Raw genomic sequence first — 115,343 nt, 5'->3', positions numbered from 1 at the left:
GCGGCCGGGCTCGGCCTCGTCGAGGCCCTTTACTGCGACATCCGCTTGAGTACACCCGACGCCAAGTTCACGACGGCGTTCGCGCGCCGCGGCCTGATCGCCGAGTACGGCATCGCGTGGCTGCTGCCGCGCCTCATCGGCCAGAGCCGGGCCATGGACCTGCTGCTCTCCGGGCGGGTGGTGCGCGGTACGGAAGCCCACGAAATGGGTCTGGTCAACAAGGTCGTCGAGCCGGACCAACTCCTGGACGCCGCGGTCGAGTACGCCACCGAACTGGCCACGTGGTCCTCACCCACATCGATGAGCATCATGAAGCGGCAGGTACTCCAAGCACTCGACACCGACTTCGTCACGGCCGCCGACGCGGCGGACGCGCTCATGCCGGAGGCCTTCCGCCGGCCCGACGCCACCGAGGGTGTCACCAGCTATCTGGAGGGCCGCGCGCCCGCATTCCGCCCCCTCGACCCCAAGTGAGCACGGAAGGTCGCCCCGCATGACCAACGCTGCCGCACCAGTGTGGAACCACGCCTCGTCCACACCCGACCGCATCGCCCTTCGTGGGGAGGAGGGCGAGGAATGGACCTACGGCCGGCTGCGCGAGCGCGCAGCCGCCGTCGCGGGCCGTCTGCGGGAGCAGGGTGTGGGCCCCGGCGACAGAGTCCTGCTCGTCGCGCCCTCCGTGCCCGAGTTCGCCTTCGCCTACTACGGGATCCTCGCCGCCGGAGCCATCGCCGTCACCGCCAACACCATGTCTCCGCAACGGGAGTTGGCGTACATAGCGGGCGATGCCGAAGTGTCGCTCGTGCTGGGCTGGCACGCGATCACCCCGGCACCCAAGAAGGCAGCCGACGAACTGTCCCTGCCGTACGGGGAGTTGTGGCCCGGGCTCACGGACATGGGGCCGACCGAGGCCTCCGCGATCCTCGGCGCACACCCTTGTCAGGACGACGAGACAGCCGCTCTCCTCTACACCTCCGGCACCACAGGCAGGCCCAAGGGTGCCCAGCTCACCCACGGCAATCTCAACGCGTGCGCGGCGGTCTTCTGCGACGTGCACGCCATCACCGCCGACGACTGCGCCGTGACCGGCCTGCCCCTGTTCCACGTTTTCGGCCAGGCGTGCGTCATGGCCACCACGATGCGCGCCGGCGGCAGCCTCACCCTCCTCGAACGCTTCCACCCGTCGACCATGCTGGCCGTGATCCGCCGCGACCGGCCCACCTTCATCGCGGGCGTACCCACCATGTGGAACGCCCTCCTGCGCACCGCCGACGACACGGACGCCGACTTCACAGGCCTGCGCCTCGCGTCCTCCGGCGGCGCCTCACTGCCGGTGGAGGTGATGCGCGCGTTCGAGGAGCGGTTCGGCTGCGCCATCGTCGAGGGGTACGGCCTGACCGAGACCACCGGCGCCGCCACCTGCCACCTCGCGGGCCGCCCGGCGAAGCCAGGACACGTGGGACGGGCCCTGCCCGGCTGCGCCATCTCCGTACGGGACGACGACGGTCAGGAACTGCCACCCGGCCAGGTCGGCGAGGTACACATCAAGGGCCCCGTCGTGATGAAGGGCTACTGGAACCGCCCCGATGCCACCGCCGAGGCCCTGCGCGACGGATGGCTGCGCACCGGCGACCTCGGCGCCACGGACGACGACGGGGACCTGCGCATCGTCGACCGCAAGAAGGATCTCGTCATCCGCGGCGGCTACAACGTCTATCCGCGCGAGGTCGAAGAGGTCCTGTACGAACACCCCGACATCGTCGAAGCGGCCGTCATAGGAGTCCCCGACGAGTTCTACGGCGAAGAGGTCGCGGCCGTCATCGCGGTACGGCCCGGCGCCCGCCTCGGCATGACCGAACTGCGCGCCTGGGCCAAAGAACGCCTCTCCGCCTACAAGGTGCCCCATCTGGTCGCCGTCGTGGACGAGCTGCCGAAGGGAGCGACCGGGAAGATCCTCAAGCGCGCGATCGATCCGGCCCTGCTGAAGGCGGACGCGGGCACGGCGGACGCGGCCGAGCCGACACGGCGGGACTGAGCAACCGCGCCCCCTGGAACACCTCGAACCAGTGACGGGACACACGCATGACGACGACACACGCACCTGCCTACGCCCGCGAGACCTGGCAGACGCTCGAGCCGTACCACGGCGTTGTCTACCTTTTGATCTTGGTCAGTGCTCCGGCGTTTAAGCCGGGGGTGAAGGCCATCTCAGGACTGTTCTGACTCGCGGGTGAGTACGGGTTCACTGCAGCCTAGGGGGCGCTTTTGGTTCTCGATGTATTGGCGTGCGACGGTCAGGGGCCTACCGCCGCAGCTTCCGGTGAAGTAGGGGTCGGACCAGAAGTGGCGGCCCCGCAGGTAGCGGCGCATGTGCGCGTCGTACTCCTGGCGCAGACGCCTGGAGGAGGCGGAGTTGACCAGTTTGGAGAGCTGGACCTTGGGCGGGTAGTGCGCGAGCAGGTGCATGTGGTCCTCCTCGTCGTTGAACCGCTTCAGTTCGGCCTGGAAATCGTGCACATCTCCCGCATGATCTCTTAACCGTGCTTCGGCATCCTGTCCGTGAACGCCTTGCGCCGGTATTTGGTGACGGACACGAAGCGGACGTGCAGGTTGTAAACGATGTGCCGGCCGGTTCTGACATCGGGGTTCGGCTTCCATCACGGTGACATAGACACACTGTAGGATCTTGGTCACCGTGGGTGAACTCGGTTTGGAGAAGCGGCAGTTCGGGCACCGTGCCCGGCTGGCACTGTCCCCTGCCGAGAATCTCCTCGCCGACGAGCAGGCGCACGCCGCGCGCACGGTGTGGAACTGCCTGCACGCGTGGTGGCAGATGATGCCGAAGGACAAGCGGACTCTGGCGAACGCGGACGCCGCGATACGCCAGGCCCGCAAAGAGATCGATTTCCTCGCCGTCCTTCCTGCGCAGGCCGCGCAAGCGGTGCTCAAGACGTACTTCCAGGCCTGGAAGAACTGCTGGGACGGCCGCGTTGACGCTCCGAACTTCAAGGGCCGGTTCCGGTCCGTGATGAGCGTGGACATCCCGCAGGGCCGTGACCTCCAGATCAAGCGGGTACACCGCCGCTGGGGCATGGTCAACATCCCCAAGGTCGGCCGTGTCCGCTTTAGCTGGACCAAAGACCTCCCGGTGGGCAACAAGGCGAACGCCGACGACCGGATCACCGGGGCGCGGCTGGTCAAGGACCACCTGGGATGGCACATCGCCTTCCGTGTAAAGAGCTTCGAAGCCAAGCCCGCATCCCACCAGGGGGCGCAGGTCGGAATTGACGCCGGGGTGAACCTGCCACTCGCCCTGTCGGACGGCAACCACCAGGACCACGGGCGTGTGCCTCGCCTCCCGGATGGCAGCGCCGACCGTGACAAGTGGCTGAACACCGAGGAAAAGGGCAAGCTCCTGCGCCTTGAGCGCCGGGCCGCCCAGCGCAAGACACACCGCAAGCCTGGCGAGCGCACCAGCCGCCGCCTGCACCACACCTATGACCAGATCCGAGGGTTGCGCGCAAAAGCCACGCGACGACACCAGGACTGGCAGCACAAGACGACCACCACCCTCGCCCAGAAGTACGGCGTCATGGTGGTCGAAGCACTCACCATCACGAACATGGTCAAGTCCGCTCGGGGCACCATCGCCGAGCCGGGGACAGACGTCGCCCAGAAAGCCGGACTCAACCGCTCCATTCTCCAAGAGGCGTGGGGCAGGACGGTCACGATGCTGACGTACAAGGCCGGCCGGTACGGCGGCACCCTGCAGAAGGTGCCCGCCCCGAACACCTCCCGACGCTGTTCCGTCTGCGGCTTCATCACGCCCGGCAGCCGGGAGGACCAGGCCACGTTCGTATGCAAGAACCCGGACTGCGGATGGTCGGGCAACGCCGACCACAACGCGGCCCGGAACATCTTGCACCTGTACCGGATGGGCCACGCGCTCATCCCGGCTGCCGGGAGGGCAGTCGTCAGGCGTGACAAACGCGTCAAGCCCGCCACCGCAAGGTAAACGGGAATCTCCTTCCCGAGCTTGCACAGGGAGGAGAGCACTTCAATTCTCGCCCGAGGCACACGCCGCCTACGCGGCTCTGGGAGTGGAGAGCGGGCCCGGATACTTCGCCTCCCGTGCGGCGGCCCTCGGACCGGTCGCACCGGACGTCGTGATCGCCGCTTTCTACAACATCAGTCCGCAGGCCGTACGGGCAACGCTTCCTGCCGCCTGGCGCACCGCTCCGCCCGAGGAATTCCTCGCCGCACGGCTGGCCGGCATCGACGCGACTCTGCGCAGGATCCTCGGGGCCGGGGTTCTCGCGTCGGAAGAGCTGCGGCGGGCGGCGGAACTCGGCAGGCGAGCCGCGGAATCCACGCCCGCATACCTGTACGGCCGGCCCCTGTTCGCCGCGCACGCCGCACTGCCCTGGCCCGACGAGCCGCATCTGGTGTTGTGGCATGCCCAGACGCTGCTGCGTGAATTCTGGGGAGACGGCCATGTGGCGGCGCTCCTGGATGCTGGGGTGAGCGGCATCGAGGCGCTGGTCACCCATGCGGCGGCTGGGCCGGTGGGGGCCGAGGCCCTGCGGACGACGCGCGCCTGGTCCCCGGATGATTGGGCCGCGGCGGTCGAGGGGCTGCGTACGCGGGGGTGGCTCGCGAGCGGGCCCGAGCTGGCCTTCACGGCGGAGGGGAAGGAGTGGCGATCGGCCGTGGAGGCGGCCACGGACCGGCTTGCCGCGGCGCCCTACATCGCCCTGGGACGGGACGGCTGCGCGGAGCTGCGTGACCTGGTGCGGCCCTGGAGCCGGTCCCTGGTAACGGAGTTGATGCCATGGGCCGCAGCGCGGCTGAAGGACTGACGTGCACTCGGCGGGTCGGGCCCTCCGTGGTACAGGTCATTGAAGGTGACGCCGGATTCATCTACGGTGCAGGAGCCTGAGGAGAGCCGGTCGAGCAACTGAACGGGAGAGTTCGTGCAGATCAACGGGAAAGTCGCGATCGTCACGGGAGCGGCGGGCGGCATCGGCGCTGCGATCGCCCAGCGCCTCCTGGAACACGGCGCTCAAGGCGTCCTGCTGACGGACCTCGACGCCGGTCGCCTGGAGGCGACGGTCAAGCTGCTGGCCGGTTCGCACGGCGAGCGGGTCGGGGGAGTGGCGGGCAATGCCGCGTCGACGGCGGATCTGGAGCGGATCGTCGGTGCGGCCGAGGAGCGGTTCGGACCGGTCGACCTGTACTTCGCGAACGCCGGGGTCGGCGGTGGCGCGGGGCTCGACGCGAGCGAGGAGGAGTGGAGCCGGTCGCTCGACGTCAACGTGATGGCGCACGTGCGTGCCGCGAAGCTGCTGGTGCCACGCTGGGTGGAACGCGGCGCCGGTTACTTCTTCAGTACGGCCTCGGCCGCCGGCCTGCTCACGCAGATCGGCTCCGCGACGTACTCCGTCAGCAAGCACGGCGCGGTGGCGTTCGCCGAGTGGCTCTCGGTGACGTACGGGGACAGTGGGGTGCGGGTGAGCTGCCTGTGCCCGCAGGGGGTCGAGACCGAGCTGCTCATGTCCGGCACCCGGTCGGACGATCCGGTGGAACGCGCAGCGGCACGCGCCGTGTTGGAATCCGGCGAGCTGCTGCTGCCGCTCGACGTCGCCGATCACGTGATGGAGGCGGTCGGGGACGAACGGTTCCTCGTCCTGCCGCACCCGCAGGTACTCGACTTCTACCGTCACAAGGGCAGCGACTACGACCGGTGGCTGCGCGGCATGCGGCGCTATCAGGACGCGGTGAAGTGACCTGACGCACCGCGTCGCTGCTGTGCACCGCCCGTGTCTGATGAGGGCGGATCTCGCGTGGACCTCGCGCCGGGCGGCCGTCGGTGAAACTGTAAGAGACATGACCGTTGGAGGATTCGTGTTCGAGCTGTCTCACGGCCCGGTCGCCGTATGAAGTCCGTCGACGCACATGCCGGGGCGCCGGTGGGCACCGACCTCGGCGCGCTCGCCCGATGGCTGGGCGAGCGGGGCGAGCAGGTGACCGGTCCGCTCACCGCCCGGCGCATCGGCCTCGGCCAGAGCAACCTCACCTACCGCGTCGACGACGCCGACGGCCAGTGCTGGGTGGTCCGCCGTCCGCCGCTCGGCAACCTGCTTCCCACCGCCCACGACGTCGGGCGCGAACACCGCATCCTGGCGGCACTCGCCGGCACCCAGGTCCCCGTACCCGCCGTGGTCGGCCTGTGTGACGACGACGGCGTGCACCACCTGGTGATGGAGCACGTCGACGGGATTGTGCTCGACGGCCTGGACGTGGCCGAGGCCCTGCCCACGCCGGTACGTGCGGGCCTGGGGCCGTCGCTGACACGTACACTCGCCGCGATCCACGCGGTGGACCTGGAGAAGACCGGCCTGCACGACCTGGCGAGCCACCGGCCTTACGCCGAACGGCAGTTGAAGCGATGGTCACGGCAGTGGGACCAGAGCCGCACCCGCGATTTGCCCGCCCTCGACCGGCTCACCGAGCTGCTCCACCGACGCGTCCCCGAGCGGCAGAACCTCGTCCTGGTCCACGGAGACCTGCACGTGCGCAACGTGATCTGCTCGCCGGACACCGGCACCGTACGCGCCGCGCTCGACTGGGAGCTGTCGACGCTCGGCGACCCGATGGCCGACCTGGGCACCCTGCTCGCCTACTGGCCCGAGCCCGGCGAAGTCCCGGCGGAGCGCCCCGCCCCCGGCGTCACGGCACTGGACGGCTTCGCCCGACGCGACGAACTCATCCAGAGCTATGCCGCGTCGAGCGGCCGCGACATCGGGCCGGAGCTCGCCTTCTGGCACGTACTCGCCGTGTGGAAAGTGGCGGTCATCGGCGAAGGCGTCCTGCGACGCGCCCTCGACGAGCCACGCAACGCCGCGGAGGGCGGCCCGCCCAGCACCGCCTACATCGACCAGACGGTCGACCACGCCTGGGAACTGGCCACCCACCACGGCCTCTGACACCGCGCCACGCTCCGCCGACCCATCGCCCGATTCAAGGAGAGCCACCCCATGTCGTACGTCGTCATCGCCACCATGAACGCCAAGCCCGGCCAGGAGGAACTCGTCGAGAAGACTCTGCGAGAAGCCGCGGCCGATGTGCACGCGGAGCCGGGGTGCGCCCGCTGGGCCCTGCACCGCAAGACCGGCACCACCGGCCACTTCGTCATGGTCGAGAAATGGGAGTCCAAGGAAGCGCTCCACACCCACGGCAAGGGCGCCGCGCTCGCCGGGATCGGACGCGCACTGAAGGACGCGTTGGAGGGACCGGCGGATGTCGCCGTCTTCGACGCGCTTCCGGCGGGAGACGCCGAGAAGGGCGCGCTGTAGACACACGCGATCGCGTCCGGCACGCAGTGGTCCGTACGTGCTGATGGCTCCGGTGCCCGTGACAGGCGGCACGGGCACCGGAGCCGTTCAGGACCTCTCGGACCCCCTCGGACCCGTCAGAGCACCTCGAAGAGCCCGGCGGCCCCCATCCCGCCGCCGATGCACATGGTGATCACCACATGGCGGACACCGCGCCGCCGCCCCTCCACGAGCGCGTGGCCGACCAGGCGGGCCCCGGTCATGCCGTACGGATGGCCGACCGCGATCGCGCCGCCGTCGACATTGCACCGGTCGGGATTGATGCCGAGCGCGTCCCGGCAGTGCACCGCCTGGGAAGCGAACGCCTCGTTGAGTTCCCACAGGCCGATGTCGTCGACCGAAAGCCCGTGTTCCTTGAGGAGCTTGGGGATGGCGAACACGGGTCCGATGCCCATCTCGTCGGGCCCGCACCCGGCCACGGCCATGCCGCGGTACGCCCCGAGCGGCTCGAGCCCGCGCCGCTCGGCCTCCGCGGCTTCCATCAGGACCGACGCCGACGCCCCGTCCGAGAGCTGGGACGAATTGCCCGCCGTCACCGTCGAGACGGCTCCCGCGGCGCCGTCCGGCAGCACCGCCTTCAACGTGCCGAGACCGTCAAGGGTCGTACCGGGCCGATTTCCCTCGTCGGCGGTGAGCGTGACCTGCTCCCGGCGCACCTCGCCGGTCGCCTTGTCCTGTACGAGCTTGGTCGTGACCAGGGGCACGATCTCGGCATCGAACCGGCCCGCCTCCTGCGCGGCGGCCGTCCGCGTCTGGGACAGCAGCGCGAACGCGTCCTGCCGCTCACGGCTGACCCTGTACCGCTCCGCAACGATCTCGGCGGTCCGCAGCATCGGAAAGTACAGGTCCGGGCGGTGCTCGGTGAGCCAAGGGTCCTGCGCACGATAGGAGTTGGCGTGTTCGTTCTGCACGAGCGAGATGGACTCCGCGCCACCGCCCACGGCGATCTGCATGCCGTCGTGGACGATCTGCTTCGCCGCCGTGGCGATGGCCATGAGCCCCGACGAGCACTGCCGGTCGATCGTCATGCCGGGCACGGAGTCGGGTATCCCGGCGCGCAGAATCGCCTGCCGTGCCAGGTTGAAGCCGCCGGCGCCCTGCTGCGCGGCGACGCCGATGACGACGTCCTCGATCTCACCGCCCTCCAGGCCGGCACGCTCGACGGCGGCCGCGAGCGCATGGGCCGTGAGCTCCTGCGGCTGTGTGTCGTTGTAGGCGCCGCGGTAGGCCTTGGCGATGGGGGTGCGGGCGGTCGAAACGATGACGGCTTGCCTCAAGGGTGCTCCAGGTGTCTGTTGAGCCGTTCGGCATGCGGCTGGGCAACTGCAGTTCGGGGGGAGAGAGACGTTGAGGGTTGTCCCTACCGCTGAGCGGCACGGTCTCGTCAGTCTCTGTATGTGAGCATGTCGGTATTGACGTCGGATTCAAGTCTTACTGAGCGTGCCGCCTGCGGCAGATGGCGTCAAGCAGTGAAGTGATCCGGTCCAGATATTGAAGCCGGATTCATCTTCGAATACCGTCGTCGGCGTCCCCCGGATTCCAGGAGCTGCCATGACCGAGACCACGGCACAACTGCGCCCGACGACCGTCGAAGATCTGGTGAACCTGATCGGCACGGAGATCGGCCCGACCCAGTGGCACACCGTGACACAGGAACGGATCGACGCCTTCGCCGACCTCACCGGCGATCACCAGTGGATCCACGTCGATCCCGAGCGTGCGGCGCAGAGTCCGTTCGGGTCGACCATCGCGCACGGCCTGTACAGCCTGTCGCGCGGTCCGCGCTTCATGGAGGAGCTGATGGCGTTCGACGGCTTCGCGCACAGCCTCAACTATGGCTACAACAAGGTTCGCTTCATTCATCCGCTGCCGGTGAACTCGCGTATCCGGATGCGCGGGACGTTCCTGTCGGTCGACGTGGTGAAGCCCGGACAGGTCAACGTCGTGACGCAGATGACCATCGAGGCGGACGGCGTCGACAAGCCGATCGTCGTCGCCGAGTCGATCGGCCGCTTCACCGAGCACGCGCAGGGCGAGGGTGCGGCGCTGGGGGCGACCGTGTGAGTGCCCGACCAGGTGGGCGACTGCCGTGCCGTCCGGTCCGGTTGTGTCGAGACGGTATCCGGTGCGTGGCTACGCAGAAGAGGGATCAGCAGCCCGGACGCCGACGTCGGCGCGGCGGCCGGCCGGTCGACTGTGACTGCGTGCCGTACGAGTCGGACCCCCTAGGCCGTCCACTTCCGCAACAACTGCTCCCGCTGTGAGCTCCGAGGCGATCCGCCCTCCCGTGTGCGGCCCCATGCCCGGTCATCAGGGGCGGGGCGTCGTCGAGGCGGCCGGAGCTCACGGGCAGCGCCAGCTCCGTCACCGCGCTCAGGGCCAGATCCTTGACCACGCCGACCCGCCGCATCAGGGACTTCACGGGGATGTCCGTCACCGTCAGGGCGGTCACGTCCTCCCACAGATGGAGGCCGAACTGTCTGTCGCCGAGGCCCACCACACCCTCGGGGGTCAGGCGTACTCCAGGAGCCACACCGGACGGCTTCGCGCCCACGTACACGTCGCCCTCGGCGATCCAGAACAGCCCCACCATGGCCATGGTTACTCACTTCCCCCGACGACGGCGTGGCCGTCGTGTCACTTCTCAAACGATCAGGTCGTCCACCGTAACGCGTGCTGTGGAGGGGAAGTTCGCCGCGCTCGACCTACGCCACCAGGAACTGGTCCTGTGCCTGTGCCGCGAGCGCGCGGCCGCCGGGGACGCGGTGGTCGTCGTCCTCCACGACCTGACCCTCGCCGCGGCCTACGCCGATCGCACCGCCGTGCTCCACGACGGCCGCGTCGACGCCACCGGCACTCCGTCCGAGGCCTACGACGAAACGCTCCTCGGCGACGTGTACCGCCAGCCGGTCGAGGTCCTTGCCCATCCCCGCACAGGCACTCCCATCGTCATCCCCTGCCGGAACCGCTGACGGTGGGGAGGTGTCACGACGCCCTCCGCATCGGTACTGCGGGACGCATGCCGTACGAGATCACCACCCCTTATTCTTCCGCTCATCGCAGCACACAGGGCTGCAGAGCCAAGGCGGGGGACGACACATGACATATCGGCGCGCGGTGATACCGGCACTGGTCGGAGGTCTGCTGATCACGCTGTTGCTGTGGTGGGCGGGGGCGAGCACGCACGCACTGCAACTGCGCGGCACCACGAGCGTGTTCGACCCCCAGTCCGTGATCGAGCTCGAACGCTGGCTCACACCCTGGGCGTACGACTCCACGGCGGAGCTGATGTCCGGCGGGCCTGTCGGTGGAAGCACGCTGATGGGCGGAGAGACCCAGTACGCCGATCTGTACAGCACCGCGATGCAGATCAGATTCGTGGCGGTCTTCGTGCTCTTCCTGGCCGGTGCGCTGCTCCTGGTCCGCAGGATTCCGCCGACGCGGGGCCGTACGCCGGCCACGCTGCTCGCCCTGTGGGCGTGGGCCCCGGTGGCCGGAACGCTGGCAGTGACCCTCTCCGCACCGTGGCTGATCGCGTCGAGGGGGCACGGCAGCTACCGGGTCCTGCCGGCACTGGCGAGTGTGATCGCGTCGAGCGGCCCGGTCACGGTGTTCGCCGGGCTGTTGACCGCCGTGGTCACGGTGCTCGTGGCGCGTGTGACCGCCAAGGGTGAGGATCCGCTGCCCCGGCACAGCGTGCCGCCGCGCGCTGCACGCCTGTCCGCGAGCGTGGGGACTGTGGTGGTCGCGTTGTCGCTGGTGGTCCTCTCGTACCAGTCGGTGGCGGCCTGGATCCAGACCTCGTTCGGCGGTGGAGGAATGCTGTCCGAGCCCGGCGACCTGCTGCGCCAGTGGCTGCTGCTCGGTGGCTGGACGGGCCCGGCGAGCACTGGGCTGGGGGACTGGCTGCTGTACCGGGCCGTCGACGTGCTCATGCTGGCCGTGGTGTGGTGGGCGCTGCGACTGCTGCCCGGCCTGCTCACGCGCGCCACGGTGCCGGCGATGGCGGTGGGCGCGGTCTGCGCAACCGTACTGGGGCTGCTGGCGAGCCAAGTGCTGCACATGGCGATCGACGACACGGCCGGTGTGTACGGGCCTGTGCACCGGTTCTCGGCGCTCGGCAGCGGCGTCCCGGCCGCGCTTACCTTCGGCATCGCGGCGGGCCTGGCAGCCGTCGTGACGCTGCGGCTGGCCGGGGGCCCTGACACGGGTGAGGTTCCCGCCGGCCGGGACACGGCTGACGTTTCCGGTTAGCGACCCTGGTGGGGGTGTTGCCGGCACCACCCCCCGATGGGGCCCAGGCCACCTGACTCGCAGTCGTCCGCGCGGCAGGCTTTTCCCAGCACCGGCGAAGAAACGCCGGGCACCGGCCAAGGACGGGGAAAGAGCGATGAGCGGTCACACACGCCGAAGGGTCCTCCAGGGAGCGGCAATCGCGGCAGCCGGAAGCGTCGTCGGGGGCTACGGTCCCGGTTTCCGCACCACCGAGGCACAGGCTGCCATCCGCGGCACGGCGGCCGGGGCAGGGGACTCAACTCCGTTCCTGGAGGGCGCGTTCGCGCCGGTCACCGAGGAACTCACGGCGTTCGGCCTCGAGGTGACCGGCCGGGTGCCACGCGACCTGGACGGCCGCTACCTGCGTACCGGCCCCAACGCCCTGGGACTTGAGGACCCGCGGGCGCACCACTGGATGCTCGGCGACGGCATGGTGCACGGGGTGCGGCTGCGCGGCGGGCGCGCCGAGTGGTATCGCAACCGGTGGGTGCGTTCCTCGCAGGTGGCACGGAAACTGGGTGAGCCGTACCCGGGCCAGGCCCCGCCGGACGACTTCGCCTGCAACACACACGTCATCCCGTACAAGGGACGCATCCTGGCCCTCCAGGAGAGCGGACCACTGCCGTACGAACTGGACGGCGAACTGAACACGGTGCGGCCCTACGACTTCCGCTCCACGCTGGAGGGCGCGTTCACCGCGCACACCAAGTACGACGTGGCCGCGGACGAACTGCACGCCGTGGCGTACTACCCGACCTGGGACCACGTGCGGCACCTCGTGGTCGACGGGACCGGCCGCGTGGCACGGACCACCACGATCCCGGTCGCGGACGCGCCGATGATGCACGACTTCGCCCTGACCGGGAAGTACGTGGTGGTCGTCGACGTGCCGATCACCTTCGACATGGCAGCCGCCGAGGCGGGCGCACCCGTGCCCTATGTGTGGAACCCGAAGCACCCGATGCGGGTGGGGGTGACGCCCCGAAGTGGCGGCGCCACGCGCTGGTTCGAGATCGATCCGGTGTTCTACTCGCACACGCTCAACGCGTACGACCAGGGCGACACCGTCGTCATGGAACTGACCACCATGCCCGCCCCGTTCTACGCCGCGGGCCGGGGCAACGGCGGGCCCTCCACGACCGGCACACCCGTACTCGACCGGTGGACCATCGACCTGCGTGCGGGCCGAGTGACCAGTACCCGGCTCGACGACCTGCCGCAGGAGTTCCCCCGCGTCAACGAGTCCCTGGTGTCGCGACGGCACCGCTTCGCTTACACGGCCAGCGCCGCGGAGATGTGGCGCGCCTACGAAACGGTCGACGGGGTGCCGCCGGACGACAAGTTCACCAACTGCCTGGTCAAGCACGACATGCTGCGCGGCAGCCGGCAGGTGCACCGCTTCCCGAACGGCGCGGCGGCCGGAGAGCCGGTGTTCGTGCCACGCCGCGGGGCGCGGGACGAGGACGACGGCTACCTCCTGTCCTACGTGCACAACCCCGACCGCGGAGCCAGCGACCTGGTGATCCTCTCCGCCCAGGACTTCACCGCCCGTCCCCTGGCCCGTATCCACCTTCCGGGCCGGGTACCGCTCGGCTTCCACGGGAGCTGGGTCGCGGACGCGTGAGGCCCGGCACCCTCGAGGCCGATATGTCCTGCGCCTGACGCCCGCCGCCTCGCGTGGCGGTGTGTTCGGGTTTCGGAGACTGTGGGTGTGAGGGCGTCGGAAGGGTGAACGCAATGGACAGGGTGCCGAGGATCGTAGTGGGCGTCGACGGTTCGCCCTCGTCGCAGGCCGCGCTGCGCTGGGCGGTCAGGTACGCGGGCCTCGTGGGCGGGAAGGTGGAGGCGGTCTCGGTGTGGGAGGTACCCGGTATGGCGTCGTGGTCGGCCCCGGCGGTGGACACCGACTTCGACGAGGCCCAGGCCGAGCAGGGTCTGGTCGAGGAGGTCCGCGCCGTCCTCGGCGAGGACGGCGGATCCCTGGTGCAGGAACGGTTGGTGCGTGGTAACGCGGCGGAAGTGCTGGTGGATTCGGCCGAGGGCGCCGAGATGCTGGTCGTGGGCAGCCGTGGCCACGGAGGCTTTCACCGGGCCCTGCTCGGTTCGGTGAGTCAGCAGGTGGCGCAGCACGCTCCGTGCCCGGTGACGATCATCCGCCCGGACGCGCCTGCGGAGTGACCTCCCGCCCGTTGTGCCAGTCGGCTTCACCCAGGTGGCTCATGGCTTGGCGGAAGTCATCGAGAGCGGGCCCGAACTCGCGGGCCGCGGTGTGAAAGGTCGATCGGTCGATCAGAACCTTGGCCAGTGTGCGGGGACCGTCTGCCGGGTCCTGCCGCGACAACTGGCGGGCCAGGCTCACCCCTTCGTTGAACAGAGGGCGCACTCGCTCCGCGAACAGATGGGTGCACTGTTCCCAGTAGACAGCGGAGCGGACGGTGAGGACGCGGTGAAGCCGCACCAGTTCGGCCAAGTGCTGATCTGGATCTTCAGCGGCTCTCAGGGCCAGGCTGTCCACCTCTTCGCGCAGAGTGATACGGCTGTCGAAGTAGCGCTGCTTGACATCGGGAGTCCACACCATGGGCGTTGATCCCGAAGGGAAGCGCGGTTCACCGGACGCCTGCCGCTCTGTGTCGGCGCCGTAGAAGGGCAGCAGGACCGCCCAGTAGGTTGCTTGATAGCTGCTGGAGGACCTGCGCTCGCCCGTGGCGGCCAACTCCGTCAGCAAGGCGAGCGCGTCTTGCCGTACGGCAGTGGCCTGTTCGTCTCGGCCGTAGGTGTCGAGCATGTGTGCGTAGCCGAGCAGGGAGTAGAAGTGGCAGGCCATCGGGCCGCGATCGTTCGCGGCCTCGGCCGCTTCCATATCGACGAGTATTTCGAAGGCCGCGAGTGCTTCGCCGGGTCGGCCGGCGGCATCCAGAGCGGCGATCCATTCCAGGAGTGACCAGGCGAGACTCCCGCTGTTGGGCCCGTGGGGCAGAAGTGCCCCGACCCACTCGGTCAGCGCGTCGGCAGCCTCGGCGAAGCGGCCTTCCTCGGAAAGGCCGGCAGCCCAGTCACGCAGCCCCCGGACCCTGGGGTCTCGGGTCAGGTCGGCCTGCGCACGGCCGACGGCGAGCATCTCGGCGCGCATGGCGAGGCCTTCGGTGCGCCGGCCCTGGGCGTAGAGCTCTCTCTGGCAGCTGTCGAGCGCGTCGTACAGAAGGTCCGCACGGGCAGGTTCGGCCGGATCAATGGCCCGCGCCGCGGCCACCGCCTCCTCACGCAGCGCGAGACAGGCGTCGTGCGGTCGGCCGGAGCTGGTGTCGTAGCTCAGGCGCTGCAGGGCCTTGGCCAACCGGGGCAGGTAAGCGGCGGGGCTGACCTGGGCGAGTACTCGGTAGGCGTCGACTTCCTCGCGCGGAGTGCGGCGTCCGGAAGCGAGCAGCACATTCCGCGCTCGCACTATGTCGTCCTGATCGACGTTCCCCGAATGATTCATAGCGGAGATTTTGGGTGCATCCGAGAGGGCCGAACAAGCCTGGTGACCTGTGCCGTTCGTCCTACGAAAATGCCTTCTGACCTGTCATGATGAGTGTGTCATCGCCTCCTTGACGCTGTGGGACCGGTCAGAAGTGGTCCGGCGCCACGGCGCCGGCCGAGTGGTCGGTGATGTTGTCGGCGTAGTCGGAGTCGTAGTCGACGGTGCTGTTGGCGATCTGTCCGACCAGGCCGAGCAGCAGGAACAGCACGACGAGGACCTTGGCCGCGGTGTCGAGCAGCAGCGGCCGTGTGCCCGAGTGGACCTCCTCCGCGGATACCGGCTCGTCGCCGAAGAGCCGCTTGGGGTAGGCGGGCGTGAGCAGCAAGGTATACGCGTTCAGACGCAGGCTGTACCGGACGACGGCTGCCGTCGCGGCGTACAGCGGAGCGGGCAGGCGCCCCAGGATGAGGGCGATGAGCCAGAACACCCAGCTGAGCGTGACCCAGCCGCTGCGGACGAGGGTCGCGACGATGGCTGCGGGGATGAGCAGGATCAGGCGGAAGAACACCGCGAGACGGTTGAGCGGGGTGGCGCGGAGTTCGATCTGCACCGGGTATTGCGGGGCCGAGAAGGCGAAGGGCGGGTAGCGGTCGACCAACAGCGTGGCGCTCGCGTTGACCCGGGTCTCGTAAGCCACGACGGAGCCCAGGAACGAGAAGATCCCGTCCGGCAGACGCCCCATGAACAAAGCCGCGAACCAGCCGGCGATCACGACGAAGAACGCCGCGACAGCGAGGAGGAACAGCACCACGAACTGGGGAATCAGCAGCAACCACCGCAGCAGCACGGTCCAGCGTCTCTGACGTTCGGGCGCGGGGACGTCGAGGGCCGGCAGCCACTCGGCGCCGCTTCCCCCGGCGCCGGTCGCGGGTCGCTCGCCCCAGCCTGTCGCCATGAGCACTCCTGATCGTTCCGGTACGGCTGACACCGAAATGCTCTGCCCTCCCGGCCGGGCCCGCGCGGGCACAGAGCCAAACGGAGGCGGCTGGGAGGTGCGGGGGAGCCCATCGCCTGGGCCCGGTGCCACACCCGGCACCGGGCCCAAGCGCCACCTCATGCCGCCGAGGCCGCTCCGGTCACACGGCCGCCGGTGTACCCGCCTCCCGTGCCTTGTTCGCCGGGAGCCGGAATTCCTGGCCCGCCAGGGACTCGTACAGACGGACCGGGCTCATCTCGCCCGCCAGGTCGCCGTGCTGGGCCTTGGAGCGGCGGTAGATCTGCTCGACCAGCGCCGACAGTTCGGTGGGCACGCCGATGTCGCGGCCCAGGTCCACGGCGAGCCCGAGGTCCTTGCAGGCGAGTGCCATGGCGAACGAATCGTCGTAGTCCCCGTCGGTGAGGATCGACATGATGTCGTTCTCGAGGAAGTTCGAGGCGGCCGGGCTGGCCAGGAGCGCGTTGCGCAGGGTGTCCAGGCCGACGCCCGCCTTCACTCCCATGGCCAGGACCTCGGCGGACGCGGTGAGGTGGGTGAACCACAGCAGGTTGATCATGAGCTTGACCGTGTAGCCGGCGCCCAGCGGACCCACGTGGAGGATGCGGTCGGGGTCGCCCATCACCTCAAGGACGGGCAGCGCCGCCGCGAAGTCGGTGTCGGAGCCGCCGACGAAGATCTGCAGCTGCCCGGCTTTGGCGCCGTGCGCCATACCGCTCACCGGCGCGTCGAGCCGGCGCACACCGCGCCTGTCGAGCACCTCTGCGGCGACCCGGTCGGCGGCGGCCGGCGTGGACGTGGACATGTCGATCCACAGGGACCCGGCGGGCAGCGCCTCGGCGACCGCGCCGCGCAGCAGCACGTCCTCGACGATGCGCGGGTTGGGCAGCATCGTCACCAGCACCTCGGCGTCGCTCGCGCACAGCGCGGCGGTCTCCGCCCACGCGGCGCCGAGAGCCACGTGCTCGGCGGCGGCCTCGGGGCGGGTGTCGTGCACCGTCACCTGGTGCCCCGCCCGGATGAGATGACGGGCCATGTGGCCGCCCATGTTGCCCAGACCGATGAATCCGATCCTCATGATCATTCCTTACTGCAGCGGAGTGCGGGGGTGTAAGTGAAATGCCGTAAGCGTGTTGCGGGAGTGGGGAGTTGGGTGGATGGTCAGGCCTTGGGGGCCGAGTCCGCGAGCTGCTGCGCCGACGGTGTGTAGAACGGGTTGGTGACACCGGACTTCGCCGCGTCGATCACGTCCCCGGGCGTGGGCCGGCTCTCGACGGCGGCGCGCAGAGCCTGGTGTGCGGCGACCCGCTGGTTGCGGAAGGACTCGTCCAGGTCGTCGACACCCGGGTTGACCCAGATCGCGGCGATGATCAGCAGGTCGTCCACCTCGCCGGCGGGGACGGTGCCGTCGAGCAAGGCGTCGGTCACTCCCTGCGCGAGGCCCGCCTGGGCCGAACCCCAGGTCGCACGCTCGTGCAACTCCCCGTCAGCGGCTGCCTTGTTGACGAACAGCGTCAGCGGCTTCACCGGCACGGAGGGGCGCACGACCGTCATGAACGGCACGTGCCCCGCGCTGGGCGTGGCCAGGGCGGTGGCCCACGCTGTCTCGACCGGACCGCCCTTGCGGCCGAGGACGATGTTGGTGTGCGCGGCGTTGACGCCGTCGCCGACGAAGGCTTCACCGATGAGGGCGGTGGAGGCAAAGGACATGGCGGTGCTCCCGTACGAGGATCAGGGCGGGACAGGGGGTCGAGCCGGGGCGTAAGGCTTAACAGGCGGGCGCGCCGGACGAGTTGCGGGGTGTGTGTGCCGACCCGCGGCACGAGACGTGGCCGCAACGGCGGGGCGTACCCCGCCTTTGGTTGGCTGCTCGGCGAAACTAGGTCGCCGTGCGTCCGGCGTGCAAGCCCGCACCGGAAATCGAAACCGGGGTTGCGATGCGCGCAACCCCTCGGGCTCCCCCTGCCGCTCGGATGGCCGCGTGACCACACTCTGACCAGGCGCTTCGGCGGCAGGCCGACGCCTTTACGATGCGAGCGTGAACGAAGCGAACGTCCCCCGATCCGTCCGCAGCCAGGGCCATGGCCTGCGCCGCGACGTCGATCTTCTGGAAGCCCTGGGCTCGCCCGAGGCCCACCGCACCGGCGGCCTCGGCGTCGTACGGATAGCCCAGCTGGTGGGACGCGACAAGAGCCAGGTGTCCCGGGCGCTGAAGGCGCTCGCCGACGAGGGCATCGTCGAGCGGGATCCCGACAGCCTGGAGTACCGGCTCGGCTGGCGACTGTTCTCGCTGGTCGCGCGGACCTCGGAGAGCCGGGTCGTGCGGGTGGCGGGGCCGGTCATGCACCGGTTGGCCGCGGACCTGGAGGAGACCACACACCTGTGCGTGCTGCATGACAGGGAGGTGCGCACCCTGCTCTCGGTGTCGGGGCACTCCTACCGGCTGCGTGAATGGGAGGGCCGAGGTTGCCCCGCCTGGATCACCTCCGCGGGACCGGTGCTCCTGGAGGGTGCCAGCCCGGACGAGCTGTACGTGCGGTTCGGGGCCACGGAGGAGGTGTCGGTGCCCGACCTCTGGTCCCGCATCCGGCGGGCCGAGGCGGAGGGATTCGCCCGGGAGGTCGAGGAGTTCGAGCCCGGCCTGGTCGGAGTCTCCGCGGCGGTGCACGACTTCCGCGGCCGGGTCGTGGCCGCGCTCAACGTCACCGCGCCCACCGAGCGTTTCGCGTCCCGCCTCGACCACGCGGGACAGGCGGCCGCGGCCGCCGCGGCGAAGGTGTCGGCCCAGCTCGGCTGGGAGCCGCGGCAGTAGGCGGCGGTGAACGGCGGCCCGAGGAGGGGTTGCGCTGAGCGCAACTCGCGTCTCGATCGCAGCTGAGACCTTGTTCTCGGCGGTTAACGGCCCGTAAATTCCTCGCATCCCGGCCCCAGCGCGACGGACAGAGACCCCAGAGACGTCCCCGCCCCGCACCGGGCCTGCCCTTCGGCACGCCCTTTTCGCCGGTCTGCTCGGCAACACTTTCTTCCATCTGCCGGTTCGGCGCGCCCTGAGCGCCCGCGACCGGTGCAAGGAGCAGTCCATGGACATCGACATCGACAGCATCGTCAAGTCACCTTACGGAGAAGGAGACTTGTGGATCGGCGGACAGTGGCGTGCCGCGTCCGACGGGCGCACGTACCCCGTGTACGACCCGGCCACCGGCGAGGTCGTCCGCGAGGTCGGCGCCGCCTCGGCCGCCGACGCGGCCGCCGCCCTCGACGCGGCGTCGGGCGCGGCCGAGCAGTGGCGGCGCACACCGGCGCGCCGCCGCTCGGAGATCCTCACGGGCGCCTTCCGCCTGATGCACGAGCACAGCGACGCCCTCGCCCGGCTCATCACCCTGGAGAACGGCAAGGCGTACCGCGACGCCAAGGCCGAGGTCGGCTACGCCGCCGAGTTCTTCCGCTGGTTCGCCGAGGAGGCCGTACGCGTCGGTTCGGGCTTCGGCGAGGCACCGGCCGGCGGCTTCCGGCACGTGGTCAGCAAGCAGCCGGTCGGCGTCACCGCGTTCGTCACGCCGTGGAACTTCCCCGCCGCGATGGCCACCCGCAAGATCGCCCCGGCCCTCGCCGCCGGCTGCCCCGTAGCGCTCAAGCCGGCCCCCGAGACACCCCTGACCGCGCTGGCCGTCGCCGCGCTGCTCGCCGAGGCCGGACTGCCCGACGGGCTGCTCAACGTCCTGCCGACCGATCGCGCCCCCGAGACCGTCTCCGCATGGCTGGACGACGAGCGTGTGCGCAAGTTCTCCTTCACCGGCTCCACCGCCACCGGCCGCGTCCTGCTGCGCCAGTGCGCCGACCACGTCGTCAACGTGACGATGGAACTCGGGGGCAACGCCCCCTTCGTGGTACTGGCCGACGCCGACGTCGATGCCGCCGTACGCGGTGCGATGGACGCGAAGATGCGCGGCGGGGGAGAGGTGTGCATCGCCGCCAACCGGTTCTACGTGCACGCCGACGTGGCCGCCGAGTTCACCGAGAAGTTCGGCGCCGCGATGCGCGCGGTCAAGGCCGGGCCCGGTCTCGCCGAGGGGGTCACCCTCGGCCCGATGATCAACCCGACGGCCGTGGAGCGGATCAGCGGCCTGGTCACGGACGCCGTGCAGCGCGGGGCCCGGATCGCCGCGCAGGGCGAGGTGCCCGTCGACGGCGGCTGGTACCACCCGGCCACCGTCCTCACCGACGTCCCCGCCGACGCCGAGATCCTGCACACCGAGGTCTTCGGCCCGGTCGCCCCCATCGTCACTTTCACCGACGAGGAGGAGATGCTCACCGCCGCCAACGACACCGCGTACGGCCTCGCCTCGTACGTCTACACCCGCGATCTGGCCCGCGGCCTGCGGATCGCCGAACGCCTGGAGGCCGGCATGGTCGGCCTCAACCGTGGCCTGATCTCCGACACGGCCGCCCCCTTCGGCGGCGTCAAGCAGTCCGGCATCGGCCGGGAGGGAGGTCGCGAGGGAATCGAGGCGTTCCTCGAGACCAAGTACGTCGCCCTGGACTGGCCCACCGACTGAGACCCGGCCCGCCCCCTGCCCCCACAACCTACGGAGTCCCCATGGCAATGACGCCTGTCTCCCAACGCCCCCACGGCGCGCCCGCGGTAGGCAGCCCCCGCGACCGGGCCCGGCTGCACTTCCGCCTGAAGACCGCGACCCAGTTGGGCCAGGGTCTCGACGGCTACGTCATCGGCGGCATCGGCATGGCCATGACCGCGCTCACCGCGGACCTGCACCTGGGCACGGTCGCCCAGGGCCTGGTCGGAGCCTCGCCACTGATCGGCATCTTCTTCGGCGGACCGGTCTTCGGCTGGCTCGCCGACCGGTTCGGCCGCCGCCCCGTCTTCATGGTCGACATGCTGATCTTCCTGATCAGCTCGGTGGCCCAGTTCTTCGTGGCGGACGGTACCCAACTCTTTCTGATCCGCCTGGTGATGGGCCTGGCGATCGGCGGCGAGTACGCGGTGGGCGCACCCCTGCTGTCCGAGTACGCGCCCAGCAAGGGCCGTGGCCGACTGCTCGGCAGCCTGGAGATCAGCTGGTACGTGGGATACGCCCTGGCCACCGTGGTCGGCGCCCTGTTCGCCGAGACGGACGGCGGCTGGCGCTGGTCCCTGTCCAGCGGCGCGGTCATCGCCGTCGTCTGTCTGGCACTGCGCGGGGGCGTGCCGGAGTCGGCGCGCTGGCTCCTCAGCAGGGGCCGCACCGAGGAGGCCCGAACGCTCATCGAGCGGTACGGCATCGAGCTCGACGCGGAGGCCGAACTCGCCGACAGCGGTGAACGAGCGGGATTCCGGGCGCTGTTCAGCCGCAAGCACCTGCGGGCGACCGTCTTCGCCGGCACGTTCTGGGCGGCCCTCGTCCTGCCGTACTTCGCGATCGGCGCCTTCTGGAGCGAGGTGTTCGAGGCCCTGAACATGGGCGACAACGCGGTCGCCGCACTCCTCGTCTACGCGTTCACCGCGGTCGCGGGCGTCACACTCGGCTGCCTCGTGGTCGAGCGCATCGGCCGCCGCAAGCTCCTGATACCCCCGTTCTGGATCACCGCGGTCTGCCTCGCCCTCGTGGCGATGTGGCCGGACGTCACGCCCGTCGTGGTGGGCGGCTTCCTGTTCTTCATCTTCCTCAACGCTGCGTCCAGCGCGCTGACCGCGGTGTACCCGCTGGAGGTCTTCCCCACCGCACTGCGCACCACGGGTGTCGGATTCGCCGCGGCCATCAGCCGCGTCGGTGCGGCGATCGGTACGTTCCTGCTGCCGATGGGACTGGAACACGTGGGCCCGCGATTCGTCCTGCTGGTCGGCGCGGCGGTGCTCGCGCTAGGCGGTCTGGTCTCCCACTTCCTGGCCCCGGAGACCACGGACATGGACCTCGCCCACACGGCGCGCGCGGGACGCTGACCGCTCTGAGTGCTCATGCCCGACAGGTCGGGGCGTGCCCCGCCTGCCCCTGCTTCTGCGCTCGGACCCGGTCGGGGGCAGGAGCGAGGCCGGCTCGGTGACACGTGCGGATCCGAGGCTCCGAATGAGTGGACTTGGCGGGGTGCGCATCGACCGGGACGCCGCGACGGGGCCGGGGTGGTCGGTGTTGTTGCGGTCCGCTCCCTCGATCTGGAAAAGGCGCCCCGACAAGGTACGTATTCCTGCCCGACGTCTGTTCGCCGCTGGGGACTCGCCCGGACCGTCCGCCCCGATCGTCACCCGAAGAACGTCCTACGACGGCGAGGTCGCCCCGCGCCAGGAGCTGTCTCCGGGACCCGGCCGGGACCGAGCCCCGTGCGTCACTGCGGCGGTCGGTAGGCCCGCACGGAACACTGCCTGCCGGTCGCGGTGACAGTGTGGAGATACGTCAACTCGGAAGAAGAGCATGGCACTTGGGAGGCGGATACGCCGAGACTGGCAGTCGGCGTCGTCCGAGCGGCACGCCGACAGCCGAACCTCACCGGTCGATCAGGGAGTTCCGATGAGCCTGCGCAAGCGAGCGATTGCCGTCGTGTTCGTGGCCACCGCGGCCTTCACCGCTCTGGCTCCGCAGGCCATGGCAGCCCCGATGCCCTGGGAGACCAGCAAGTCCCCGGTGGCCGCCACCCACCACATCCCGGCTACGACGGCTGAGGAGAGGGGTGCGGTCACTGTGCTCTGTGGCTCGCCCTGTTACCAGTAAGTGGCGGCCTGGCGTGACAGCTCCATCGGCAGCGAAGATGTCAGTGTCCGAACACTCGCTCACTCAGCGGGAGTTGGGGATGGCCATCCTTTGGTGACGTGACGCGCCGACTGGTCCTCGGTGGGCTCTGTCTCCCACCGTAGCGACGTCGACGACGAGTCTCCTGCTGACGGGCGTACGCCGCACGAGGTGCGGTGTCCCGGGGAGGTTTCTGGCCGGGACACCGCACCTGGCTGCCCGTCGTGTTGGACGCGGCCCGGTGGGCTGAGGCAATCGGCATGCCCCGGGAGTTGGCCTCGGCCTGGAGCCTGCCCGACTACTGCGGTCAGAACCAGCGCTCGCCGTGATGCCGGCATGCCGCGACAGCCTGACAGTCGGTCCCGGCCCGATGGCCCCGGCGCCCGGACATCCGTCACCGGGGGATGCGTCGTTCGCCACATGCACCGACGCACACGAAGTCCCGGGCCGCTGGCGCGAACATGGAACGGCCCGGGACGGTATAGGGGTGTCAGTCGTTCAGGGCGTCGATGAGTGCCTTGACGACGTCTTCGGTGGTCGCGGTTCCGCCCACGTCGCGGGTCAGGATGCCGGCCGCGGTCGTGGCCTCGATGGCTCGGTGCAGTCGGGCGGCCTGTTCGGGCAGGCCGAAGTGCTCCAGCATGAGTGCCGCGCTGCCCACCGCGCCGATCGGGTTGGCCAGGCCCTGGCCGGCGATGTCGGGGGCCGAGCCGTGCACCGGCTCGAACATGCTCGGGAAGCGGCGCTCGGGGTTGAGGTTGGCGCTCGCCGCCAGGCCGAGGCTGCCCGCCAGCGCGCTCCCGAGGTCGGAGAGGATGTCGGCGTTGAGGTTGGAGGCGACGACGACCGACAGGTCCTCGGGGCGCAGGACGAACTTCGCCGACATGGCGTCGACGAGGACGCTCTCGGTCTCCACGTCGGGGTAGTCGGCGGCGACGCGCTTGAAGACGTCGTCCCAAAGGACCATGCCGTACTGCTGGGCGTTGCTCTTGGTGACGCTCGAGACCTTGCGTCGGTCGCGGGTGCGGGCGAGGTCGAAGGCGAAGCGCATGATGCGTTCGCATCCGACCTCGGTGAACAGGGCGGACTGGACGGCGACTTCACCACCGGGGCCGCGGCCCGCGAGGTTGCGTCCCCCGAGGCCGGCGTACTCGCCTTCGCTGTTCTCGCGCACGACGACCCAGTCGAGTTCGGTGTCGTCGGCCTTGCGCAACGGGCTCTGGACGCCGGGCAGGAAGTGGACGGGGCGGACGTTGGCCCACTGGTCGAAGCTCTGGCAGATCTTCAGGCGCAGGCCCCACAGGCTGATGTGGCCGGGGACGGTGGGCCAGCCGACGGCGCCGAAGTAGATGGCGTCGAAGTCCTTGAGGCGGTCGAGGCCGTCGTTGTCGATCATTTTGCCGGTCCTGGTGTAGTAGTCGCACCCCCAGGGGAACTCCTCCCAGGCGAAGGAGAAGGCGCCGCCCGAGTCCTGGGCCAGCGCGTCCAGCACGGTGCGGCCCGCGGCGACGACTTCCGCGCCGACGCCGTCGGCGGGAATGGCGGCGATCCTGAAGATCTGGGGTGTGGTCACAACGGCCTCCGGCGATGAGCGGGCACATGGGGTGCTTGGCTGGACATCCCTGAGTCAACACAGGGGCCCGGCATCGCGTCCAAGACCTGCTTTCGATACGACCCATAGCCACAGCCGATGGGTGGGGCAGCAGAGCAGGGTGCCCCCGGGGGTGTCCGACGGGTGGCGCTGCGGCCGTTCAGGAGAAGCCGGCGCGGTCCTCGGCGGCTCGCTGCCTGGCCAGGGACCGGGTCAGGTCCAGGAACGAGCGGGCGGCGGGGGTCAGGTGCGCGGGCAGGCTGATCATGGCGACGTGCAGGTGGGCGGTGGGCTCGATGGGTGCGACGGCGGCTCCGCACCGGCGGGCAAGGCGCGTCCAGGCTGCCGGGAGTACGGCGATGCCTACACCGCTCAGAACGAGCGGGAGGATCGACGTGCGGTGGTCGACCACGGCGACGATGTCGGTGTCCGTTCCGGCGGTGGTGATGTCGTCGACGATGGTGCGCATCAGACTTCCGCGGCGGGACGCTATGAGCTTGCGCCCGGCGAGGTCTTCCGGGCGCAGGGGGACGGCGTCCTCGATTTCCCCTCCCGGCGCGGAGACGGCGACGAACGGTTGGACCTCGACGGGCAGGACTTCGATCCCAGGGACGTTGACCGGGCTGGCCGCTCCGAGCAGGCCGAGTTCACAGGCGCCGCTGCGCACGAGAGCGACCACTTCTTCGGGTGTGAACGCGGCCTGCGTGCCGACCCTCAGCGAGGGGTGCAACTCGGTGAATCGCTGGACCAGTGTGGTCAGCGGCTCGATGCCGGGGGACGGCATGACCGCTATCTCGACGGTCCCGCCGTGCAGCCCCGACAGTCCTGCCGCCTTCTCACGCACGGCATTGAGATCCCGTAGTACCCGCCGGCTGGGCTCCAGGAGCTCAGCGCCGGCCTCACTGAGCACCACGCCGCGGCCCAGCCGGTGGAAGAGGGAGACACCCAGATCGGACTCCAGGTTCGCCATCGCCTGCGACAAGGAGGGCTGCGCGACATGGAGCGCGGCCGCCGCCTTGCTGAACCCCCCCGTGCTCCACGATCGCGAGGAAGTATTCGAGTTGCCGGGCGTCCACGGCGCCTCCCCGACCCGTAGACGACAGAGCAATAGCCGCAGCCTATCGGTCAGGCTGCGGCGAACACTGCTGGGGTACGGGTGCCAAGGGCTCAGGCATCCGTACCCGGGAAACAGTCGGCGGCAGGGTCAGGGACGTGACGAGACCGTCCGGGACTTGGGGTCGGGATCGGTGTCCGGGTGGGCCACGGGCGCCGGACGCCGGGCAGCGCCTTCGGTCGGGTGGGCCGCAGCTGGAACCTCCACGACCTCACCTGCCAGCACCAGCCGGGCGCGCGGCAGATCGAGGCCCTTCTCCCAGGTGGCTATGAACAGCGTCGCGACGGCATTGCCGTAGAAGTTCACCAGGGCCCGGCACTCGGACATGAATTTGTCGATGCCGAAGATCAGCATGATGCCCGCGGCCGGTACGTGGCCGACCGTCGACAAGGTGGCCGTCAGTGCGATGAAGCCGCCGCCGGCGACTCCCGCCGCGCCCTTGGACGTGAGCAGCATGACAGCGAGCAGTCCGAGTTGCTGTCCCAGCGAGAGCGCGGTGTCGGTGGCCTGGGCGATGTAGAGGGTGGCGAGGGAGAGGTAGATGGCGGCACCGTCGAGGTTGAAGCTGTAGCCGGTCGGCACCACCAGTCCCACCGTCGACCGTTCGACGCCCATGAACTGGAGCTTGCGCATCAGGCCGGGCAGGGCGGGTTCGGCCGTGGAGGTGCCGAGAACGAGGAAGAACTCGTCCTTGAAGTAGCGGAAGAGCTGGAAGATGTTCAGCTTCACGTAGGCGCGCAGCACCGTACCGAACACGACAACGACGAAGAGGATGGACGTGACGTAGAAGAGCAGGATGAGCGAGCCCAGGTTGGTCAGCGTGGACAGGCCGAACTTCCCGATGGCGTAGGCCATCGCGCCGAAGGCTCCCAGCGGCGCCGCCTTCATCACGAAGGACAAGACCTTGAAGACCACCTCGGTGAGGCGGTTGACCCCGGCGATGAGCGGTTCCCCACCTTGCCGACCGACTTGATGGCGATGCCGAAAATCATCGCGAGGAAGATGACCTGGAGGATGGCGCCCTCGACGAAGGCGCCGAAGAAACTGTGAGGCACCAGGTTGGTGAGGAACTCCCACCACTGCTGGTGCTCGCCCTGCTGGATGTACTGACCGGCGTCGCCGGAGGTGTTCAGCCGGGACGGATCGGCGTGGACGCCGTCACCCAGCCGGAAGAGGTTGATCGCGACAAGTCCGGTGACCAGCGCGGCTATTGTGCCTACCTGGAAGTAGGTCAGTGCCTTGAGGCCGGTGAGGCCCACCTTCTTCAGGTCGGCCACCCCGGCGATGCCGCTGATGATGGTCAGAAAGACGATCGGCCCGATCAGCATCTTCATGGCGGCGATGAAAGTGGTGCCGATCGGCTCCATCGAGGTGGCCGGATCAGGCCACTGCCACCCCAGCACGATGCCGATCACGATCGCGGCCAACACCTGTATGTAGAGCTGCCTGTACCAGGGTTTCGTCGGAGCTGTCGCTGCGATCGGTGTCGCTTCGTGCGGGGTGTGCGTCATTGCAACCTCCATACGGGTGGGGAGAGGCTCACCTGCACGCCCTGCGGGGCACAGCAACGGAGCTGTCCTGCACGGTGCGTTCGCAGATGTCGGCTCGTCCGAGGGCGGTGGGCCACCGAGCCCGTTCCGTGGCCCACCTGCTAGCAGGACAGTGAAGCCGGTCACACTCCCGCGGGTCCACGACCAAAAATCGATGCCCCGCATAGGCCGCGCCTATGAGGTGGCCAGGCCCCTCGTCTCTTTGAGGATCAAGGGGATCAGGGGTCGCCACGTCCGGGCCGCAGTGGGAGTGGCCGCCCTGCCGCGCCGCTGGCACGTCGAGATCGAGACCATCTTCGAGGTGGATGAGTGCCGAAGCGGTTCATCGCCAACGCTCCGCTCGCCGATCTGTTCGTCGTCTTCGCCCGCACCGGCAAGGGAGCTACGGCACCAAGGGCATCTCCGTCTTCCTCGTGGGAGGCCGCATCCACATCGCCGCGCTGTGCGTCGTGGACCCCAGTCCTAGAATCGGGCCCATGCGTAGGACTGACAGCGCAAGGCGGATGATCGCAGCGCCACCGGCGATCGTCTACGGCGCCCTGGTGGACCGGGAGTCCATCGAGGCCTGGCTGCCCCCGGACGGCATGAGCGGGCGGGTGGAGCGGTGGGATCCCAGGCCTGGTGGCGGGTTTCGCATGGTTCTCACCTATCTCGACGCTGCCGACAACCCAGGCAAGACGTCCGCTGCGACGGATGTCGTCGACGTCGGGTTTGCTGCCCTGGTGCCACCCGAGCGCGTGTTGCAGCGTGCGGTGTTCGAGTCCGACGACCCGTCGTACGCGGGCACCATGACGATGACCTGGAACCTGACTGCCAAAGGCGGCGGGACCGAAGTGACTGTCACTGCCACGGATGTTCCACCCGGGATCGACCGAGCGGCCCACGAGGCCGGGATCGCTTCCTCGCTGGCCAACCTGGCCTCGTACGTCGAAGGGTCCCTCTGACGCAGCGCAGTCACGCGGCTGCGGAGAACCGCTTCAGATGCGTTCCTGAAGGTGAGGCGGCACCGAAATCTCCGTAAGCGCGGCGCGAGAAGTGTTTGATCGTCCGTTCAACCTCGGTCCTGCGCCCCTGCATTGGCTTGTCGAAGCTGGTGGGGCCGGGACGTGGCGCGCATCCGTGGCGCGGCTCCCGCCGAGCCCAGGAGATGTCGGTCGTCCTGACGCCGCTGCCGATGACTCGCACGTGCGCCGAGTGGTCGTCACCCCCTGCGCTTTGGAGTGACGGCGCGGCCCGGCTTCGGTGTGGCTCCTGCCCTGTGTCCGAGGATCGCGGGTGGCTGGACCCGTTCCGGCCGTTACTCCGGGGCTATGGGAGGTTGCCGTGCACATTCTTCTGGTGGCGAGCGCGTTCAACAGCCTCACTCAGCGTGTCCACGCCGAGTTGCGGGACCGCGGTCACACTCTGGACGTACATCTGGCTTCCAGCGATGATGCACTGCGCGACGCACTCGACGTCTGTGGGCCGGAGCTGGTCATCGCGCCCATGCTGAAGAGGGCCATCCCCGAGGACGTGTGGCGGAAGCACACATGCCTCATCGTTCACCCCGGCCCCGTCGGTGACCGGGGTCCCTCTTCGCTCGACTGGGCGATCAACGCGGGCGTGGACCGTTGGGGCGTCACCGTGCTCCAGGCCAACGGGGAGATGGACGCCGGCGACGTGTGGGCATCGGTCGGCTTCCCGGTGCCCCGGGTCGGAAAGAGCGACCTGTACCGGAACGAGGTGTCGGACGCCGCGTCGGCCGCGGTACTCCTGGCCGTCGACCGATTCGCCTCGGGCGTCCATACGCCCCAGCCCCAGGCTCAGTTGCGGAACAGGGCAGCGGCAGGGACCCGCCCCGCCTACCCCCAGAGCCTGCGGCGCATCCGCTGGCAGCGGGACAGTACCGAGACCGTGCTGCGCAAGCTGCGCGCCGCCGACTCGTCCCCGGGTGTGATGGACGAACTCCTGGGCGGTGAATGGCACTTGCACGGGGGCCACCCGGAGGATGAGCTGAGGGGGCGCCCTGGGGAACTGCTCGCCACCAGAGCCGGCGCGATCTGCCGGGCGACAGCAGATGGCGCCGTGTGGATTCCCGAACTGAGGCCCCGCCGCAGACCGGGGCAGCCAAGGCCGTTCAAGCTGCCTGCGGTTCAGGCCCTCGCCGGCCGACTGCCCGCGCTTCCCGAGCTGTCGGTCCGTCCCGAGCTGTCCGGGCTTCCCGAAAGCACCTTCGTGCCTGCCGCGGACCGTGACCGGCGTACCTGGTCCGACATCCTCTACCGCGAGGAGGGGGAGGTCGGCTTCCTGTCCTTCTCCTTCCCGGGCGGGGCCATGAGCACATCGCACTGCCGGCGCCTGCTCGACGCATACGTGGCTGCCTGCTCGCGACCCACCACCGTGCTTGTTCTCGGCGGCACCCGGGACTTCTTCTCCAACGGCATTCATCTGAACGTGATTGACGCGGCCGACGATCCGGGCGCCGAGTCCTGGGCCAACATCAACGCGATGAACGACCTGGTCGAGGCCATCCTGACCACCACCGACCGGCTGGTGATCAGTGCCCTGGGCGGCAACGCCGCCGCGGGCGGGGCCATGCTGGCGCTCGCCGCGGACGAAGTGTGGTGCCGTGCGGGCGTGGTGCTGAACCCGCACTACCGACTGATGGGGCTGTACGGGTCCGAGTACTGGACCTACACGCTGCCGCGCCGTGTGGGCGCCGAGGCGGCCGACCGCCTGACACAGGAGGCGCTGCCGGTCAGCGCGTCGGCGGGGTGGCGGCTGGGGCTGGTGGACCGGCTGGTCGAGTGCTGCCCACAGGATTTCTCGGGCGAAGTCACCCGTTCGGCCGTCAGGCTCGCCAAGTCCTCCGGCATGCAGGAGCGCATCGCGGCGAAGAAGCAGGCGCGGGAGCGGGACGAATCCGTCAGGCCGCTGTCCCTGTACCGGGAAGCGGAGCTCTCCAGCATGCTCCGCACCTTTTCGGATCCCGGTGCCCCGTACCACGCGTTGCGGCGTGCGTTCGTCCGCAAGCAGCCGCCCGCGGAGACGCCGTCCCACCTGATCCGCGCAGGTGCGACGGGTCGGTGACCTGTCCGGGTGGTCCGCGTACGCCTGCGCACGGCCACGTCGCGCAGTGACCGGGTGCCTGCTATCAAGGAATGCGAGGGCCCAATTGTGCCCTTTCGTCGTATACCTCCCCCTAGGAGGCATCCCTATGGATGCAGCAGCGCCGACCGAGGTCGATTCCGACGTGCCTGATATGCCCGCAGAGGACGAATCCCCGACGATTCACATCCTCTGGATCAACGCGGGACTGAGCTGCGACGGCGACTCCGTGGCCCTGACAGCCGCCATGCAGCCGAGCATCGAGGAGATCGTGCTCGGCGTGCTTCCCGGTCTGCCGAAGATCGCCGTCCACTGGCCGCTGATCGACTTCGAGTGCGGACCGGTTGGCGGCGCGGACACCTTCATCGAGTGGTTCTTCAAGGGGGAGCGCGGCGAGATCGACCCGTTCGTGCTGGTCGTCGAGGGGTCCGTCCCCAACGAGGCCATCAAGCCCGAGGGTTACTGGTGCGGGTTCGGCGACGATCCCGAGACGGGCCAGCCGATCACGACGAGTGAGTGGATCGACCGGCTCGCGCCCAAGGCACTTGCCGTCGTCGCCATCGGGACATGCGCCACGTACGGCGGCATCCACTCGATGGCGGGCAACCCGACCGGTGCCATGGGCGTCCCCGACTACCTCGGCTGGGACTGGAAGTCCCAGGCGGGCATCCCGATCGTGTGCGTACCGGGATGCCCGATCCAGCCGGACAACTTCTCCGAGACCCTGACCTACCTGCTCTACCAGGCGGCAGGGTCGGCTCCGATGATTCCGCTGGACGACAAGCTCCGTCCGACATGGCTGTTCGGGGCCACCGTCCACGAGGGCTGCGACCGGGCCGGCTACTACGAGCAGGGCCAGTTCGCCACCACCTACGACTCGCCCAAGTGCTCGGTAAAACTCGGCTGCTGGGGCCCCGTCGTCAAGTGCAACGTGCCCAAGCGTGGCTGGATGAACGGCATCGGCGGCTGTCCGAACGTCGGCGGTATCTGCATCGCCTGCACCATGCCCGGCTTCCCCGACAAGTTCATGCCGTTCATGGACGAGCCGCCCGGCGGCAAGCTGTCCAGCACGGGGAGCGGCGCGTACGGGGCGGTGATCCGAAAGCTCCGCTCCATCACGGCCAAGACCGTGGACAAGGAGCCGAAGTGGCGTCACCGGGGCGACGAACTGACGACCGGATACCGGCCGCCGTGGTGAGTGCATGTACCGCACGGCGCGCCCTCGGGGTGGCCGTCCCAGGTGATCCGACCTCCCGTACGAAGACTTGACGAAGGGCGCTGCACAGAAGATGGCACCGAAGACGAAGACCGACAGTAACGGCCTGGTGGAGATGTCCTGGGATCCGATCACCCGGATCGTGGGCAGCCTCGGCATCCACACCAAGATCGACTTCAAGCAGAAGCGGGTGGCGGAGTGCTACAGCACGTCGTCGGTCTTCCGCGGCTACAGCGTCTTCATGCGGGGCAAGGACCCCCGTGACGCGCACTTCATCACCAGCCGCATCTGCGGCATCTGCGGCGACAACCACGCCACCTGCTCGGTGTACGCGCAGAACATGGCGTACGGGGTGAAGCCGCCGCACCTCGCCGAGTGGATCATCAACCTCGGAGAGTCCGCCGAGTACATGTTCGACCACAACATCTTCCAGGAGAACCTGGTAGGGGTCGACTACTGCGAGAAGATGGTCCGCGAGACCAATCCCGGCGTTCTGGAACTCGCGGAGCGCACCGAGGCGCCGCACGCGGCAGAGCACGGCTACCGCACGATCGCCGACATCATGCGCTCGCTCAACCCGATCGAGGGCGAGTTCTACCGCGAGGCACTCCAGGTCAGCCGCTACACGCGCGAGATGTTCTGCCTGATGGAGGGCCGTCATGTGCACCCCTCCACGCTCTACCCGGGCGGCGTGGGCACCATCGCGTCCGTCCAGCTCTTCACCGACTACATGAGCCGCCTCATGCGCTACGTGGAGTTCATGAAGCGCGTAGTGCCCCTGCACGACGACCTGTTCGACTTCTTCTACGAGGCCCTGCCCGGCTACGAGGAAGTAGGACGCCGCCGCGTTTTGCTCGGCTGCTGGGGCGCGCTCAACGACCCCGAGTACTGCGACTTCACGTACGCCAACATGACCGACTGGGGACGGAAGATGTTCGTCACCCCGGGCATCATCGTGGACGGCAAACTCGTCACCAACGACCTCACCGAGATCAACCTGGGCATCCGTATCCTGCTCGGCAGTTCGTACTACGAGGACTGGCAGGGCAAGGAGCAGTTCGTCACCCACGACCCGCTCGGCAACCCGGTCGACCCGCGCCACCCCTGGAACCAGCACACGATCCCGGCCCCCCAGAAGCGCGACTTCGAGGGCAACTACAGCTGGGTGATGTCGCCTCGCTGGTTCGACGGCAAGGACTACCTGGCACTCGACACCGGCGGTGGCCCCATCGCCCGCCTGTGGTCGACCGCGCTGTCGGGACTCGTCGACACCGACTACGTCAAGGCCACCGGCAACAGCGTCGTCATCACCCTGCCCCGCACGATGACCAAGCCCGAGACACGCTTCGAGTGGAAGATCCCGAAGTGGAGCAACGCGCTGGAGCGCAACCGGGCCCGCACCTACTTCCAGGCCTACGCCGCCGCCATCGCGCTGCACTGCGCCGAGAAGGGTCTGGCGGAGGTCCGCGCCGGGCGTACCCAGACCTGGGAGAAGTTCGAGGTGCCGGACGAGGGCCTGGGCGTCGGCTTCACCGAGGCGGTACGCGGAGTCCTGTCCCATCACATGGTGATCCGCGACGGAAAGATCGCCAACTACCATCCCTATCCGCCGACTCCGTGGAACGCCAGCGTGCGGGACACCTACGGGACCCCGGGCCCGTACGAGGACGCCGTGCAGAACACACCGATCTTCGAGGAGAACACCCCGGAGAACTTCAAGGGCATCGACATCATGCGGGCGGTGCGCAGCTTCGACCCCTGTCTGCCCTGCGGTGTCCACATGTACGTCGGTGGCGGCAAGACCGTGCAGAAGATGCACGTGCCGACCGGACTGAGCGGCCTGGCCGGATGAGCGCGTCCACCACCGCGGCCCGGCCGCCCGGCGGAACGGCGGCGAACGCGGAGGAGGCCGGCCGGCGGGTCGAAGAGATCATCGACCACCTGACCGCCGAGGGTGACTCCGAAGCCGCCGGTGCGGCCGAGGAACTGGTGCGCGTACTGATGGACTTCTACGGCACAGGTCTGGCCCGCATGGTCTCGCTGCTCGAAGCCCCCAAGGCCAAGGGCGACCCGTTCGCCGCGCTGCTCGACGACGCCGTGGTCACCAGCCTGCTGGTTCTGCACGACCTGCACCCGGAGGAGACCTCCGCACGCATCGCCCGCGCCTTGAGAAGCGTGCGCAGCTATGCTGTCGAGCTGCTGAGCTTCGACGACGCGACCGGCACGCTGCACCTGCGCTCCGCGGAGAGCTCGGGCTGCGGCTGCGCGAGCACCGCGGAAGCCGGCCGGCAGGAGGTGGAGGCTGCCCTCTCCTGTTTCGCGCCGGAAGTGACGACGGTCGAGATCGAGGGGGCGGCATCCTCGCAGGAACCCCCTCTGCTGCAGATCTCGCGGCCGCCGTCCGGGGCACTCGGCAGCGCACCCGCCTCGCCGAAGACGCCATGAGCACGCCACACAAGCGGACATGTCCGCCTGCATCGGGGCTGCGGCGGTTCGCCGCGCCGCGCATGTCCCGGCCCGAGGTGTGCGAACTGTGCGGAGCGCCGATCGACGACGGCAACCACCGGCACATGGTCGACACCGCGAACCGCTCCCTCGCCTGCGCCTGCACGCCGTGCGCCATGCTCTTCGAGCAGGGCGGCGCGGGTGGCGGGAGGTTCCGCACCGTCCCGGACCGCTATCTGGCAGACCCGGACCACCAGCTCGACCAGGGAGTCTGGGAGCTTCTGCAGATCCCGGTCAGCGTCGCGTTCTTCTTCCGCAATGCCTCGCTGGACAGACTGGTCGCGCTCTACCCCAGTCCGGCCGGCGCCACCGAGAGCGAACTCGACCCGTCCACCTGGCAGACCGCGCTCGGGAACAGCCGCCTGGCCGAACTGCTCGAACCCGACGTGGAGGCTCTGCTCCTGCGCCGGGTCGAGGAGCGGACCGAGTGCTATCTCGTGCCGGTCGACATCTGCTACGAACTCGTCGGACGGATGCGCAGGTTGTGGCAGGGCTTCGACGGCGGGGCGGAGGCCCGCGCCGATCTGACCGCGTTCTTCGACCACATCGCGCAGCGGGCCGGGACACCGGAGGAGGCGCGCCGCCGATGACGGAGTTCTCGTTCTCCTGCGTCGGCGTCCGCGCCGACCAGTACGCCGCCGGTCCCACCCTGGTCTTCCGGCTGCGCGTCAACGCTTCCGAGCGGACACGCGTGCACGCGCTCGCCCTGCGCTGCCAGCTGCGCATCGAACCGGCCAGGCGCGGCTACGACGCCGAAGAGGCCGACGGACTGCATGACCTCTTCGGCGGGCGAGACCGCTGGGGCAGCACCCTCCAGCCGTTGCAGTTCGCACAGATCTCCCTCATGGTCCCCAGTTTCACCGGGCAGACGGAGGTTGACCTGGCTGTGCCCTGTACGTACGACATGGACGTGGCCTGCGCCCGCTACTTCCACGCCCTGTCGAGTGGCGACGTGCCGCTCCTCATGCTCTTTTCCGGGACCGCGTTCACCGGGGACGGTGGCTTCCACGTCGAACCCGTGCCCTGGGACCGTGAGGCCCCGTACCTCATGCCGGTCAAGGTGTGGCAGGAGATGATCGACCAGCACTTCCCGGGTGCCGGCTGGGTGAGGCTGCCCCGCGACACCATGGACGACCTGCTGGAGTTCCGTTCGCGGCGGGCGCTGTCCTCCTGGGAGGCGACGGTGCGCACCCTCCTGGAATCCGCTGCCACGGACGCTCTGTCCCCCACCAGTGAGAGGTCGGCGCCGTGACGACAGTCGTGTTCAGCCAGGAGACCGAGTCACGGTTCGCCGTCGCCCGCGCGGTGGCCGACGCGGTGCTGTTCGAGGGTTACGTGCTGTATCCGTATCGGGCGTCGGCGGCCAAGAACCGGCTGCGCTGGCAGTTCGGCGTGCTGGTCCCGCCGGCCTGGGGTGCGGACTGCGACGAGCACGGCTTCCAGCACACCGAGTGTCTGATGGAGCCCAGGACGGGCGCCACCTTGTCGGTCGAGGTGCGCTTCCTGCATCCTCAGCGCCGCACGGTGCAACAGGCCCGCCAGGACGGCTCGTTCGAGGACGCGTCCGAACTGTCGCTCCCGGACCGCGTGCTGGTTCCCTGGGACGAGGGCGTGGAGGAACGCATCGAGGTGACGGCCACCGTGGCCGAACTCGACGGCGACGGAATCACCGTCCCCTTCAGCCGCCCCGCGCGCGAGGAGACCGAACTGGTCCACGACGCCGAGGGCCGGCTGGTGGGAAGACTGGTCCGCCGGTGTGAAGAGGTCAGCGGAGTCGTACGTCTTTCCACGCGCGAAGTCGACGGCCCCTACCGCGTCTCCCGGCTGACCGCCGTGGTGGAGAACACCAGCACATGGTCCCCGGCTGACGGCACTACCGACCGCGACGCCGCGCTCCCGCACTCGCTCGTCGCCACGCACCTGTTGCTGTGTCTCGGCGCGGGCTCGTTTCTCTCCATGACCGACCCTCCGGAATGGGCCAAGGGCGCAGTCGCCTCGTGCCGCAACCTGCACACCTGGCCGGTCCTCGCCGGCGAGCCGGGACGTGCGGACCTGGTGCTGTCCTCGCCGATCATCCTGGAGGACCACCCGGCCGTCGCCCCCGAAAGTCCCGGAGCGCTGTACGACGCCACCGAGATCGACGAGATCCTGGCCCTGCGCACCGCGGCCCTCACCGATCAGGAGAAGCGCGAGGCCCGCGGCACGGACCCGAAGGCCGCCGCCGTGATCGACCTGGCCGAGTCCATGCCCCCCGAGGTGCTGGAACGCCTGCACGGCGCGGTACGGTCCCTCCGGGAAGTGACAGGCTCAGCCCCGACCGCGACCGGCGAAGCGGACCTTCTCGTCGAACCGGGTCAGCCCCACGTCGTCATGCCCGAAACCCCCTGGTGGGATCCGGAGGGTGACGCAGGCCTGGACCCCGCCCGCGACGAGGTCCTGGTCGACGGCCGGCCGGTGAGTGCCGGAAGCCGAGTGACCCTGCGCGCGGGACGGCGCCGCACCGACGCCCAGGACCTGTTCCTGCACGGACGCACCGCGCTCGTCGAGGCCGTGTTGCACGACGTCGACGGGGGCGTGCATCTGGCGGTGACCGTCGACGGCGACCCCGGCGCCGACATCCGTCGAGAGCAGGGCCGGTTCCTGTACTTCCAGCCCGACGAGGTCGCACCCCTGGAGGACGCGTGACCGAGGACTGCGAGACCGGCGCCCGAACGCTCGTAGCCGGCGTGGGCAACATCTTTCTCGGCGACGACGGATTCGGCGTCGAAACGGTGCGCGTACTCGCCACACACCGACTTCCCGCGCACGTCGAGGTCGTGGACATCGGCGTACGAGGTGTTCACCTCGCGTACCAACTGCTCGACGGATACGACACGCTCGTGCTCGTCGACGCCACCGCCCGCGGCGGTGCCCCGGGAACGGTCTACCGCATCGACGTCGACTCGCCCGGTGACGTCTCGCCGCAGGGGCCCGTGCTCGACGGCCACCACATGTCACCGGACGCGGTCCTGGCCCTGCTGCAGACCCTCTGCTCAGGGACGGGCGGGACACCTCCCGGCCGCACCGTGGTGGTGGGCTGCGAGCCCGCCTCACTCGAGGAAGGCATCGGCCTGAGTGCCCCGGTGGCCGCCGCAGTTCCCGAAGCTGTACGTGTGATCCAGGAGATCGTGCGGGAGAGCCAGACGCCCGTGGTCGGGACCGCCGCCCGTGAGGCCGGTAAGTGAGGAGAGGTTCATGAAGAAGTCCGTCATCGCAGCCGTCACCGTCGTCGCGCTCGCCGTGCTCGCACGGCAGATCATGCCCGACGTCCAGCGCTACCTGCGCATGAGAGGCATGTAACGGGCTCCTTGCGCCGAACGGTGCACCAGGGCAGCGGAGTCGGCGAGCCCCGAGGACGCACGGCAGCGAGCCCTCTCTAATGGAGCCGAGCGCAATGGCCGCCCAACGATCGGCCTCTGCCAGGACGGAGACCGATGCACGAGATGTCCATCGCCATGGCTGTCGTCGGCCAGGTGCAAGAGGCGGCGGAACTGAACGGCGCGGTCACCTCGGTCACTTCGGTGCGACTCCAGGTGGGGGAGCTCGCCGGCGTCGTCCCGGACGCGCTGTCCTTCTGCTTCGAACTCGCCTGCGCCGAAACCCTCCTCGAGGGGGCCGAGCTTGTCACCGAGTCCGTGCCCGGCCGGGCACGCTGCTCACCTTGTGCCGACGAATGGGCGGTGGGCATGCCGCCGAGCCTTTGCTGCCCGCGCTGTGGTGAGCCGACGTCCGAACTGCTGTCGGGCCGAGAGCTCCAGATCGTCAGCGTGCGGTGGGAGGAAGGGCCGGCCGCCCGAGAACGAACCTGTGAACCGATCTCCGAGGAGCGCTGAGCCATGTGCCGAACCGTTGACTTGCATCAGGCGGTGCTCGCCAAGAACGATGCGACTGCGCATGCTCTGCGGGCCGAACTCGCGGGCCGCGGCACCACGATGGTCAATCTGCTGTCCAGCCCGGGGAGCGGCAAGACAGCCCTGCTGGAACGCGAACTCCTGCGCGCGCGTGAGCGCGGAGTGCCCACCGCCGCGCTGACCGCCGACCTCGCCACGGAGAACGACGCCAGACGTCTGGCCCGGTCCGGAGTGCCGGTCAAACAGGTCCTCACCGACGGGCTGTGCCATCTCGAAGCCTCGATGCTCGGGCGCCACCTGGAAGGCTGGCTGCCGGCGGCCACCCGCCTGCTGTTCGTGGAGAACGTCGGGAACCTGGTCTGCCCGGCCTCCTACGACCTCGGGGAGGACCTGCGCGTCGTCCTCGCGTCAGTCACCGAAGGCGAGGACAAGCCGCTGAAGTACCCCACCGCCTTCGGCCTCGCGCACCTGGTCGTGGTCACCAAGGCCGACATCGCCGAAGCCGTCGAGTTCGACGAGGAAGCCTTCCGCGCACACGTCGAGCAGGTCAACCCCGGGGTTGAGGTGGTCCTGACCTCGGCCCGACGGGGCGGCGGCGTGGGCGAACTGCTCGATCGCGCCCTCGCCGTTGCGGACGGCGGGGCCGTCCACGAACCGGTCATGGCCGGACAGCCGCACGAGCACCATCACCACCACGACCTGGACGATGTCGTCATGACGCGGCCTCTCCCGTGAGCACACTTCAGCCCGGCCCGGCCGTCGCCCAGGAGGTTCAGCGCCGTCGCGTCACCGTACGAGGTGTCGTACAGGGCGTCGGGTTCCGTCCGTTCCTGTACACCCTGGCCACGTCCCTGGAGCTGGCTGGGCATGTGACGAACACCGAAGACGGTGTCGTCGCCGAGGTCGAGGGAGATCACTCCGCCGTCGCACGGTTCTGCGACCGGATCGCTCAACAGGCCCCGCCACTGGCCCTGGTGGAGTCCGTGGAGCACGAGCAGGTCCCCCTCACAGGCGGCAGCGGATTCGCCATCGTCGCCTCGCGGTCGCAGGGATCGTCGCGCACACTCGTCTCCCCGGACACGGCCACGTGCGCTGCCTGCCTCGCCGAAATGGCCGACCCCGGTGATCGTCGGCACCGGCACCCGTTCATCACGTGCACACACTGCGGGCCACGCTTCACCATTGTCACCGGACTCCCCTACGACCGAGCGCACACCACCATGGCCGGCTTCCCGATGTGCGCCGACTGCGCACGCGAGTACACGGACCCAGGAGACCGACGATTCCACGCCCAGCCAGTCTCCTGCCGTGCCTGCGGCCCGCGCCTGAGCCTCGTGTACGCGTCGCCCCGAGCTGACACCGACGTCGACCCGATCCATGAGGCACGCGCGCTCCTGACCGCAGGCGCCATCCTCGCCGTCAAGGGCATCGGCGGCTACCACCTCGCCTGCGACGCCGGGAACTCCCAGGCCGTGTCCGCACTGCGCAGCCGCAAGGGACGGGGCGACAAGCCGTTCGCGGTGATGGTGAAAAGCCTCGCCGACATCGAGCACCTGGTGCACATCAGTCCCCCCGAGCGGGCTCTCCTCACCGGTGGCGTCCGGCCGATCGTCCTGCTGAGGCGCCGAATTGACGTCCCGCCAGGGGAGTACGAACTCTCGGACGCCGTGGCGCCGGGCAGTCCCGACCTGGGACTCATGCTTCCGTACACCCCGGTGCACCACCTGCTGCTCGGCCTGCCCGGTGACCCGGACGGGCCGCGCGCACTCGTGATGACCAGCGGCAACGTGGCCGGGGAGCCGATCGTCACCGATGACGCCGAGGCACTCGAGCGGCTTGCGTCTCTGGCCGACGCCTGGCTCACCCACGACCGCCCCATCCACGTGCCCTGCGACGACTCCGTGCTGCGCGTGTGCGACGGGGAACGGATGACAGTGCGCCGCGCTCGCGGCTACGCCCCGCTGCCCGTCTCCCTGCCGGTATCCGTCGGGCCCTCGCTCGCCGTGGGGGGAGACCTCAAGAACACGTTCTGCCTCGGCGAAGGCCGGAAGGCCTGGCTGTCCGCGCACATCGGAGACATGGACGACCTTCAGACCCAGCACGCCTTCGCGCGCGCTGAACGGCAGTTGGAGTCGATCACCGGTGTGCAGCCCGGGCTTCTGGCGGCGGACCGGCACCCCGGCTACCGATCCGGACAGTGGGCCCAACGGCACGCGAACAACCGCGCGGTCGTCCGCGTGCAGCACCATCACGCCCATGTCGCCGCGGTCATGGCCGAGCATGGCCTCGACGGCAGCCGGCCGGTCATCGGCGTCGCATTCGACGGCACGGGATACGGCGACGACGGGGCGGTGTGGGGCGGCGAGATCCTGCTCGCGGACTACGACACGTACCGGCGTCTGGGGCATCTCGCGTACGTCCCCCTGCCCGGCGGCGACGCCGCAGTGAGCCGCCCGTACCGCATGGCGCTCGCGCAGCTCCGGGAAGCGGGCATCGCGTGGACGGACGACCTGCCCAGTGTGATCGCCTGCCCGCATGATGAACGACGGGTACTGGAAAGGCAGTTGGAGCGGAGCCTGAACTGTGTGCCGACATCGAGCATGGGCCGGCTCTTCGACGCCGTCTCTTCCCTGGCAGGCGTGTGCCACCAAGTGGGATACGAGGCGCAGGCAGCCATCGAGCTGGAGGCGGCCGCGCTGAGGGGGGCCGTGGACGGGGACGGCGCCGGATACCGGTTCGCGCTGAGTCCGGACACCTCGGAGCCGATGACTGCCGACCCTGGACCTGTGGTGAGAGCCGTGGTCGACGACGTTCGCGCAGGCGCGGAGCCGGCGGTCATCGCTGCCCGCTTCCATGCCGGAGTCGCAGATCTCGTGCGGCGGATGTGTGCGGTGGCGCGCGAACGACATGGCACGGACACCGTCGTCCTGACCGGCGGCGTGTTCGCCAACGTCCTCCTCTCCTCGGCCTGCGCCCGAGGGCTCGGACAGGACGGATTCAGAGTGCTGCGTGCCGGCGAAGTCCCGCCGAACGACGGAGGGCTGGCCCTCGGTCAGTTGATGATCGCGGGGCGTGCAACCGCCGGATGACACCGCAGTCGCAAGCCGGATCGGACCACCACAGTGAGGAGAGCCCCCCATGTGCCTGGCGGTACCCGGGAGAGTGACGGAAATCGAGGATCGCGACGGCACCCGCATGGCCACCGTCGACTTCGGCGGAGTGGTCAAGGAGGTCTGCCTGGAGTACCTGCCGGACCTTCAGGTGGGCGAATACGCCATCGTCCACGTGGGATTCGCGCTCCAGAAACTGGACGAGGAATCGGCCAGGCAGACGCTGGAGCTCTTCGCGAATCTCGGCCTGCTCCAGGAGGAGTTCGGCGACCCGTGGGAGCTTGCGGCCGAAGCAGGCGGACCTCAGTGGGCCGACGACAAGGACGTTCCACAGGAGGCACAACAGTGAAGTACCTCGACGAGTTCCAGGACCCGGACCTGGCACGGCGTCTGCTCGACGACATCCACTCAGTGGTGACCAGGCCGTGGGCCCTCATGGAGGTTTGCGGCGGACAGACGCACACGATCATCCGACATGGAATCGATCAACTCCTCCCGGACCAGGTGGAGTTGATCCATGGGCCCGGGTGTCCCGTGTGCGTCACCCCGCTCGAGGTCATCGACAAGGCCCTCGAGATCGCCTCCCGGCCGGGAGTGATCTTCTGCTCCTTCGGCGACATGCTCCGGGTGCCCGGCACCGGCCGTGACCTCTTCCAGGTGCGAGGCGAGGGCGGCGACGTGCGCGTCGTCTACTCGCCGCTGGACGCTCTGCACATCGCCCAGCAGAACCCCGACCGGGAAGTGGTGTTCTTCGGCATCGGCTTCGAAACGACCGCCCCGCCCAACGCCATGACGGTCTATCAGGCACGCAAGCTGGGCATCAAGAACTTCAGTCTCCTGGTGTCCCACGTGCGTGTCCCGCCGGCGATCAAGGCGATCATGGAGTCTCCGAACTGCCGGGTCCAGGGATTCCTCGCCGCCGGACACGTGTGCAGCGTGATGGGTGTCGGCGAGTACCCCGAACTTGCGGACCGCTATCGCGTTCCGATCGTCGTCACCGGCTTCGAACCGCTGGACATTCTGGAAGGCGTGCGCCGGACCGTGCTGCAACTGGAGCGGGGTGAACACACGGTCGACAACGCCTATCCGCGCGCAGTCCGGCCCGAGGGAAACCCCGCGGCCCAGGCCATGCTGGCGGACGTCTTCGAGGGGACCGACCGGGCCTGGCGAGGCATCGGTGTCATCCCGGACAGCGGCTGGCGGCTCTCCTCCCGCTACCGGGACTTCGACGCCGAGCACCGATTCTCAGTCGGTGACATCGACACCCGTGAACCCGCGGAGTGCCGCAGCGGCGAGGTTCTGCAGGGGTTGTTGAAGCCGAACGAATGCGCCGCGTTCGGCACCACCTGCACACCACGCAATCCACTCGGAGCGACGATGGTCTCGAGTGAAGGCGCGTGTGCCGCCTACTACCTGTACCGACGCCTCGACATCACCACCGCGCCGCTGGAGGCGAGCCCCGTTGCCTGAGACCACCCAACTGACAGCCGTGGACCCGACCGCATGGACCTGCCCGGTCGCGTTGCGTGATCATCCGAGGGTGGTGATGGGACACGGTGGGGGAGGCGCCCTGTCCGCCGAGCTGGTGCAGCACATCTTCGCGCCCGCCTTCGGCGGCGAGACCCTGTCGCAGCTCGGCGACTCCGCCGCCGTCTCGCTCGGCGGTGTCCGAATGGCGTTCTCCACCGATTCCTATGTAGTGCGGCCCCTGTTCTTCCCGGGCGGCAGCATCGGCGACCTCGCGGTCAACGGCACCGTCAACGACCTCGCCATGAGCGGCGCACGGGCCGCCTACCTCTCCTGCGGTTTCATCCTGGAAGAGGGCGTCGAGATGTCCGTGGTGGCTCGGGTCGCCGAGACACTCGGTGCGGCCGCACGGCGCGCCGGAGTCGAGGTGGTGACCGGTGACACGAAGGTCGTCGAAAGCGGTCACGGAGACGGGGTGTTCATCAACACGGCCGGGATCGGGCTCATCCCGCCAGGCGTCGACATCCGCCCCCAGCGTGTGGTCCCGGGCGACGTCGTCATCGTCAGCGGTGACATCGGCGTTCACGGCGTCGCGATCATGAGCGTGCGTGAGGGACTGGAATTCGGTGTCGAGATCGAGAGCGACTGCGCGGCGCTGGGCGGCCTGGTGGACGCCATGCTCGCGGTGACACAGGACCTCCACGTGCTGCGCGATCCCACCCGCGGCGGTCTGGGCGCCGCGCTCAACGAGATCGCGGTGGCCTCCGGCACCGGCGTCGCCATCCAGGAAGGTGATGTGCCTGTCCCGCCGGCTGTCGCCAACGCGTGCGCGATCCTGGGCCTCGACCCTCTTTACGTGGCCAACGAGGGCAAGCTCGTGGCGTTCGTCCCACGCGAACACGCGGACGCCGTACTCAGCGCGATGCGGACACACCCGCTCGGCGCGAACGCGCGAGTGATCGGCGAGGCCGTCGCGGAGCATCCGGGCATGGTGGTCGCCCGCACGGGCCTGGGCGGCACACGCGTCGTCGACCTGCCGATCGGCGAACAGCTTCCGCGGATCTGCTGACGGTCGCAGAATCCCAGCAGGAAGCCGTGCCGCGTAGCGGCACAGCAACCCGCGGGACGACCAGAATCCTCACGCTTCAGCCCGACGAGCAAGTCAAGCCTGAAACTGCCCGCCGGACGCTGCACGGCGCACCTGCTCACCGGCGCCCCCAAGACCTTCAACAGACCGCTGATCGTCCGCGTCGACGGGAACGAGAAGGCCCGCAGCGAACAGCTCGACGGCCGGGAGTTCACCTGGCTCCGCATCCCGCTGGACGGCGGGCCCTCCGGAGGGGAAGTGGGCCTGGAGCTGTCCGCGCGGGACGGCGAGACCTGGCATCTCAGCGCCTGCGTAGTCGTGGCCGACGACCTCGGCCCTGTCTCGAAGTGAGGTCAGAAAGCTGTCGTTGACGACGGCGATATGCAGGATGGTCTCCGGATATGCAGTGTTCTTCTCGGTAGGTGAACCCCTGCCGATGAACCCCTACCGGAGACCTCCCTTACGTCACGATCACGACCACCCAGGTGCTGGCCCGTTGCCGGCGTGGGCCGTCAGAGTGCGGCGAGGCGCGCCTTGAGCAGGCAGAACTCGTTGCCCTCGGGGTCGGCGAGGACGTGCCAGGGCTCGTCTCCCGTCTGGCCGATGTCGGCCGGGCGCGCTCCGAGCTTCAGGAGGCGTTCGAGTTCGGCGTCCATGTCGCGGTCGGTGGCGTTGACGTCGATGTGCAGCCGGGATTTCCCGGGCTCCGGCTCGTCTCGGCGGCTGAGGATGATCGTCGGCTGCGGGCCGCCGAACCCTTCGCGCGGCCCGATCTCGATGCAGCCCTCCTCACGATCGAGCACCACGAAGTCCAGGACCTCGCACCAGAACCGCGCCAGCACCTCAGGATCGTGGCAACCGAGCACGAGCTCACTGATACGGCATGCCATTGACGAAACCTACTCTCAGCGTGGGAACTGCCGGGGTGGTCGTGCGCAGATCTCGGGCGCACCACCCAGCATTGAGGACACTCACGCGACCGTACCGGGCGAGGCGATCAAGGGCGAGTGATTTCGGGCCCTCGCCTGGCTGGTTCCCCAGGCGAGGTGGTAGGCCGCGCAACTGACTTTGAGACACGCCGTGAGAACCGTTGCAGTGCTAGCTGTTCTGACCCCGGGCAGGCGTGTCTTCGGCGGTGTTGTCGGGCAGGTTGTCGGCGATTTCGCTGTCCGTCAGGGTGATCTCGGAGTACTGCCCGCTGTTGATGCCGCCGCCCTGCCGGGTAGCGCGGTTGTCGGTGACCGTCTGCGACTTGTGGGCTGCTTCAGGCGGTGCTGCCGGTGCGGGGCAAGCCCGGCCGGCCCCGTCGCCGCCCGATGTGGTTCTCGGCGACAGTCGTGCCGCCGACTGCCCGTCGCGCCATCGGGCACGGCTCCGGCTCGGGCCCAACGGCGGGTCGTGGAGCGCGCGTTCGCCCAGCTGTTACTGATGGACTGGGACGCACGCGACGATATCCACGAAGCATTCCTCATCCTCAGATGCGCGCTCGTCTGCCGGCGGCGACTGAGCGCCCCGCCGAGCGAGGGCCGGCTAGCCCTCCCGCGCCCACGGCCGCAGCTTCTCCGGGTTGCGGATCGCCCAGATCCGGGTGACGCGCCCGTCGGAGACGTCGAACGAGGCTACGGTCATGACGACGCCGGCACGTCGGGCCACCAGGCCCGGCACACCGTTGACCGACCGCTCCAGGAGTTCGAGCCCCGGAGCCTTGTCGGCGATGGCGACCATGTACTGGGCGATGCGCGCGCCACCCTCGACCGGGCGCAGGACGGTGCCGACCATGCCGCCGCCGTCGGCGGTCATCACGGCGGCCGGGTCGAGGAGACCGACGAGGGCTGCGATGTCCTTGGTCTCCCATGCCTTTTTTACGTACTTCACCACGTCGGCCTGGCCGGTCGCCGTCACCGGAGCGCGCGCGACGCTCACCCGCCGCCGGGCGGAGGCCGCCAGTTGCTTGCAGGCCGCGGGGGTCCGGCCGAGAACGTCGGCGATCTCGGCGAACGGGTACCGGAAGACGTCGTGCAGGACGAATGCCACCCGCTCGGCAGGCGTCATCGACTCCAGGACGATGAGGAAGGCCATGGACACCGACTCGTCCAGGACGATCTGGTCGGCGGGGTCTGCAGGGCCGGTGGTACCGGCGCCGCCCGCGTGGTCCCACTCGGTGCGGTCGGGCAGCGGTTCGGGCAGCCATGCGCCGACATAGCGTTCACGGCGGGCCCGCGCCGAGCCGAGTAGGTCCAGGCAGATGCGGCCGGTCACTGTCGTCAGCCAGGCGCCGGGGGACAGGATCTCCTCCTGTCGGCTTCGCGTCATCCCGTACCAGCGTGCGTAGGCATCCTGTACGGCGTCCTCGGCCTCGGTCACCGAACCGAGCAACCGGTAAGCGACATTGATCAGTTGGCGTCGCTCGCCGGCTACCTCATCTGTGCTGACCCCGACAGTCCCCATGCTTCCGGCCTCCCCCTCGCCTTACCTTTCGCAGGCCCGCGTCGTCGGGCTGGTGAGACCTTATCGATCTACTGCCCGAGGGCGGAAAAGGGGACTGTCACATGGCCACTGAGGTAAGGCCTACAGCGAACGCACGGCGCAGCTCCTCGTTCCTGCAGATCGCGATCGCGCTGCAGACCCTGACCATCTTCCTTCAGGCGGTTTCCGCCGGACTGCTGCTGACCGCGTCGTACGGAGAGACGCTGCACAGTGTCGGAGCCCGTGTGATGTACGGGGCGTCGATGCTGTACGTGCTCGCGGCGGTGCTGGCGTGGAAGCGGGGTGGTGGCTCGCCACGGCCGATCTGGCACGCGTCGGGTTTCCTCGCACTCGCCTCGGTCCAGGTGGTGCTCGGCATCGCGCATGTTCCGTCGGTCCATCTTCCCTTGGGTGTGTTGATGTTCGGTCTGAGTGTGCTGGCTCTGGCCCGGCGCTGAGGTCCGGTATGGGGCCCGCCGGGAGCGCTGCACGAGCGTGAGACAGGGCGGCTTCTGCCTTACGAGGCCGCCGGGGCTGAGGGGCGGTCAACTTGGCCCGGCCCTAAAGGACCGGGTTTGGAGGTAGTTCCCAACTGGCTGCTGGGTTGGCTCCTCCGTCCAGACACCCGCTATGGGGTGGCAGGGACGCGTGACTCACGCCCCGCAGTCCACACCGCAGCGCCACGTGCGGCGATGTTGTGGGAAGCATTCCGGTCGGCGTGGGCAACGACCCCGCACCCCCGGCAGATGAAAAGCCCCTGGTCCACACGGTTGCGCTTGTCGATGTGCCGGCACTGCGAGCACATCTGCGACGTGTACGCGGGATCGACGTAGACCAGGGGCACGCCTGCCCGCTTGGCCTTGTAGACGATGAAGTCTCCGAGCTGGGCGAAGGCCCAGGAGTGGAGTGTGACCCGTTGGGGCTTGCGAAGCCGTACCCGCCGGCGGATGCCCCTGAGTTCTTCCAGGGCTATGCCGTGTGCGGTGCGTTCAGCCTCGGTCACGATCGTCTTCGCGATGATGTGGTTGGTGTTCTTGACGTGCCGCTGTTCACGGCGGGAGCGTTCTTTCAACCGACGCTTGGCAGACTTGGTGCGCTTCTTCTGAAGCTTGGCGCGCAGGGCAAGCTGACGTTTGCGGTACCGGCCCAGTCCGCGCCCGGCGGCCTGGTAGCCGGTGGACGTCGTGGCGATGTTGACGATGCCAAGGTCCACGCCGATGAAGCCGTCCGGCTCGTACGCCTCAGCCTCGGGCACATCACAGGTGGCGATCAGGTAGAACACGCCGTCGCGCTCGATCAGGTCGGACTCGCCCTTGCGGTACTGCTTGAGCACCTTGAGCGCGTCGGCGGCGCACACGAACGAGACGTTCTTGATGCGCCCGGCCATCGTCCAGATGGACACCGTCTGCTGGTCGTACTGCCAGCTCAGACACCGGTCGTCATACGGCTGCGCGGCCTCCGGGCGGAACGCGATCGGCTTGGACTCCGCCTTGACCCGGCGCCTCGACTTCGACTTGCCGAGATTTCCGGCGCGCAGGTTGGCGTGCAGCGTCGTGTACGCGTCACGCACCTTCTTGATCACATGCTGCGCGGCCTGCGCCCCGAGCCCCTGCGCCTTGAGGTGCGGATACGTGTGCTTACGCAGTTCATACTCACGCGGCACGCCGCGAGCGAACGCCACCTGGGACACCCAGCACGCCAGATCATTGACCGTGCGCAGCGTGGAGCGCAGCGCGGCAGCCTGTTCGGCCTCCGGCATCAGCTTCACCTGCACCACGATCTTCATACCGAAACCCTATGCGGGGGCACTGACAACCATGCAGACCCGTGCGTACGCGCAGGTCACCCCTATTTTGAGAAGTGATTCCTCCCGGGCCTGAAGGCCCGGGGATCCTCACTAGATCCCGCTGAATGTCCAGGACGACGGCTGTTCCGGCGACGGTCCGGTCCTCGTGCATGGTGATTGCCTGACCGGGCCGAAGGTGCTGCCAGTCAGACGGTGACAATGGGGCGAGACGCACCGTGGCCCGCCCGCCAGGCTCCATGAACGGCGCGAACTCCACCCAGAGGCCGGCAACGTAGAGGTCCGGTTCGCCTGTCGGGGTGCGAGGCCCAATGTTCCACATTGGTCGAAGGACGCCGGCTCCCGAGAAAGGCGTCTGGCGGCGAGCGTCGGGGGCAGGTTTGAGGGTGAGGTCGGTTCGGATGATGCCGTGCCGGATTTCGTAGCAGCGCCAGTGGCACCAGGCTGCGCTCCTCGCCAGCCGCATCTGTTCCGCGGCGGTGGCGAGGGTCTGCCAGAAGCTGAGCGGAAGCGGGTGGCCGTCACCGAGTTCCTCCAGCAGGGCGAAGGCCACTTCCCACTCGTCGTGGGTGAGGTGTTCCCAGACGTCGTTCACCGTGAGGTCGTTCTCGGTGGCGATCTCTTCGGGGACCAGTAGTGAAGCTGCTTCCAGCAGCCTGGGAACGTCCATGTCCCGATTCTGGATGGTGGGTTGACCCTGTGGGCCTGCACGTCTCCGCTTTGGGTGCACCGACGAGGGTTTGGGGGAACGATCAGGTCACGTCTTGTGGATCTTTCAAGAGCGGGGAAGGATGCCGGGTTGCGTCCAGGGAAGTGGTGTACGGGTTCGACCTGATCCGGGGGTTTGCTCCGGCTTCTGGCTGATGCCCGCATAGATGAACGGCCACCGGCTGATCTTCGAAGTGTCGAAGCCTCGAAGGAGATCAGCACGATGACCGCACCTGACAGTGTGCCCCTGCGCGCCCTCGCCGAGGACAACCTCGCCGCGGCGAGTCCCGACCTGCTGCGCGCAATGGTCAAGACGTTCGCCGACGCACTCATGTCCGCAGAGGCCGACGCCCTGTGCAACGCCGAATACGGGCAGGTCAGCGACGAACGCGTCAACCACCGCAACGGCTACCGCCCGCGCGAGTGGGACACCCGCGCCGGCACCGAGCCTGTTGCGTTTTGGAGTTCGCACCGCTGGAACTGTTGGATGAGTCCATGGCGAAGGGCTTCCGTCGGATCGACCGCGACCAACAGTTCCTGCTCCCGGTCGACATGCGGGAGTGGTTACCCCAAGACCATGTCGTCTGGACTCTGTTGGAGGTCGTTGATCACCTGGACCTGTCCACGATCGAGTCCCGGTATGCACTCGGCGGGACAGGGCGCCGGGCTTATGACCCCCGGATGATGCTCGCACTTCTGATCTACGCCTATGCGGATGGGGTGCGGTCGTCCCGGCAGATCGAGCGGCTGTGCCGCACCGATGTGGCAATGCGCGTGATCTCCGGGCTGCAGGTCGCCGACCACACCGCCATAGCCCGCTTCCGGCAGTTGCACCAGGACTCGGTAAAGGACCTGTTCACGCAGGTCCTGCTGGTATGTGCGAAGGCCGGGCTGGGACGACTGGGCACGATAGCCATCGACGGCACCAAGATCGCGGCAAACGCATCCCGTTTCGCATCCTGCCGCCGCGAATGGCTGCAGGAACAGGTCGCCGCGATCACTGCGGAGGCCGCCGCTGCCGATGAAGCCGAGGACGCCACGTTCACAGCGAAAGACGCCGAGACACCGCACCAGCTTCGGGGCCGACAGGACCGCGAGCGCCGACTGCGCAAAGCCTTGGAAGAGGTACTCGCCGAGGAGGCCGCGCGCGGACTCGACGCCACCGCGATCACAGCCAAACACGAGGAGTTCCTCGAGCGCACCCGGCGCGGGGACAACACAGTAGGCACCCGCCCGGTGGGGGCGGACCCGGTGGCTGTTGCCGAAGCCCGGCTGGAGGCCGCTCAAGATCGTCTGGCGCGCGAGAAGGCTGCCAAACGTGAGCAGATCGACGCGATGCGAGAAAGGATCCGGCTCTTCGAGGCCGGCCACGGGCCCAAGCCTGTGCTCGGTCCATTCAGCTTCGACGAGAACCGTGGACGCGAGGTTGCCCGCGCCAGGCGGTGGGTGGTCCGGGCCGAGGACGAACTGGCGAAGGCGCGCTCTGCTCAGGCGAACGCCAAGGATCAGGCCACTGCGACTACTGTGCAGGTCATACCCGGAGGCGGCAAACGCGGGTCACGGGGCAACAGTGTCAAAGGCAGGTTGCCGCAGGTCCGGCGCAATGTCACCGATCCCGACAGCCGGCAGATGCAAGGGGCTGACGGCGGCGCTCTGCAGGGTTACAACGCTCAGCTGGCCGTCGGGGCTGACGGGCTGATCATGGCCTGCGAACTTGTTCAGGACAGCAACGACCGGCGACAGCTCAAGCCGATGATGCCGGTGACGGTCGCGGCAGCCCTCGCTGTCCACCAGGCCCGCTGCCTGCGCCAATGCCCGGATCTGGGCGGATGCTGCATCGAAGCGTTCACATCGCCCAAAGGCGCTGGGATCTTGTCCACATCCGAGTGCAGTCAGACGTCGTGCCCTTGCACGCTGGACTGGATCGGCACGCTCTTGTTCGACAGCGGCTACTGGAGCGAGGAGAACCTGAACGCCCCCGGGCCCGACCGCCTCATCGCGCCAGGAAAGGCACGGGATCTGCCGCAGGTGGATCACAACGTGAAGCCCCCGCCCGAGGATGCCGACGCTGCAACCCGGATGCTCTATCGCCTCGCCACTGAAGACGGATCGGCGACCTACAAGCGCCGGGCCGCCACCGTCGAACCGGTCAACGGCCAGCTCAAAGACCGTACTCGACTACGCCGATTCGCCCGCCGAGGGCGGACGGCCTGCCAGTCCGAACTGGAACTCGCCGCCTTGGTCCTCAACCTCCGCAAGTTCTGCCGACTGGACCCCCGGCTTCGGGCAACAGCCCTGGCCGCCTGAGGGAATCCAGCCGACAGGGAGACCGGTGCCGGCGTCTGCACCCACCAGGACAGACAGCCATGCGCTTGAGACGACCCGGGGCGCCCGGCTAGATGGGGCGTCCCACTGCTACTGCGCAGTCAGAACGAAAACGCAACAGGCTCACCGTCGAACTGGCCATCCCCAAGCTGCGCCAAGGCAGTTACTTCCCGCACTGGCTCCTCGAACGGCGCCGGCGGGCCGAACAGGCCCTCATCTCGGTGGTCGCCACCGCCTACCTGCTCGGCGTCTCCACCCGCAGGGTCGAGAAACTCGCCGGCTCCCTCGGCGTCACCCAGCTGTCCAAGTCCCAGGTCAGCGCGATGGCCAAGCACCTGGACGAGCAGGTCGCCGCGTTCCGCAACCGACCGCTCGACGCCGGGCCCTACGCATTCGTCTGGGTCGACGCACTGACCCAGAAGGTCCGCGAGGGCGGCCGCATCATCAACGTCCACGCACTGATCGCGGTCGGCGTGAACGCCGACGGGCACCGCGAAATCCTCGGCATCGACGTCGCCACCTGCGAGGACGGCGCCGGCTGGCTCGCCTTCCTGCGCTCACTGATCGCCCGCGGCCTGTCCGGCGTCCAGCTCGTCATCTCCGACGCCCACGCCGGCCTCGTCGCCGCGATCGGCGCGGTCCTGCCCGGCTCGTCATGGCAAAGGTGCCGCACCCATTACGCCCGAAATTTGCTGAGCCAGGTTCCGAAATCGGCCCAGCCCTGGGTGGCGACGCTGCTGCGGACCGTCTTCGAACAGCCCGACACGGAGGCGGTCCAGGCCCAGATGCGGCACGTCCTGGACGCACTGGAGGCCAAGTTCCCCAAGGCTGCAGCCCACTTGGACGCCGCCCAGCACGAACTCCTGGCGTTCACTGCATTCCCACGTGAGATCTGGCGGCAGATCTGGTCGAACAACCCGCAAGAACGGCTGAACAAGGAGATCCGCCGCCGCACCGACGTGGTCGGGATCTTCCCCGACCGCACCGCCCTGATCCGGCTGTTCGGCGCGGTGCTGGCCGAGCAGAACGACGAATGGACCGAAGCCCGCCGCTACATGGGCCTCGATCTGCTGGCCAAGGCCCGCCTCCACCCGATCGAGTCAGAAACCAGCGAGACCGACCTGCCCACCGAACTCACCGCATAGCCTCAAAACGAGATCACCGAGTGGCCGTCAATACACCACTCCCGCGGACGTGACCGGATGCCGTCATGGTCTCTGCAGAACCGATCGCTGAGCCAGAGGCAGCGTAGGCGTGGGAGTTCGAGCAGTTGGCCCCGCCTTGGCCGAGCCGCCAAGGCCTGACCGGACCGAGACTCGACCCGGATGGTCAGATTCGGCCCCCTGAACCCGCCTCAGTGCCACGAACACCCTCGAGCTTCGACCCGGAAGAGCCGCATTCCGGCGGCGGACGGCCGTCGGTGATCAGGAGGAGCTGTCATGAAACAGGAACTCGAGTTCTTTGCGGAAGCGCCATGCCGTGGCGGGAAGCCGCGCAGCCTGGTACCGAGGAGAAGGTGCTGTCGCAGGATCCCGATGATCCCGTTGTGCTGACGCGGCTTGTGCGCTGGCTGCCTGGTCTGGACACCAGCGATGCCGGAGTGATCACTCATGACTACGTCGAGGAGGTGTACCTGCTGGAGGGCGACCTGGTCGACCTTACGCTCGGGCAGACGTTCGGGCCGGGTCACTTCGCGAGCCGCCGGCCCAGTATGCGCCACGGCCCCTATCGCACTCCGGCCGGCTGCACGATGCTCGAAATTCGGTACCGCGCCTGATCTTTGACCTGCGCGGCGGGGTTGGTGTCTCCCAGGGCCGACGCAGGTGGGCTGCCAGTGGTCGAGCGAGCCGCAGGTGGGTGTGGGCGGCGAGGATCAGCCATGTCCACCGGTCGGCTGCCTCGGGGGTTCGGATCTTCGGGGAGGTCCGGCCGAGGGCCGGGTCGCCACGCGGCCCCGGGCCAGAATGTTCCTCTTGTCTGCTTTCATGCCTCGACTGTGTCCCGCCGCCGCGTTCAGCTGCCGGGGGTGAGTCCCAGCGTGTCGAGCACCGCGTACACCCCGAGGGAGAGAATCGCCGCGCTGCTCATGACGAGAGCGGCGGTCAGCCAGGGGTTGGCGCGGAAGCGGGGCGGGACGCCGGTGTAGCGCAGGCGCCAGACCGCGACCACGACCGCGAGCAAGAAGATGCCGCCGCCGATGCCGCCGATCTGCACCATCAGGACCGGGGACTGGACCCACAGGAAGAAGCACATCCACACCGGGGGCAGGCAGCAGGTGAGGATGCGGATGGTGCGGGTGCGCGAGCGCATGTCGTGCCAGTTCACCACCCCGAGCAGGCCCAGCGTGTTGGTCCACAGGCGCGGGACGCTGGCCGACGAGGCGACGGTGACCGAGAAGAGTACGGCGATCGCGCCGGCCAGGAACAGGTACTCGGCCCAGGGGCCCAGCGTGTCGGTGTAGATGTGCGACAGCGTGGTGATCATGCCGTTGCCCTCGGGCACCAGACCCTGCGGGTGGAGCACCGAGGCGCCGATCACGTAGAAGGACAGGGTGCAGACGGTGCACACGATCCAGGAGACGCCCACATCGAGCCGCATGACCTTGAGCCAGCCCTCGGCCCGCTGGGCGCGCTGCTCGGTGCCGTCGTCGGGGCCGGTCCAGCGGGCATAGCCCTTCTCCAGGCACCAGTAGGTGTACGTCGTCATCTCGTCGGCGCCGACACCGGTGATGCCGAACATCGCGAGGGCTATGCCGACCGTACCCGCGGGGATCTGGAAGGTCAGTCCCTCGGCGAGCTGTTCGGTGCCGTATCCGAAGGCGGTGAACGGCAGGGCGAGGGCCAGGCCGCAGGTGATGATCGTCTTGAGCGTGATGCCGACGACCTCGACCCGCTCCACGACGTGGTACTTGCCCGTCTGCAGGATGAGGACCGCGGCGCCTGTGACGATGAGGGCCCAGATCGTCAGCGATGGCGTGCTCAGTGATGCGCCGTGGATCGGCAGGAGGATGGAGCAGGCTGCCGCGGTGCCGCCGATGATCCCGCCGCGCTGGAACATCTTGGCGAAGTCCATGCCGATCCAGAGCCAGTTGATCCAGCTCAGGCGGCCGATGCGGGGGCCGACGTCACGGAAGCCGTCGAGTGCGGGGCGGCCGTTGAGGATGGTCCAGCGGGCCAGTTCCATCTGGACCCACACCTTGACCATGGTGGAGACGATCACCAGCCACAGCAGCGCGAAGCCGGCCTTCGCACCCAGGGAGGTGGTGGTGATCAGTTCACCGGAGCCGACGACGGCGGCGGACAGGACGAGGCCGGGGCCGAGCCGGCGCAGCCGGCCGCGGAAGGTCTCGGGGGCAGGGCGGGCGTCTTCGGCGCGCAGCGCGTACGGGTCGGTCTGCGCGGAGGGTGGCGCCGCCGTGGCGCCGTCGGTCGAGGTGGCCATGTCAGGTCCTTGGGGGATTCTCCGGCGACGTCGCCGGAATCCGGAATGGGGACAGGGTGGTGCCGTGGTGCAGAGGTGCCGTGGTGCAGAGGTGTCGTGGTGCGCGGGTGTCCTGTGTCTCAACGGGCCTGGCGGTGCGGCTCCTTGCCCGCCAGTACGCGGACGACGTCCTCGGCCACCATCGCGCCCATGGCCTGGTTGGCCTCGGGCGTGCAGGCGGCCATGTGGGAGGTGAGAAGCGTGCGAGGGGCCTCACGCAACGGGTGGTCGGCGGGCAGCGGTTCCGTGCTGAACGCGTCGAGGGCCGCGGCCCCGAGGTGCCCGGAGCCGAGCAGGTCGGCGAGTGCGACTTCGTCTACGAGGCCGCCGCGTGCGGCGTTGACCAGGACCGCGCCCTGCTTCATCGCCGCCAGGCGGGCCCGGTCGAGCAGCGGGGCGCCGGACGGGTCGGGCGGGGTGTGCAGGCTGACGGCGTCGGCGCGCGTCAACAGGGCGTCGAGCGCGGCCGGTTCGGCGCCGTGCGCCCGGATGTCGGCATCGGGGACGTACGGGTCGTGGGCGAGCAGCTCCATCCCGAAGGCGCGGGCGTAACCGGCCAGAAGGCGGCCGATGCGGCCGAAGCCGACGATGCCCAGCGTCTTGCCGTGCAGTTCGGGGCCGAAGAGCTTCGGCCAGCCGCCCGCCGCCACCGCGGTGTGCGAGGCGGCGAGGGAGCGGGTCGCGGACAGGAGGAGGCCGAAGGCGTACTCGGCCACCGCGCGCGAGTTGCTGCCCGGAGCGCACACGACCGGTATCCCTCGCGCGCGGGCGGCGGCCAGGTCGATGGTGTCGACGCCGACGCCGTGCTTGGCGATCACCTTGAGGCCGGGTGCGGCGTCCATCACCTCGGCGGTGATCGGATCCATGCCGACGATCAGCGCATCGGCTTCTGCCGCGTATTCGAGGAGTTCGGCGGTGGGCAGTGCCACGTCCTCGTACGGGCGCGAGGGACCGGCTCCGGCCTCCTCCAGGATCTGCCAGGGGCGCGTCGAGTGCCGGGCGAAGGTGGGCGTCGTGATGAGGGTGGTCGGCATCAGCGCGCGCCGCCGCGTGCCGCGTCCAGGTGGGACGTGGCGATCTGCTGCAGGTGTACGACGTCGGCGGCGACGGTGGCGAACGTGAAGCCTTCGCCGAGGCGGCGGGCGGCGCTCGCGCCGTCGGCGTTGTGGATGCCGGCCGCGATGCCCGCAGTCTCGGCCGCCTTGCGGACGCGGGTGAGGGCCTGCTCGAACTCGTCCTGTACGGACGGGTCGGTGGAGGACGCGCCGCCGATGGCGAGGCGCAGGTCGGACGGGCCGACGTAGATGCCGTCGAGGCCGGGGGTCGCGCAGATCTCCTCGACGTTGGCCAGGCCGTCGGCCGTCTCGATCATCGCGAGGACTGCGGTCTGCTCGTGCGTGTCGGCCGGGTTCGGGCCGATGCGCAGCTGGGCGCGCATGGGGCCGTACGAGCGGCGGCCCAGCGGCGGATACCGGACGGCGGAGACGGCGTCGGCGGCGTCCTGCGCGTTGTCGATCAGGGGGACGATCACGGCGGTCGCGCCCGCGTCGAGGGCCTTGCCGATGTAGGTGAGGTCGTTGGCCTCGACGCGCACCATGCCGACGGCGGTGCTGCCCTTGGTGTCGGTGGCGAGGAGGTTGTTCAGCATGCCCTGGTAGCCGAAGAGGCCGTGCTGGGCGTCGAAGGCCAGGTAGTCGTAGCCGATGCGGGCGAGGCGTTCGGCGGCGATCGGCGAGTCGAGCAACGACCAGTAGCCGATGAGCTGTTCGCGATTGCGCAGGGCGGCGGTGAACTCGGCAGAAGTGCGGCCGGTGGCCATGTTGTTGTCTCCGTTGAGAGGGGGAGGGGCGAGGTCAGCGGTTGTAGGCGGGCATCGGGCCGCGCAGGCGGGCGCCGACCTCGTCGCAGGCGGCCAGGACGTCCGCGGGGAGCGGTCCCGCAGCTGCGGCGGCGATGTTGGTCTTCAGGTGGTCGACCTTGGAGCCGCCGAGCAGCATCGCGTCGGTGGAGGGCTGCGAGAGAAGCCAGCGCAGCGCCAACTCGGTGAGCGGCAGGCCCGCGTCGGAGGCGATGCGGGTGAGGTCGGTGACGGCGCGGAACAGATTCTCGTTCCAGTACCGCTCGCGGTACATCGCCGCCAGCTTGGAGTCGCCGAAGCGCCCGCCGTCCGGAGCCTGTTCAAAGCTGTGGCGGCCGGTGAGCAGACCGCCGCCGAGTGGGTTGTAGACCATCGTGCGCAGGCCGGCGGCTGCGGCGTACTCGACGTACTCCTCCTCGATGCGTCGTGCGAGGAGGTTGTGCAGTTGCTGTGCCACGACCGGGCGCGGGGCGCCGACCTCGTCGGCCACCCGGCCGAGCTCGCCGATCTGCCAGGCGGCGAAGTTGGAGACGCCCAGGGCGAGGACCTTGCCCGCCTGTACGAACTCGGCGACGGTGTCCAGGGTTTCGGCGAGCGGCGTCCTGCGGTCCGGCTGGTGCAGGTAGAAGAGGTCGACGTGGTCGGTGCCCAGGCGCTTGAGGCTTCCTTCGAGCGCGGTGCGCAGGCCCTCGGCGGAGAGCGGCGCGTGCTCGCCCTGGTCGGGGTGCGGGATGCCGGCCTTGGTGGCGAGTACCACCTGGTCGCGTCGGCCGGGCAGCAGCTCGGCGAGGATGCGCTCGCTCTCGCCGCCCGCGTAGCCGTTTGCGGTGTCCACGCCGGTGATGCCCGCGTCGAGCGCGGCGTCCAGCATCGCGGCGGCCGTCGCGCGGTCCGCGGTATCGCCGAAGGTCATCGTGCCGAGGACGAGAGGGGACAACGGGACGGGGACGTGGGGGAGTTCAAGGCCGACGGTCACGGCGGGTTCCTTCCGAGGCGGGTGGTGCGGGTAGTGCAAGTGGTGCGGGTGGCGCAAGTCGTGCGGGTCGTGCGGTCTCGTGCTCGTACGCGGCGGTCTCATGCGTGAGGTGCGCATCGCGGGTGGTGCCGTGCGGCTGCGCGGCTTCGATCGGCCGCCGCGGTGGCGGTGGCTCCCGGCGGTGCGCCGTACTGCGGCCGAGTGAGGTGCGAGGTGCTGCGATGTGCGATGCAAGCCGGTATGCGGCGCCGTGCTGTGTGAGCCGGTACGCGTCGCGTCCACGAGGGCGACGCGGTCCGCGGGTGAGGGCCGTCAGCGCCACCGGAACGCTCGCACGGCTGCGTGAATCGCGCAAGAGGTCTCGCGCACTTCGCGCAACCTGTGTCATGATCCGGACCGGGCCGCCCAACGCCGGGCACGCCCAAGGAGGTTCGATCCCGTGGCTTCCCAGCCCCCGCCCCCACGCCCGTCCGTCCCGCCGTCCGCGTCTGCGCCCGTCCTTCCGTACGTCCTTGCGCTCGCTGACGACCTGTCCGGCGCGGCCGAGACCGCATGTGCGCTCGGCGGTCCCGTCCGCCTGTCTCTCACCGCCGCCGACGTGGCCGAGAGCGCTGCCGCGCACGACCTCGTCGTGGACCTGGACACCCGGCACCTGCCGACCGCCGAAGCGGCGCACGCCGTGCGGACGGCGCTGCGCGCGGCGCAGGCCGGACCGCCTCGCCTGTTGTACAAGAAAGTCGACTCACAGCTGCGCGGCCACCTCGCCGCGGAGGCCGCCGCCTACGCAGAGGAGGCCGAGGCCGTCGTCATCGCCCCCGCGCTGCCCGCGGCCGGGCGCACCGTGACCGACGGCGTGGTGCACGTGAACGGCGTTCCGCTGCACCGCACGGACGGCTGGCGCGCGGAACGCGCGGCCGCGCCCCACTCACTGCCCGAGGCGCTGCCCGGCCTGCCGGTCCGTACGGTCCCCCTCGACGTCGTACGGTCCGACCCCGCCGCACTGGACGCGGAGTTCCGGCGGATCGCCGACTCCGGTGCGCACCCGGCCCCGGACGCCGAGACCGACGCCGACCTGGACGCGGTGGCCGCGTCGGCGCTGCGGCTCGGCCCGGGGTTCCGACTCCTGGGCAGCGGCGGTCTGGCGCTCGCACTCGGGCGCGTACTGGTGCGTCCCGCTGCCGCCGCTCACTCGCCCGCACCCGCACCCGCCCAGGACCGTGCCCCGCTGCTCTTCGTCGTGGGGACTGCCGAGCCCGCCGTGGTTGCGCAGATCGCGCACCTCACCGCGCTCGGAGCGCACCATGTGCCCCTGGATCCGGCCGACTTGGCGACGGGCACGGTCCGCCTGCCGCGCACCGCCGCCGCTCCTGCCCTCACTGTTCTGTCCATCGACGGTTCGGCAGGACTGCACCCCGGCACAGGGCGGGCCCTCAGCGCCGCCCTGGGCGCACTTGCCGCCGCGTACCCGGGCCGCCCCGACCTCGTCCTCACCGGTGGCGAGACCGCACGCACCACCCTGGACGCCCTGGGCATACGGGAGTTGGAGCCACTCGGCCAGATCCACCACGGCGCAGTCCATTCCCGCACCCCGGACGGCCGCCGCGTCGTCACCCGCCCCGGCAGCTACGGCGCCGAGGACTCGCTGCTGCGTATCGTCACCGCGCTACGGCCCAGCCTCGCCGCCCCCGAGGCAACCACCTGAACCTGCTTCATCGTCCGCTACCCGCTACCCGCTACCCCCTACCCGCTACCCGCCCAGGAGTTGCTCTCATGCCCACCGCTCTCCCTCTCATCGCCGTCACCATGGGCGACGGCGCCGGCGTCGGCCCCGAGGTCGTCGTCGCGGCCCTGCTCGACGACGCCGTCCTGACCCGCTGCCGTCCCGTCGTCATCGGCGACGCGCAGCGGCTGCGCCAGGCCGCCCGCATCCTCGCTCTGGACTGCGAGATCGTCGCCGTCGACCACCCGCGCGACGCCGAGTTCATGTCCGGTCGCATCAACGTCGTCGATCTCGGCCTGCTCCCCGCCGACCTGCCATGGGGCAAGCTGTCGCCGGTCGCGGGTGACGCCGCGTACGCATATGTCGCGCGCGCCGCCGAACTCGCCGTGGCAGGCGACGTGCACGCCATCTGCACCTCCCCCCTCAACAAGGAGGCCCTGCACGCCGCGGGTCACATCTACCCCGGCCACACCGAACTCCTCGCCCACCTGACAGGGACCGAGGAGGTCTCGATGATGCTCTCCACCGAGAAGGTGAAGGTCATCCACGTCACTACGCACATCGGCCTGATCGACGCCGTGAACCGCATCGAGCCGGGCCTCGTCGAGCGCACGGTGCGCCGCGGCCACGAGGCCATGGTGCGCGCCGGTACCCCGAACCCTGTTATCGGCGTCTGCGGCATCAACCCGCACGCGGGCGAGAACGGTCTCTTCGGCTACGGCGAGGAGGGCGAGAAGATCGTCCCGGCCTTGGAGAAGCTGCGCGCCGAGGGCGTCGACGCCCGCGGCCCGCTCCCCGCCGACACCGCCTTCTTCCTCGCCGCACGTGGCGACTACGACCTCATCGTGGCGATGTACCACGACCAGGGCCACGGCCCGGTCAAGGTCCTGGGTATCGAGGCAGGTGTCAACCTCACCGTGGGACTGCCCGTCATCCGCACCTCCGTCGACCACGGCACCGCGTTCGACATCGCCGGAACGGGCGCGGCGGAGGCCGGTAGCATGGTCGAGGCGCTGCGTCAGGCGGCTGAGATGGCGACGGCGCCGGTCACTCCGGCGGCCTGAGCCGCCGTCCCCTGCACTGCCGTTATCACCGCACCGTAGAGGACTTCGTAGATGCCGCCGACCACTTCCCAGGCACGACGCGACCGCATCGTCCACCTCGCCACCACCACCGGCCTCGCCAGCGTCGAGGAACTCTCGCAGCTCTTCGACGTCACCCCCTCGACCATCCGCCGCGACCTCGCCCGCCTCACCACGGAGGGCCGCCTCGCGCGCACCTACGGCGGAGCGATGGCGCTGTCCGCGCACCCCGAGGCATCGCTGCGGCAGCGCACGGGCGAGGCGTACGAGGAGAAGCGAGCCATCGCGCAGTGGGCCGCCCGGCAGGTCGAGCCGGGCGAGACGCTGCTTCTCGACGCCGGTACGACGGTGGGTGCGCTGGCCCACGAGCTGCGCGGCGCAAAAGAGTTGACGATCGCGACCACGGGCCTGACGGCCCTGCACGCCCTCGCGGACGCGGAAGGTGTGAACGTCGAATGCCTCGGCGGCACGCTCCGCCCGCTCAGCCAGGGTTTCGTAGGCCCGCTCACGGAGGCCGCGCTCGAGTACATGTCCTTCGACCGGGTCTTCCTCGGCGCCGACGGCGTCACCGTCGACCGCGGCATCTGCGAGGCGGACCTGCGCCAGACCCGTCTCAAGGAACTGATGGCGCGGCGCGCCGATCGAGTCTATGTACTGGCCCACGGCGCCAAGTTGGGGCGCGCGCCGTTCCACGCGTGGGCGAAGCTGAGGGAGGACTGGACCCTGGTCACGGACGCATCGGCACCCGACGCGCAGATCCGCGCCTTCGAGGCGAGCGGGGTACGTGTCGAGATCGCCCCGCCCGGGGGGACGTGACGGAACGGGAGGCCTGACGCTGACGGCGGCCTTCACTCTCTCGGCACCGTCGGCCACGTCCGTCCGCGATCCCCGAATCCACCCGTCGCCCGGCCCTGAACCGGGCCGAGGGTCGGCCGCCTCTCTCGCCGCCCCCGGCCCGCACGAGCGCCGTGCGCGCACCATGGGATCGCACGGATCGGTGGCTCCGGGCGCATCGGACATCCACCACTCCGTCCGTGTCCCGGCGACGCCGCAACACCGGCCGTCAGCCGCCTCGGCGACCCGCCGGGTCAGCCCAGGTCGAGCACCACTTTGCCGACGGCCTCGCCCTTGCGCAGCCGCCCCACCGCGTCTTCGAGGCGGTCGATGCCGTAGCGCTCGTACGGCAGCGTGAGCTCGCCGGAGGAGAGGTCCGGCAGGAGGCGCACGACCTCCGCGGCGACCTCCTTGCCCCGGCTGATCATGTTGACGGGGAGCAGCGAGACGTCGGCGAGGAAGAAGTCCGCGAGGTCGAGGGTGAGCTCGCGGCCCGCGGTGTAGCCGACGAGCGCGGCCCGGCCGCGCGGGCGGACCAGGGCGAGGGCATTGCGCAGGATCGTACCGCCGACCGTGTCGATGAGCACGTCGACCTTGCCGCCGATCGACTCCTCGGAGAGGTCTGCCGCGAGGACCGCCTTGGCGGCGTCGGGGACGTGCGGCAGCTTGGCCGGGCGGCCGACCACGCCGACGATCTCGGCCCCTGCCCGGGCGGCCAGCTGTACCGCCGTCGCGCCTACCGCACCGGACGCGCCGGTGACCATGACCCGCTCGCCCGGCCGCACTTGGGCGATCGGGTGCACGGCGGCCCAGGCGGTGCCGACGGGGGAGAAGTAGATGCAGGCCAGCGCGGGGTCGGTGCCCTCCGGCATGACCTCGACAGCGGAGTCGGGGACGAGCACGTGCTCCGCCCAGGCGCCTGCGCGGCTGAGCCCGAGCCCTTCGCCGCGCACCCGCACGAGCGCGCCCTCGGGGTGGGTGCCGGAGGCGAGGACGATGCCGCTGCCCTGTGTGCCCGGGACGGAGGGCAGGTCGGGCAGGATGCCGAACTGTCCGTCGAGGACGTTGAGGTCGAGGTGGGCGACCGTCGCCGCCTTCATCCGTACGAGGGTGTGCCCGGGCTGCGGCTCGGGGACCGCCCGCTCCACGAGGCGCGGCAGGGTGCCGAACTCCTCCAGGATCAGGGCTCGCGAGGTGGGTGTGGATGCCGCTGAGGTGCTGCTCACTTGCTTCCGATCTCCGATCGCGCTGTTGCCCCCGCTGTTCCCGCCGTTCATACCTTAGCTCCGTACCTGTGTAGTACATGTATCGCGATGACGCGCAGGACCCGGTCGTGGACGAACCCAAGGATTCCGAGGGTGATGATGCCGACCTCCGGGTCGGAGTGCGGTCGTGGTGGCGGCACGTTCCCATCGGACAGCGGCGCGTTCGAAGCGAGGCGTCCCGTCTGGCGGACCGACCCGGTTGAGGTGGCATCCGGGTGTCCATACGCTCCGTCGATTCCCGGGTCCGATCGGCAAGGAGCCCAGAACCAGTGCGAGGGGCCGACAGCCGTACCTGCAGTGCGCGGCGTCTACGGTGAGGCGTGTGACGCTGAGTGCAAGATCTCTTCTCCCGGTCAACATCACGCTGGGCGTGTTGCTGGTCGTGCTGCTCGCGGTGGCGGCGGGGGTTGCCTACTGGTTTCGTCTGTCTCCCGACTCATCGGGCGGCAGGCCGAGGGAAATCCTGGTCGCGGGAGCGCGTGCGGCGGCTCAGCTCGCCGCGGTGTCCGTGGTCATCACCTGGGCAGTCACCACGGTGGCGGGACTGGTCGCGTTCCTGGTCGTGATGTTCAGCGTCGCGGTCCGTACGGCAGGCCGACGGCTGACCAGTAACCGCACGTGGTGGCTGACCGCCGCACCCATTGCTGCCGGTGTCGTCCCGACGGTGGCCGCCTTGCTGCTCACGGGACTGGTTCCCCTCAAGGGACTTGCGCTCGTTCCGATCACCGGCATTCTCATCGGCGGCGCGCTGACGGTGACGGTACTCGCCGGGCGCCGCGCCCTGGACGAGTTGGAACAGCGCCGCGGGGAGGTCGAGGCGGCGATGGCACTGGGCTTCCTCGACCGCGACGCGCGCATGGAGATCGCCCGGCCCGCGGCATCGGACGCCCTGCTCCCGGGTTTGGACCAGACCCGTACGGTCGGCCTGGTCACGCTTCCCGGAGCGTTCGTGGGCATGCTGTTGGGTGGTGCGAGTCCGGTGATGGCCGGGGCGGTGCAGCTCTTTGTGCTGATCGCCCTCATGGCCGTGCAGGCCATCGCTGTCGCAGTGACCGTCGAACTCATCGCTCGGCGGCGCCTGTTCCGCCCTGACGGGCACAGGCGCTGATGCCCGGAGCCCTTGGTCGTCGATACCAGAGCGCACTCATCAACGCAGGTGGGCGAGTTCCAGAAACTCGTGCAGGTCATGGGCGGCTTCCAGCACGCAGACGCTGCTCACTGCTACCAGCGCTCCGGCCGCGGCGAGGAGGTGGGCCGGTCTGCGTGGGGGAGGTTCGAGCAGGGCTGCGACTCGGCGAGGGATGACGCCAGGGGCCGGGCTGCGGCCGAGGACCCCCAGGGCCGCTGAGGGCAGGCGCAGCGCGCGGGTGCGTTTGGTGGCCACGGCGGCTCTGGCCACGGTTTCGGCGACGGCGCGCCGGTCGCCGGTGTGGAGAGCGGCGTACTCATCGGCCCACCTCTCGACGGTGTAGGCGACGGACGTGGCCAACGGGCGAAGCAGCGGGTTGGCGGCTGCTGAGAGCTGGGCGAGCGTGACGAACGCGTAGTGATGGTGGTTCAGGTGTGCCCGCTCATGGGCCAGGATGATGTCGTGGCCGGTGGGGTCCAGAGCTTCGAGCATGCCGTGGGAGATCACGATGCGGCCGGGCAGTCCGGGCATGGTGTATGCGTCGGCGTGCCGGTCGTCGGTGACGACGACCGATTCCCTCCCGGGCAGGCAGGCCGCTTCGAGAGCGGCCGACCACAGCGCCCCGGCGCGGCGCACGGTGAGACGGACGGTGGCCGCCACCGCGAGGCTGAGCAGAACAGCCCCTGCCAGGGCCGCGGGCCACGCCGCCGGATCCTCGCGGGCGATCACCGTAGGCGAGTAGCCCTCAAGCGCGTCGATCAGCGGGAGACGCACCAGTCCGGCCACGGCCAACAGGCCGAGGACCACGGTGCTGGACACGGCCAGGATCAGTCCGGCGGCGGTCAGCAGCCAGGTCGCCAGCCGCGGTTCGAGGCGGCGGGCCAGCGGGCCCGCGCTCAGGCCGGCCAGCGCGGGCAGCAGCAACGGCAGGTAGACGGCCAGGTGCATCGGTACCTTCCCCGCTACCCGTTGCTGCCGTCGCTGCCCAACAGGCGGCGCAGCAAATCTTCGTCGTCGTCGGACAGCTCATCCACGAAGTGGGTCAGTACAGAGGCACGGTCGGTGCCTGCCTCCATCACCTGATGCATGTGCCTGGCCGTCAGCCCCGACTCGTCGGAGACGGGTTCGTACGCGTAACTGCGACCGACTGGAGTGCGGTCGAGTACGCCCCGGCTGTGCAGACGGGCGAGCGTGGTGGCCACAGTGGTGTGCGCGGGGGACGCCGTCAGGAGATCAGCCACGTCCCCGGGCGTCAGGGCGCGTCCGGCCGAGTGCAGCAAGGTGAGGATCTCGGCCTCCAGCGCGCCGTTGGCCCGGCGCCTGCCACCTGCCTCAGCAGCATGTCCCTGAGCACCCAACGCCGTCCTCCTGCCTACCTGGTCTACAGTCCCCGTATCTTCTATTCGCGAATAGAAGATAATGTGTCCCCCAGCCCCGCTGCCACGTCCCTGCGTGCGGTGGACCCTGCCCACAGGATGCCTGATGCCTCCTTCGTCTGCCCACAGCCCTCGGCGCGAGAGCATGCCGTGGTGGCCTGCCGTGACCGTCCTGGCAGTTTGCGGTGTCCTGCTCGGGACCCTGGTTGCCGCGGTCGCCGCACGGGCGTCGCCCTTCGCCCTGGATACGGCCGTGCACGGGTGGGTGCTGGACCACCGTCCGGCCTGGGCACGGCAGTTGGCCACCGTCGTGACCGGCACCGGCAGCGGAACGCCGGCCTACGCGCTGGCGGCCCTGGCCGGGGCACTCGCGCAACGCACCGCGTACTGGCGAGGCGCACTCGCGGGGGTACTCGCTCTGGCCTCGGCACAACTGCCCCGTATGGGATTGGCCTCGGCACTGGCAAGGCCCAGACCGCCGTCGGCGGACTGGGCGGCGCAAGCCGGCGGATGGTCCATGCCCTCCGGCCACACCACGACGTCCATGGTGGTCGCCCTCCTGCTCACCCTCGCCGTGCACCGCAGGGTGCATGGCCGAGTGCGGCCGATCCTGCTCGCCGTCCCCGCGGTCTGGGCCACCACCGTGGGCCTCACCCGTATCTACCTCGGCATGCACTGGCCGACCGATGTCGCGGCCGGATGGCTGCTGGCCGCCTGCTGGGCGGCGTCGGCAACGCTCCTTGTTCTACTGTGGCGGCGCCGGGCCGACCACGCACTCTCGATGGAAAGGCAGTACACGTGAGCGCCATCAGCATCGGACAGGCCGTGATTCTCGGCGTGGTGGAGGGAGTGACGGAGTTCCTGCCCGTCTCCTCCACCGGCCACCTGAAGATCACGGAAGGGCTGATGAACATTCCGGTGGACGACAAGTCCGTCGTCGCGTTCACCGCGGTGATCCAGGTCGGCGCCATCGCCGCGGTACTGCTCTACTTCTTCAAGGACATCGTCCGGATCCTGGGCGCATGGGGACGCGGGCTGCGCCACCGCGACCAGCGTTACCACCACGACTACAAATTCGCCTGGTGGGTCATCTACGCCACCATTCCCGTCGTCATCGTCGGACTGGCGGCCAAGCCGCTGATCGAGGGCCCCCTCGCCTCGCTCTGGGTCGTGGCCGCATCGTTGATCGTCGGCAGTGGACTGATGTGGGCCGCCGACCAGATGGGCCGGCACAAGCGGGGCGAGGACGACACCAGCCTGAAGGACGCCATGCTCGTCGGTTCCTCCCAGATCCTCGCTCTTCTCTTCCCCGGCTTCTCGCGGTCCGGCGCCACCATGTCCACCGGGCTCATCCTCGACCTGGACCGCGTCGCCGCCACGCGCCTCTCCTTCTTCCTCGGCATCCCTGCACTCACCGGCGCCGGCCTGTACGAACTCAAGGACGCCGTCGGGGCCGGCGGGGACATCACGCCCCTCATCGTGGGGACCGTGGTCTCCTTCATCGTCGCGTACGCGTCCATCGCCTGGCTGCTCAAGTACGTCGCCCGGCACAGCTTCAACGCCTTCGTCATCTACCGGCTCATCGTCGGCGCACTCCTGTTCGCTCTCCTGGGCGCCGGAGTTCTCAACGCCTGAGCGGGCCACGGGGACGGTGCCGCCGGGCATCGCTGTGCCGGGCAGCCGGCGCAGGAGCCGTCCCCGCGGCAGTCGTCGAGGAGGAACGCGTGAGCCGCACGGCGTCATGGCATCGTCCGTGCCGACGGACACCTGAACGCATCCTGACTGCCGTGCGGTACAGCGCGCACCACCCCGTCCGGGGGGAGCACCATGGGCGGATGAACAACTGCGTGGCCCGGCGCATACCGGCGTTCCTTCCCGCCCCCGCTCCTGCGACGGAAGAAGGCCGCCCTGAATACCCGAAGCGCTGCCCGGACTGACAAGGCGACCGACTGGTTGCGACGCCGGCTCGGCCGCGGAGTCGTCCTGTCCTACGCGGCAGCCCTGTTCCTGCCGGGCCCCGGACTGTGGCTGCGCCGACCCCACTCGCTGTCCCTCGGCGCGAGCGGCCACCTGTCCTTGACCACCGCACCGCTCCTGCTCTGCCTGGTGCTCTTCTCGGCCGGGCTCCAGGTACCGGTACGCGCGCTGGGGACCCTGCTGCGCTGCCCGATCCCGCTGCTGGCCGGGCTCGTTCTGCACCTCGCGATTCCGCTCCTCGCCATCCCCGTCGTCGCGTTCCTGCTGCGTAGGACGCCCGACACCGACGGCGGCAGCGGCCTGGTCACCGCGATGATCCTGATCGTGGCCATGCCCGTCGCCGCCGGAGCCACGGTGTGGACCGGCAAGGGAGTCGGTGACCAGCCGACCATGGTCGGGCTCGTCCTCGCGTCCACCCTCCTCAGCCCGCTCACCATTCCCCTGGTCACCAGTGCCCTGGTGCCGCTGCTCGGAGGCGGTTACGCCGACGCGCTCACCCGGGCTCTGCACGCCGGCAACGGCGGATTCGCCCTGGTCGGCGTAGTCCTGCCGTGCACAGTCGGCATTGTGTGCCGCCTGGCACTGCCGGCGCCATGGCTGCGCCGGGTGCTCGGCGTCGGCGTACCCGTTGCCCTGGTCGGCTCATTCCTCCTCACCTACGTCAATGCCTGCGGCGCCCTCGGCTCGTTCCTGGCCCACCCGCGCCCGCTGCTGCTCGCCGCCGCGCTGGCCGTGGCGGCGAGCGTCTGCCTGCTGTCGTTCACGGTCGGCCGCGGAGCCGCGCGTCTGCTGGGACTGGACGCGCCCGCGGCGTCGTCCCTCACGCTCGCCTGCGGCATGAACAACAGCAGCGCGAGCGCGGTGCTGATCACCACCACGCTTCCCGACAAACCACACCTGCTCCTGCCCGTCCTGGCCTACGGGCTGCTGCAGAAGACGGCCGCCGGCCGGGTGGTACGCGGACAGCGGTTACGTGTCCCCGACTCGCACCCGACGGCTCACGCCTCCTGACATCGGTCGGCCGGGATGGCAACCGCAGTGTCGTCCGAAGCACACATCGCCGGGGCGTAGTACCCCGGTACCACTCGACCGGCCCCCTTCAGCCCTCGGTACCACCGGATCGGGGCCATGACGGTCTTAGCGTTGCGGTGGAGGCGTAAGGCGTGTCGAACAGCGCAGTCGAAAGAGAGAAGCCAATGATCGAGGCACAGCAGCTCACCAAGAGGTACGGGGCGAAGACAGCCGTCGACGATCTGGACTTCACCGTGAAGCCGGGCACGGTCACCGGTTTCCTGGGACCCAACGGGGCGGGCAAGTCCACGACCATGCGCATGATCGTCGGGCTCGACGCGCCGACGAGCGGGTCCGTGACGGTGAACGGCCACCGCTACGCCCGCCACCAGGCACCCCTGCAGGAGGTCGGAGCGTTACTGGAAGCCAAGTCGATCCACCCGGGCCGCTCGGCCGGCAACCACCTGAGGGCGCTCGCGCTCACCCACGGCATTCCGCGCCGCCGCGTCGACGAGGTCATTGAACTCGCCGGTCTCGGCAGCGTCGCGAAGAAGCGGGCCGGTGCCTTCTCCCTCGGCATGGGGCAGCGGCTCGGCATCGCCGCCGCCCTGCTGGGCGATCCGCAGACGGTGATGCTGGACGAGCCCGTCAACGGTCTGGACCCGGAGGGAGTGCTCTGGATCCGCAATCTGCTGACCTCGCTGGCGGCCGAGGGGCGGACCGTGTTCGTCTCCTCGCACCTGATGAGCGAGGTCGCACTGGTGGCGGACCACCTGATCATCGTCGGCAGGGGACGGCTGCTGGCCGACACGACCGTACGGGACCTTGTCCGCCAGGCGGGCGGCGACACCGTCAAGGTCGCGACGCAGCACCCGACCCGGCTGCGGGACGTGCTGTCCGGGCCCGGCGTGGAGGTCATCGGCCGCGTCGGCTCCGAGGAACTGCAGGTGACCGGGATGACCGCCCGCGAGATCGGGCTGAAGGCGGCCGAGCACGGAATCCCCCTGTTCGAACTGACCGCGAAGGCGGTGTCGCTGGAGGAAGCCTTCATGGATCTGACCAGGGACGCCGTGGAGTACCACGGCTCCATGACCGGCGCCGACACCTCCGGGAGCGCAGCATGAGCACCCTCACGGCAACCCCCGACACCCCCGAGTCCGCACAGGCCGCTCCGGCCGGGCCGGTCTACCGCGTGACCGGACGGCGTGTGCTGTTCTCGGAGTGGGCCAAACTCTGGTCCGTGCGCTCGACCTGGATCACTCTCGGCCTGGGCCTGCTGTTCCTCGTCGCCTTCGGCGTCATCGCCGCGAGCCACTACAGGTCCGGACTCGACTCCGGCCGTCCCATGGAGCGCGACTTCGTCTCCGCGACGGCCGTGAGCCTGTCCCTCTTCGGCACGAACTTCGCCCAGCTGGCCCTCGGCGTACTCGGTGTGCTGATCACGGCGGGCGAGTACTCCACCGGCATGATCCGCTCGACCCTCGTCGCGGTGCCGCACCGGCTCCCCGTGCTGTGGTCCAAGGCGGCGGTGTACGGGCTGGTCGCGCTGGTGGTCGCCACCTTCGGCGCGTTCGTCGCCTTCCTCGCCGGCAGCCGGATCGTCTCCGGCACGCCCGTTGCCATGGGCCTCGGCCACGCCGGCGTCGTACGCAGCCTGCTGGGCGCTGGGCTGTACCTCGGTCTCGTCGGTGTGATCGGTACGGCCCTGGGCGCGCTGCTGCGGTCCGTGGCCGGCGGCATCTCGGTCCTGGTCGCCGCCCTCATGCTCGTCCCCGGGCTGATCGCCTTGTTGCCCAGCTCGTGGCAGGGCGATATCGACCCCTACCTCCCGAGCCACGCCGGCGCGTCGATGTTCGCCGTGACCCACGACTCCACCACCGTGTCGCCGGCCGCCGGGCTCCTCGTCCTCCTCGGCTGGACGGCACTGGCGCTGGCCGGAGCGGCGTACCGCCTGCTGCGTAGCGACGCCTGAGACATTGCCTCCGCATCATGGACCGGACCCGCATCATGAACCGGACCCCCACCATGGGTCGGTGAACTCCGTGACCACCGAAGACCTTTGCGGGATGGGGCCGTTGGTCGCTCGGCTCGGCACGGGCGGCGAGCGGCTCCGGCGCGCCGACCGGGCCCGTCCGTGGGTGTTGGACACCGCGGTGGTGGTCCTGGTCTTCCTGGTGTGCTGCCTGCCGGACCTCCTGCAGGGGGGCGCCGGTGGCGGCGACGGTCCGCGCCGGTTCCGCCTGGCGTTCGTCCAGCTCCCCACGGTCGGCATGCTGGCCCTGCAGGCCGGGCTGGTGCTGCCGCTGCTGTGGCGGCGGCGATCGCCCGCGGTGGCCTTCGGCGCGGTGACGGCCGTGTTCGTCCTGCAGTGGTCTCTCGGTGTCGCACTCCGTGCGGATGTCGCCCTCTTCGTCGCCCTGTACAGCCTGGCCCTGCACGGGCGGCTGCGGCAGCTGCCGTGGGCATGCGCGGTCATGGCGGGTGCGGTGGGCCTGGTCGCGGTGAGGGTCTCGCCTGCGGTGTCGGTCTGGGACGCGCTCTTCTTTCTCCTCAGCACGGCGACCGCGGCCCTCGCACTCGGCCTGATGATCCGGATCCGGCGGGCTCAGCTGGCCGGCCTGCGGGACCGTGCGGCCCGGCTGGAGACAGAACGCGACCAGCGCGGCAGGCTCGCCGTCGCGGCCGAACGGACACGGGTGGCCCGCGAGATGCACGACATCGTCGGCCACAACCTGTCCGTCATCGTCACACTCGCGGACGCGGGTGCCTACGCCACGGAAGCGGCCCCGGAACGGGGCAGGGAGGCACTGCACCTCATCGGTGACACCGGACGCCAGGCCCTCGGGGAACTGCGGCGCCTGCTCGGCGTGCTGCGGGAGGCGGACGGCCCGCGCACCGAGCCCGAACTGAGCCCGCAGCCCGGGCTCGCCGATATCGACGCGCTGTGCGAGGGGGTCCGCGCCGCCGGCCTGGACGTGATCTACCGTACCGGCGGTGACGTCGACGCCCTCGACAGCGGCGTGCAGCTGACCGTCTACCGCATCGTGCAGGAGGCCCTGACCAACACGCTGAAGCACGCAGGCGCCGACGCCCGCGCGAACCTCGCGATCGTCGTCGAGGACACGCGCCTGACCATCACCGTCCAGGACTCCGGCCCGCCCGCTCCGGCCGGCCGGCGTGGACCGGCGAACGAGGAAGGACACGGACTGGTGGGCATGCGAGAACGAGCGGCTCTCTACAGCGGACACGTCAGCGCCGGTCCCGCCGGCGCGGGATGGACGGTGCGGGCCGCACTCGACCTCGCCCCGCAGGGCGGTGCCGGATGACCACCGTGCTCGTCGTGGACGACCAGCCTCTCCAGCGGTACGGGCTCCGCATGCTCCTCGACTCCGTGCCCGAGACAGAGGTGGTCGGCGAGGCCGCGCACGGAGCCGACGCCGTGCGCAAGGCCGCCGGACTCCGCCCCGACGTCGTCCTCATGGACGTACGCATGCCGGGCATGGACGGCATCGAGGCCACGCGCCGCATCGTCGCCACGGGCGACCGCTCCCGCGTCCTCGTCATGACCACCTTCGACCTCGACGAGTACGTCTACGCGGCTCTGCGCGCCGGAGCCAGCGGCTTCCTCCTCAAGGACGCCCGCCCCGAGGAACTCCTGGCCGGCATCCGTGCCGTGGCCGTCGGGGACGCGGTGATCGCACCGGCACTCACCCGCCGCCTGCTGTACGAGTTCGCCCGACTCGTGCCACCCCACGCGAACGGGTCTGACGAGGAGCCGAGGCTGAGTTCCCTCACCGACCGCGAACGCGAGATCCTCGTCGCCATCGGCAAGGGCTGGACCAACGGCGAGATCGCCACCCGCTTCGTCCTGTCGGAGTCCACGGTCAAGACCCATGTCGGCCGCGTCCTGTCCAAGATCGGCGCCCGCGACCGCATCCAGGCGGTGATCTTCGCCTACGACCACGGCCTGGCCCGGCCCCATGGGGGCTGAGCCGATGGGCCGGCGGCGCCGATCGCATCGATCACCTCACGACTGGACCGACGACCAGGAGATCTGAACAAAGCCGCATCAGAGGCGCGAGGGCGATCGCCACGCACAGGCCGATGATCAGCGCGTACGAGACCAGGCCGCACATGGTGAGCGGCAACTTCCGGTCAGGTGCGGCTGTTTGACGGGTGGTGGGCTCGGTGGGACTCAGGCATGCAGGGTGGGCCGGTGGATGAGCTCCTGGATGTGGCCGTCGAGCGTGCGCTGGTCGATCAGCTCGAGGTCGAAGTCGGCCGCACCCCGGAAGATCGCTTCCAGCCCGGTCCGACCGGTGATCACAGGGAAAGGAGTCACCTGCACGCGGTCCACCAGACCGGCGGCCATCAGCGCCCGGAGAGCCCAGTGCTGTCCCTGGTGGTGTACGGGGTGTTCAGTGGCGGCGGGGAGTCGGGCCGCTCGGTGCAGGGGGATCTCGGGGTGGGGACATGAATCGGCCGTCCGGTCGGTGCCGGCTCCCCGATCGGGGCCTGTCCGGCCCGCGGCCGCGGGGCGAGCTTGACTTCGAGTGCACTTGAATTCGTAGCGTGCGGTCATGAGCGACGACAGCACACCCCAGCACAAGATCGGTTCGGGTTTCGGCGCCCGGAGCACCGCCGATGATGTTCTCGAGGGCATCGACCTCACCGGTCGGCTCGCCCTGGTGACGGGCGGCTACTCGGGCATCGGTGTCGAGACCACACGCGCACTGGCGAAGGCCGGCGCCCGCGTCGTGGTCCCGGCCCGCCGGATCGGCGCGGCACAGGAGAACCTGGCCGGAATCGAGGGTGTCGAGGTGGCCGAACTGGACCTCGGCGACCTGGACAGCGTGCGCGCCTTCGCCGAGTGGTTCCTCGCAACGGGCCGGCCCCTGGACATCGTCATCGACAGCGCGGGGATCATGGCCTGCCCCGAGACCCGGGTCGGGCCGGGCTGGGAGGCCCAGTTCGCGACCAACCACCTAGGCCACTTCGCCCTCGTCAACCGCCTGTGGCCGGCGATCGAGCCGGGTGGCGCCCGCGTCGTCTCGGTCTCCTCCACCGGCCACCATGCCTCGCCCATCCGCTGGGACGACGTCCACTGGCGCAACGGCTACGACAAGTGGGAGGCGTACGGCCAGGCCAAGACGGCGAACGCGCTGTTCGCCGTGCAACTCGACCGCCTCGGTCAGGAGCGGGGGGTGCGGGCGTTCTCGCTGCACCCTGGTGGCATCCTCACTCCCCTTCAGCGGCATCTGCCGAAGCAGGAGATGGTCGAGCGGGGCTGGATCGACGAGGAGGGCAACCTGCTCTACCCCGAGGCCTTCAAGACACCGCAGCAGGGTGCGGCCACGCAGGTGTGGGCGGCGACCTCCCCCCAACTGAACGGAATGGGCGGCGTCTACCTGGAGGACTGCGACATCGCCGAGCCCGCCCCGGCGGACGGCACCCGGGTCGGCGTCAAGGAGTGGGCCACGGACCCGGAGCAGGCCGCTCGCCTGTGGGCACTGTCCGCCGAACTGGCCGGCGTGGACGCGTTCGCCGCCTGAGGCCGGTGGGATTCGTGCCGCGGCGGCGCCCAGATTCCGCGGGTCAGCCCCGTGCGACCGCGATCGACCCTGCCAGCCGCTCTCCCGCCTCGTACACCATGTACGGCACCCCGTGTTCCGTCCCGAACGACGGTGCGGCCGCTCGACCGTTCTCGGGGGCTGTGGAGTGGGAGTCGTAGAAGACGCCCAAGTGGTTGCGGCGGGAGAAGTCCGTGCCGACCTCCGTGATCATGAGGTCGCCGCCGCTCTCCTTGTCCTTGTTGTAGACGACGTACGCGGAGCCGCCGCGCGTCAGAAGGTGGGGGCCGCCCACGTTGACCGCGCCGACGTCCGAGTGCCGGACGAGCGGACTCTGGTCGAAGGTCCAGTTCCTGCCGTCGGCGGACCAACCCCAGCAGATGTCACGATGGTTGGTCGTGTTGTTCAGCATGAAGAGCATGACGTAACGGGCGACGTGCGCGGGCAGGTCGTGGCGGAAGACGCGGGCGTACGACGTCTCGGTGGTGCCCGACGGCATCATCGACGTAGACAGGACGACCTTGTCGTACGTGAAGTGCACACCGTCCTTGGAATGGGCCAGGCGCGTCGTCGTGTTCTCGCCGTGGAAGTACAGCCAGAACTCCTTGGTTTCCTCGTTCCACAGCACGTGCGGGGACGAGACGTGGCTGACCGAGTAGTGCGGGTCCCACTTGTTCGACACGATCGGGTTCGCCGGGTACTCCGTGAACGGGCCCTCCAGCGAGTCACCGTAGGCCAGGCAGATGCCGCCCGGCGCGTCGTGCGGCGCGTAGTACAGGTAGTAACGGCCCAGCGGCGAAGCCAACTTGTCGTACACGCCGCGCACGGTCGGGAAGATGATCTCGCCCGTCGGGTTGTACTTGAGCTGGGACGGCGTCAGCAGTGTGCGGACGTAGGTGTAGTCGGGGAACTCGCCGGGCGCGGCCGACGCGGACGGCGTCGACAGGCCGCCGAGGGCGAGCGCGGCGCCGGTGACAGCGGTGGTGCGCAGGAACGTACGACGGTCCGGGCCAAACTGCGGCTCTTGCATGATCGGCTCCTGAAGTCGGTTGCTTTCGGAGGGGTTTCAGAGGTACGTGGCGGCCGTGACGCACAGGCCGCCGAGCGCCACGGCCCACACGTAGGGCAGCGTCCTGACCATCACCTGCTGCGGTGAGACGCCCGCGTACTGCGCGCTCCACACCGTCTGCGTACTGGTCGGGTCGGCGACGCCGAAGACCTGGTTGTAGGAGGTGGCCATGCCGAGGACGGCGACGGCCGGGTAGATGCCGGTGGCGATGAGGACGCCTGCGATGCCGGCGCCCAGGCCGAACACGTTCAGCGGTCCGCGGTACAGGCACAGCGGTACCAGGAGTGTGAAGACCAGGACGAACAGCACCGCGTTGTGCGGGCTGACCGCCTTGACGAGCGGCTCCAGCGCCTCGACCGCGCCGGGCAGCTTCACCGCGGCGAGCAGAATGCCGATGGCCACGAACAGGGTGATCGGCGGGGCCGCCACCTCGAAGCCGCCGTACAGGGTCCGCAGCAGACGGCGGTTCATCTCGCGCGGCCGTGTCGTCGTCACCAGCGCGTACAGCACACCCGCAAGGAGCGAAGGGATGATCGCCAGGTCGAAGCCCAGCGCCAGCACCAGGGGCACCACCGGAGTGAGCAACGCGTACCAGGGGGCGTCACCGAGCCGCTCACGGCGCCCACCGCGTGAACTCGGCTCCGAATGCACCGACTTGAGCGACCAGGCGTGCTCCACCCCACGCCGCCGCGACTCCACCAGGACGTAGGCGATGGCCGCCACCAGCGCGAACGGGAAGAGCTTCAGCATGAAGCCGCGCACGGTGTCCACCGGCAGGTCCAGTGCCGTGGAGAAGAACTGCCACACGGGCAGTTCGAATGGCATCCCGGCCGCGATACCCATCAGGATCGTGCCCGCGGCAGTCACCTTCGGGATGCCCACCGCGATCATCGCCGGGATGCCGATCAGTCCGGCGAGCATCGCCGCGGGGGCGGACCCGGTCACGGTGCCGACGAGGGCGGACACCGCGAGGACGCCGAGCGCGACGAACACCGGCCGGTCACCGCCGAATTCGACGATCTTGCGGACCAGCGTGCCCGCGATGCCGGTCTCCTCCAGCAGCTTGCCGAGCCACGAGCCGAGCAGGATCGCGATCATCGTGGCGGCGAGCGCGGGCGCACCCTCCTGGAGCGCCGTGTCGAACACACTGTTCTTGCCCGTCAGGGGCGCGCCCGCGAGGAACGCGATCACCACGGCGAGCAGGACCAGCGCGAACGCGGTCGGCAGCTTGCGGCTGAGCATGGCGGCCACTCCGGCCGCCATGACGAGCAGAATGACGACACCCATGGGTCACTTCTCGCTTTCACAGGACACGGCGGCGGCCAGCGCCTCCGTGAGCAGCAGGGGACTGCGGCCCAGGCCGCAGGCGGCTCGGGCGTAGGCGTGCGCGGCGAGTTCGTCGGCGCCCGCGACATGTGCGTACAGGCGGCGCCGTCCGAGCCGCAGCGCCGTGTGCCCGAGCGCCCGCTTGAACTCGGCCCGGACGTGCGCGTGGTGGAGCCAGCCGTGCGCCTGCTCGTGGGCGAGGGCGGCTGCCCGCACCGACCCTTCCGGGAACCAGTGCCGCCAGCCGCGCTCGGCGATCAGCCGCTCGGTGCGGTCGACTGTGTCGACGTAGATCTCGACCACCGGCGGCCTCGACCGGTACCGGGCCAGCAGCCCGGCCGCGAGGCCACCGTCCTGCTCGACGACGCTGACCGGCAGCGCGGGAGGCGTCATCCGGCTGCCGAACTCCGAGGCGACAAGTGCCCATTGACGGAGGAGCAGGGGATTGCGGCCCTCGTGCGTAGGCGTCCCGGCGAGCAGCCGCACCGCCAGGTCGAGGTCCTCGTCCCGGCCGCTCATGCGCGGGACTCCACGACCGCGACCACCGGCTCGTCGGCACCTCGCGAGCGCAGCTCGCTGCGGGCCAGAGCCAGCAGGGCGTCCGGTTCGAGGACACCGGACAGATCGGCGATCCGTCCGCCCACCAGCAGCCGCACCGCCGGGGCGCGCACACCGCCGTCGCCGTACGAAGTGGAGTCCCGCACCAGTGACGCCAGCGCCTCACCGGCCGCGCCCACCGTGGTCGTCGACACCCGCGCGTTCGGCACCCCGAGCCGCACCACCCCGTCCGCGTCCACCACCCTCACCGGCTGTCGGTTCGCACGGAACCTGCGGCGTACCTCCGTGCCGTACACGGTGTACGCGTCCGTGCCGGCCAGCACTTTCACCCGCTCCTGCTGTGCCTTGAGGCTCGTGGCGGCGGCGCGCAGGCGCTCGGTGTCGTCGGCGCGGTGCGCCCGGTCCTGGGTGCGCAGCTCGGTCGCGCCGGTGGCGACGGCCCGTACGGTGCTGGTCTGTGGGTCGACCGTCACTTCCACTTCGACCCCGTCGGCCGCGGCGCCCTGCGCGACGACCGCCCGCTCGGCCTCGGCGCGCACCGCGAGGATCTGCTCCTGGGTGGCGCCGGGCACGATCCGCTCGACCTGCTCGCGGACGAGCGCGAGGGCCACGCCGATCGGGCTGATCACCTCACTGTTCCGGGCGATACGGCCCTCGAAACCGGTGTCGGCGGCCAGGTGCGGGGTCACCGCCGCGGCGCCACCGCCCCCGCCGACCAGGACGGCCGTGTCCCGGTCGAGCCGGTAGTCCCGGATCATCGCGTCCACCACCGCTTTGACCGGCGTGGTCCCCGCGTCGAGGACAGCCCGCGCAGCGCCCGCCACGTCGGTGCCCAGAGCGGCGGCGAGCGGCTTCAGCGCGGCGCGTGCCACGTCCTGGTCGCAGCGCGCGAAGTCACCCTCGGGGACCCGGCCGAGCGCGTTCGCCGCGCACGTCATCGTCACGGCGAACCGGCCGGCCGCGGCATCGAGGACCAGATAGTCGTCCGGGTCGCCGTCCATCGGCCGCACCGTGGTGATCGTCGCGTCCCGCAGATCGTCGAGCGAGGCGAAGCACGCGTACGGCAGCCCCGCGATGTGGGCGCTGCGCGGCCCGACACCGACGACCCGGTTCCCGGCGACGCGCACCATGGAACCGCCGCCGACACCGACGGTCCGTACGTCGAGGGCGTTCAGGTACGAGGTCCTGCCGAGGATCGTCGCGTGCCGCACCGCCACCTTGCCGCGCCGCACCACACTGATGTCCGTCGACGTGCCGCCCGTCTCCAGGAACACGCCCTCGCTGATCCGCTCCTGCATGAGCGCGCCGGCGACGCCCGCCGCGGGGCCCGAGAGGATCGTCAGGAGCGGGCGGCGGCGCATCTCGTCGAGCGACATGACACCGCCGTCGCAGCGCATCACCATGAGCGGCGCCGTCACCCCGGCCTTGGTGATGGACGCGTCGACGAGATCCGCCGTGGCCAGCATCCGGGGCAGGATCGCCGCGTTCACCACGGCCGTACGCGTCCGCTTGTGCAGCCCGTACAGCGAGGTGATCTCGTGCGCCGCCGCGAGCGGCAGCCCCGAGGGCCGCGCCGCGTCGAGGACGGCCCGCTCGCCCTCGGGCCGGTCCACCCCGAACGGCTCGGTGGCGACGAGGACTTCGGCTCCTCCCTCACGCACCCGGTCCACGGCGTCCCGCGCCGCGTCGGCGTCGAACGGGTCGGCCACATGCGCGTACGCCAGCGGAAGCCTTGTGCCCGGAGCGAGTTCGAGCTTGGCGAACGAGGCTAGCCGACGCGTGAAGGCCGCGCCCCCGCCGCCACCGATCCCGATGAGGCCCACCTTCGCCACGTCGCCTTCCAACAGGGCATTCGTGGCCTGCGTCGTGCCGTGCGCCAGGAACGTGACGTCCGCCGCCGTCCGCTCGACCTTCGCCAGGAGCTGCGCCAGCGCCTGGACGATGCCGTGCGCGACACCGTCCTCGTGGTGATGACTCGTGGGCACTTTCACCTGGCCCACCAGGGCGAGCGTCGCGGCGTCGACCGCCACGGCGTCCGTGAACGTGCCGCCCACGTCGATGCCGACGCGGATGCGACGGTCAGGGGTCATGCCGGTCATGTCAGGGCACCTCCTTGTGCGTTGACGTGCGTTGACGTGCAGTGACGTGCGTACGTTGCTGAAGGCGTGGGGGAGCCGGCGAGGCAGGAGCCGTCAGTACCCGCGGACGTCGGGCCAGTGGCGTTGCACGCCCGCCCGGTCGAGCAGCCGCGCGAACTCTTCGAACCGCTTGTCCTCGGCCTGCACCTGCTGCGGCTCGACGTCCTCGGCGAGACAGTGTGCGGCGAGCGCGCCCGCCACTTCGCCGACGTTCCACTCGACGGGGTGCAGCCGGTAGCAGCCGTTGGTGATGTGGGTGGTGCCGATGTTCTTGCCGGCGGGCAGCAGATTGCGTACCCGGCGCGGCACGAGTGCGCCCAGCGGGATCTCGAACGGCACCGAGGCGATGTCGATGTACGAGTCGCCGCCGGTGGAGGGGTGCAGGTCGATGCGGTAGCCGCCGACGCCGACCGAGTCGCGGTAGCGGGTCCTGCCGTACGAGCCGACGACGTCGGCGGCGACGTCCTGCTCGACGACGGTCGTCACTGCCTTGATGCGTCGCGACTCCCGCACGTACGCCGACTTGGCGAGTCCGTCGGCGGTGCCGGTGACATCCGGGCGGATGCGCAGGCCCGGGAGGCCGGTGCCGCCGTCGGAGCGCGGCGCCTCCGTCTGCAGCCAGTACAGGACCGAGAGCGACAACTGCCGTGCCTCACGCAGCGCTTCGGCCTCCTGGCCGATGTAGGGCTTCAACCAGTAGTCGTTCAAAGGCCAGTTGGCGAGCGTGATGTCCGAGTCGAAGGCGCCGGGCCGGTGCAGCTTGCGCGCCAGGATCCGCCGGAAGCCCCACAGCTCTTTGTCCCCGGCGTCCGCGCTCTGGTCGGCGCTGACCACGAGGGGATCGAGGTCGGGGTTGGGCACGAAGGTGCGGGGGACCGGCTCCAGAGTGCGCGGGTCGGGTGCCGCGAAGCCGAGCAGGGGACCCGGCCAGAAGTCGGGCCGGTAGGCGCGCCAGAAGTCGTAGTCCTGCGGCCGGTCGATGGTGTGGTCCTCGCCCTCGTGGTGCGAGAGCGCGAAGCACACGGTGATGCCCTGCTGATTGTCCGGCTGCGCCTCGTCCGGGGCGTGTGGTTCTCCGAACTCCCCTTGCCCTTCCGCCCCGTTGGCGTGCTCGACGCCGGCGACTTCGAGCAGCTCACCGGTCTCGGTGGCGTCGATGACGTACCGCGCGGCGACCGCCGTCAACGTCACGCTGCGCAGATCGCGCAGCGTGACGGCACGGATGACATCGTTATCTGCCTCGGCGGAGACGGCGCGGTGCTCGGTCAGGACGGTCAGCAGGCCGGACGCCCGGTGCGGGGCGAGCATCGCCTCCAACACCGCGAGCGCGATCCGTGGTTCGTGGCACAACTTGCTGACGCGCCCCGCGCCCGGATTGAGGTCCGCGAGCCCGAGCGCCTCGCCACGCAGCGGATACCACTGCCGGTAGTACGCCCGGATGCCCTCGCGCAGCGCCCTGTACGACGCCGTGGTGCCGAACTGCTCCACCCACGGATGCTCGTCCGGCGGCACGGCCTGGGCGGTGAGCTGTCCGCCGATCCAGTCGGTCTCCTCGGTCATCACGACGCGCCGGCCCGCCCGGCAGGCGGCGAGCGCGGCGGCGACACCGCCGAGGCCACCGCCGACGATCAGGATGTCCGGTTCGGGTATCACAGTGCTCCTCGTGGTTGTGCCTGAACTGTCGTACAGCTCAAGGGAGATGGGCCTCGTGCGGTCCGGCCGTCACGCCGTCCCGGAACTCGCAAGCCACCAATGGCTCGTCCGCCTCCTGCCCTGCGACCATCGCGGCGAGCAACCGGACCGCCGCGGCGCCCAGCGCGTGGCGGGGCACCTCGAACCCCATCGGCACCGGCTCCCGGGAAACGTCCGGCGGAGGACTTCCGAGCAGCGCGAGCGAGACGTCCCCAGGACACGAGAGTCCGGCTTCCCGCACCGCCCCGCTGACCGCCCGCCATGCGGCGCCGGTGTCCGTCTCCTCCGCCACGAACGCGGTCACGCCGTCCGCGACCAGCGCACGGACCCGGTCCGCAGTCAGCTCGGCCACCGGGTCGACGCACCGCAGTACCGCGGCAGGGCCGCCCGGCAGACCCGCCCGTGCGAGACCGTCGAGGAAACCCTCCTGACGGTCGCTCGAAGCGGGAGCCTCGTCGTCCTCGCGCACGAGCACGATCCGGCGATGCCCCAACTCGGCCAGGCGTGCCACGACGTCACGGCTCGCGCTGACATAGTCGGCCCCGACCCAGGCGAGCCCTTCGAGCTCCTCCCGGCGACCCAGATGCACCACCGGGAAACCGTCGGCGACCAGCCGCTTCAATTCGGCACGCGGCACATGCCGGCCCAGGAAGAGGCAACCGTCGGCGAGCCGCACCCTGCTGAGCGCGTCCGGGCCGACGGCTCCCGCGCCCCCACTGCTCGACCCGGTGAACAGCACGAGGTCGTAGCCGAGCGCGGCCGCCTCCTGCTCCACTCCCACCAGGAACGGGTAGTACGAGTGCTGCACGTCGGTCGGGAACGTCGCCGTGAAACTGAAGACGCCGAGGAGGTTGTTCCGGGCGGCGGCCAGCCGACGGGCCGCCGGGTCCGGTACGTAGCCGAGGCTGCGCGCCGCGTCGAGGACCCGCTGCCGCGTTTCCTCGGAGATCGTCGCGCCCTTGCCGTCGCTGCGTGCGTTCAGGACGAGGGAGACGGTCGCCTGGGAGACTCCGGCGAGGCGTGCCACCTCGGCCTGGCGCGGGCGGGACGTGCGGCCGGTGGGGGACGGGGCCCGGCCGGGCTTCGCACGCTTCCTCGGTTGCTCCACGCCTGCCGCTCCTTACTGCCGACGCGCCGTGCACACGTCGATGCGTAGCCGGTAATGCGTATTAGTAATGCGCATTAGCCCATACTGTGCGGGCGCGGCGGGAGGCAGGTCAAGGGGCCGGACGGAACTTTCTGACCGGGTGAGGCCTTGCGGTCAGGGCGAGTTGAGGCCGCAGACGCAAGACCTGCGCCGCGCAGCGGCCGATCGGACCTCAGGCATGTGGGGCGTGCGCACGCGTCGCCCAGGGGCCGTACCAGGCTCGTTCGCCTCAGTCGGCGGCGAGAGGCTCCGGCGTGGCGGCAGGGACATCCCGAACTCCGAGCCGCAGGTGCTCGACGTGGTACAGAGCCTGGTCGAGGAGTTCGGCGACGTGGTTGTCGTAAAGGGCGTAGACGATCGACCGCCCGTGGCGCTCGCCGGTGACCAGGCCGAGGTTGCGCAGCAGACGCAGCTGGTGCGAGCAGGCGGAGGCTTCCATGCCGACGGCCTCGGCGAGGTCGCCCACCGAGCAGGGCCCTTCCTGGAGGCGGGCCAGGATGTACAGCCGCGAGGGCGTGGCGAGGGCCTGGAGGGTCGCCGCGACGTCGGCGGTGCCGACGGCGTCGAGGCGCTCGCGGGTGGTGGCGCTGTTGGCGGTGTCGGTTCCGTGGCCCATGCGGACATCATAGCGATGACACCTGAAGACCTATTCAGGTATTCCTGTATGGTGGAAGCCGTCGCTCCATCCGCCCGTGAAGGGTTGTTTTGTCATGTCTTCTGTCCTGGATCAGAGGCCCGCGCCGGCTGTCACCGGGCCGCGCCCGGTGGCCCCCCGGCGGCGTACGCGGGTGCTGGCGTTGCCGGAGGCCCGATGGGCGCTGGCCGCGCTGGTCCTGTTCCTTGTCGCCCTCCCGCTCAAGCTGCTCGATGCCCCGGTGTGGACATGGGCGCCGCTGTTCGCCGCCACCTACATCACAGGCGGATGGGAGCCGGGGCGGGAGGGCCTGAAGGCTCTGAAGGACAAGACCTTGGACGTGGATCTGCTGATGGTGGTCGCCGCGCTCGGGGCCGCCGCCATCGGGCAGGTCCTCGACGGGGCGCTGCTCATCGTCATCTTCGCGACCTCCGGCGCCTTGGAGGCCGTCGCGACAGCGCGTACCGCGGACTCCGTCCGTGGTCTCCTCGACCATGCACCGGTCACGGCCACGCGGCTGCTGTCCGACGGCGGTGAGGAGACCGTCGCCGCCGCGGACCTGAAGGTCGGAGACTTGATCCTGGTGCGGCCCGGCGAGCGCGTCGGCGCCGACGGCCAGGTCCTGGACGGCGTCAGCGACGTCGATCAGTCCACCATCACCGGCGAGCCCCTGCCGGTGGCCAAGGAGGCCGGGGACGAGGCGTTCGCCGGCACAGTGAACGGCACCGGCGCCCTGCGCCTGCGCGTCGGGCGCGACCCGTCGGACTCGGTGATCGCCAGGATCGTGAAGATGGTCGAGGAAGCCTCCGAGACCAAGGCTCCCACCCAGTTGTTCATCGAGAAGATCGAGCAGCGGTACTCGATCGGCATGGTCATTGCCACCCTCGCCGTCTTCGCGATCCCCCTCGCCTTCGGCTCCGCGCTCCAGCCCGCCCTGCTCCGGGCGATGACCTTCATGATCGTCGCCTCGCCGTGCGCGGTGGTGCTCTCCACCATGCCGCCGCTGTTGTCCGCGATCGCCAACGCGGGCCGCCACGGCGTCCTGGCCAAGTCCGCCGTCGTCATGGAGCGCCTGGGCCAGGTCGACACGGTCGCGCTCGACAAGACCGGCACCCTGACGGAAGGCACCCCACGCGTCACCGGCATCCGCCCACTGCCCGGTACCGGCCTGACCGAGGACACGCTGCTCGCGCTTGCGGCCGCGGCCGAACACCCCAGCGAGCACCCGCTCGCCCGCGCCGTCGTCGAAGCCGCCCGCGCACGTCGTCTCCCGCTCCCCGAAGCGCTCGACTTCAGCTCCGTCCCCGGCAGGGGAGTGAGCTCCACCATCGGCGGTCACGCCGTCCAGGTCGGATCCCCCGGCCACCTGCTGCCCGCCGCCACCGGTCCCGGGGCCGCAGCCGTGGCGGAGTTGGAGGACGCCGGACAGACCGCGGTGCTGGTCCTGTGCGACGACACCCCGGTCGGGGTGATCGGCATCGCGGACCGGCTGCGTCCGGACGCGGCCGCCACGGTCGCCGCGCTCACCGAGCTCACCGGCCGCACGCCGGTCCTGCTGACCGGTGACAACGAACGCGCCGCCCGCCGTCTGGCCGCCGAGGTCGGCATCACCGACGTCCGCGCCGGACTCCTGCCCCAGGACAAGGTCGCCGCCGTACGGCATGTGGAGAGCGAGCGCCACAAGGTGCTCGTCGTCGGCGACGGCGTCAACGACGCCCCCGCCCTGGCCGCCGCACACACCGGCATCGCCATGGGCAAGGCCGGCTCCGACCTCGCCCTGGAGACCGCCGACGCCGTCGTCGTCCGCGACGAACTCGCCGCCATCCCCACCGTGGTCGGCCTCGCCCGGGCCGCTCGGCGCCTCGTGATCCAGAACCTCGTCGTCGCCGGCGTGTTCATCAGCGCCCTGGTGGCCTGGGACCTCATCGCCACCCTGCCGCTGCCGCTCGGCGTCGCCGGCCACGAAGGCTCCACCGTCATCGTCGGCCTCAACGGCCTGCGCCTGCTGCGCGAAGCGGCCTGGAAGAACCCCGTCCGAGGAGGCGCAGCGTGAGCAAACGCTCCCGCCGCGCTGCTCCCGACCCGGTATCCGGAGCGGCAGCACCTCGGCCCACGGTCACCGTCTGCCGCGGCTGTTGCTGCGGGAGCCCCAAGGTCCCCGGACTCGACCACACCGCCCAACTCCGCGATCTGCGACGCGCCCTGGACGGTTCCGCGACCGTACGGGTCACCGACTGTCTCGACGCCTGCGAGCGCGCGAACGTCATCGTCGTGCAACCGTCCACGGCCGGGCGCAAGGCTGGCGGGCGCCCAGTCTGGCTGGGCCTGGTCAACGACCCCGACATCACCGCCTGGATCGAGGGCGGCGGCCCCGGCCTCACCGAACCACCCGGCATCCTCGACCTCTACGCCTTCAAACCCTCCCGCCGCATACGCGCCGAACTCCACGACGAGTAGTCGACGGATGGCTTCGACGACCTGCCGGCTGGAAGCGAGCACACATCACGTCCCACCATCAGGTCCGCACCCGTGTCGTGTCGAATACGTCGTCTCCCGCATGAAGACACCCATTTCCCGGGCGGTACCACCTCTGCGACTGGGCGCGGCTCTGTCACGACACGGGCCGGTACTGTTCGGCCGGTCATCAGTCGGAGTTGCGTGCGATCTCCAGCGCGAGCGCCTGCAGGATGGCCTCGGTGGACGTCTCGGGGTCTGTCTGGTCGTACGCGTCTGCGACCGTTTCGAAGGCCAGCACGAAGCCCTTGATCAGGGCGCTCAGCGGTTCGGAGAGCTGGTTCAGCACGGCAAGACCCACCTCTGCCGCGTCTTCGGTGTCGGGGACGAGAAACTGCGTCGGGATGACCTCGCCCAGCAGGTCGGAGACGTAGTCTGCGCTGACACCACCGCGCAGGGCCGTGAGTGCCGCGATGGCCTTGAGCTCGATCTCGTTCTCGGTCATGTGCCGAGCGTAGGAGTAAGCGGCGGCGGGCACGCGGGGAGCGTTTCACGCGGGGGAGTGTGGAGACGTGAGCGACGGCGGGTCGGTCGGGTCAGGGGACCGAAGCCTGCCGCGTTATGCCTGGGGTGCTGTCGAATCTCGGGAACGGTGCGATACGCCGCCACAACCGCGCAGGTGCCTGCCAAATCTGCGTACAACGTCGGTCACAGCTCATGAGCGGAGCCGCAGGTGGGCCCCGCGCGAGTTCGTGGGCACCGGTGTTCGGTGCGGAACCGTCGGAACGAAGGCGGTGAGTAGGCGGTCAGCCGGCTGCCTGTTTGGTGAGGGAGTCGGCTTCTTGCGTAGCGGCCCAGGTGGCGAGAAGGCGCAGACCTTCTTCGGAAGCGGACCCTGGTTCGGCGGTGTAGATGGTGAGCGTGAGGCCGGGTTCCGCGGCCATTTCCAGCCCTTCGAAGGCGAGGGTGAGCTCGCCCACGGCCGAGTGGTGGAAGCGTTTGGTTCCGGTGCCGTGGTGGCGGACGTTGTGGGCGCCCCAGCGTGTGCGGAACTCCTCGCTGAGTGTGGAGAGTTCACCGACGAGGTCGTGAAGGTCCTTGTCGTGGGGGTTGCGGCCAGCTTCGGTGCGAAGGAGGGCGACGCAGGTGTCGGCGAAGGTGTCCCAGTCGGGGTAGAAGCGCTGCGAGGCGGGGTCGAGGAAGTTGAAGCGGGCGAGGTTCCTCTGGCTGGGGGCGCTGTCGTAGACGTCGCTGTAGAAGGCGCGTGCGAGCTGGTTGGCGGCGAGGAGATCCATGCGGCCGTTGCGGACGAAGGCGGGCCCGGCGGTGATCGCGTCCAGGGTCCATTGCAGGCTGCGGTGGGGCGTCCACTGCTCCTTGGCGCGTCGGCGTCGCGGGCGTGTCAGCGCGTCGCTGCCGTCGGCTGTCCGGGCGAGTTGCAGCAGGTGGGCGCGTTCGGCGACGTCGAGCTGGAGGGCGCGGGCGACGGCTTCGAGGACGGCCGGTGAGACGCCGGCGAGGTTGCCGCGCTCGAGTTTGGCGTAGTACTCGACGCTGACGTCGGCCAGGGCCGCGACCTCGCTGCGTCGCAGGCCGGGGACGCGGCGCCGGGACCCGGAGGGCATCCCCGCCTGTTCGGGGGTGATCTTTGCTCGCCGCGAGGTCAGGAACTCGCGGACCTCTTGACGGTTGTCCACACCTCGACGGTACGTCCCGCACGCCGCCGTAGGGGTGTACCAGCGGTACACCCTTCGATGGTGCCTCGCTGCGGGCGTGGAATGGCGGTTACCTGGATGACGTGGCACTCCCTTGCACTGCCGTCACAGCGGTGGCCAAGGGGTGCCCGGCCCCGGCCTTGTGGACCGCAGCAGGGTCCTGTCCGGGCAGGCAACTGCACTCGGCGTCCGTCGGTACCGCACCGCACCGGACGCCCAGCACGTTAGGAACCCCTCATGCGCGGAGCAGTGATCCACGCCCCCGGCGATGTGCGTTTCGAGACGCTCGACGATCCGAGGATTCTCCATCCGACCGACGCGATCATCCGTACAGCCGTCACCTGCGTATGCGGTTCGGACCTGTGGCCGTATCGAGGCGTGGAGGCGATCGGCGACCCGCACCCGATGGGGCACGAGTACGTCGGCTTCGTCGAGGAGGTCGGCAGCGAGGTCACCTCGGTCAAGCCCGGCCAGTTCGTCGTCGGCTCGTTCGCCACCTCGGACAACACCTGCGCGAACTGCCGGAACGGCTGGCAGTCCAACTGCCTGCACCGCGAGTTCATGAGCACCTGCCAGGCCGACTACGTCCGTATCCCCAACGCCCAGGGCACCCTGGTCGCCACCGATGAGCACCCGGCCGATGAGTTCCTGCCCGGCCTGCTGGCTGTCTCCGACGTGATGGGAACCGGCTGGTATGCCGCGCTGGCCGCCGAGGTCAAGCCCGGCCGCACCGCCGTGGTCGTCGGCGACGGCGCGGTCGGCCTGTGCGGTGTGATCGCCGCCAAGGAACTGGGCGCTGAGCGGATCATCGCCATGAGCCGCCACGAGCCCCGCCAGAACCTGGCGCGCGAGTTCGGCGCCACCGACATCGTCGCCGAGCGCGGCGACGAAGGCATCGCCCGCGTCAAGGACCTCACCGGGGGGATCGGCGCCGACTCGGTCCTGGAATGCGTCGGCACCGCCGAAGCCATGCAGCAGGCCCTGCAATCGGCGCGGCCCGGCGGCAACGTCGGCTTCGTCGGCGTCCCCCACGAGGTGGCCATCGACGGGCAGGAGCTGTTCTTCTCCCACGTCGGCCTGCGCGGCGGCCCCGCCCCCGTGCGCCGCTACCTGCCCGACCTCATGGACCGCGTCCTGACCGGCCGGATCAACCCGGGCAAGGTCTTCGACCTCACCCTGCCCCTGGACCAGGTCGCCGAGGGCTACCAGGCCATGGACGAGCGCCGCGCCATCAAGGCCCTCCTCACGCCCTGACCCGCACACCCCGACATACGGGGCCGCACCCCTACGGCCCGGCCCCGTGACCTCCCTCGCGAAGGACTACTCACCGTGACCACGTTCGCTCTTGTCGGCGCAGGCCCCGGCCTGGGGCTGGCCACCGCCCGCCGTTTCGGAACCGCAAGCCACAGCGTCGCGCTCATCTCCCGCAACGTCGAGCACCTGGACGCTCTGACGGCCGAACTGAGCCGTGACGGTGTTCCCGCCCGCGGTTTCGCCGCGGACGTCCTCGAACCCGGCTCCCTCACCACGGCCCTTGAGGCGGCCTCCGAGACTCTCGGACCGATCGAGATCTTGCAGTACAGCCCGGTGCCCCGCGCCGACTTCATGAAGCCGGTCCTCGACACCCGCGCCGACGACCTCGACGCCCCACTGGGCTTCTCCGTCAAGGGCCCGGTCACCTGCGTCAACGCGGTCCTGCCCGGCATGCGGGCGCTCGGCCGCGGCACACTGCTCTTCGTGAACGGCGGCAGCGCCGTGCGCCCGCACCCGGAGCGGGCCGGCACCTCGATCGCGTTCGCCGCCGAGAGCGCCTACGCACAGATGCTCCACGACGCGCTCGCCCCGGAGAACATCCACGCCGCCCAGCTGATCATCCCCGGTGCGATCCGTCCCGACGCCGAGCACTCCAGCCCCGACGCCCTGGCAGAGCGCCTGTACGCCATGCACGCCGAGCGCAGTGGCTTCCGGCACTTCGCCGAGCCGCTGCCCGACTGACTGCCTGGACGCCGCCCATGAACTCTCGGCTCTTCGTGCCCGGTCCGCGCCGCCCCCGCAGCCGCTTTGCTGCCGGCTGTGACCGCCTGCTCAAACGACGCACCAGAAGCCCCCTCGTCGTCCACCGGCTCCGCGGCGCCCTCGGGGCGGCAAAAGACACCGGCATCCACCACTCCGTCTGGGCTGGATGGCCGGCAGCCTCCACTTCCGACAGCGACGTCAAGTGGGCGATGGAACAGCACCACCTCACGCCGCCTACCCGCACAAAGGGCCGCCGGGTCGACCCCGCCACACCGATCGGGGTCCAGCCCCTCGGCAGCACGGCCCGCGCGGCACAAGTGCTGGTGTTCAGCGACGAGTTCACCGGGACCTCCCTCGACACGTCTAAGTGGACAGCCCGCGACCAAGAACGCACGGAGTCCTCCCGTACCGACGGAGTCCGCGGGTGGTGCGGCGCATCAACTCCCAGATTCGCTACCTGTCCCGCGCCCCCTGATCCCGCGCCAGTGTCGCCGGCATCTCTTCTGCACGGGCCAAGCTCATGGGTAAGCCGTCAGAAGCCCGGTCTGGAGGTCGGCATACGGGCCCATGCCCGCGTGAAGTTCCCCAGCGTGCACGTCGACCCGCCTCAGGCCCGCACCCACTCACCCACACACCTGTGTGATCAGCCAGGAAAGCACTCAGTAACCGCGCATCCTTCGGTTCACCGCCCGGTAGATCTTGTGACTGCTCGCTGATGCACTGGGTGCCATCCACGCCGACGGCCCGCAACGGCTCTCGCGGACCCGGCCGGTGAGTATGGAGAGGTGGTGCGTGGCGCTCGTGGAGTGCGCCACGCACCACCGCCGACAGCTGTCCCTTCCTGAGCCGCACACGCAAGGCTCCAGCCCACTTTTGGATCCCTTGTCCGACTCTGGATTAGGCTTTCACCTTGCATCTGCGGAATACATCTGCGGAAGAGGAAAGCGATGGGGCTGTTTCATGGAGAAAGGCATGCTGCCCCCGGGGCAGCGCCTGGCCAAAGGCTGGCCCGTCTCGCACTACGGGCCGGTACCCCGCTTCAGACCGGAGCGATGGACCCTCCAGGTCTTCGGCGCCACCGCGAACAAGACGACCTACTCCTGGACCTTCGAGGAAGTCACCGCCCTGCCCAAAGTCACCGTGGTCGCGGACCTGCACTGCGCGTCCGGCACCAGCACCACCGGCCACACCTTCTTCGGGATCCCGGCACGCGTCCTGCTGGACCTCGCCCCACCTGTCGAGGGCGTGTCCCACGTGATGGCCTGGGCCGAATACGGATACAGCGCGAACCTGCGCCTCGAGGACTTCATCGCCGACTCCACCGTCATGGCCACCCACCACGACGATGAGGTGCTCACTGCCGAACACGGCTTCCCGCTACGCCTGGTGGTGCCGCATCTCTACGGCTACAAGGGCCCCAAATGGCTTCGCGGCATCGAGTACATGACGCAGGACCGACGGGGCTTCTGGGAGGAACGCGGCTTCCACAACATCGCCGACCCCTGGACAGGCCGGCGGCACTCCTACCAGGAGGACGAGGGTCCGTAACGGCCCGACCTGCCGACACATCCTCCAAGTCCGAACACGCATATGCGGCACGTCTTGGCTGATCCGCCAGGCATAAGGCAGGGGACTTGGGGATTTACGGCGGCAGATGCAAGATTGAGTCGTCGTTCGGGGCGGACCGCTCACCGCCCCGGCCCGGCCTACAGGCGAGGTCCCCTTGGTCATGCGCACTTACGACGGCAGTGCCGGTGATGTCGACTACGGCATCATCAGCCCCCTCTACGCCTCCTACCGGCGCCCCGACGAGCGCATCGCCCACGTGATCGCTGAGGCTCTCGGCGGTGCCCGCACCGTTCTCAACGTCGGCGCGGGCACCGGCTCCTACGAGAGTGTCGCGCACACGATCACCGCGGTCGAGCCCTCCCTGGCCATGCGTGCCCAGCGCCCGGCCGAGCTCGCCACGGCCATCGACGCCGTGGCGGAGGGCCTCCCCTTCGCCGAAGGGCAGTTCGATGCGGCGATGACCCTCTTCAGCGTCCACCAGTGGTCCGACGTCGAGGCCGGGCTGCGCGAGATGCGACGCGTCACCCGCGGCCCCGTCGCGATCCTGACCTGCGACCCCGCGCGCGTGCGGGACTTCTGGCTCTACGAGTACGCCCCCGATGTCCTGGACACCGAAGCGCGCCGCTATCCGCCGCTGGACCAGCTCACGGCCGCGCTCGGTGGCAGCACCACGATCCAGTCCGTCCCCATCCCGCTGGACTGCACCGACGGGTTCAACGAGGCGTACTACGGCCGCCCCGAAATGCTCCTCGACCCCGCCGCCCGCCAAGCCTGCTCGGCCTGGAGTTTCGTCGACGACCGTGCCCGCCAGGACTTCGACACCTCGCTGCGCCGCGCCCTTGGCTCCGGCGCCTGGGACGAAGCCTTCGGCCACCTGCGCGGCCGCCCGAGCTACAACGGGTCCCTCGTCCTGCTGCGCGCCACCCCGTGACCGCACCAGCGGCACCTCCCGCAGAAAGGGGCGCAGAGTGGACCCGCGCCCACGCCGCCAGATGATCGCCCACGTACAGGTCGAGCGACAGCGCTTGCTGCCGGAACACGAGCAGGCTCCCTTTCCTGCGGGGACTGTGGACGCCGGGCCTGGCCGCACGCTACGCAGGGTCTGATCTCGTTCTGCAGGGCAGCCGGTGCGGCTGATCGTCCGTTCTTGACGGCTGTTACGGTCACGCGTTGTGACTGAGCGGCTTCCCGAATCCCCCTACCACCCTGACCCCGTCGGCACGGGAGCGGTCGTCCCTTCGGAGGCGAAATGTGTCCGTTGTGCGCGGGCGCGTGGATACATCTACACGGGCCCGGTCTACGCGGTCGAGGAGATCAGGGATCGGCTGTGTCCGTGGTGCGTCGCGGACGGCAGCGCCGCGGAACGGTTCGATGCCCATTTCACAGTGGGAACTTGCCTGGGGGAGGAAGTGCCCCTGGAGGTTTTCGCGGCGGTCGACCGGCGAACTCCGGGATTCGCGGCCTGGCAGGAGACGCAGTGGTTCATTCACTGCGGCGACGGCGCCGCGTTCCTGGGCCGGGTAGCGGCTGGTGAACTCGCCGCTCACTCCGACGCGCTGGAGTTGCTGCCGCGGGCGGCTCGCGACGGAGGCCGGCCGGCGGATCAGGTCGAGCACTACCTCAGCTCGCTGACCAAGGACGGCCAGCCGACGGCGTATCTCTTCCGCTGTCGGGTCTGCGCGATCCATCTCGCATACTCCGACTTCACGTAGCCCGTCCGGCGCGTCACGTGAGCCGGCCCGACGACACCGTCCGCTGAGTACTCCCACATACACCCGCTCGAAACGCGCCGACCATCGGTGGGCCCCTCAGATCCGACGTCGATGAGCGGTGCTGGGCAACCGGCAGGTGGCCAAACGGGTAGCGGGAAGGATTGCGGCGGCGGGCAGGCTTCAGCGCGAAGACCATGGTGGCTGTGGCGTTCGCGCGCTCACGGGGGGATTGCCAGGCGTGCGGGGCGCCGGATGAGGCGCTGTGCCGTGTCCGCTCAACTCCCAGGGCGTCGATGGCTGCGGGGCCGTCCAGGAGGGCGCGACCGCCTGACAGTCGGTCGCGCCCACGGTCCTCAGGCCTGCCCCCTCCCACCTTCGTGGTGGGGAGCGGGGGCCTTTCGTGCAGCGTGGTGCAGCTATGCCATGGGGGTGGAGCGGATCGCGGAGATGTCGAACTGCAGCCGGACTTTCTCACTCACCATGGTGCCGCCGGCTTCCAGGCGTTGGTTGTAGACGAGGCCCCATTGGGTGCGGTCGATGGTGGTGGTGGCGTCGAAGCCGGCTCGTTCGTAGCCGAAGGGGTCGACCACCGAGCCGAGGTAGTCGAGTTGGAGTTCGACGGGGCAGGTGACTTGGCGGATGGTCAGGTCGCCCGTCATGCGGAAGGTCTCTCCGCCGTCGTGGGTGGCGGAGGTGCTGCGGAAGGTCATTTCCGGGTAGCGGCGGGCGTCGAAGAAGTCGGTGCCGATGAGGTGGGCGTCCCGCTGTTCGACGCCGGTGTCGACGCTGGCGACCCGGATGGTGATTTCGGCCCGGGATTGGGAGGGGCGGGCTCCGTCGAAGTACAGGGTGCTGTCGTAGTCGGCGAAAGCGCCGCGCACCGTGGTGACCATGGCATGGCGTACGGAGAAGCCGATGCGGCTGTGCGGGCGGTCGATGGTCCATTGCCCGGTCAGTGCGCGAAGGGCGGGGTCGAGCGCGGCGCCGGTGGTCTCGGCGCCCGGGAAGGGCGTACGGGGGCCGGCAGCAGGCGTCGGCTCGATGGTCGCGCCCTGGCGACGGCTGAAGATACCCATGCGGTCGTAGCCTCCTCGAATGTGATTACTACGTGTTATCACGGGGCCGGGACGGGCCGGACAGCGAGATGGGCGGCCTCGTCCGAAATCTCTGTCGCGGCCTGCAAAGATGCACAGGATCGACCCAGGATCGTCATGAGTGTGGATGCACTGTCGGGCGATACGTGTTCACAGTGAGTCACTGCGCGGTTCGGTCAGGTGGTGGAGCCGGCGTTCGCGACGCACTCGGTCGTCGCCGTTCGTGGCCCGACCTCGTGAACAGGGACGGCCTCCAGCACGGTTTGGTGCAGGTTTTGGGTGCGCTCTGGGCGCGGTTGGTCCGAGTGGAGGTGGAAGGCTTGCGCCGACCCGCTGTCGTGGCCGGCGTAGGGAGACGGCGTGGCGGGGTGGGGGTCACTGCGTATACCCCTCACGACACGGTCACCCTGAACCGGGCCCGCACCGGTGTCCTGCCGGATGCCCCACGCTCGACCGTGTCGAGAGGGGCCGGTCGCGGGTGGCGGGGTGAGGCCGGTGGGGTGAGGATGGCGCGGACGGGAGTCCCAGGAAGGTGGTGCGCGCATGACGGAGGAAGTCGGAGGGGCGGCGGCCGAGACACGCCTGGACGGCTTCCCGATCGTCTTCGACCTTGGGCAGGCCGCGTGGTTCACCTGCGAGGGGATCTCAGCGCTGCCCACGACCCCGTTCAGCGTCCTGAGCCACGCAGGCGCGCCGGCCGGACCGCGGGACACTTTCGGCAAGGTCAACAACGACACGAGCTGCTCTCTCCACCTCGGCCGCCGACCCACCAGAGCGGCAGCAGGCGCCTTCCTGCCCATCCTGGACATGTACCAATCGCCCCCCGAAACCCTCGCTGGGCACGTACACGTGCCGCCCCTCAAGACCGCTCAACCGGCCTGAAACAACCGGACAGGAGGGACGCACGTGGTTGACGCCGACCCCTACCTCGGCACGAGAGCATCAGACTCGGCCGTGCTGGAGGCCCTGTTCACACAGGCGCCGCTCGGCCTCTTCCTTCTCGACGAACAGCTGCGCGTGCGTCGCTACAACACATCGGCCCGCGGACTGCGCGGCATCACCGCCGAGCGGGTACTCGGGCGGACCTTCGGAGAGGTGAGTACGGGCCTCGACACCACGGAGCTCAGTGAGCTCGCTCGGGAAACCCTCCGCACCGGTGAGTCGGTGCTGCGGCACACCGTGAAGGGCACGCCGGGCACGCGACCGGACGAGGACCTGACGGTTTCGGTGTCCATATTCCAGGTGGACGACGCGGCCGACGGGCAGCCCGGTGTGCTCATGGCGGTCGAGGACGTGACCGAACGTGAAGCGGCCCGGGCGCGGCTCGATCTCCTCTACAACACTCGCCGGACCGTCGGCACGACCCTGGATGCGACGACGACGGCCCGCGAACTGGCAGGCGTGCTGGTGCCTGCCCTCGCCGACGCGGTGACGGTGCACATCCTGGATGCGGTACTGCGCGGTGAGCCTCGCCGTCGAGGACCGGTCGACGCCGGAGAGCGGCTGCGTCGGGCGGCCTTCTTGAACGGGCCCGACACACATGCCGACGAACGGCAGACGACCCTTGAGACGCTGCTCCTCGCCACCCCCTTCACACGGAGCCTCGAGGACGCCACGCCCCGCCTGGTCTCGCGGCTGGACGCCGAGGGGGTCTGGCCCCCCGAGCTGTCCGAGCACGCCCACGCACTCGCCACCGCGGGCGTCCACTCGCTGATGGCGGTGCCCCTCGTCGTACACGATGCCGTGCTCGGTGTCGTCACGCTCTACCGCTCGGAGCGGCCCCAGCCGTACACACAGCAGGACCTCGATCTGGTGGTGCAGGTCTCCTCCCGGGCTGCCCTCGGCGTCGACCACGCGTCCAGCTACGCAAGGGAGCGGAACACGGCAACGGCCCTCCAGCGGCACTTGCTGCCGAGCCGTACGCCGGAACTGACAACCGTCGAGACGGCGCATCTATACCTGCCCGTGAGGGCGGGCGGAGACTGGTTCGACGTGATCGAACTGTCCGGAGCACGGGTCGGACTCGTCGTCGGCGACGTCGTCGGACACGGGATCGAGGTCGCGGCCATGATGGGGCGCCTCCGTACCGCCCTGCGCACGCTCGCCGAACTCGACCTGGAGCCGGACGAGTTGCTGACCCATCTCGACGAGATCGCTGCCCGGCTCGCCAGTGAGAACGTCGACACCGACGAGGTGGGCCACGATGACGACATCCCAACCGGAGGACGGGTCGCCACCTGCGCGTACGCCGTTTACGACCCGGTCAAGCGCCACCTGACCCTCGCCTCCGCCGGGCACCCCGCCCCGCTCCTCGTCTCGCCGGAAGGAGAGGTGGCCACCGTGGAGGTCGACATGGGCCCCGCGCTCGGCACGGCCCACGGCACGTACGAGACAGCCACGCACAGCCTCGACGACGGCGCCGTCATCTGCCTGTACACCGACGGACTGCTCGCGGGCAGTGACGAGGCGGCCGACACGCTCCGACGCGTTCTCACCCACCAGGACCGCGCACTGTCCGAGACGGCCGATGCCATCGCCTGTGCCCTGGCCGACGATCGGGCCGACGACGACGCCGTCCTGCTCCTGGCACGCGCCCGCGGTCTCTCGGATGACCAGGCAGCTCACTGGGACCTGCCGTCCGACCCCTCGGTGGTCGCCGCGGCGAGGTCTCTCGCCGGACGACAGCTGGTTGCCTGGGGGCTGGAGGACATCGCGTTCGAGACGGAACTGATCATCAGTGAGCTGGTGACGAATGCCATCCGATACGGCGAGGGCCCGGTGAGTCTCCGGCTCATCCGCGACCGGCATCTCACGTGCGAGGTCACCGACGGAAGCAACACCTCGCCACACATGCGCCGCGCCCACGACACCGACGAGGGCGGCCGGGGGCTGTATCTCGTGATGAGCATGAGCCACCGCTGGGGCACGCGCTACGCCGCACGAGGCAAGACGGTCTGGTCGCAGCAGACCCTTCCCGGCCGGACCGATGAAGGGACCCCATCGCCACGGTGAAGCAGACGACTGCCATGCAGCGCCGCACGGCCAACGGCCTCAGACGCTTTGATCATCGCCTTTCGCTGAGCCGGACCACTCACCGGACAGCCGACTTCGGGAAAGCGCGAGGCTAGTGTGACCGGTATGCCTGACGGACTCACGTGGATCGGCGAGCACAGCTACGAGGCCCGGGACCACTCCGTGCCGAGGATGCGCGACGGTATCTCCCTGAAAGCAGCCCGAGGTGTGGAGGCGGAAGACTTCTGGACCGGTCGTCGGAACCGGACGCAGCGCTGCGGGCTGCGGGGCCGTGTTCCGCAGGTGTGGCTGGTGCAGCAACAGGTCATCGTCCTGCGCAGCGGCCTCACTTCACGGACCGCTCACACGGAGACGTCGCCGGCGGACCACGAAGCGACGGCGGAGGCGGTCGCGGACGGCAATGGAGGTCTCGCGGGGAGCCTGATGGAGACTCATCTCGCCCTCGTGGAGTCCGAGTTGCTGCAGACCATGCATGCCGCGCAGTCCGACAGCGACCGCGAGCAGGCTCCTGGGCCGCGCAACACGGAACGTACCGCACCGTGAAGAGTATGCCTCGACCTCGCGACCTGGGCATCGCCCCCGGAGTGCTGACTCCTGGGCCGTGGAACTCCCTCACTGATGTACCGGGTGTCCGCGTCGGACACCTGACGCTCGATCACGACGACGCGGAGCTCCCGGTCCGTACCGGGGCGACGGTCGTCGTCCCGGCAGCCGGCTCCGCGTTCCGCGAGAAGCCGGCTGCCGGCCTGGAGGTCGTCAACGGATTCGGGAAGGCCGCGGGCCTGAGCCAGATCGTTGAACTCGGTTTTCTGGAAACACCGTTGGCGCTCACGAACACACTCGGTGTCGGCGCCGCCTTCGAGGGGCTGGTCCGGCACTCGCTGGACGAGCACCCCGAGATCGGTGTCTCCACAGGCACCGTCAATCCGGTGGTCTTCGAGTGCAACGACGGCTGGCTCAATGACATCCGGGGCCTGCACGTGCGTCCGCAGCATGTTCTGGACGCGCTGCAGGCTGCGTCCGACGGTCCCGTGCCCGAAGGGGCGGTGGGCGCGGGCGCCGGGATGGTGGCCTTCGGCTGGAAAGCCGGCATCGGCTCCAGTTCCCGTGTCGTGGAGGCGGGCGACGGCACCTGCTTCACCCTGGGCGTCCTGGTCCTCGCCAACTTCGGCCTGGCCGAGGACCTGACCGTGCTCGGCACGCCGGTGGGCCGGTCCCTCACCCCGCAACAGGCCGGAGAACAGGCCGAGTTCGCACGCGGCGCCGGGTCGTGTGTCGTCCTGCTCGCCACGGACGCCCCGGCCGACGCCCGTCAGCTGCGGCGCATCGCGAAGCGTGCGACGGTCGGACTGGCCCGTACCGGTGGCATCGTCCAGCACGGCAGCGGCGAGTACGCCCTGGCCTGGTCGACGACACACCGCGTCCCGCACCGGCCCTCGGATGCGGTCCGCGCGTCCTCGGCACTGGCCGAGGACGGACCGCTGATGGACCTGTTCTTCCGGGCCGCTGCCGAGGCCACCGAGGAAGCCGTCCTCGGAGCCCTGTTCGCCGCACACCCGGTGACCGGGGTACGGGGCCACCACGCCCCCGCCCTTCCCGCGGACCGTGTCGCTCACCTCGCGAGCCCCGCGCGTCGCCGTACGCCGGAGCCCCCGACGCACACGTCGTAGCCGCACCGCACACCTTCGCCACAACAGCTTTCGCCACAGCCACCTTCGGCGGGCCGGGTCCTGGCGACCGTGGGTTCGTCGATCGGCGTGGCCCTGGCCAGCGGCACCTCGTACCTCACCACCCTCATCCCCGGCGAGGGCTTCAGGCAGGTCTACGCCGAGCACGGCCTCGAGCTGAAGAACCTCTCGCGCACCCTGGAGGACTCGGGCACGGTGATGGTGCCGCTGATCCCATGGAGCGAGGCCGGGATGTACGTATCGACCACGCTGGGCGTCGCGACGCTCTCCTGCGCGCCGTACGCCTTCCTCTGCTACCTGGGGGCCGTGTTCACGGTGATCTGCGGGCACACCGGGATCGGCATCGCCCGGAGCAACTCGATGCAGGGCGGCGCCACGCCTTTGGAGCCTGTGACGTCCTGAGGTTGTTGCCGATGCCGGATCCGTCTCGTCGTGATGACGGTTAATCCGGCACGGGCAAGTGTCAGTGCCCGGCTCAGAAAGGAGCTTTTGTCTTCCTGCTCCTGCTCCTGCTCCTGACCCGGACACAGCCACAACTGAAACGCGCAGGCTACGTGGCGATTGCCGTCACCGTGTCATCGCTCTGGCTCGTGACGTAGACACTCTTGCCGTCCGGGCTTACCGCCAATCCACCCGGGCTGGCGCCGACCGGGACGGTCCTGATCACCGCATAGGTGTCCGTGTTGATTACTGACAGAGTGTTCGAGCCTCCGTGTACTACGTAGAGGCGGTTCTCAGTCGGGCTCGCCGCCGGCGCGCCCGGACCATCAGCGGCCGGGATGGTCGTGACCACGGAGTTGGTGATCGTGTTGATCACCGACACCGTGTCCGAGCCGGCGTTGACCACGTAGAGGCGAGTCCCGAGCCCGCCCACGGCGACCCCTCTCGGGGTGCCGCCGACATGGATCGTCGCGATCACTGCGTTGGTGATCGTGCTGATCACCGACACCGAGTCCGAACCCTGGTTGGTCACGTAGAGGAGGGTTCCGAGCCCGCCCACAGCCACCCCGGCCGGGGAGTCGCCGACCGGGATGGTCGCGATCACCGCGTTGCTGGACCTGTCGATGACCGACACCGAGTCGTCACCTGCATCGGCCACGTACACGCGGTGCCCCAGAGGGCTCACCGTCACGCCGAGTGGGTTGTCGCCGACCGGGATCGTGTCGACCGCGGCCCGGGCGGCCGCAGGGGTGGCCGCGGCGGCCGGCAACACCGCGCCGACCGCCGCCATGGCCAACGCGAGCATCCACATCCGCAGTTGCGAAAGCAGCCGGGACACCCCCTGGTGTGCCTTCCGTACTTCTGGCCGGTGCCGACGAGGCGGCTCGACCAGCGATCTCCGCTCCATACGCAGTACTTCCCTTCATGCGCAGTGGGGAAAGGCCATTGGATACGGAGAAATGCTCACCCGCTGGCCTTTCCTGTCCAACGGTGAGATCTGAACCAATTAAATGGAAATCAGCGGCGGCATGGTCTAGATCATTTATGGTGCCTTTGGAGATTAAGGCGGCTGAAGATTTCAGCCCGAGAGCCTTTCTTGTGCTCCACTCGAACGAGTGAACGCTGGTCGATGGAAGTGGAAAGGGAAGTGGAATTGGAAAACGGAGAGCGCCATCCGTGACCTTTGAGGCGTCAAAAGGAGCAACTGCCATGCAATGAAGATGAGTTGGGAGCCCGCGAGCTGGTCGATATTTCTCTATGCGGCAGTGCATGGCCGCACGGCATTCATGTGTTTTCGGATTAATTAAGAGATTGCGGGAGCTGATGAGGAACGTTCGGACCGCTGCCATCCGGTCAAGGTTTCCGCGGACGGAACCACGGACGGGTGAAGACGCGGGACCGTCCGGCCGAGCGGCACTCCGGATACCGGTCGGGGCCCGGTTTCGGCGGCCAGTCTGGAAGTCGACTTCAGCGCGCTTCGCGCCGACCGCGGCGCCGGCGATCCATCAAAGGAGGCAAGCGTGCCACCTCACTACCAGGATTCCGCACTCTCCCGGCGGCGGTTCCTCGTCGTCGGCGCCGCGTGCGCCGGCGCCCTCGCCGTGCCTGCCGCTGTCGGCGCACCGCGTGCCGCCGCGGCGACGCAGTACACCCTGACAGTCACGAACAACTCGACGCAGTTCCAGGACATCTGCCTGTTCCAGAAGTCGGTCGGCCTCGGCGTCCCGGCCGCGGTGTCGCTCGCATGGCTGACCGCGCCCGCCCATCCGGGCCACACGGTGACCTTCACGTGGACCGTCAACTACAGCTTCGTCTGGGCGCCGACAGGCCCGCTCATGAGCGGCATCCCGTTCATGGACTGGGAACAGGCGGCGGCCGACCCTGACGACCAGCTCCAGAACCAGACCGGTTTCGACTTCGACGACGGGAACTAGGGGTTCGTGCCCGCTCCCGACGGTGACACCCCCTTGGGTGGCCTCGGCATCCAGGTCCTCCCCAGCGTGCCGGACGACACCGCCTCGGTCGGTATCGGCATGAACGGCGCTCCGGTCTTCGCGGCGCAGGCTGTCCCCGGCACGAAGCTGGTCTTCACGCCGCGTCCCCAGTACTGGATCACAGCCGGCACCTTCATCGACGGCGAGGTGCTGAACGTCGAGGAGATCACCAACGACGCCGAGATCCCTTACGACAACACGTTCTCGATGAACGCCGTCCTCACGCAGACCAACCTATGGACGGTGTTCGCCCCGAAGAGCTGATGCGGCTGCCTCCGTCGCCGCGCGACGGTGGCGACCTGGGGGACCGGGGCCAGGCCCATGCGCAGTTCGGGTGCCTTCCGACCCGGGCGCCCTCTGATCTGCGAAGAGCGTGGTGGCGGCAGATGAACTGCCGAGCCGGTGCGCCCTGCGCTCGTACTACGCTGCCGACGTGATGAATCCGAGCGAGCCCCAGGACCCGCAGCCGGCAACGCGGGGCTCGGCCTTGGTGCGGGGCGGCGGCGCGGGCTCCGACCGCGACGGCGCTGCCGGCCAGGGCCGCCCGGCCAACCAGGGGCGGCGGGTCGCGGCCCGCAATCGGGCCGCTCTCATCGCCGCCGCCCGCGAGGTCTTCGCCGAGCAGGGCCTGAACGCCCCGCTGTCCGCCGTCGCTCGCCGCGCGGGGGTGGGGCAGGGCAGTCTCTACCGGCACTTCGCCGACCGCTTCGCCTTGGCCTCCGCCGTTCTGGACGAGAACGTCCAGCAGATCGAGCGGGCAGGCGCCGAGCCGGGCGCGAGTCTCAAGGGTGTTCTGGGCGTGGTCACTTGGCACCTGACCCGCTCGACGGCATTCGTCGACCTGTTGCGCGTGCGCGGCGACGGCGAGCAGGCCCGCGCGCTGTCCGAGCGCGTCCGCAGTGTCCTGGCCGGGTGCCTGCCCGCCGGGCATCGTCTGTCCGCCGACGACGTCATGCTCGCCGTCGCGATGGTCTCCGGCGCCGTCGCCGGCCCCACCCCGGCGGAACGGGAGCGCGTCGCCCTGGCGGCCTGGCAACTGCTCGGCGTCGAGGTGGGGCCGCTGCGACCCTGCGAGACGGTCGTCGACGTGTGACCGTCAGCCGCCGTTTGACTGGCGGATGCCCTTGGCCAGTGCGGTGAACGTGAAGACGTACCCGCCGGCGGGGCCGCTGACGGTCATGTAGGCCTTCGTGCCGCCCGGAGCGATCGCGACGTTGGTCGCCGACTTCACACCCTCGGATTTCTCGGCGGGAACCTCGACAGTGGCCAGACGCGCCCCGTACTTGCTGTAGACGGCGATGGCGGGCCGGCCGTGCAGCCCCTGGTAGAGGTTGCCGTCGGCGTCCACGGCGATGGAGTCGGTCTGGGCCAGGCCGCCGTCGACATGGATGGCCTCGTGCTGGGAGGTCACAGCGGTCTTGTCGGCGTCGAGCAACAGGTAGGAGATGGTGTCCTCGGAGAGCTCGCTGATCCACAGGCCGCGCAGATCGGGGTCGAACATGACTCCGTTGGGCTGGGCGAGCCCGTCGGCCAGGACGGTGGTCTTCGTGCCGTCACGGTCGATGCGCACGATGCGGCCATCGGTCTCGTCCGGCTTCGTGCCGTGCGCGTCGCTCACGTACACGTTGCCCTCGCCGTCGAAGGCGATGTCGTCCGGCGTCATTTTGGAGCCGTCGACCTCACCGGAGAAGAACGTGCGCGGCTCCGAGCCGTCCTGCGCGACGCTGACGATCGAACCGGTGGCGAAGTCGGTCAGGTACAGGCGGTGGTCGTGCGGGCTGATCTGCGCGGAGGTGTAGGCGCCGGTCTTGTCGGTGTAGACGCCTTCGTGCTTGCCGGTGGTCACATCGACGGAGATGAGCTTGGGATCGCCCGGAGGCGCGGTGACATCCACGACGTACAGGCTGCCGTCCTCGATCAGGACCGGGCCCTCCAGCAGGGTCATGCCGGTGGCCTCGTGCACGTCGGTCACGTGCGCGAGCTGGGTGGCTCGGATGCTTGTGCCCTCGCCGGACGACGCGGGTTTCGAGGCCGGGGTGGCGGTCTGGGTGCCGCATGCGGTCGGTGTCAGGAGGCCGAGGGCGGCCAGCCCCGCCAGAGCGCGGGGCGTACGGGACGTGGTCATACGGTGATGTGCTCCTTCCTGTCGCCCGGATGTCCGGACGTCGTGACGTGCAGGAGACGTACTCCCGGCCGTGGTGCGGGAGTTCGGCAACTGGGCCCTGCTGTCGGGATGTTCCGCACCCGGGCTCCGGCCGGACAGCTGTCAGGCGGCCGACCAGCCGCCGTCGGAGGGCAGGATCGCGCCGTTGACGTTCACCGCGTCCTTGCTGAGCAGGAACGTGATCGATGCGGCCAGCTCCTCGGCCATGGCGAGGCCGGGGATCGCGACACGCATCTTCGCGGTGCGGGCCGAGCCGTACGGGGCGGCGGTGGGGAGGTGGATTCCGGTGGCCACCGCGCCGGGGGCGACAGCGTTGACCTGCACGCCGGTGCCCGCGTACTGGTAGGCCGACGATTTCGTCAGGCCCACCAAGGCGTGCTTGGAGGTGGTGTAGGCGGCACCGGCGGCCGAGCCGCGCAGGGCGGCCTCGGAGACGATGTTGACGATCCGGCCGCCGCCGGCGGCGAGCATGCCCGGCACGACGGCGCGCATCAGGCGCATGGGGCCGTCGACGTTGATGCGCATGACGCGATCCCAGATGGTGTCGTCGACCTCGTGCACGGCGGCGTCGTTGTCCATCACGCCGGCGACGTTCGCCAGGGCGTCCACGCGACCGCCCGCGGCGGCCAGGACGGCGTCGGCGGACGTGGGCGCGGTGATGTCGGCGGTGAGGGGCACGATCGCCTCGCCCAGGTCGGCGGCAAGGGCCGCGAGGCCGTCGTGGGAGACGTCGACGGCGATCACGCGGCCGCCCTCGCGCACTATGCGCGAGGCGACGGCCTTTCCGATGCCGGAGGCGGCACCGGTGACGACGACGGTCTGGCGGCTGAAGCGACCGGGCGTGATCTGTTCGGTCCACGGTTCGGGGTTACCTGTCTCGACGCCCAGGTCGGGCTCCGCGGCCGCTGCGGTGTCGGCCGGGGGAGCGGTGGGCAGGCCCTCGGGGACCCGGCCGGTCTCGGCGGCGGTGACCAGCGCGTCCACGAGCTGCGGCGGGAACTTCCCGCCGGACATCTTCACGAGCTTCTCCAACGGCAGGCCGAGGGCGGGGGCCAGGGCCTGCTCGTTCTGCCCCTGGGAGGCCAGAAGACCGCGCAGGACCTGCCCGGCGGCGGGATCCGCCAGCCAGTCGCGCAGCGGGGAATTGGGGGTGAGGTTCGACATCGCGGGCCCTTCGTGTCGTGGCGCTCGGGCGGGGCCGTGTGAGGCAGGCCCCGCACCGCAACCGGACAGTGTTGTCCGGTTCTTGGGTTACGGTACCGGTGACCGCGCGGGACGCCCCGCGAGGGCCACAGTCCCAACCCCCGCGGCGACCAGCGCACCTCCCCCCACGAGAGGAACCCGCCACATGACCCTGCCGCAGTGCGACACCCCGCCCACCCCGCAGGAGACCGCCGACCTTCGCGAGCGCTACCGCGTCGAGCGTGAGCGCCGCGTGTGCCCCGAAGGCCCGGGTCAATACCGGGCCACGGCAGCGGAGTTCGGCTACTTCGCCGCCGACCCTTATGTCGATGACGTGGCGGAGCGCGAGCCGCTGCGCGACGTGGTGGACGTCGCGATCGTCGGTGGCGGGTTCGGCGGGATCCTGGCGGGCGCACGCCTGCGCGGGCAGGGCGTGGCGAAGGTGCGGGTCATCGACAAGGGCGGTGACTTCGGGGGGACTTGGTACTGGAACCGCTACCCGGGCATCCACTGCGACATCGAGTCGCACGTCTACTTGCCGCTGCTCGACGAGACCGGCCATGTGCCCGAGTGGAAGTACGCACCGGGAGAGGAGATCCGCCGTCACGCGGTGCGTATCGCCGAGCAGTTCGGCCTGTACGAGGACGCTCTCTTCTCCACCGCCGTCACCTCCCTGGTCTGGGACGAGAGCACCCAGCAGTGGGTGGTCACCACCGACCGCGGTGACAGGTTCCGCGCCACCTACGTCATCACGGCCACCGGCACGCTGACGGAGCCGAAGCTGCCCGGCATCCCCGGCATCGAGAACTACCGGGGCCACACCTTCCACACGTCCCGCTGGGACTACGGATACACCGGCGGCAGCCCCGAGGGAGGCATGACGGGTCTGGCCGGCAAGAGGGTCGCCGTCGTCGGCACCGGCGCCACCGGCGTGCAGGTCATCCCGATGCTGGCCGAGGACGCCGGGCACCTGTACGTCTTTCAACGCACCCCGTCCGCCGTGGATGTGCGCGGCCAGCGGCGCATGACACCTCAGGACGTCGGCGCGGACCGCCCGGGATGGGCGGCCGAACGCCGGGACAACTTCCTGCGGATAGCCTCCGGGGAGGGTGCCGAGCAGGACCTGGTCGCCGACCGCTGGACGGAGTCGGCCGGCCTGCTGGAGAAGCTCCTGCCCAGCTTCCGCCGCGACGGCGAGCCGGACTTCGAGGCCGCCTACGAGGCCGCCGACCACGCCACGATGAACCAGGTTCGCGAGCGTGTGGCCGCCGAGGTCACCGACCCCGACACCGCCTCGGCCCTCCAGCCCTGGTACCGGTACGCGTGCAAGCGCCCCGCGTTCTCCGACAAGTACCTCCCCGCGTTCAACCGGGACAACGTCACACTCGTGGACACCGCCGACACCCACGGCATCGAGCACATGACGGAACGCGGCGTCGTCGTCGGCGGGGTGGAGTACGAGGTCGACTGCGTGGTGTTCGCGACCGGATTCTCCGTGGGTGTTTCCGGCATCACCTCAGGGGAACTGCCCGTGACCGGCCGCGGCGGAGTCCAGCTCCTGCACGCGCGGGCGCAGCAGGGCCCACGCACCTTGCACGGCTTCACCAGCAACGGGTTCCCGAACCTGATCCAGATGGGCTCGCTGCAGAACGCCAGCAGCGTGAACTTCACGCACATCCTCGACGAACAGGCCGTGCACGCCGCCGCCCTGGTCACCGCCGCGGAGGAGAAGAACGCCGTCGTGGAGCCCACCCCCGATGCCGAGGCTGCCTGGATCGACGTGTGCGCCAAGGGCGCCCCCGACCATGAGTGGTTCCATGCCGATTGCACCCCCGGCTACTACAACCGAGAGGGCCGGGGCCGCCCCAACGGTCCGACCGCCTACCCGCACGGCGCCGTCGCCTTCCACGACCTCCTGCGCAGCTGGCGCGAGGAGAACATCACCGAAGCCCTTCAGGCCAAGGCCACCGCCTCGGCCTGACGCATCGAGCGGTAGGGGCGGCACCGCCTCTACCGCAGCATTGCGCCGACTGCCGCACCGCCCCGACCGCCGCACCGCCCCGACCGCAGCACCGCGCCGGTCGGGGCACGTGGTCGGCGCCTCCTGCAGCGATCAGCTCTGTCGGCGGGTTGGACCTTCCCATGTGGAACGGGAGCTGGGCGAGGCGGCGGGCGCGGTCATGTCGAGCAGGAGCAGTGCGTCGTGGTCGGGGCTGCCGGGTTCGGCGGTGTAGACGCCGATGCGCTGGCCGGGTGTGCCCTCCACGTGCAGGGACTGGGACGTGAGGGTGAGCGTGCCGACTTGGGGGTGGTGGAACGTCTTCTGCGCGGGCTTGCGCCCGGTCACTTCGTAACGTTCCCACAGACCCGCGAAGTCGGGGCTCTTCAGGAGGAGTTCCCCCACCAGGCTGGTCAGGTCGGGGGCATCGGGTGCGGTGCCGGAAATGGCGCGCAGACGGGAGACGCAGCCGGTGATCTGCCGGTCCCAGTCGGTGAAGAGCTCGCGGGCGGCGGGGTGGAGGAAGAGGTAGCGGGCGAGGTTGCGCTGCTTGAGGGGCCAGTCGTCCAGGCCCGCGTAGAGGGCGAGGCCGCCCGGATTCCAGGCGAGCATGTCCATGCTGCGGCTGATGACGTACGCCGGGTTCGGCCGGAGCGACTCGAGCAGCAGCTTGAGGTGCGGGCGCACGGTGCGACTGGGGGAGGGCGGCGGCTCGGGCACGTACCGGGCGGCACGGGCGGCCAGCTCGCGCAGATGCTGGTGCTCCTGATCGTCCATGTGCAGAGCGCGCGCGAGGGCATCGAGGACGGCAGGGCTGGGGCGGGTCTCCTTGCCGCGCTCCAGGCGCACGTAGTAGTCGATGCTGATGCCGGCGAGGGTGGCCAGTTCCTCCCGTCGCAGACCCGGGGTACGGCGTATTCCGGCGCCGACGGTCAGGCCGACCTGTTCGGGACCGGTCTGGGTGCGGCGGGCGCGCAGGAAGCGGCCCAGCTCCGCGCCCTCGCTCTTCGCGCTCTCGGATGCCATGTCTTTCAGTCTCACACCGTCTCAGCCTGCGGCGCAGGTGCGAGGGGGGCCCTGTCGTTACCCCTGAAGAGCCCGCCCTGCCACATCCGCGCAATCCGGGCGACGGTGAATGCACAAGACACCGGCACTACGCCCCGACGAGCGCTTGGACAGCCATGATCGCGCCGGGCGGGCGAGAGTGAGAGTTGCCGGTACGCCAAGAACCGGAGACACCGAATGCGCTACATCAAGCTGCGTGACCTGGAGGTTTCCCGGATCGGTCTCGGCGCGATGGGCATGTCCCACGGCTACACCGACTCCGGAACCGATGAAGCGGAGTCCGTGCGGACCCTGCACCGGGCGATGGAGCTGGGCGTCACCTTCATCGACACCGCCGAGATCTACGGTCCCTACGCCAACGAGGAACTGCTGGGGCGCGCCCTGAAGGGCCGCCGGGACCGGGTAGTGCTGGCGACGAAGTTCGGAATGGTCTCGCACGCCGGAGCGGGCCCGTGGAATCTGGACTCAAGCGCGGCCAACATCCGTACCGCAGTCGAGGGATCTCTGCAGCGCCTCGGCACCGACCACATCGACCTGTACTACCAGCACCGTGTCGACCCGAACACGCCGATCGAGGAGACCGCCGGCGCCGTCGCTGAGCTGATCGCCGAGGGCAAGGTCCGCGCGTTCGGCCTCTCGGAAGCCGGCCAGGACACCATCCGCCGCGCCCACGCCGTCCACCCGGTCACCGCGGTGCAGTCGGAATACTCGCTGTGGACCCGCGGGATCGAGAAGCGCATCCTGCCCGTCCTGCGCGAACTGAACATCGGCCTCGTGCCCTTCGCCCCGCTCGGCCACGGCTTCCTCACCGGGCAGATCCGCGCCACGGACGGCTTCAAGGAGGGCGACTTCCGGCACGGCAACCCCCGCTTCACCGGCGAGAACTTCCAGCGCAACCTGCGCATCGCCGACGAGGTCCAGGTGGTCGCCGAGCAGGCCGGCGCCACGCCTGCGCAGGTCGCGCTCGCCTGGCTGTTCGCCCAGGGCGACGACATCGCCCCGATCCCCGGCACCAAGCGTGTGCACCGCGTCGAGGAGAACACCGCCGCCGACGCCATCGAGCTGACCACCGACCAGCTCATCCAGCTCAGCAGCCTTCCGCAGGCAGCCGGCGAAACCCACACGGAAGCCGGACGGCAGATGCTCGAACGCTGATCACGTGTCCTTCGAACCCCGTCGCTGACGGCGGCGCCCACCCCCACCTCCTGGAGCACCTTTCCCATGCGCGCAGCAGTGATGTACGGAGCCGGAGACGTCCGCGTCGAGGACCGGCCCGACCCGAAGATCGTCCAGCCGACCGACGCCGTCGTCCGCACGCTCGCCGCGTGTGTGTGCGGCAGCGACCTGTGGCCCTACGGGTCGATGCCCGCCACCGAAACCGGCCGCCCCATGGGGCACGAGTTCCTCGGCGTCGTGGAGGAGACCGGCGTGGACGTGACCGGCCTGAAGGCGGGTGACCTGGTCGTCGCCCCGTTCACCTACAGCGACAGCACCTGCGACTACTGCGCCAAGGGCCTGCACATCTCGTGTCGCAACGGAGGCCGGTACGGCTTCGACGGCGTCGACGGCGGCCAGGGTGACGCGGTGCGCGTCCCGCACTCCGACGGCACCCTGGTCAAACTGCCGGTAGCCGCCGACTCGGAGCTGGTGCCGTCGCTGCTGGCCCTGTCGGACGTGATGACCACCGGCCACCACGGCGCCGTCACCGCGGGCGTCGGCCACGGGGACACGGTGCTGGTCGTCGGGGACGGCGCGGTCGGCCTGTGCGCGGTCATCGCCGCCAAGCGGCTGGGGGCCGAGCGGATCCTTCTCGCCGGCCGCCATGCACCGCGCACCGACCTGGGCCGAGACTTCGGCGCGACCGACGTCGTCGCCGAGCGCGGCGACGAGGGCATCGCGCACATCCGTGACCTGACCGGGGGAGTGGACAAGGTGATCGAGGCCGTCGGCACGCGCCAGGCGCTGGACACCGCACTGGGCGCGGTCCTGGACGGCGGCACCATCAGCCGCCTCGGTGTCCCGCAGTACGAGCAGGGGCCGATCGGCCCGGCCGAGTTCATGCGGAACATCACCCTGACCGGCGGCGCCAGCCCCGCCCGCGCCTACATCGAGCAGCTGCTGCCCGACGTCCTGGACGGCAGCATCACCCCCGGCCGCGTCTTCGACCGCACCTTCGCGCTCGACCAGACCCCTGACGCCTACCGGTCCATGGCCGACCGCCAGGTCCTCAAGGCCCTCATCACCCCCTGACCCCACCCTGCCTGGCCCCCTGACCCCACCCCTTCCTGGCAAGCAAAGGACCACCGCTCATGCAGTACGTGACCCTGAACAACGGCGTGGAGATGCCGCTCCTCGGCTTCGGCGTCTACCAGATCCCCGCCGAGGACACCGAGCGCGCCGTCGCCGACGCCCTCGCCGCCGGCTACCGCCTCCTGGACACAGCCGCCGCCTACGGCAACGAGGAAGCCGTGGGCCGCGCGATCAAGAGCAGCGGCATCCCGCGCGAGGACCTGTTCGTCACCACCAAGCTGTGGGTGCAGGACGCCCCGGCCCAGGACAACACCAAGCGCGCCTTCGAGACGTCGCTTCGGAAGCTGGGCCTGGACCACCTCGACCTGTACCTGATGCATCAGCCCTACGGCGACGTGTACGGCCAGTGGCGGGCCATGGAGGCCCTGAACCGTGAGGGCCGGGCCAAGGCGATCGGTGTCGCCAACTTCTACCCCGACCGGCTGATCGACCTGATGGTGAACAACGAGATCGTGCCGGCGGTCAATCAGATCGAGACCCACCCGTTCTTCCAGCGCGCCGACTACACGGATCTGATGCGCGAGTACGGGGTGCAGATCCAGTCCTGGGGCGGGTTCGCCGAGGGCAGGAACGACCTGTTCACCAACCCGCTGCTGGCCGGGATCGGCAAGGAGTACGGCAAGTCGGTGGCGCAGGTTGTGCTGCGCTGGCTCACCCAGCGCGGTGTCATCGCGATCCCCAAGACGGTCCGGGCCGAGCGGATGGCGGAGAACTTCGACGTCTTCGACTTCGAGCTCACCGACGAGGAGATGGCTCGGATCGCGACCCTGGACACCGGCGCATCGCTGTTCTTCGACCACCGCGACCCGGAGATGGTCACCTGGCTCGCCAAGCGCCGCCTGGACGCCTGAGAGCCGCCACCGGCTTGCAGAACCGGGTGAGCCGGGTGCGCCGGGTCAGCGTGCGGTGGGGCGCGGCGTCCTTGCCCGCGTTCTGCACGGGGGCGGGTTCTGGCGCAGCCTGTGTAGTGGTTGGCGAAATGAAGGCCGGGTACTCGGGGTGCACGTCATAGCCGGTGGGGCAGAAGTCGTTCGGCGGCGTACATGGTGGTCCTCGATTCCGGTGAGGAGGCCGTCCCTGAGACCAACCGTTCTGCCCAGCCCCAGCCCCAGCCCCAGCCCCAGTCCTGGTCGTTGGCGGGCTGCCGGTGATCGTGGCCGGTGATCTCCACGGCTGGGGAGCCCAGGAACGGAGAGGTCAAACGATGGCGCGGATTTTCGTTGATGGCGATGACTTGGTCGTCCATCTGTCATGGCGGGAAAGGGCAGCCGCTCGCCGCGGCAATGTGCGCGCCCCGTTGACCGCTGTGAGCCGTGTGACGGTCGAACCCGACTGGTGGCGGGCCCTGCGCGGTGTCCCTCATAGAGGCGTATGGATACCAGGGACCTGGTGCATCGGCACGCGCAGCCACGAAGGCGGGATGGATTTCGTGGCCATACGGTCCGGCAGGCCTGTCGTGTGTGTCGAACTGCGGACCTCGTCCCCTGTTCCCTTCAGCCTCCTCGGCGTCTCTGTTCCCACCCGCGCGGAAGCCACGAACACAGCGCAGTCGATCTGCGGAAAGGCACCGGAGATCGACACATCGACGCCTTGGCGGCAGCCGCTTCCGGTCCCCGAGGAGAAGAGTGCTGAGTAGCGGTCGGCCGGTTGCCGGAGGGACATCGCCGATGAGCTCGTCGGAGCTCAGCTCATCGCGGTAATCGATCACCGCGCGGAACAGAGCCCCTGCACTGCCGGCCGCCGCACCACGGTTTCCTCATCCCCGTCACGGCCTGACCGCGCCGCACGTCACACCATCGCTCAGCACCCGCCCCCGCGCCCCGTCACCAGCCCTCCGTACCCACCGAAAGCGGAACCCGGAGCTAGTCACGGTCGAGGGCGGTGCAGACGCAGACCTTGTTGCCCTCGGGGTCGGCGAGCACGGTGAACGACGGGGCTTCGGATGCGTCGACGACGGTGCCCCCGGCGGCGACGGCCGCTGCGATGCGGTCATCCGCCACCTCAGGAGCCAGCCACAGATCGATGTGCCAGCGCTGGCGCGGGGGCGGATGGGCGTCTGTCGCCTGGAACCACACGCTGGGTACGCGGTTCGTCGGGTCGAGGACCGTGTCGCCCACCACGTGGTCGGGGGCTCCGGTGAGCAAGGCGGACCAGAACGGGGACACCGCCGTGTCGTCGGCGGTGTCGAGTGCGAGCTCCAGCTGCGTCACCTCGCCTGGGAGTGCGGTGAGGCCGTGCTCCCGGGCCAACTTGCTGATGGTGCGGCCCAGTTCGATGTCCTGGGCTGTGACCCACCGCCCGCCCTTGTCGCCGGGGGTGGACAGGGCCAGGTCGACGACTCCGCGGCCGAGCCGGATCTCCGGATCCTGGCCGACGGTGACTGCGGCTTGCGCGACCGCGGCCACGAACGCGGCTCCCCTGACGGGGTCGGGTGTGTGGTAGCGAGCGACGATGGGCTGTGCGAGCTTGCGCCAGTCCTGGAGTCCGGTCGCGATCGCTTCGAGAGTGTCCGGGGTGCTGACGATGTCCATGGCTCCATGCTTCCAGCGGCCCACAGAAGGCGCTACGTGGTGGAGGTCGCCGTCGAGCCGCCCGGTGGTGGTGCGGTGTGGTGACGAGAGGGGCGACGAGAGTTTCGAGTCGGTCGCCGAGGTGATGCCCACGCTGCGGTCCGCAGTCAAGGAGCCGGGCCGGCTTGAGATCAACATGCTGGGCGCGCCCTTCGTGTCGGCGGCTTCATCGAGGCGGTGGACAGAGGTCGGAAGGTCCCAATGCGCGCTGACCGGACGAGGGTTGGAGGCTCTCGGCCTTCAGGGCGGCAGGCAGAAGCTCGTCGCCAACGGGCGGCAGCCGCTGATGCGTGTCGCTCGGCCCGCGAAGTGAGCAGTCCACAGCACCTGCCCTTCCGGCTGCTTCCGGACCCGTCTCGCGGGCACCGCCGGGCACTCTCTCCCGCGCGATCATCAAGCGCGTCAGTTGTTCCCCTGTTCCCCGGTCCGTGTGCTTGCGGCTTCAACTCTTCCGTCCGGTTTGAGAGTTCTTCGGCTCGGGCGTGGGCTGGCGCTTCTCGATGTTCCAAGTCTTTACCCGATGGGCCGACCGCCGCCCCAATGCTTGTCGCATCAGTAAGAGGGACCGGTCCCCAGCGCGGCCTGCGCGGGCGTGATCCCTGCTCAGAGGCTTCCGAGAGGGCTGCATCCGCGTCGGAAACCCGGCGTCCGCAGCTCGCGCCCCAGCCGGCTCCTCCTGATCGCATGCCCATCCGACTCATGGGCGGCGCCCACCATTTGAGATCGCACACATCCATTGCATACAGGGTCTGGACAGCGATCTCACTGGCCTCTAACGTGACGGCACCGCAACTCATTGAAACGATTCAATACGTCTGACACTCCAACTGCGGGTCAGACGCCAAGAAATTAGGACCGTCAAGCAGAACAACCGTCCAGACCCCACCGGCCTGCGTCTCGCCCACCACGGGACAGCACTGATCGGCCGGTCTGACGTGTTCCCAGTCGAAGGGACTGCTCCCTGTGAGGAGTTCGAGATTCACCACGACCATCGCGCTGGCGACGACACTGGGGCTGGCCGCCTCAGGCGTGGCCGCCGCGTCGCCGCACCCCGGACCCGAAGCTGTACGGGTCGTTGACCTGCGCACAGACAACAAGAGCAACCCCATCGGGATCGATAGCCAAGCGCCCTTGCTGGCATGGAAACTCGACGCCCCGGAAGGCGGACGCACCTCCGGGCAGCGGGCGTACGAGATCCGGGCGGCCCACAGCGTCGCCCAGTTGCGGCGCGGCATTGCCGACGTCTGGAAATCCGGCAAGGTCGACTCCAGTGCCACGAACAACATAGCCTTCGCCGGTGACGCTCTCCGCTCGCGCGAGTCGGTCGCCTGGCAGGTGCGGGTCTGGGACGCAGACGGACATGCGTCGGGCTGGAGCTCACCCGCCACGTGGGAGATGGGCCTGCTAGACAACTCGGACTGGTCGGCGCGCTGGATCGAGAACGCCTCGTACGACTACACCCGGCCGGACGGCTCGGAGACACCACTTCCCGTGTTCGGCAAGTCCTTCACCGTGCACGGCCGCGTAGCAAAGGCGCGGCTGTACATGACGGGACTGGGGATGTACGCCTCCACGCTCAACGGGCGCGCGGTCAGCGCGAATGTCCTGGAACCCGGTCAGACGACATACTCCTCGGAAGTCGACTACCGGACCTATGACCTCACCGACGAACTCAAGACGGGCACCAATGTCCTGGGCGTCGAGACCGGCAGTGGCGCCTACCAGCGCGTCAAGACACCCGGTCACTACTTCTTCGGCGGCAACCTGGAGCAGTACACGGTCTACGGCGAGCCAAAAGCCATTGCGCAATTGGAGATCACGTACGCCGACGGCCACAAGGAGACCGTCAAGTCCGACACCTCGTGGCGAACCGCCCTGGGGCCCACGACGTATTCATCGTGGTGGAGCGGCGAGGAGTTCGACGCCCGCCGGTCGGCGACCTCGCCCACGGCGGCCGCCAAGCTCAGCGGTTCCGACTGGCAGAACGCCTCCCTCGCCAAGCTCACGTCCAGCACCACACCCCGCGACACCACGCCGCTGCGGGCGGACCAGAGGCCGCCGGTGACCGTCGCTCAGACGGTCGAGCCGGTCTCGATCACGTCTCGCGGCAACGGCTCGTACATCCTCGACTTCGGCGCCAACCGTTCAGGGTGGCCCACCCTGAACGCCTCCGGACCGGCCGGGAGCACCATCACGATGACACCCGCGGAGCTGCTCAAGTCCGACGGCTCCCTCGACGTGTCCTCCACGGGTGCGACGGCAACCAACAAGATCGCCTACCGGTACACCATGTCGGGCAAGGGCACTGAGACCTGGCATCCGCAGTTCACCTACAGCGGCTTCCGCTACCTTCAAGTCGACGGCCTGCCGGCAGCGCCACGCCCCGACACGGTGACGATGAAGGTGGTTCACGCCTCCAACCCGCCGGCGAGCACGTTCGACTCTTCGAGTGAGCTCATCAACGGGATCCACACCATCACCCTCCGCGCGATGCAGAGCAACATGATGTCGGTCCTGACCGACTGCCCCGACCGGGAGAAGGGCCCGTACACGGGCGACAATCTCCACAACCTGGATGCCCTGCTGACCGACTACGACCTCTCCTCCTACGAGCCTCAACTGGTCCGCAACATGGCGACCGCTCAGCGGCAGCCCGGCGATGCTTCACCAGGGCTCATCGCCAACATCGCGCCGGAGTTCCACCGGGTGGCGCCTACGAAGCTCGAGTTCCCGCAGGGGACCATCGAGTTCCTCGACGAGGTGAACTGGGGCAGCGCCGTCATCCGCATTCCGTGGCAGCTCTACCGGACCTACGGCGACACCCGGACCATGACGCTCTACTACGACAACATGGTCAAGTGGCTCGACTATGAGGCTGCCAACAAGGCCGCCAACAAGGGTGACATCCCCGGACTCGGAGACTGGTCGGCCACCGACAACACCACGCCCATGCAGCTGGCCATCCTCGCCGGGTACTACACCGCGGCCAACGACATGGCGAAGACGGCCAAGGTGCTGGGCAAGTCGGCCGACGTCACCAAGTACAGCGCCCTCGCCGCGCAGTTGGCCGACGAGTTCACCAGCAGGTTCCGTCACGAGGACTCCACCGGCGTGTACTACGGCAGCGACAGTGAAGCTTCCGACGCCATGGCGCTCGACGCCGGCCTCGTCGCAGCCTCCGACCGTGCCCAGGTCCTCGCCCGGCTCGTCGCGTCAGTGCGCGCAAGCGACAACCACATCACCACCGGCTCCGTGGGCCTGGGCCCGCTCTTCCGTGCCCTGCAGGACGGCGGACGGGACGACGTCATCTACGACATGGTCGTCAACCCCACGTCCCCCGGCTACGGTTACCTCGTCGCCAGCGGCCACACCACCCTTCCGGAATCCCTGGACGGGTCGGGTTCCCAGAACCACCACTTCCTGGGGCAGGTCGACTCCTGGCTCATCAGCGGTCTCGCCGGAATCCGTCAGGCCTCGGGCTCCGTGGCCTACCGGCAGCTCGACATAGCCCCCGCGGTTGTCGGAAATCTGACCCACGCCTCCGGCAGCTACGCGACTCCTCAGGGCGACGTCAGCAGCGCGTGGCAGAAGGACCACAACGGTCGCCTCGCCCTCAAGGTCACTGTCCCGCCGGGCAGCACAGCGACTGTCCACGTGCCGGCCGCCTCCAAGGACAGCCTGCACGTCACCGGCGGCCACACTGCCCCCTCGCTGCTGAACCGCAGCGCCACAGCAGCGACGTATCAGGTCGCAGCAGGTACCTACGCCTTCCAGGTCCGCTAGATCCCGCAGGCCGGGTCTTCTCCGCTGCTCTTCCGGTGCGGAAGACCCGGCCGTGGGCAACGAGCGCCCAGGTGCCGGCGGCCCGACCCCCGGGCTGCTCGACTGTGGCCGTCCCGATGGGGATCAGTTCGATCGGATGCCGTGTCTGGCCTCGAATTTGAAGAAACAGCTTTAGTCAGTACCTGCTTCAGGAGAGGCGGCGGCAGCCCGCGATGGCCCGGACACCCGCACGATCCTCGTGGAGGTCGGCCGGTGCGGCAGGGTAGGCGGTCAGGAAGACATGATCACTGACATTGCCCTGGACCTCACGGCCCAGACGCAGAAGACGTCGTCCTGAACCGGCCCTGACCGGGACGACCGGGGCCTGGTGCGCGGTCGCGCGCACCAGGCCCGCCTCAGGCGTCGAGGAAGTCCGGCCTGTGGTTGCGGGAGCCCGGCCATGTGCCGACGGTGCGGGCATCGGGGCTTCGTCGGCTGTCTCCGGTCCGGGAACGGGCCGGCCACATTGACCGGGCTGGGCGGCGGCTGTGAGTGCCGGCAGCGGTCACCCCCTCGGCGCGGGCGCCACGCGAGGAGGGGCTCGCGCATACCTTTGCCCGTACATTTGGAGGTATGGGAATCGACGCCCATGCCTTCCTTCGCGATCTTGCCCGAGGGCTCGAGCCCCGATCGGACCACCTGGTCGAAGTGGTGACGGAGCGCTTGCGCGGCGAGCTTCCCGAGGTGTGGAAGTACGAGGACATAGCCGTTCTGGCTCCAGTGGTCCTGTCCGAACACATCGACATCGTTCTGGACTTTTTTGAGCGCGGCCCCGAAAGTTCCAAGGTCACGACCACGCCCGCGGCCATCGATTTCGCCCGCAGACTTGCTGAGCACGGCGTACAGATCAGCGATCTCCTGCGCCTCCATCGGCTTGTCCACGCGTATCTGCTCCATCTGCTCTATGAGGA

Annotated in this window: 100 protein-coding genes and 9 pseudogenes (2 of these 109 cut by a window edge); 71 read left to right on the top strand and 38 right to left on the bottom strand. The window is 69.6% G+C overall.

What is annotated here, in order from left to right:
- Both OG758_RS03360 and OG758_RS03355 read left to right on the top strand, forming a co-directional pair.
- Positions 1-474: the 3' portion of an enoyl-CoA hydratase-related protein gene (locus OG758_RS03360; protein WP_326708529.1), read on the top strand. Its footprint begins 345 nt before the window's first position; 474 of the gene's 819 nt are visible here — the last part of the coding sequence; its start codon lies off the left edge, out of view; it ends in the stop codon at positions 472-474.
- 19 nt (positions 475-493) lie between these two features.
- Positions 494-2,035, top strand: coding sequence for a long-chain-fatty-acid--CoA ligase (locus tag OG758_RS03355; RefSeq protein WP_326708528.1), 1,542 nt, complete (start codon positions 494-496; stop codon positions 2,033-2,035).
- 173 nt (positions 2,036-2,208) lie between these two features.
- On the opposite strand, the pseudogene tnpA reads toward OG758_RS03355, so the two are convergent.
- A pseudogene (gene tnpA / locus OG758_RS03350) lies at positions 2,209-2,621 on the bottom strand (IS200/IS605 family transposase).
- A 74-nt stretch (positions 2,622-2,695) separates the two neighbouring features.
- On the opposite strand from tnpA, the gene OG758_RS03345 reads away from it, so the two are divergent.
- The 5 genes from OG758_RS03345 to OG758_RS03325 all read left to right on the top strand — a co-directional run bounded on the left by OG758_RS03345 (position 2,696) and on the right by OG758_RS03325 (position 7,355).
- Complete coding sequence (locus OG758_RS03345) at positions 2,696-4,015, top strand: RNA-guided endonuclease InsQ/TnpB family protein (RefSeq protein ID WP_326708527.1); 1,320 nt, start codon at positions 2,696-2,698, stop codon at positions 4,013-4,015.
- The gene (locus OG758_RS03340) at positions 3,981-4,859 is read left to right on the top strand and encodes an SCO6745 family protein (protein ID WP_406384500.1); all 879 of its coding nucleotides are present in this window, start codon (positions 3,981-3,983) and stop codon (positions 4,857-4,859) included. The genes OG758_RS03345 and OG758_RS03340 overlap by 35 nt, the downstream gene beginning before the upstream one ends.
- A 114-nt stretch (positions 4,860-4,973) precedes the next feature.
- Complete coding sequence (locus OG758_RS03335; protein WP_326708525.1) at positions 4,974-5,786, top strand: SDR family oxidoreductase; 813 nt, start codon at positions 4,974-4,976, stop codon at positions 5,784-5,786.
- A 150-nt stretch (positions 5,787-5,936) separates the two neighbouring features.
- Complete coding sequence (locus OG758_RS03330) at positions 5,937-6,986, top strand: phosphotransferase family protein (RefSeq protein ID WP_326708524.1); 1,050 nt, start codon at positions 5,937-5,939, stop codon at positions 6,984-6,986.
- A gap of 51 nt (positions 6,987-7,037) precedes the next feature.
- Positions 7,038-7,355 (top strand): putative quinol monooxygenase, encoded by a 318-nt coding sequence (locus tag OG758_RS03325; protein ID WP_326708523.1) that lies wholly within the window; start codon positions 7,038-7,040, stop codon positions 7,353-7,355.
- Positions 7,356-7,471: 116 nt separating this feature from the next.
- On the opposite strand, the gene OG758_RS03320 is transcribed toward OG758_RS03325, so the two are convergent.
- Positions 7,472-8,671 carry an acetyl-CoA C-acyltransferase gene (locus OG758_RS03320; RefSeq protein ID WP_326708522.1) on the bottom strand — a complete coding sequence of 400 codons (1,200 nt, stop codon included), beginning with the start codon at positions 8,669-8,671 and terminating at the stop codon, positions 7,472-7,474.
- Between the two features lie 274 nt (positions 8,672-8,945).
- Between OG758_RS03320 and OG758_RS03315 the strand changes: the two genes are divergently transcribed.
- Positions 8,946-9,458 carry a MaoC family dehydratase gene (locus tag OG758_RS03315; protein ID WP_227299666.1) on the top strand — a complete coding sequence of 171 codons (513 nt, stop codon included), beginning with the start codon at positions 8,946-8,948 and terminating at the stop codon, positions 9,456-9,458.
- Positions 9,459-9,543: 85 nt separating this feature from the next.
- Here OG758_RS03315 and OG758_RS03310 read toward each other — a convergent pair whose 3' ends face one another.
- Complete coding sequence (locus OG758_RS03310; protein ID WP_326708521.1) at positions 9,544-9,993, bottom strand: hypothetical protein; 450 nt, start codon at positions 9,991-9,993, stop codon at positions 9,544-9,546.
- Between the two features lie 94 nt (positions 9,994-10,087).
- Between OG758_RS03310 and OG758_RS03305 the strand changes: the two are divergent.
- From OG758_RS03305 to OG758_RS03290, 4 genes and pseudogenes are all read left to right on the top strand, one after another.
- Positions 10,088-10,366, top strand: a pseudogene (locus OG758_RS03305) (hemin ABC transporter ATP-binding protein); the annotation flags it as partial.
- Between the two features lie 127 nt (positions 10,367-10,493).
- On the top strand, positions 10,494-11,648 hold the full coding sequence (locus OG758_RS03300) for a hypothetical protein (RefSeq protein ID WP_326708520.1): 1,155 nt from the start codon (positions 10,494-10,496) through the stop codon (positions 11,646-11,648).
- A 136-nt stretch (positions 11,649-11,784) separates the two neighbouring features.
- A complete protein-coding gene (locus OG758_RS03295; protein ID WP_326708519.1) occupies positions 11,785-13,293 on the top strand; it encodes a carotenoid oxygenase family protein in 1,509 nt (502 codons plus the stop codon).
- A gap of 131 nt (positions 13,294-13,424) precedes the next feature.
- On the top strand, positions 13,425-13,847 hold the full coding sequence (locus OG758_RS03290; protein WP_442810411.1) for a universal stress protein: 423 nt from the start codon (positions 13,425-13,427) through the stop codon (positions 13,845-13,847).
- On the opposite strand, the gene OG758_RS03285 is transcribed toward OG758_RS03290, so the two are convergent.
- The 4 genes from OG758_RS03285 to fae form a co-directional block, all read right to left on the bottom strand.
- Positions 13,819-15,003 (bottom strand): hypothetical protein, encoded by a 1,185-nt coding sequence (locus OG758_RS03285; RefSeq protein ID WP_326708517.1) that lies wholly within the window; start codon positions 15,001-15,003, stop codon positions 13,819-13,821. The two genes, OG758_RS03290 and OG758_RS03285, sit on opposite strands and share 29 nt — an antisense overlap.
- Positions 15,004-15,274: 271 nt before the next feature.
- A complete protein-coding gene (locus OG758_RS03280; RefSeq protein WP_326708516.1) occupies positions 15,275-16,084 on the bottom strand; it encodes a DUF4389 domain-containing protein in 810 nt (269 codons plus the stop codon).
- Positions 16,085-16,265: 181 nt separating this feature from the next.
- On the bottom strand, positions 16,266-17,201 hold the full coding sequence (locus tag OG758_RS03275) for an NAD(P)-dependent oxidoreductase (protein WP_326708515.1): 936 nt from the start codon (positions 17,199-17,201) through the stop codon (positions 16,266-16,268).
- 83 nt (positions 17,202-17,284) lie between these two features.
- A complete protein-coding gene (gene fae, locus OG758_RS03270; RefSeq protein ID WP_326708514.1) occupies positions 17,285-17,833 on the bottom strand; it encodes a formaldehyde-activating enzyme in 549 nt (182 codons plus the stop codon).
- 328 nt (positions 17,834-18,161) lie between these two features.
- Between fae and OG758_RS03265 the strand changes: the two genes are divergently transcribed.
- From OG758_RS03265 to OG758_RS03250, 4 genes are all read left to right on the top strand, one after another.
- The gene (locus OG758_RS03265; protein ID WP_326708513.1) at positions 18,162-18,935 is read left to right on the top strand and encodes an IclR family transcriptional regulator; all 774 of its coding nucleotides are present in this window, start codon (positions 18,162-18,164) and stop codon (positions 18,933-18,935) included.
- 268 nt (positions 18,936-19,203) lie between these two features.
- Positions 19,204-20,679 (top strand): NAD-dependent succinate-semialdehyde dehydrogenase, encoded by a 1,476-nt coding sequence (locus tag OG758_RS03260; protein ID WP_326708512.1) that lies wholly within the window; start codon positions 19,204-19,206, stop codon positions 20,677-20,679.
- A 41-nt stretch (positions 20,680-20,720) separates the two neighbouring features.
- Positions 20,721-22,061, top strand: coding sequence for an MFS transporter (locus tag OG758_RS03255; protein WP_326708511.1), 1,341 nt, complete (start codon positions 20,721-20,723; stop codon positions 22,059-22,061).
- A 562-nt stretch (positions 22,062-22,623) separates the two neighbouring features.
- Positions 22,624-22,824, top strand: coding sequence for a hypothetical protein (locus tag OG758_RS03250; protein ID WP_326708510.1), 201 nt, complete (start codon positions 22,624-22,626; stop codon positions 22,822-22,824).
- 508 nt (positions 22,825-23,332) lie between these two features.
- On the opposite strand, the gene OG758_RS03245 is transcribed toward OG758_RS03250, so the two are convergent.
- The 3 genes and pseudogenes from OG758_RS03245 to dctA all read right to left on the bottom strand — a co-directional run bounded on the left by OG758_RS03245 (position 23,333) and on the right by dctA (position 27,058).
- Positions 23,333-24,415, bottom strand: coding sequence for a tartrate dehydrogenase (locus tag OG758_RS03245; RefSeq protein WP_326708509.1), 1,083 nt, complete (start codon positions 24,413-24,415; stop codon positions 23,333-23,335).
- A 178-nt stretch (positions 24,416-24,593) separates the two neighbouring features.
- Positions 24,594-25,415 (bottom strand): LysR family transcriptional regulator, encoded by an 822-nt coding sequence (locus OG758_RS03240; protein ID WP_326708508.1) that lies wholly within the window; start codon positions 25,413-25,415, stop codon positions 24,594-24,596.
- A gap of 222 nt (positions 25,416-25,637) precedes the next feature.
- Positions 25,638-27,058 (bottom strand): annotated as a pseudogene (gene dctA / locus OG758_RS03235) (C4-dicarboxylate transporter DctA).
- Positions 27,059-27,402: 344 nt separating this feature from the next.
- Here dctA and OG758_RS03230 point away from each other — a divergent pair.
- The 16 genes from OG758_RS03230 to hypE all read left to right on the top strand — a co-directional run bounded on the left by OG758_RS03230 (position 27,403) and on the right by hypE (position 43,441).
- A complete protein-coding gene (locus tag OG758_RS03230; protein WP_326708507.1) occupies positions 27,403-28,041 on the top strand; it encodes an SRPBCC family protein in 639 nt (212 codons plus the stop codon).
- Between the two features lie 379 nt (positions 28,042-28,420).
- A complete protein-coding gene (locus OG758_RS03225) occupies positions 28,421-30,166 on the top strand; it encodes a hydrogenase maturation protein (RefSeq protein WP_326708506.1) in 1,746 nt (581 codons plus the stop codon).
- Positions 30,167-30,293: 127 nt separating this feature from the next.
- Positions 30,294-31,382, top strand: a complete 1,089-nt coding sequence (locus OG758_RS03220; RefSeq protein ID WP_326708505.1) for a hydrogenase expression protein HypE — start codon at positions 30,294-30,296, stop codon at positions 31,380-31,382.
- A gap of 91 nt (positions 31,383-31,473) precedes the next feature.
- The gene (locus OG758_RS03215) at positions 31,474-33,252 is read left to right on the top strand and encodes a nickel-dependent hydrogenase large subunit (RefSeq protein WP_326708504.1); all 1,779 of its coding nucleotides are present in this window, start codon (positions 31,474-31,476) and stop codon (positions 33,250-33,252) included.
- Entirely contained in the window at positions 33,249-33,845 is a 597-nt protein-coding gene (locus OG758_RS03210) for a hypothetical protein (protein WP_326708503.1), read from the top strand. The genes OG758_RS03215 and OG758_RS03210 overlap by 4 nt, the downstream gene beginning before the upstream one ends.
- On the top strand, positions 33,842-34,495 hold the full coding sequence (locus OG758_RS03205) for a DUF5947 family protein (RefSeq protein ID WP_326708502.1): 654 nt from the start codon (positions 33,842-33,844) through the stop codon (positions 34,493-34,495). The genes OG758_RS03210 and OG758_RS03205 overlap by 4 nt, the downstream gene beginning before the upstream one ends.
- Positions 34,492-35,157 (top strand): DUF6084 family protein, encoded by a 666-nt coding sequence (locus OG758_RS03200; RefSeq protein ID WP_326708501.1) that lies wholly within the window; start codon positions 34,492-34,494, stop codon positions 35,155-35,157. The genes OG758_RS03205 and OG758_RS03200 overlap by 4 nt, the downstream gene beginning before the upstream one ends.
- Positions 35,154-36,590 carry a hypothetical protein gene (locus OG758_RS03195; protein ID WP_326708500.1) on the top strand — a complete coding sequence of 479 codons (1,437 nt, stop codon included), beginning with the start codon at positions 35,154-35,156 and terminating at the stop codon, positions 36,588-36,590. Before OG758_RS03200 ends, OG758_RS03195 begins: the two co-directional genes overlap by 4 nt.
- Complete coding sequence (locus OG758_RS03190; RefSeq protein WP_326708499.1) at positions 36,587-37,129, top strand: hydrogenase maturation protease; 543 nt, start codon at positions 36,587-36,589, stop codon at positions 37,127-37,129. Before OG758_RS03195 ends, OG758_RS03190 begins: the two co-directional genes overlap by 4 nt.
- A 10-nt stretch (positions 37,130-37,139) precedes the next feature.
- Positions 37,140-37,244 carry a DUF6893 family small protein gene (locus OG758_RS48820; RefSeq protein ID WP_382062024.1) on the top strand — a complete coding sequence of 35 codons (105 nt, stop codon included), beginning with the start codon at positions 37,140-37,142 and terminating at the stop codon, positions 37,242-37,244.
- Positions 37,245-37,378: 134 nt separating this feature from the next.
- Positions 37,379-37,777, top strand: coding sequence for a hydrogenase maturation nickel metallochaperone HypA/HybF (locus OG758_RS03185; RefSeq protein WP_326708498.1), 399 nt, complete (start codon positions 37,379-37,381; stop codon positions 37,775-37,777).
- 3 nt (positions 37,778-37,780) lie between these two features.
- Positions 37,781-38,530 carry a hydrogenase nickel incorporation protein HypB gene (hypB, locus tag OG758_RS03180; protein ID WP_326708497.1) on the top strand — a complete coding sequence of 250 codons (750 nt, stop codon included), beginning with the start codon at positions 37,781-37,783 and terminating at the stop codon, positions 38,528-38,530.
- The gene (hypF, locus tag OG758_RS03175; RefSeq protein ID WP_326708496.1) at positions 38,527-40,884 is read left to right on the top strand and encodes a carbamoyltransferase HypF; all 2,358 of its coding nucleotides are present in this window, start codon (positions 38,527-38,529) and stop codon (positions 40,882-40,884) included. Before hypB ends, hypF begins: the two co-directional genes overlap by 4 nt.
- Positions 40,885-40,933: 49 nt before the next feature.
- Positions 40,934-41,254: a HypC/HybG/HupF family hydrogenase formation chaperone gene (locus OG758_RS03170; RefSeq protein WP_326708495.1), complete on the top strand. Its 321-nt coding sequence runs from the start codon at positions 40,934-40,936 to the stop codon at positions 41,252-41,254.
- Positions 41,251-42,375 (top strand): hydrogenase formation protein HypD, encoded by a 1,125-nt coding sequence (gene hypD / locus OG758_RS03165; RefSeq protein ID WP_266570160.1) that lies wholly within the window; start codon positions 41,251-41,253, stop codon positions 42,373-42,375. Before OG758_RS03170 ends, hypD begins: the two co-directional genes overlap by 4 nt.
- A complete protein-coding gene (gene hypE, locus OG758_RS03160; protein ID WP_326708494.1) occupies positions 42,368-43,441 on the top strand; it encodes a hydrogenase expression/formation protein HypE in 1,074 nt (357 codons plus the stop codon). The genes hypD and hypE overlap by 8 nt, the downstream gene beginning before the upstream one ends.
- A 530-nt stretch (positions 43,442-43,971) precedes the next feature.
- On the opposite strand, the gene OG758_RS03155 is transcribed toward hypE, so the two are convergent.
- Together OG758_RS03155 and sigJ are read right to left on the bottom strand one after the other, a co-directional pair.
- The gene (locus OG758_RS03155) at positions 43,972-44,349 is read right to left on the bottom strand and encodes a VOC family protein (protein ID WP_326708493.1); all 378 of its coding nucleotides are present in this window, start codon (positions 44,347-44,349) and stop codon (positions 43,972-43,974) included.
- A 640-nt stretch (positions 44,350-44,989) separates the two neighbouring features.
- Positions 44,990-45,907, bottom strand: a complete 918-nt coding sequence (gene sigJ / locus OG758_RS03150; RefSeq protein WP_326708492.1) for an RNA polymerase sigma factor SigJ — start codon at positions 45,905-45,907, stop codon at positions 44,990-44,992.
- Positions 45,908-46,008: 101 nt separating this feature from the next.
- Here sigJ and OG758_RS03145 point away from each other — a divergent pair, with 101 nt between their 5' ends.
- Complete coding sequence (locus OG758_RS03145) at positions 46,009-46,383, top strand: hypothetical protein (protein ID WP_326708491.1); 375 nt, start codon at positions 46,009-46,011, stop codon at positions 46,381-46,383.
- 170 nt (positions 46,384-46,553) lie between these two features.
- Here OG758_RS03145 and OG758_RS03140 read toward each other — a convergent pair whose 3' ends face one another.
- Both OG758_RS03140 and OG758_RS03135 read right to left on the bottom strand, forming a co-directional pair.
- On the bottom strand, positions 46,554-47,711 hold the full coding sequence (locus OG758_RS03140; RefSeq protein ID WP_326708490.1) for an RNA-guided endonuclease InsQ/TnpB family protein: 1,158 nt from the start codon (positions 47,709-47,711) through the stop codon (positions 46,554-46,556).
- Positions 47,712-47,832: 121 nt separating this feature from the next.
- Positions 47,833-48,399 (bottom strand): annotated as a pseudogene (locus tag OG758_RS03135) (hypothetical protein); the annotation flags it as partial.
- 261 nt (positions 48,400-48,660) lie between these two features.
- Between OG758_RS03135 and OG758_RS03130 the strand changes: the two are divergent.
- The 4 genes and pseudogenes from OG758_RS03130 to OG758_RS03115 all read left to right on the top strand — a co-directional run.
- Positions 48,661-48,894: pseudogene (locus OG758_RS03130) on the top strand (transposase); the annotation flags it as partial.
- A gap of 2 nt (positions 48,895-48,896) precedes the next feature.
- Positions 48,897-50,744 carry a transposase gene (locus OG758_RS03125; RefSeq protein WP_326708489.1) on the top strand — a complete coding sequence of 616 codons (1,848 nt, stop codon included), beginning with the start codon at positions 48,897-48,899 and terminating at the stop codon, positions 50,742-50,744.
- Positions 50,745-50,887: 143 nt separating this feature from the next.
- Positions 50,888-51,907 (top strand): annotated as a pseudogene (locus OG758_RS03120) (IS256 family transposase); the annotation flags it as partial.
- 329 nt (positions 51,908-52,236) lie between these two features.
- Positions 52,237-52,539: a cupin domain-containing protein gene (locus OG758_RS03115; protein WP_326708488.1), complete on the top strand. Its 303-nt coding sequence runs from the start codon at positions 52,237-52,239 to the stop codon at positions 52,537-52,539.
- A 7-nt stretch (positions 52,540-52,546) separates the two neighbouring features.
- Here the strand turns inward: OG758_RS03115 and OG758_RS03110 are convergent.
- From OG758_RS03110 to OG758_RS03090, 5 genes and pseudogenes are all read right to left on the bottom strand, one after another.
- Positions 52,547-52,696, bottom strand: a pseudogene (locus OG758_RS03110) (NF041680 family putative transposase); the annotation flags it as partial.
- A 79-nt stretch (positions 52,697-52,775) separates the two neighbouring features.
- Positions 52,776-54,203, bottom strand: a complete 1,428-nt coding sequence (locus OG758_RS03105) for an Nramp family divalent metal transporter (RefSeq protein ID WP_326708487.1) — start codon at positions 54,201-54,203, stop codon at positions 52,776-52,778.
- A gap of 119 nt (positions 54,204-54,322) precedes the next feature.
- A complete protein-coding gene (locus OG758_RS03100; RefSeq protein ID WP_326708486.1) occupies positions 54,323-55,276 on the bottom strand; it encodes a phosphoglycerate dehydrogenase in 954 nt (317 codons plus the stop codon).
- On the bottom strand, positions 55,276-56,061 hold the full coding sequence (locus OG758_RS03095) for an HpcH/HpaI aldolase family protein (protein ID WP_326708485.1): 786 nt from the start codon (positions 56,059-56,061) through the stop codon (positions 55,276-55,278). The genes OG758_RS03100 and OG758_RS03095 overlap by 1 nt, the downstream gene beginning before the upstream one ends.
- Before the next feature lie 34 nt (positions 56,062-56,095).
- Positions 56,096-57,076 (bottom strand): aldo/keto reductase, encoded by a 981-nt coding sequence (locus OG758_RS03090; RefSeq protein WP_326708484.1) that lies wholly within the window; start codon positions 57,074-57,076, stop codon positions 56,096-56,098.
- A gap of 439 nt (positions 57,077-57,515) precedes the next feature.
- Between OG758_RS03090 and OG758_RS03085 the strand changes: the two genes are divergently transcribed.
- The 3 genes from OG758_RS03085 to OG758_RS03075 all read left to right on the top strand — a co-directional run bounded on the left by OG758_RS03085 (position 57,516) and on the right by OG758_RS03075 (position 60,694).
- Positions 57,516-58,778, top strand: a complete 1,263-nt coding sequence (locus OG758_RS03085; protein ID WP_326708483.1) for a four-carbon acid sugar kinase family protein — start codon at positions 57,516-57,518, stop codon at positions 58,776-58,778.
- 68 nt (positions 58,779-58,846) lie between these two features.
- Positions 58,847-59,860 carry a 4-hydroxythreonine-4-phosphate dehydrogenase PdxA gene (pdxA, locus tag OG758_RS03080; RefSeq protein WP_326708482.1) on the top strand — a complete coding sequence of 338 codons (1,014 nt, stop codon included), beginning with the start codon at positions 58,847-58,849 and terminating at the stop codon, positions 59,858-59,860.
- A 51-nt stretch (positions 59,861-59,911) separates the two neighbouring features.
- Positions 59,912-60,694, top strand: coding sequence for a DeoR/GlpR family DNA-binding transcription regulator (locus tag OG758_RS03075; RefSeq protein ID WP_326708481.1), 783 nt, complete (start codon positions 59,912-59,914; stop codon positions 60,692-60,694).
- Between the two features lie 272 nt (positions 60,695-60,966).
- Here the strand turns inward: OG758_RS03075 and OG758_RS03070 are convergent, their stop codons facing one another.
- Positions 60,967-61,938 (bottom strand): quinone oxidoreductase family protein, encoded by a 972-nt coding sequence (locus OG758_RS03070; RefSeq protein WP_326708480.1) that lies wholly within the window; start codon positions 61,936-61,938, stop codon positions 60,967-60,969.
- Between the two features lie 361 nt (positions 61,939-62,299).
- Here OG758_RS03070 and OG758_RS03065 point away from each other — a divergent pair, with 361 nt between their 5' ends.
- A complete protein-coding gene (locus OG758_RS03065) occupies positions 62,300-63,085 on the top strand; it encodes an ABC transporter permease (RefSeq protein ID WP_326708479.1) in 786 nt (261 codons plus the stop codon).
- A gap of 39 nt (positions 63,086-63,124) precedes the next feature.
- Here OG758_RS03065 and OG758_RS03060 read toward each other — a convergent pair whose 3' ends face one another.
- Both OG758_RS03060 and OG758_RS03055 read right to left on the bottom strand, forming a co-directional pair.
- Complete coding sequence (locus OG758_RS03060) at positions 63,125-64,054, bottom strand: M56 family metallopeptidase (protein ID WP_326708478.1); 930 nt, start codon at positions 64,052-64,054, stop codon at positions 63,125-63,127.
- 14 nt (positions 64,055-64,068) lie between these two features.
- Positions 64,069-64,464 carry a BlaI/MecI/CopY family transcriptional regulator gene (locus tag OG758_RS03055; RefSeq protein WP_326708477.1) on the bottom strand — a complete coding sequence of 132 codons (396 nt, stop codon included), beginning with the start codon at positions 64,462-64,464 and terminating at the stop codon, positions 64,069-64,071.
- Positions 64,465-64,645: 181 nt separating this feature from the next.
- On the opposite strand from OG758_RS03055, the gene OG758_RS03050 reads away from it, so the two are divergent.
- The 7 genes from OG758_RS03050 (at position 64,646) to OG758_RS03020 (ending at position 71,461) form a co-directional block, all read left to right on the top strand.
- Positions 64,646-65,284, top strand: a complete 639-nt coding sequence (locus OG758_RS03050) for a phosphatase PAP2 family protein (RefSeq protein WP_326708476.1) — start codon at positions 64,646-64,648, stop codon at positions 65,282-65,284.
- On the top strand, positions 65,281-66,117 hold the full coding sequence (locus OG758_RS03045; RefSeq protein WP_326708475.1) for an undecaprenyl-diphosphate phosphatase: 837 nt from the start codon (positions 65,281-65,283) through the stop codon (positions 66,115-66,117). Before OG758_RS03050 ends, OG758_RS03045 begins: the two co-directional genes overlap by 4 nt.
- 318 nt (positions 66,118-66,435) lie before the next feature.
- The gene (locus OG758_RS03040) at positions 66,436-67,470 is read left to right on the top strand and encodes a sodium-dependent transporter (RefSeq protein ID WP_326708474.1); all 1,035 of its coding nucleotides are present in this window, start codon (positions 66,436-66,438) and stop codon (positions 67,468-67,470) included.
- A gap of 185 nt (positions 67,471-67,655) precedes the next feature.
- Positions 67,656-68,594, top strand: a complete 939-nt coding sequence (locus tag OG758_RS03035; protein ID WP_326708473.1) for an ABC transporter ATP-binding protein — start codon at positions 67,656-67,658, stop codon at positions 68,592-68,594.
- Positions 68,591-69,442, top strand: a complete 852-nt coding sequence (locus OG758_RS03030) for an ABC transporter permease (RefSeq protein ID WP_326708472.1) — start codon at positions 68,591-68,593, stop codon at positions 69,440-69,442. Before OG758_RS03035 ends, OG758_RS03030 begins: the two co-directional genes overlap by 4 nt.
- 94 nt (positions 69,443-69,536) lie before the next feature.
- Entirely contained in the window at positions 69,537-70,796 is a 1,260-nt protein-coding gene (locus OG758_RS03025; protein WP_382061193.1) for a sensor histidine kinase, read from the top strand.
- Positions 70,793-71,461, top strand: coding sequence for a response regulator transcription factor (locus OG758_RS03020; RefSeq protein ID WP_326708471.1), 669 nt, complete (start codon positions 70,793-70,795; stop codon positions 71,459-71,461). Before OG758_RS03025 ends, OG758_RS03020 begins: the two co-directional genes overlap by 4 nt.
- 204 nt (positions 71,462-71,665) lie before the next feature.
- Here the strand turns inward: OG758_RS03020 and OG758_RS03015 are convergent.
- Positions 71,666-71,854 (bottom strand): annotated as a pseudogene (locus tag OG758_RS03015) (dihydrofolate reductase family protein); the annotation flags it as partial.
- Between the two features lie 196 nt (positions 71,855-72,050).
- Between OG758_RS03015 and OG758_RS03010 the strand changes: the two are divergent.
- Positions 72,051-73,022, top strand: coding sequence for an SDR family NAD(P)-dependent oxidoreductase (locus OG758_RS03010; protein WP_326708470.1), 972 nt, complete (start codon positions 72,051-72,053; stop codon positions 73,020-73,022).
- Between the two features lie 43 nt (positions 73,023-73,065).
- Here OG758_RS03010 and OG758_RS03005 read toward each other — a convergent pair whose 3' ends face one another.
- The 7 genes from OG758_RS03005 to OG758_RS02975 all read right to left on the bottom strand — a co-directional run bounded on the left by OG758_RS03005 (position 73,066) and on the right by OG758_RS02975 (position 81,586).
- Positions 73,066-74,070, bottom strand: a complete 1,005-nt coding sequence (locus OG758_RS03005; protein WP_326708469.1) for a twin-arginine translocation signal domain-containing protein — start codon at positions 74,068-74,070, stop codon at positions 73,066-73,068.
- A gap of 36 nt (positions 74,071-74,106) precedes the next feature.
- Positions 74,107-75,396 carry a transporter gene (locus OG758_RS03000; protein WP_326708468.1) on the bottom strand — a complete coding sequence of 430 codons (1,290 nt, stop codon included), beginning with the start codon at positions 75,394-75,396 and terminating at the stop codon, positions 74,107-74,109.
- 3 nt (positions 75,397-75,399) lie between these two features.
- Positions 75,400-75,954, bottom strand: coding sequence for a hypothetical protein (locus OG758_RS02995; RefSeq protein WP_326708467.1), 555 nt, complete (start codon positions 75,952-75,954; stop codon positions 75,400-75,402).
- Positions 75,951-78,083, bottom strand: coding sequence for a hydantoinase/oxoprolinase family protein (locus OG758_RS02990; protein ID WP_326715782.1), 2,133 nt, complete (start codon positions 78,081-78,083; stop codon positions 75,951-75,953). The genes OG758_RS02995 and OG758_RS02990 overlap by 4 nt, the downstream gene beginning before the upstream one ends.
- Positions 78,084-78,185: 102 nt before the next feature.
- Positions 78,186-79,784: an FAD-dependent oxidoreductase gene (locus tag OG758_RS02985; RefSeq protein ID WP_326708466.1), complete on the bottom strand. Its 1,599-nt coding sequence runs from the start codon at positions 79,782-79,784 to the stop codon at positions 78,186-78,188.
- 37 nt (positions 79,785-79,821) lie between these two features.
- Positions 79,822-80,931: a LacI family DNA-binding transcriptional regulator gene (locus OG758_RS02980; protein WP_326708465.1), complete on the bottom strand. Its 1,110-nt coding sequence runs from the start codon at positions 80,929-80,931 to the stop codon at positions 79,822-79,824.
- A 268-nt stretch (positions 80,932-81,199) separates the two neighbouring features.
- Entirely contained in the window at positions 81,200-81,586 is a 387-nt protein-coding gene (locus OG758_RS02975; RefSeq protein WP_326708464.1) for an ArsR/SmtB family transcription factor, read from the bottom strand.
- Positions 81,587-81,680: 94 nt separating this feature from the next.
- Between OG758_RS02975 and OG758_RS02970 the strand changes: the two genes are divergently transcribed.
- Complete coding sequence (locus OG758_RS02970) at positions 81,681-83,657, top strand: heavy metal translocating P-type ATPase (protein ID WP_326708463.1); 1,977 nt, start codon at positions 81,681-81,683, stop codon at positions 83,655-83,657.
- A complete protein-coding gene (locus OG758_RS02965; protein ID WP_326708462.1) occupies positions 83,654-84,061 on the top strand; it encodes a (2Fe-2S) ferredoxin domain-containing protein in 408 nt (135 codons plus the stop codon). Before OG758_RS02970 ends, OG758_RS02965 begins: the two co-directional genes overlap by 4 nt.
- A 187-nt stretch (positions 84,062-84,248) precedes the next feature.
- On the opposite strand, the gene OG758_RS02960 is transcribed toward OG758_RS02965, so the two are convergent.
- Both OG758_RS02960 and OG758_RS02955 read right to left on the bottom strand, forming a co-directional pair.
- The gene (locus OG758_RS02960; RefSeq protein WP_326708461.1) at positions 84,249-84,563 is read right to left on the bottom strand and encodes a hypothetical protein; all 315 of its coding nucleotides are present in this window, start codon (positions 84,561-84,563) and stop codon (positions 84,249-84,251) included.
- 301 nt (positions 84,564-84,864) lie between these two features.
- Positions 84,865-85,755, bottom strand: a complete 891-nt coding sequence (locus OG758_RS02955) for a helix-turn-helix domain-containing protein (protein WP_326708460.1) — start codon at positions 85,753-85,755, stop codon at positions 84,865-84,867.
- Between the two features lie 255 nt (positions 85,756-86,010).
- Here OG758_RS02955 and OG758_RS02950 point away from each other — a divergent pair, with 255 nt between their 5' ends.
- The 5 genes from OG758_RS02950 to OG758_RS02930 all read left to right on the top strand — a co-directional run bounded on the left by OG758_RS02950 (position 86,011) and on the right by OG758_RS02930 (position 91,070).
- Entirely contained in the window at positions 86,011-87,027 is a 1,017-nt protein-coding gene (locus OG758_RS02950) for a zinc-dependent alcohol dehydrogenase family protein (RefSeq protein ID WP_326708459.1), read from the top strand.
- Positions 87,028-87,102: 75 nt separating this feature from the next.
- A complete protein-coding gene (locus OG758_RS02945; protein WP_326708458.1) occupies positions 87,103-87,768 on the top strand; it encodes an SDR family NAD(P)-dependent oxidoreductase in 666 nt (221 codons plus the stop codon).
- A 993-nt stretch (positions 87,769-88,761) separates the two neighbouring features.
- Positions 88,762-89,337, top strand: coding sequence for a molybdopterin-dependent oxidoreductase (locus OG758_RS02940; protein WP_326708457.1), 576 nt, complete (start codon positions 88,762-88,764; stop codon positions 89,335-89,337).
- Positions 89,338-89,518: 181 nt separating this feature from the next.
- On the top strand, positions 89,519-90,289 hold the full coding sequence (locus OG758_RS02935) for a class I SAM-dependent methyltransferase (protein ID WP_326708456.1): 771 nt from the start codon (positions 89,519-89,521) through the stop codon (positions 90,287-90,289).
- Between the two features lie 241 nt (positions 90,290-90,530).
- Positions 90,531-91,070, top strand: a complete 540-nt coding sequence (locus tag OG758_RS02930) for a CbrC family protein (RefSeq protein ID WP_326708455.1) — start codon at positions 90,531-90,533, stop codon at positions 91,068-91,070.
- Positions 91,071-91,486: 416 nt separating this feature from the next.
- Here the strand turns inward: OG758_RS02930 and OG758_RS02925 are convergent, their stop codons facing one another.
- A complete protein-coding gene (locus tag OG758_RS02925; RefSeq protein WP_326708454.1) occupies positions 91,487-92,146 on the bottom strand; it encodes a YceI family protein in 660 nt (219 codons plus the stop codon).
- Between the two features lie 561 nt (positions 92,147-92,707).
- On the opposite strand from OG758_RS02925, the gene OG758_RS02920 reads away from it, so the two are divergent.
- From OG758_RS02920 to OG758_RS02900, 5 genes are all read left to right on the top strand, one after another.
- On the top strand, positions 92,708-93,046 hold the full coding sequence (locus OG758_RS02920; RefSeq protein WP_326708453.1) for a hypothetical protein: 339 nt from the start codon (positions 92,708-92,710) through the stop codon (positions 93,044-93,046).
- A gap of 24 nt (positions 93,047-93,070) precedes the next feature.
- A complete protein-coding gene (locus tag OG758_RS02915) occupies positions 93,071-95,176 on the top strand; it encodes an ATP-binding SpoIIE family protein phosphatase (RefSeq protein WP_326708452.1) in 2,106 nt (701 codons plus the stop codon).
- Positions 95,177-95,302: 126 nt separating this feature from the next.
- Positions 95,303-95,740: a hypothetical protein gene (locus OG758_RS02910; RefSeq protein ID WP_326708451.1), complete on the top strand. Its 438-nt coding sequence runs from the start codon at positions 95,303-95,305 to the stop codon at positions 95,738-95,740.
- Between the two features lie 5 nt (positions 95,741-95,745).
- On the top strand, positions 95,746-96,867 hold the full coding sequence (locus OG758_RS02905) for a DmpA family aminopeptidase (RefSeq protein WP_326708450.1): 1,122 nt from the start codon (positions 95,746-95,748) through the stop codon (positions 96,865-96,867).
- Positions 96,868-96,936: 69 nt separating this feature from the next.
- A complete protein-coding gene (locus OG758_RS02900) occupies positions 96,937-97,287 on the top strand; it encodes a Na+/H+ antiporter NhaC family protein (protein WP_326708449.1) in 351 nt (116 codons plus the stop codon).
- Positions 97,288-97,435: 148 nt separating this feature from the next.
- Here the strand turns inward: OG758_RS02900 and OG758_RS02895 are convergent, their stop codons facing one another.
- Positions 97,436-98,137: a YncE family protein gene (locus OG758_RS02895; protein WP_326708448.1), complete on the bottom strand. Its 702-nt coding sequence runs from the start codon at positions 98,135-98,137 to the stop codon at positions 97,436-97,438.
- A gap of 709 nt (positions 98,138-98,846) precedes the next feature.
- Between OG758_RS02895 and OG758_RS02890 the strand changes: the two genes are divergently transcribed.
- The 3 genes from OG758_RS02890 to OG758_RS02880 all read left to right on the top strand — a co-directional run bounded on the left by OG758_RS02890 (position 98,847) and on the right by OG758_RS02880 (position 100,413).
- Positions 98,847-99,260, top strand: a complete 414-nt coding sequence (locus OG758_RS02890) for a hypothetical protein (RefSeq protein ID WP_326708447.1) — start codon at positions 98,847-98,849, stop codon at positions 99,258-99,260.
- 6 nt (positions 99,261-99,266) lie between these two features.
- A complete protein-coding gene (locus OG758_RS02885) occupies positions 99,267-99,584 on the top strand; it encodes a hypothetical protein (RefSeq protein ID WP_326708446.1) in 318 nt (105 codons plus the stop codon).
- A 172-nt stretch (positions 99,585-99,756) separates the two neighbouring features.
- Positions 99,757-100,413: a TetR/AcrR family transcriptional regulator gene (locus OG758_RS02880; RefSeq protein ID WP_326715781.1), complete on the top strand. Its 657-nt coding sequence runs from the start codon at positions 99,757-99,759 to the stop codon at positions 100,411-100,413.
- Between the two features lie 3 nt (positions 100,414-100,416).
- Here the strand turns inward: OG758_RS02880 and OG758_RS02875 are convergent, their stop codons facing one another.
- Positions 100,417-101,445: an SMP-30/gluconolactonase/LRE family protein gene (locus OG758_RS02875; RefSeq protein WP_326708445.1), complete on the bottom strand. Its 1,029-nt coding sequence runs from the start codon at positions 101,443-101,445 to the stop codon at positions 100,417-100,419.
- A 141-nt stretch (positions 101,446-101,586) separates the two neighbouring features.
- Positions 101,587-102,648 (bottom strand): SDR family NAD(P)-dependent oxidoreductase, encoded by a 1,062-nt coding sequence (locus tag OG758_RS02870; RefSeq protein WP_326708444.1) that lies wholly within the window; start codon positions 102,646-102,648, stop codon positions 101,587-101,589.
- Between the two features lie 184 nt (positions 102,649-102,832).
- Here OG758_RS02870 and OG758_RS02865 point away from each other — a divergent pair, with 184 nt between their 5' ends.
- Positions 102,833-104,647, top strand: a complete 1,815-nt coding sequence (locus tag OG758_RS02865; RefSeq protein WP_326708443.1) for a flavin-containing monooxygenase — start codon at positions 102,833-102,835, stop codon at positions 104,645-104,647.
- 132 nt (positions 104,648-104,779) lie between these two features.
- On the opposite strand, the gene OG758_RS02860 is transcribed toward OG758_RS02865, so the two are convergent.
- On the bottom strand, positions 104,780-105,691 hold the full coding sequence (locus OG758_RS02860; protein ID WP_326708442.1) for a helix-turn-helix transcriptional regulator: 912 nt from the start codon (positions 105,689-105,691) through the stop codon (positions 104,780-104,782).
- 216 nt (positions 105,692-105,907) lie between these two features.
- Between OG758_RS02860 and OG758_RS02855 the strand changes: the two genes are divergently transcribed.
- The 3 genes from OG758_RS02855 to OG758_RS02845 all read left to right on the top strand — a co-directional run bounded on the left by OG758_RS02855 (position 105,908) and on the right by OG758_RS02845 (position 108,891).
- On the top strand, positions 105,908-106,885 hold the full coding sequence (locus OG758_RS02855) for an aldo/keto reductase (RefSeq protein WP_326708441.1): 978 nt from the start codon (positions 105,908-105,910) through the stop codon (positions 106,883-106,885).
- A gap of 66 nt (positions 106,886-106,951) precedes the next feature.
- Positions 106,952-107,980 carry a zinc-binding dehydrogenase gene (locus OG758_RS02850; RefSeq protein ID WP_326708440.1) on the top strand — a complete coding sequence of 343 codons (1,029 nt, stop codon included), beginning with the start codon at positions 106,952-106,954 and terminating at the stop codon, positions 107,978-107,980.
- Positions 107,981-108,039: 59 nt separating this feature from the next.
- Positions 108,040-108,891, top strand: a complete 852-nt coding sequence (locus tag OG758_RS02845) for an aldo/keto reductase (protein WP_326708439.1) — start codon at positions 108,040-108,042, stop codon at positions 108,889-108,891.
- A 1,011-nt stretch (positions 108,892-109,902) separates the two neighbouring features.
- Here OG758_RS02845 and OG758_RS02840 read toward each other — a convergent pair.
- Positions 109,903-110,571, bottom strand: a complete 669-nt coding sequence (locus OG758_RS02840) for a VOC family protein (protein ID WP_326708438.1) — start codon at positions 110,569-110,571, stop codon at positions 109,903-109,905.
- A gap of 1,002 nt (positions 110,572-111,573) precedes the next feature.
- Here OG758_RS02840 and OG758_RS02835 point away from each other — a divergent pair.
- From OG758_RS02835 to OG758_RS02825, 3 genes and pseudogenes are all read left to right on the top strand, one after another.
- Entirely contained in the window at positions 111,574-114,393 is a 2,820-nt protein-coding gene (locus OG758_RS02835) for a family 78 glycoside hydrolase catalytic domain (RefSeq protein ID WP_326708437.1), read from the top strand.
- Between the two features lie 193 nt (positions 114,394-114,586).
- Positions 114,587-114,730, top strand: a pseudogene (locus OG758_RS02830) (4-hydroxy-2-oxovalerate aldolase); the annotation flags it as partial.
- Between the two features lie 275 nt (positions 114,731-115,005).
- Positions 115,006-115,343, top strand: partial view of an ATP-binding SpoIIE family protein phosphatase gene (locus OG758_RS02825; RefSeq protein WP_326708436.1) — the beginning only. 1,825 nt of this gene lie beyond the right edge of the window; 338 of the gene's 2,163 nt are visible here — the first part of the coding sequence; its start codon is at positions 115,006-115,008; its stop codon lies off the right edge, out of view.

It is taken from the genome of Streptomyces sp. NBC_01474 (genome assembly GCF_035918215.1).
Taxonomy (GTDB): domain Bacteria; phylum Actinomycetota; class Actinomycetes; order Streptomycetales; family Streptomycetaceae; genus Streptomyces; species Streptomyces aureus.
The sequence above is the reverse complement of the archived record's forward strand: the minus strand, read 5'-3'. Positions and strand labels throughout refer to the sequence as shown.

Bases quoted from the DNA above. Each gene is read 5' to 3' on its own strand.
- OG758_RS03355 (WP_326708528.1), top strand. From the start codon at position 494: ATGACCAACGCTGCCGCACCAGTGTGGAACCACGCCTCGTCCACACCC.
- OG758_RS03330 (WP_326708524.1), top strand. From the start codon at position 5,937: ATGAAGTCCGTCGACGCACATGCCGGGGCGCCGGTGGGCACCGACCTC.
- OG758_RS03325 (WP_326708523.1), top strand. From the start codon at position 7,038: ATGTCGTACGTCGTCATCGCCACCATGAACGCCAAGCCCGGCCAGGAG.
- OG758_RS03315 (WP_227299666.1), top strand. From the start codon at position 8,946: ATGACCGAGACCACGGCACAACTGCGCCCGACGACCGTCGAAGATCTG.
- OG758_RS03310 (WP_326708521.1), bottom strand. From the start codon at position 9,993: ATGGCCATGGTGGGGCTGTTCTGGATCGCCGAGGGCGACGTGTACGTG.
- OG758_RS03300 (WP_326708520.1), top strand. From the start codon at position 10,494: ATGACATATCGGCGCGCGGTGATACCGGCACTGGTCGGAGGTCTGCTG.
- OG758_RS03295 (WP_326708519.1), top strand. From the start codon at position 11,785: ATGAGCGGTCACACACGCCGAAGGGTCCTCCAGGGAGCGGCAATCGCG.
- OG758_RS03280 (WP_326708516.1), bottom strand. From the start codon at position 16,084: ATGGCGACAGGCTGGGGCGAGCGACCCGCGACCGGCGCCGGGGGAAGC.
- OG758_RS03275 (WP_326708515.1), bottom strand. From the start codon at position 17,201: ATGAGGATCGGATTCATCGGTCTGGGCAACATGGGCGGCCACATGGCC.
- fae (WP_326708514.1), bottom strand. From the start codon at position 17,833: ATGTCCTTTGCCTCCACCGCCCTCATCGGTGAAGCCTTCGTCGGCGAC.
- OG758_RS03260 (WP_326708512.1), top strand. From the start codon at position 19,204: ATGGACATCGACATCGACAGCATCGTCAAGTCACCTTACGGAGAAGGA.
- OG758_RS03255 (WP_326708511.1), top strand. From the start codon at position 20,721: ATGGCAATGACGCCTGTCTCCCAACGCCCCCACGGCGCGCCCGCGGTA.
- OG758_RS03250 (WP_326708510.1), top strand. From the start codon at position 22,624: ATGAGCCTGCGCAAGCGAGCGATTGCCGTCGTGTTCGTGGCCACCGCG.
- OG758_RS03230 (WP_326708507.1), top strand. From the start codon at position 27,403: ATGAGTGCCGAAGCGGTTCATCGCCAACGCTCCGCTCGCCGATCTGTT.
- OG758_RS03220 (WP_326708505.1), top strand. From the start codon at position 30,294: ATGGATGCAGCAGCGCCGACCGAGGTCGATTCCGACGTGCCTGATATG.
- OG758_RS03215 (WP_326708504.1), top strand. From the start codon at position 31,474: ATGGCACCGAAGACGAAGACCGACAGTAACGGCCTGGTGGAGATGTCC.
- OG758_RS03210 (WP_326708503.1), top strand. From the start codon at position 33,249: ATGAGCGCGTCCACCACCGCGGCCCGGCCGCCCGGCGGAACGGCGGCG.
- OG758_RS03205 (WP_326708502.1), top strand. From the start codon at position 33,842: ATGAGCACGCCACACAAGCGGACATGTCCGCCTGCATCGGGGCTGCGG.
- OG758_RS03200 (WP_326708501.1), top strand. From the start codon at position 34,492: ATGACGGAGTTCTCGTTCTCCTGCGTCGGCGTCCGCGCCGACCAGTAC.
- OG758_RS48820 (WP_382062024.1), top strand. From the start codon at position 37,140: ATGAAGAAGTCCGTCATCGCAGCCGTCACCGTCGTCGCGCTCGCCGTG.
- OG758_RS03185 (WP_326708498.1), top strand. From the start codon at position 37,379: ATGCACGAGATGTCCATCGCCATGGCTGTCGTCGGCCAGGTGCAAGAG.
- hypB (WP_326708497.1), top strand. From the start codon at position 37,781: ATGTGCCGAACCGTTGACTTGCATCAGGCGGTGCTCGCCAAGAACGAT.
- OG758_RS03170 (WP_326708495.1), top strand. From the start codon at position 40,934: ATGTGCCTGGCGGTACCCGGGAGAGTGACGGAAATCGAGGATCGCGAC.
- OG758_RS03155 (WP_326708493.1), bottom strand. From the start codon at position 44,349: ATGGCATGCCGTATCAGTGAGCTCGTGCTCGGTTGCCACGATCCTGAG.
- sigJ (WP_326708492.1), bottom strand. From the start codon at position 45,907: ATGGGGACTGTCGGGGTCAGCACAGATGAGGTAGCCGGCGAGCGACGC.
- OG758_RS03145 (WP_326708491.1), top strand. From the start codon at position 46,009: ATGGCCACTGAGGTAAGGCCTACAGCGAACGCACGGCGCAGCTCCTCG.
- OG758_RS03140 (WP_326708490.1), bottom strand. From the start codon at position 47,711: ATGAAGATCGTGGTGCAGGTGAAGCTGATGCCGGAGGCCGAACAGGCT.
- OG758_RS03115 (WP_326708488.1), top strand. From the start codon at position 52,237: ATGCCGTGGCGGGAAGCCGCGCAGCCTGGTACCGAGGAGAAGGTGCTG.
- OG758_RS03105 (WP_326708487.1), bottom strand. From the start codon at position 54,203: ATGGCCACCTCGACCGACGGCGCCACGGCGGCGCCACCCTCCGCGCAG.
- OG758_RS03100 (WP_326708486.1), bottom strand. From the start codon at position 55,276: ATGCCGACCACCCTCATCACGACGCCCACCTTCGCCCGGCACTCGACG.
- OG758_RS03095 (WP_326708485.1), bottom strand. From the start codon at position 56,061: ATGGCCACCGGCCGCACTTCTGCCGAGTTCACCGCCGCCCTGCGCAAT.
- pdxA (WP_326708482.1), top strand. From the start codon at position 58,847: ATGCCCACCGCTCTCCCTCTCATCGCCGTCACCATGGGCGACGGCGCC.
- OG758_RS03075 (WP_326708481.1), top strand. From the start codon at position 59,912: ATGCCGCCGACCACTTCCCAGGCACGACGCGACCGCATCGTCCACCTC.
- OG758_RS03060 (WP_326708478.1), bottom strand. From the start codon at position 64,054: ATGCACCTGGCCGTCTACCTGCCGTTGCTGCTGCCCGCGCTGGCCGGC.
- OG758_RS03035 (WP_326708473.1), top strand. From the start codon at position 67,656: ATGATCGAGGCACAGCAGCTCACCAAGAGGTACGGGGCGAAGACAGCC.
- OG758_RS03030 (WP_326708472.1), top strand. From the start codon at position 68,591: ATGAGCACCCTCACGGCAACCCCCGACACCCCCGAGTCCGCACAGGCC.
- OG758_RS03025 (WP_382061193.1), top strand. From the start codon at position 69,537: ATGGGGCCGTTGGTCGCTCGGCTCGGCACGGGCGGCGAGCGGCTCCGG.
- OG758_RS03020 (WP_326708471.1), top strand. From the start codon at position 70,793: ATGACCACCGTGCTCGTCGTGGACGACCAGCCTCTCCAGCGGTACGGG.
- OG758_RS03010 (WP_326708470.1), top strand. From the start codon at position 72,051: ATGAGCGACGACAGCACACCCCAGCACAAGATCGGTTCGGGTTTCGGC.
- OG758_RS03005 (WP_326708469.1), bottom strand. From the start codon at position 74,070: ATGCAAGAGCCGCAGTTTGGCCCGGACCGTCGTACGTTCCTGCGCACC.
- OG758_RS03000 (WP_326708468.1), bottom strand. From the start codon at position 75,396: ATGGGTGTCGTCATTCTGCTCGTCATGGCGGCCGGAGTGGCCGCCATG.
- OG758_RS02995 (WP_326708467.1), bottom strand. From the start codon at position 75,954: ATGAGCGGCCGGGACGAGGACCTCGACCTGGCGGTGCGGCTGCTCGCC.
- OG758_RS02990 (WP_326715782.1), bottom strand. From the start codon at position 78,083: ATGACCCCTGACCGTCGCATCCGCGTCGGCATCGACGTGGGCGGCACG.
- OG758_RS02975 (WP_326708464.1), bottom strand. From the start codon at position 81,586: ATGGGCCACGGAACCGACACCGCCAACAGCGCCACCACCCGCGAGCGC.
- OG758_RS02970 (WP_326708463.1), top strand. From the start codon at position 81,681: ATGTCTTCTGTCCTGGATCAGAGGCCCGCGCCGGCTGTCACCGGGCCG.
- OG758_RS02960 (WP_326708461.1), bottom strand. From the start codon at position 84,563: ATGACCGAGAACGAGATCGAGCTCAAGGCCATCGCGGCACTCACGGCC.
- OG758_RS02950 (WP_326708459.1), top strand. From the start codon at position 86,011: ATGCGCGGAGCAGTGATCCACGCCCCCGGCGATGTGCGTTTCGAGACG.
- OG758_RS02940 (WP_326708457.1), top strand. From the start codon at position 88,762: ATGCTGCCCCCGGGGCAGCGCCTGGCCAAAGGCTGGCCCGTCTCGCAC.
- OG758_RS02935 (WP_326708456.1), top strand. From the start codon at position 89,519: ATGCGCACTTACGACGGCAGTGCCGGTGATGTCGACTACGGCATCATC.
- OG758_RS02925 (WP_326708454.1), bottom strand. From the start codon at position 92,146: ATGGGTATCTTCAGCCGTCGCCAGGGCGCGACCATCGAGCCGACGCCT.
- OG758_RS02920 (WP_326708453.1), top strand. From the start codon at position 92,708: ATGACGGAGGAAGTCGGAGGGGCGGCGGCCGAGACACGCCTGGACGGC.
- OG758_RS02910 (WP_326708451.1), top strand. From the start codon at position 95,303: ATGCCTGACGGACTCACGTGGATCGGCGAGCACAGCTACGAGGCCCGG.
- OG758_RS02905 (WP_326708450.1), top strand. From the start codon at position 95,746: ATGCCTCGACCTCGCGACCTGGGCATCGCCCCCGGAGTGCTGACTCCT.
- OG758_RS02895 (WP_326708448.1), bottom strand. From the start codon at position 98,137: ATGTGGATGCTCGCGTTGGCCATGGCGGCGGTCGGCGCGGTGTTGCCG.
- OG758_RS02880 (WP_326715781.1), top strand. From the start codon at position 99,757: ATGAATCCGAGCGAGCCCCAGGACCCGCAGCCGGCAACGCGGGGCTCG.
- OG758_RS02875 (WP_326708445.1), bottom strand. From the start codon at position 101,445: ATGACCACGTCCCGTACGCCCCGCGCTCTGGCGGGGCTGGCCGCCCTC.
- OG758_RS02870 (WP_326708444.1), bottom strand. From the start codon at position 102,648: ATGTCGAACCTCACCCCCAATTCCCCGCTGCGCGACTGGCTGGCGGAT.
- OG758_RS02865 (WP_326708443.1), top strand. From the start codon at position 102,833: ATGACCCTGCCGCAGTGCGACACCCCGCCCACCCCGCAGGAGACCGCC.
- OG758_RS02860 (WP_326708442.1), bottom strand. From the start codon at position 105,691: ATGGCATCCGAGAGCGCGAAGAGCGAGGGCGCGGAGCTGGGCCGCTTC.
- OG758_RS02855 (WP_326708441.1), top strand. From the start codon at position 105,908: ATGCGCTACATCAAGCTGCGTGACCTGGAGGTTTCCCGGATCGGTCTC.
- OG758_RS02850 (WP_326708440.1), top strand. From the start codon at position 106,952: ATGCGCGCAGCAGTGATGTACGGAGCCGGAGACGTCCGCGTCGAGGAC.
- OG758_RS02845 (WP_326708439.1), top strand. From the start codon at position 108,040: ATGCAGTACGTGACCCTGAACAACGGCGTGGAGATGCCGCTCCTCGGC.
- OG758_RS02840 (WP_326708438.1), bottom strand. From the start codon at position 110,571: ATGGACATCGTCAGCACCCCGGACACTCTCGAAGCGATCGCGACCGGA.